The 115,343-nt window shown below is 52.2% G+C and carries 99 protein-coding genes, 1 tRNA gene and 3 pseudogenes (2 of these 103 only partly in view); 47 read left to right on the top strand and 56 right to left on the bottom strand.

All coding sequences use genetic code 11. The features are described 5' to 3' along the window. The 4 genes in view from maiA to mhbT are tightly spaced (at most 15 nt apart) and all read right to left on the bottom strand, a layout consistent with a single transcriptional unit that may run on beyond the window. Positions 1 to 330: the 5' portion of a maleylacetoacetate isomerase gene (maiA, locus tag OGV75_RS21220; protein WP_131405214.1), read on the bottom strand. It extends 315 nt beyond the left edge of the window; the window shows 330 of its 645 coding nt (coding positions 1-330); the start codon lies at positions 328 to 330; its stop codon lies off the left edge, out of view. Positions 331 to 338: 8 nt separating this feature from the next. Next, complete coding sequence (locus OGV75_RS21215) at positions 339 to 1,040, bottom strand: fumarylacetoacetate hydrolase family protein (RefSeq protein WP_049041063.1); 702 nt, start codon at positions 1,038 to 1,040, stop codon at positions 339 to 341. 15 nt (positions 1,041 to 1,055) lie between these two features. After that, positions 1,056 to 2,093: a gentisate 1,2-dioxygenase gene (gtdA, locus tag OGV75_RS21210; protein ID WP_019077221.1), complete on the bottom strand. Its 1,038-nt coding sequence runs from the start codon at positions 2,091 to 2,093 to the stop codon at positions 1,056 to 1,058. 11 nt (positions 2,094 to 2,104) lie between these two features. Next, positions 2,105 to 3,463 (bottom strand): 3-hydroxybenzoate transporter MhbT, encoded by a 1,359-nt coding sequence (mhbT, locus tag OGV75_RS21205; RefSeq protein ID WP_286481148.1) that lies wholly within the window; start codon positions 3,461 to 3,463, stop codon positions 2,105 to 2,107. 126 nt (positions 3,464 to 3,589) lie between these two features. Here mhbT and OGV75_RS21200 point away from each other — a divergent pair, with 126 nt between their 5' ends. From OGV75_RS21200 to preA, 8 genes are all read left to right on the top strand, one after another. Beyond that, positions 3,590 to 4,498 carry a LysR substrate-binding domain-containing protein gene (locus tag OGV75_RS21200; protein WP_016153710.1) on the top strand — a complete coding sequence of 303 codons (909 nt, stop codon included), beginning with the start codon at positions 3,590 to 3,592 and terminating at the stop codon, positions 4,496 to 4,498. 131 nt (positions 4,499 to 4,629) lie between these two features. Beyond that, the gene (locus tag OGV75_RS21195) at positions 4,630 to 5,028 is read left to right on the top strand and encodes a CidA/LrgA family protein (RefSeq protein WP_016153711.1); all 399 of its coding nucleotides are present in this window, start codon (positions 4,630 to 4,632) and stop codon (positions 5,026 to 5,028) included. After that, positions 5,025 to 5,720 (top strand): CidB/LrgB family autolysis modulator, encoded by a 696-nt coding sequence (locus OGV75_RS21190; protein ID WP_016153712.1) that lies wholly within the window; start codon positions 5,025 to 5,027, stop codon positions 5,718 to 5,720. The genes OGV75_RS21195 and OGV75_RS21190 overlap by 4 nt, the downstream gene beginning before the upstream one ends. Positions 5,721 to 5,868: 148 nt before the next feature. Next, positions 5,869 to 6,753 (top strand): cytidine deaminase, encoded by an 885-nt coding sequence (gene cdd, locus OGV75_RS21185; RefSeq protein WP_047359170.1) that lies wholly within the window; start codon positions 5,869 to 5,871, stop codon positions 6,751 to 6,753. Between the two features lie 181 nt (positions 6,754 to 6,934). Then, positions 6,935 to 7,654, top strand: a complete 720-nt coding sequence (gene sanA / locus OGV75_RS21180; protein WP_016153714.1) for an outer membrane permeability protein SanA — start codon at positions 6,935 to 6,937, stop codon at positions 7,652 to 7,654. 2 nt (positions 7,655 to 7,656) lie between these two features. Continuing rightward, positions 7,657 to 7,896 (top strand): DUF2542 family protein, encoded by a 240-nt coding sequence (locus tag OGV75_RS21175; protein ID WP_016153715.1) that lies wholly within the window; start codon positions 7,657 to 7,659, stop codon positions 7,894 to 7,896. Between the two features lie 232 nt (positions 7,897 to 8,128). Next, complete coding sequence (locus OGV75_RS21170; protein WP_047359171.1) at positions 8,129 to 9,370, top strand: NAD(P)-dependent oxidoreductase; 1,242 nt, start codon at positions 8,129 to 8,131, stop codon at positions 9,368 to 9,370. Beyond that, positions 9,364 to 10,599, top strand: a complete 1,236-nt coding sequence (gene preA, locus OGV75_RS21165; RefSeq protein ID WP_019077224.1) for an NAD-dependent dihydropyrimidine dehydrogenase subunit PreA — start codon at positions 9,364 to 9,366, stop codon at positions 10,597 to 10,599. Before OGV75_RS21170 ends, preA begins: the two co-directional genes overlap by 7 nt. Positions 10,600 to 10,656: 57 nt before the next feature. Here the strand turns inward: preA and mglC are convergent, their stop codons facing one another. From mglC to folE, 6 genes are all read right to left on the bottom strand, one after another. Beyond that, positions 10,657 to 11,667: a galactose/methyl galactoside ABC transporter permease MglC gene (mglC, locus tag OGV75_RS21160; protein WP_003027393.1), complete on the bottom strand. Its 1,011-nt coding sequence runs from the start codon at positions 11,665 to 11,667 to the stop codon at positions 10,657 to 10,659. Between the two features lie 15 nt (positions 11,668 to 11,682). Next, positions 11,683 to 13,203 carry a galactose/methyl galactoside ABC transporter ATP-binding protein MglA gene (mglA, locus tag OGV75_RS21155; RefSeq protein ID WP_016153718.1) on the bottom strand — a complete coding sequence of 507 codons (1,521 nt, stop codon included), beginning with the start codon at positions 13,201 to 13,203 and terminating at the stop codon, positions 11,683 to 11,685. 71 nt (positions 13,204 to 13,274) lie between these two features. After that, positions 13,275 to 14,273 carry a galactose/glucose ABC transporter substrate-binding protein MglB gene (gene mglB, locus OGV75_RS21150; protein ID WP_016153719.1) on the bottom strand — a complete coding sequence of 333 codons (999 nt, stop codon included), beginning with the start codon at positions 14,271 to 14,273 and terminating at the stop codon, positions 13,275 to 13,277. Between the two features lie 293 nt (positions 14,274 to 14,566). Beyond that, positions 14,567 to 15,592, bottom strand: a complete 1,026-nt coding sequence (gene galS, locus OGV75_RS21145; RefSeq protein WP_016153720.1) for an HTH-type transcriptional regulator GalS — start codon at positions 15,590 to 15,592, stop codon at positions 14,567 to 14,569. A gap of 144 nt (positions 15,593 to 15,736) precedes the next feature. Then, a complete protein-coding gene (yeiB, locus tag OGV75_RS21140; RefSeq protein ID WP_220222158.1) occupies positions 15,737 to 16,894 on the bottom strand; it encodes a DUF418 domain-containing protein YeiB in 1,158 nt (385 codons plus the stop codon). A gap of 14 nt (positions 16,895 to 16,908) precedes the next feature. After that, positions 16,909 to 17,577 (bottom strand): GTP cyclohydrolase I FolE, encoded by a 669-nt coding sequence (gene folE / locus OGV75_RS21135; RefSeq protein WP_003027410.1) that lies wholly within the window; start codon positions 17,575 to 17,577, stop codon positions 16,909 to 16,911. Between the two features lie 321 nt (positions 17,578 to 17,898). Here folE and fghA point away from each other — a divergent pair, with 321 nt between their 5' ends. Together fghA and OGV75_RS21125 are read left to right on the top strand one after the other, a co-directional pair. Next, the gene (fghA, locus tag OGV75_RS21130) at positions 17,899 to 18,735 is read left to right on the top strand and encodes an S-formylglutathione hydrolase (protein ID WP_049042014.1); all 837 of its coding nucleotides are present in this window, start codon (positions 17,899 to 17,901) and stop codon (positions 18,733 to 18,735) included. A gap of 348 nt (positions 18,736 to 19,083) precedes the next feature. Then, a complete protein-coding gene (locus OGV75_RS21125; RefSeq protein WP_286481147.1) occupies positions 19,084 to 21,069 on the top strand; it encodes a ligand-gated channel protein in 1,986 nt (661 codons plus the stop codon). A 65-nt stretch (positions 21,070 to 21,134) separates the two neighbouring features. Here the strand turns inward: OGV75_RS21125 and lysP are convergent, their stop codons facing one another. Together lysP and yieE are read right to left on the bottom strand one after the other, a co-directional pair. Next, positions 21,135 to 22,604, bottom strand: a complete 1,470-nt coding sequence (lysP, locus tag OGV75_RS21120) for a lysine-specific permease (RefSeq protein WP_286481146.1) — start codon at positions 22,602 to 22,604, stop codon at positions 21,135 to 21,137. A 203-nt stretch (positions 22,605 to 22,807) separates the two neighbouring features. Beyond that, positions 22,808 to 23,680 carry a DNA-binding transcriptional regulator YeiE gene (gene yieE, locus OGV75_RS21115; protein WP_016153725.1) on the bottom strand — a complete coding sequence of 291 codons (873 nt, stop codon included), beginning with the start codon at positions 23,678 to 23,680 and terminating at the stop codon, positions 22,808 to 22,810. A gap of 244 nt (positions 23,681 to 23,924) precedes the next feature. Here yieE and OGV75_RS21110 point away from each other — a divergent pair, with 244 nt between their 5' ends. From OGV75_RS21110 to OGV75_RS21100, 3 genes are all read left to right on the top strand, one after another. Beyond that, on the top strand, positions 23,925 to 24,974 hold the full coding sequence (locus OGV75_RS21110; RefSeq protein WP_016153726.1) for a YeiH family protein: 1,050 nt from the start codon (positions 23,925 to 23,927) through the stop codon (positions 24,972 to 24,974). A gap of 71 nt (positions 24,975 to 25,045) precedes the next feature. Next, positions 25,046 to 25,903: a deoxyribonuclease IV gene (gene nfo, locus OGV75_RS21105; protein ID WP_016156981.1), complete on the top strand. Its 858-nt coding sequence runs from the start codon at positions 25,046 to 25,048 to the stop codon at positions 25,901 to 25,903. Positions 25,904 to 25,905: 2 nt separating this feature from the next. Continuing rightward, on the top strand, positions 25,906 to 26,994 hold the full coding sequence (locus OGV75_RS21100; protein WP_286481145.1) for a sugar kinase: 1,089 nt from the start codon (positions 25,906 to 25,908) through the stop codon (positions 26,992 to 26,994). A 43-nt stretch (positions 26,995 to 27,037) separates the two neighbouring features. Here OGV75_RS21100 and OGV75_RS21095 read toward each other — a convergent pair whose 3' ends face one another. The 4 genes from OGV75_RS21095 to hypT all read right to left on the bottom strand — a co-directional run bounded on the left by OGV75_RS21095 (position 27,038) and on the right by hypT (position 31,464). Continuing rightward, the gene (locus OGV75_RS21095) at positions 27,038 to 28,288 is read right to left on the bottom strand and encodes a NupC/NupG family nucleoside CNT transporter (RefSeq protein ID WP_016153729.1); all 1,251 of its coding nucleotides are present in this window, start codon (positions 28,286 to 28,288) and stop codon (positions 27,038 to 27,040) included. A 96-nt stretch (positions 28,289 to 28,384) separates the two neighbouring features. Beyond that, complete coding sequence (locus OGV75_RS21090) at positions 28,385 to 29,320, bottom strand: pseudouridine-5'-phosphate glycosidase (protein ID WP_200011785.1); 936 nt, start codon at positions 29,318 to 29,320, stop codon at positions 28,385 to 28,387. After that, complete coding sequence (locus OGV75_RS21085; protein WP_286481144.1) at positions 29,308 to 30,249, bottom strand: pseudouridine kinase; 942 nt, start codon at positions 30,247 to 30,249, stop codon at positions 29,308 to 29,310. Before OGV75_RS21085 ends, OGV75_RS21090 begins: the two co-directional genes overlap by 13 nt. 303 nt (positions 30,250 to 30,552) lie before the next feature. Then, positions 30,553 to 31,464, bottom strand: a complete 912-nt coding sequence (hypT, locus tag OGV75_RS21080) for a hypochlorite stress DNA-binding transcriptional regulator HypT (protein ID WP_019077233.1) — start codon at positions 31,462 to 31,464, stop codon at positions 30,553 to 30,555. 353 nt (positions 31,465 to 31,817) lie between these two features. Between hypT and cuyB the strand changes: the two genes are divergently transcribed. Then, positions 31,818 to 32,537 (top strand): cysteate racemase, encoded by a 720-nt coding sequence (cuyB, locus tag OGV75_RS21075; RefSeq protein WP_016153734.1) that lies wholly within the window; start codon positions 31,818 to 31,820, stop codon positions 32,535 to 32,537. Between the two features lie 76 nt (positions 32,538 to 32,613). Further along, positions 32,614 to 33,912, top strand: coding sequence for an anaerobic C4-dicarboxylate transporter (locus OGV75_RS21070; protein WP_016153735.1), 1,299 nt, complete (start codon positions 32,614 to 32,616; stop codon positions 33,910 to 33,912). Between the two features lie 78 nt (positions 33,913 to 33,990). Here OGV75_RS21070 and fruA read toward each other — a convergent pair whose 3' ends face one another. From fruA to fruB, 3 genes are read right to left on the bottom strand one after another with little or no spacing between them, the layout of a single operon-like run. After that, positions 33,991 to 35,679, bottom strand: coding sequence for a PTS fructose transporter subunit IIBC (gene fruA / locus OGV75_RS21065; RefSeq protein WP_016153736.1), 1,689 nt, complete (start codon positions 35,677 to 35,679; stop codon positions 33,991 to 33,993). Positions 35,680 to 35,695: 16 nt separating this feature from the next. Beyond that, on the bottom strand, positions 35,696 to 36,634 hold the full coding sequence (gene fruK / locus OGV75_RS21060; RefSeq protein ID WP_286481143.1) for a 1-phosphofructokinase: 939 nt from the start codon (positions 36,632 to 36,634) through the stop codon (positions 35,696 to 35,698). Continuing rightward, positions 36,634 to 37,764, bottom strand: coding sequence for a fused PTS fructose transporter subunit IIA/HPr protein (gene fruB, locus OGV75_RS21055; protein WP_131379656.1), 1,131 nt, complete (start codon positions 37,762 to 37,764; stop codon positions 36,634 to 36,636). The genes fruK and fruB overlap by 1 nt, the downstream gene beginning before the upstream one ends. A gap of 368 nt (positions 37,765 to 38,132) precedes the next feature. On the opposite strand from fruB, the gene setB reads away from it, so the two are divergent. Beyond that, positions 38,133 to 39,314: a sugar efflux transporter SetB gene (setB, locus tag OGV75_RS21050; RefSeq protein ID WP_286481142.1), complete on the top strand. Its 1,182-nt coding sequence runs from the start codon at positions 38,133 to 38,135 to the stop codon at positions 39,312 to 39,314. Here the strand turns inward: setB and OGV75_RS21045 are convergent. Next, positions 39,311 to 39,490: pseudogene (locus OGV75_RS21045) on the bottom strand (YkgJ family cysteine cluster protein); the annotation flags it as partial. The gene setB and the pseudogene OGV75_RS21045 sit on opposite strands and share 4 nt — an antisense overlap. 87 nt (positions 39,491 to 39,577) lie before the next feature. On the opposite strand from OGV75_RS21045, the gene OGV75_RS21040 reads away from it, so the two are divergent. Both OGV75_RS21040 and OGV75_RS21035 read left to right on the top strand, forming a co-directional pair. Further along, complete coding sequence (locus OGV75_RS21040) at positions 39,578 to 39,757, top strand: recombinase family protein (RefSeq protein ID WP_233598313.1); 180 nt, start codon at positions 39,578 to 39,580, stop codon at positions 39,755 to 39,757. A gap of 163 nt (positions 39,758 to 39,920) precedes the next feature. Next, a pseudogene (locus OGV75_RS21035) lies at positions 39,921 to 40,028 on the top strand (transposase); the annotation flags it as partial. Between the two features lie 633 nt (positions 40,029 to 40,661). Here OGV75_RS21035 and OGV75_RS21030 read toward each other — a convergent pair. Continuing rightward, a complete protein-coding gene (locus tag OGV75_RS21030) occupies positions 40,662 to 42,056 on the bottom strand; it encodes a PAAR domain-containing protein (RefSeq protein WP_286481141.1) in 1,395 nt (464 codons plus the stop codon). Further along, positions 42,056 to 42,529 carry a PAAR domain-containing protein gene (locus OGV75_RS21025; RefSeq protein ID WP_286481140.1) on the bottom strand — a complete coding sequence of 158 codons (474 nt, stop codon included), beginning with the start codon at positions 42,527 to 42,529 and terminating at the stop codon, positions 42,056 to 42,058. Before OGV75_RS21025 ends, OGV75_RS21030 begins: the two co-directional genes overlap by 1 nt. Before the next feature lie 160 nt (positions 42,530 to 42,689). Here OGV75_RS21025 and OGV75_RS21020 point away from each other — a divergent pair, with 160 nt between their 5' ends. Next, a complete protein-coding gene (locus OGV75_RS21020; protein ID WP_286481138.1) occupies positions 42,690 to 42,932 on the top strand; it encodes a hypothetical protein in 243 nt (80 codons plus the stop codon). A 93-nt stretch (positions 42,933 to 43,025) separates the two neighbouring features. Here the strand turns inward: OGV75_RS21020 and OGV75_RS21015 are convergent, their stop codons facing one another. Together OGV75_RS21015 and OGV75_RS21010 are read right to left on the bottom strand one after the other, a co-directional pair. Then, complete coding sequence (locus OGV75_RS21015) at positions 43,026 to 43,571, bottom strand: YagK/YfjJ domain-containing protein (protein ID WP_254303683.1); 546 nt, start codon at positions 43,569 to 43,571, stop codon at positions 43,026 to 43,028. A gap of 415 nt (positions 43,572 to 43,986) precedes the next feature. Then, positions 43,987 to 44,253 carry a YkgJ family cysteine cluster protein gene (locus OGV75_RS21010; RefSeq protein ID WP_095715447.1) on the bottom strand — a complete coding sequence of 89 codons (267 nt, stop codon included), beginning with the start codon at positions 44,251 to 44,253 and terminating at the stop codon, positions 43,987 to 43,989. Between the two features lie 575 nt (positions 44,254 to 44,828). On the opposite strand from OGV75_RS21010, the gene yeiP reads away from it, so the two are divergent. Beyond that, entirely contained in the window at positions 44,829 to 45,401 is a 573-nt protein-coding gene (gene yeiP / locus OGV75_RS21000) for an elongation factor P-like protein YeiP (protein WP_016153740.1), read from the top strand. A gap of 56 nt (positions 45,402 to 45,457) precedes the next feature. Here the strand turns inward: yeiP and torD are convergent, their stop codons facing one another. Genes torD through torC form a run of 3 tightly spaced genes read right to left on the bottom strand, consistent with a single transcriptional unit; the run spans position 45,458 to position 49,721 of the window. Beyond that, a complete protein-coding gene (gene torD, locus OGV75_RS20995) occupies positions 45,458 to 46,090 on the bottom strand; it encodes a molecular chaperone TorD (protein ID WP_286481137.1) in 633 nt (210 codons plus the stop codon). Then, complete coding sequence (gene torA, locus OGV75_RS20990; protein ID WP_286481136.1) at positions 46,080 to 48,578, bottom strand: trimethylamine-N-oxide reductase TorA; 2,499 nt, start codon at positions 48,576 to 48,578, stop codon at positions 46,080 to 46,082. Before torA ends, torD begins: the two co-directional genes overlap by 11 nt. 3 nt (positions 48,579 to 48,581) lie before the next feature. Further along, positions 48,582 to 49,721 carry a pentaheme c-type cytochrome TorC gene (gene torC / locus OGV75_RS20985; protein ID WP_286481135.1) on the bottom strand — a complete coding sequence of 380 codons (1,140 nt, stop codon included), beginning with the start codon at positions 49,719 to 49,721 and terminating at the stop codon, positions 48,582 to 48,584. 165 nt (positions 49,722 to 49,886) lie between these two features. On the opposite strand from torC, the pseudogene pdxR reads away from it, so the two are divergent. After that, positions 49,887 to 51,359, top strand: a pseudogene (gene pdxR / locus OGV75_RS20980) (MocR-like pyridoxine biosynthesis transcription factor PdxR). 45 nt (positions 51,360 to 51,404) lie between these two features. Here the strand turns inward: pdxR and uxuA are convergent. Beyond that, positions 51,405 to 52,595: a mannonate dehydratase gene (gene uxuA, locus OGV75_RS20975; protein ID WP_286481134.1), complete on the bottom strand. Its 1,191-nt coding sequence runs from the start codon at positions 52,593 to 52,595 to the stop codon at positions 51,405 to 51,407. A gap of 202 nt (positions 52,596 to 52,797) precedes the next feature. On the opposite strand from uxuA, the gene OGV75_RS20970 reads away from it, so the two are divergent. The 9 genes from OGV75_RS20970 (at position 52,798) to yejF (ending at position 64,459) form a co-directional block, all read left to right on the top strand. Then, on the top strand, positions 52,798 to 54,264 hold the full coding sequence (locus tag OGV75_RS20970; RefSeq protein ID WP_286481133.1) for a mannitol dehydrogenase family protein: 1,467 nt from the start codon (positions 52,798 to 52,800) through the stop codon (positions 54,262 to 54,264). A 119-nt stretch (positions 54,265 to 54,383) separates the two neighbouring features. Next, on the top strand, positions 54,384 to 55,370 hold the full coding sequence (locus tag OGV75_RS20965) for a CobW family GTP-binding protein (RefSeq protein ID WP_286481132.1): 987 nt from the start codon (positions 54,384 to 54,386) through the stop codon (positions 55,368 to 55,370). 35 nt (positions 55,371 to 55,405) lie between these two features. Beyond that, positions 55,406 to 56,119 (top strand): phosphatase PAP2 family protein, encoded by a 714-nt coding sequence (locus tag OGV75_RS20960; protein ID WP_046275466.1) that lies wholly within the window; start codon positions 55,406 to 55,408, stop codon positions 56,117 to 56,119. 413 nt (positions 56,120 to 56,532) lie between these two features. Next, positions 56,533 to 57,102, top strand: coding sequence for a bifunctional murein DD-endopeptidase/murein LD-carboxypeptidase (gene mepS / locus OGV75_RS20955; protein ID WP_003027474.1), 570 nt, complete (start codon positions 56,533 to 56,535; stop codon positions 57,100 to 57,102). A 172-nt stretch (positions 57,103 to 57,274) separates the two neighbouring features. Then, positions 57,275 to 58,834, top strand: coding sequence for a cyclic di-GMP phosphodiesterase (locus OGV75_RS20950; protein ID WP_019077244.1), 1,560 nt, complete (start codon positions 57,275 to 57,277; stop codon positions 58,832 to 58,834). A gap of 99 nt (positions 58,835 to 58,933) precedes the next feature. Beyond that, the gene (locus OGV75_RS20945; protein WP_075849322.1) at positions 58,934 to 60,748 is read left to right on the top strand and encodes an extracellular solute-binding protein; all 1,815 of its coding nucleotides are present in this window, start codon (positions 58,934 to 58,936) and stop codon (positions 60,746 to 60,748) included. After that, positions 60,749 to 61,843, top strand: a complete 1,095-nt coding sequence (locus OGV75_RS20940) for a microcin C ABC transporter permease YejB (RefSeq protein ID WP_016153751.1) — start codon at positions 60,749 to 60,751, stop codon at positions 61,841 to 61,843. Beyond that, positions 61,843 to 62,868: an ABC transporter permease gene (locus OGV75_RS20935; RefSeq protein ID WP_286481131.1), complete on the top strand. Its 1,026-nt coding sequence runs from the start codon at positions 61,843 to 61,845 to the stop codon at positions 62,866 to 62,868. Before OGV75_RS20940 ends, OGV75_RS20935 begins: the two co-directional genes overlap by 1 nt. A gap of 1 nt (position 62,869) precedes the next feature. Further along, the gene (gene yejF, locus OGV75_RS20930) at positions 62,870 to 64,459 is read left to right on the top strand and encodes a microcin C ABC transporter ATP-binding protein YejF (protein WP_286481130.1); all 1,590 of its coding nucleotides are present in this window, start codon (positions 62,870 to 62,872) and stop codon (positions 64,457 to 64,459) included. Between the two features lie 3 nt (positions 64,460 to 64,462). Here the strand turns inward: yejF and OGV75_RS20925 are convergent, their stop codons facing one another. The 3 genes from OGV75_RS20925 to rsuA all read right to left on the bottom strand — a co-directional run bounded on the left by OGV75_RS20925 (position 64,463) and on the right by rsuA (position 67,054). Further along, the gene (locus OGV75_RS20925; RefSeq protein WP_029139605.1) at positions 64,463 to 64,807 is read right to left on the bottom strand and encodes a YejG family protein; all 345 of its coding nucleotides are present in this window, start codon (positions 64,805 to 64,807) and stop codon (positions 64,463 to 64,465) included. A 333-nt stretch (positions 64,808 to 65,140) separates the two neighbouring features. Next, positions 65,141 to 66,331 carry a Bcr/CflA family multidrug efflux MFS transporter gene (locus OGV75_RS20920; RefSeq protein WP_016153755.1) on the bottom strand — a complete coding sequence of 397 codons (1,191 nt, stop codon included), beginning with the start codon at positions 66,329 to 66,331 and terminating at the stop codon, positions 65,141 to 65,143. Between the two features lie 15 nt (positions 66,332 to 66,346). Next, on the bottom strand, positions 66,347 to 67,054 hold the full coding sequence (gene rsuA / locus OGV75_RS20915) for a 16S rRNA pseudouridine(516) synthase RsuA (RefSeq protein WP_016153756.1): 708 nt from the start codon (positions 67,052 to 67,054) through the stop codon (positions 66,347 to 66,349). A gap of 150 nt (positions 67,055 to 67,204) precedes the next feature. Here rsuA and radD point away from each other — a divergent pair, with 150 nt between their 5' ends. After that, positions 67,205 to 68,965 carry a DNA repair helicase RadD gene (gene radD / locus OGV75_RS20910; protein WP_080858944.1) on the top strand — a complete coding sequence of 587 codons (1,761 nt, stop codon included), beginning with the start codon at positions 67,205 to 67,207 and terminating at the stop codon, positions 68,963 to 68,965. A 124-nt stretch (positions 68,966 to 69,089) separates the two neighbouring features. After that, positions 69,090 to 69,374, top strand: coding sequence for a 50S ribosomal protein L25 (gene rplY / locus OGV75_RS20905; protein WP_016153758.1), 285 nt, complete (start codon positions 69,090 to 69,092; stop codon positions 69,372 to 69,374). Between the two features lie 120 nt (positions 69,375 to 69,494). Here the strand turns inward: rplY and yejK are convergent, their stop codons facing one another. Next, positions 69,495 to 70,502, bottom strand: a complete 1,008-nt coding sequence (gene yejK, locus OGV75_RS20900) for a nucleoid-associated protein YejK (protein WP_016157002.1) — start codon at positions 70,500 to 70,502, stop codon at positions 69,495 to 69,497. 134 nt (positions 70,503 to 70,636) lie between these two features. Between yejK and OGV75_RS20895 the strand changes: the two genes are divergently transcribed. From OGV75_RS20895 to narP, 4 genes are all read left to right on the top strand, one after another. Further along, on the top strand, positions 70,637 to 70,864 hold the full coding sequence (locus OGV75_RS20895; RefSeq protein ID WP_003027506.1) for a YejL family protein: 228 nt from the start codon (positions 70,637 to 70,639) through the stop codon (positions 70,862 to 70,864). 31 nt (positions 70,865 to 70,895) lie between these two features. After that, positions 70,896 to 72,656 carry an LPS biosynthesis-modulating metalloenzyme YejM gene (yejM, locus tag OGV75_RS20890; RefSeq protein ID WP_047359192.1) on the top strand — a complete coding sequence of 587 codons (1,761 nt, stop codon included), beginning with the start codon at positions 70,896 to 70,898 and terminating at the stop codon, positions 72,654 to 72,656. Positions 72,657 to 72,730: 74 nt separating this feature from the next. Then, a tRNA-Pro gene (locus OGV75_RS20885) sits at positions 72,731 to 72,807 on the top strand. A 207-nt stretch (positions 72,808 to 73,014) separates the two neighbouring features. Beyond that, entirely contained in the window at positions 73,015 to 73,662 is a 648-nt protein-coding gene (narP, locus tag OGV75_RS20880) for a nitrate/nitrite response regulator protein NarP (RefSeq protein WP_016153764.1), read from the top strand. A 59-nt stretch (positions 73,663 to 73,721) separates the two neighbouring features. On the opposite strand, the gene OGV75_RS20875 is transcribed toward narP, so the two are convergent. The 15 genes from OGV75_RS20875 to napF all read right to left on the bottom strand — a co-directional run bounded on the left by OGV75_RS20875 (position 73,722) and on the right by napF (position 85,907). After that, positions 73,722 to 74,771, bottom strand: coding sequence for a cytochrome c-type biogenesis protein CcmH (locus OGV75_RS20875; protein ID WP_016153765.1), 1,050 nt, complete (start codon positions 74,769 to 74,771; stop codon positions 73,722 to 73,724). Then, complete coding sequence (gene dsbE, locus OGV75_RS20870; RefSeq protein ID WP_003834613.1) at positions 74,768 to 75,325, bottom strand: thiol:disulfide interchange protein DsbE; 558 nt, start codon at positions 75,323 to 75,325, stop codon at positions 74,768 to 74,770. The genes OGV75_RS20875 and dsbE overlap by 4 nt, the downstream gene beginning before the upstream one ends. Further along, positions 75,322 to 77,277 (bottom strand): heme lyase CcmF/NrfE family subunit, encoded by a 1,956-nt coding sequence (locus OGV75_RS20865; protein WP_016153766.1) that lies wholly within the window; start codon positions 77,275 to 77,277, stop codon positions 75,322 to 75,324. Before OGV75_RS20865 ends, dsbE begins: the two co-directional genes overlap by 4 nt. Continuing rightward, positions 77,274 to 77,753 (bottom strand): cytochrome c maturation protein CcmE, encoded by a 480-nt coding sequence (gene ccmE / locus OGV75_RS20860; protein ID WP_016153767.1) that lies wholly within the window; start codon positions 77,751 to 77,753, stop codon positions 77,274 to 77,276. Before ccmE ends, OGV75_RS20865 begins: the two co-directional genes overlap by 4 nt. Beyond that, complete coding sequence (gene ccmD, locus OGV75_RS20855) at positions 77,750 to 77,962, bottom strand: heme exporter protein CcmD (RefSeq protein ID WP_016153768.1); 213 nt, start codon at positions 77,960 to 77,962, stop codon at positions 77,750 to 77,752. Before ccmD ends, ccmE begins: the two co-directional genes overlap by 4 nt. Continuing rightward, positions 77,959 to 78,696, bottom strand: coding sequence for a heme ABC transporter permease (locus tag OGV75_RS20850; RefSeq protein ID WP_016153769.1), 738 nt, complete (start codon positions 78,694 to 78,696; stop codon positions 77,959 to 77,961). Before OGV75_RS20850 ends, ccmD begins: the two co-directional genes overlap by 4 nt. Before the next feature lie 76 nt (positions 78,697 to 78,772). Further along, entirely contained in the window at positions 78,773 to 79,432 is a 660-nt protein-coding gene (gene ccmB, locus OGV75_RS20845; RefSeq protein ID WP_003027542.1) for a heme exporter protein CcmB, read from the bottom strand. Further along, complete coding sequence (gene ccmA / locus OGV75_RS20840; protein ID WP_016153771.1) at positions 79,429 to 80,049, bottom strand: cytochrome c biogenesis heme-transporting ATPase CcmA; 621 nt, start codon at positions 80,047 to 80,049, stop codon at positions 79,429 to 79,431. The genes ccmB and ccmA overlap by 4 nt, the downstream gene beginning before the upstream one ends. Positions 80,050 to 80,069: 20 nt before the next feature. Beyond that, a complete protein-coding gene (napC, locus tag OGV75_RS20835; protein WP_003027548.1) occupies positions 80,070 to 80,672 on the bottom strand; it encodes a cytochrome c-type protein NapC in 603 nt (200 codons plus the stop codon). Positions 80,673 to 80,681: 9 nt separating this feature from the next. Then, positions 80,682 to 81,131 carry a nitrate reductase cytochrome c-type subunit gene (napB, locus tag OGV75_RS20830; protein WP_016153772.1) on the bottom strand — a complete coding sequence of 150 codons (450 nt, stop codon included), beginning with the start codon at positions 81,129 to 81,131 and terminating at the stop codon, positions 80,682 to 80,684. After that, positions 81,128 to 81,991: a quinol dehydrogenase ferredoxin subunit NapH gene (gene napH / locus OGV75_RS20825; RefSeq protein WP_019077252.1), complete on the bottom strand. Its 864-nt coding sequence runs from the start codon at positions 81,989 to 81,991 to the stop codon at positions 81,128 to 81,130. The genes napB and napH overlap by 4 nt, the downstream gene beginning before the upstream one ends. After that, positions 81,978 to 82,673: a ferredoxin-type protein NapG gene (gene napG / locus OGV75_RS20820; protein WP_016153774.1), complete on the bottom strand. Its 696-nt coding sequence runs from the start codon at positions 82,671 to 82,673 to the stop codon at positions 81,978 to 81,980. The genes napH and napG overlap by 14 nt, the downstream gene beginning before the upstream one ends. 6 nt (positions 82,674 to 82,679) lie before the next feature. Beyond that, a complete protein-coding gene (napA, locus tag OGV75_RS20815) occupies positions 82,680 to 85,166 on the bottom strand; it encodes a nitrate reductase catalytic subunit NapA (protein ID WP_286481129.1) in 2,487 nt (828 codons plus the stop codon). Further along, a complete protein-coding gene (gene napD, locus OGV75_RS20810) occupies positions 85,163 to 85,426 on the bottom strand; it encodes a chaperone NapD (RefSeq protein ID WP_016153776.1) in 264 nt (87 codons plus the stop codon). Before napD ends, napA begins: the two co-directional genes overlap by 4 nt. Beyond that, a complete protein-coding gene (gene napF / locus OGV75_RS20805) occupies positions 85,416 to 85,907 on the bottom strand; it encodes a ferredoxin-type protein NapF (RefSeq protein WP_016157008.1) in 492 nt (163 codons plus the stop codon). The genes napD and napF overlap by 11 nt, the downstream gene beginning before the upstream one ends. A 412-nt stretch (positions 85,908 to 86,319) precedes the next feature. Between napF and eco the strand changes: the two genes are divergently transcribed. Next, entirely contained in the window at positions 86,320 to 86,817 is a 498-nt protein-coding gene (eco, locus tag OGV75_RS20800) for a serine protease inhibitor ecotin (protein ID WP_029139607.1), read from the top strand. A 47-nt stretch (positions 86,818 to 86,864) separates the two neighbouring features. On the opposite strand, the gene mqo is transcribed toward eco, so the two are convergent. After that, a complete protein-coding gene (gene mqo / locus OGV75_RS20795) occupies positions 86,865 to 88,526 on the bottom strand; it encodes a malate dehydrogenase (quinone) (protein ID WP_016153779.1) in 1,662 nt (553 codons plus the stop codon). 278 nt (positions 88,527 to 88,804) lie between these two features. On the opposite strand from mqo, the gene OGV75_RS20790 reads away from it, so the two are divergent. Continuing rightward, a complete protein-coding gene (locus OGV75_RS20790; protein WP_286455414.1) occupies positions 88,805 to 90,052 on the top strand; it encodes a SulP family inorganic anion transporter in 1,248 nt (415 codons plus the stop codon). Here OGV75_RS20790 and mgtE read toward each other — a convergent pair. The 6 genes from mgtE to OGV75_RS20760 all read right to left on the bottom strand — a co-directional run bounded on the left by mgtE (position 90,015) and on the right by OGV75_RS20760 (position 97,338). Next, positions 90,015 to 91,451, bottom strand: a complete 1,437-nt coding sequence (gene mgtE / locus OGV75_RS20785) for a magnesium transporter (protein WP_016153782.1) — start codon at positions 91,449 to 91,451, stop codon at positions 90,015 to 90,017. The genes OGV75_RS20790 and mgtE overlap by 38 nt on opposite strands. Positions 91,452 to 91,556: 105 nt before the next feature. After that, positions 91,557 to 93,200: a multidrug ABC transporter permease/ATP-binding protein gene (locus OGV75_RS20780; protein WP_286481128.1), complete on the bottom strand. Its 1,644-nt coding sequence runs from the start codon at positions 93,198 to 93,200 to the stop codon at positions 91,557 to 91,559. Between the two features lie 75 nt (positions 93,201 to 93,275). Continuing rightward, positions 93,276 to 93,926, bottom strand: a complete 651-nt coding sequence (gene alkB / locus OGV75_RS20775) for a DNA oxidative demethylase AlkB (protein WP_502873979.1) — start codon at positions 93,924 to 93,926, stop codon at positions 93,276 to 93,278. Continuing rightward, positions 93,926 to 94,990 carry a bifunctional DNA-binding transcriptional regulator/O6-methylguanine-DNA methyltransferase Ada gene (gene ada, locus OGV75_RS20770; protein ID WP_286481127.1) on the bottom strand — a complete coding sequence of 355 codons (1,065 nt, stop codon included), beginning with the start codon at positions 94,988 to 94,990 and terminating at the stop codon, positions 93,926 to 93,928. The genes alkB and ada overlap by 1 nt, the downstream gene beginning before the upstream one ends. Before the next feature lie 79 nt (positions 94,991 to 95,069). Continuing rightward, positions 95,070 to 96,122 (bottom strand): FAD:protein FMN transferase ApbE, encoded by a 1,053-nt coding sequence (gene apbE / locus OGV75_RS20765; protein WP_016153786.1) that lies wholly within the window; start codon positions 96,120 to 96,122, stop codon positions 95,070 to 95,072. A 115-nt stretch (positions 96,123 to 96,237) separates the two neighbouring features. Further along, the gene (locus OGV75_RS20760) at positions 96,238 to 97,338 is read right to left on the bottom strand and encodes a porin OmpC (protein ID WP_016153787.1); all 1,101 of its coding nucleotides are present in this window, start codon (positions 97,336 to 97,338) and stop codon (positions 96,238 to 96,240) included. A gap of 738 nt (positions 97,339 to 98,076) precedes the next feature. Here OGV75_RS20760 and rcsD point away from each other — a divergent pair. Both rcsD and rcsB read left to right on the top strand, forming a co-directional pair. Next, entirely contained in the window at positions 98,077 to 100,746 is a 2,670-nt protein-coding gene (gene rcsD / locus OGV75_RS20755) for a phosphotransferase RcsD (RefSeq protein ID WP_286481126.1), read from the top strand. A gap of 16 nt (positions 100,747 to 100,762) precedes the next feature. Continuing rightward, positions 100,763 to 101,413 carry a response regulator transcription factor RcsB gene (gene rcsB, locus OGV75_RS20750; protein ID WP_003027592.1) on the top strand — a complete coding sequence of 217 codons (651 nt, stop codon included), beginning with the start codon at positions 100,763 to 100,765 and terminating at the stop codon, positions 101,411 to 101,413. Positions 101,414 to 101,525: 112 nt separating this feature from the next. Here rcsB and rcsC read toward each other — a convergent pair whose 3' ends face one another. Then, positions 101,526 to 104,372 (bottom strand): two-component system sensor histidine kinase RcsC, encoded by a 2,847-nt coding sequence (gene rcsC, locus OGV75_RS20745; protein ID WP_019077260.1) that lies wholly within the window; start codon positions 104,370 to 104,372, stop codon positions 101,526 to 101,528. A gap of 168 nt (positions 104,373 to 104,540) precedes the next feature. Here rcsC and atoS point away from each other — a divergent pair, with 168 nt between their 5' ends. The 6 genes from atoS (at position 104,541) to OGV75_RS20715 (ending at position 111,807) form a co-directional block, all read left to right on the top strand. Beyond that, a complete protein-coding gene (gene atoS, locus OGV75_RS20740) occupies positions 104,541 to 106,379 on the top strand; it encodes a two-component system sensor histidine kinase AtoS (protein WP_032947136.1) in 1,839 nt (612 codons plus the stop codon). Further along, a complete protein-coding gene (gene atoC / locus OGV75_RS20735; protein WP_047359203.1) occupies positions 106,376 to 107,761 on the top strand; it encodes an acetoacetate metabolism transcriptional regulator AtoC in 1,386 nt (461 codons plus the stop codon). Before atoS ends, atoC begins: the two co-directional genes overlap by 4 nt. Before the next feature lie 199 nt (positions 107,762 to 107,960). Beyond that, positions 107,961 to 108,620 carry an acetate CoA-transferase subunit alpha gene (gene atoD / locus OGV75_RS20730; protein ID WP_016157020.1) on the top strand — a complete coding sequence of 220 codons (660 nt, stop codon included), beginning with the start codon at positions 107,961 to 107,963 and terminating at the stop codon, positions 108,618 to 108,620. A gap of 2 nt (positions 108,621 to 108,622) precedes the next feature. Beyond that, positions 108,623 to 109,273 (top strand): 3-oxoacid CoA-transferase subunit B, encoded by a 651-nt coding sequence (locus OGV75_RS20725; RefSeq protein ID WP_016153793.1) that lies wholly within the window; start codon positions 108,623 to 108,625, stop codon positions 109,271 to 109,273. After that, entirely contained in the window at positions 109,270 to 110,592 is a 1,323-nt protein-coding gene (locus OGV75_RS20720) for a TIGR00366 family protein (RefSeq protein WP_286481124.1), read from the top strand. The genes OGV75_RS20725 and OGV75_RS20720 overlap by 4 nt, the downstream gene beginning before the upstream one ends. 30 nt (positions 110,593 to 110,622) lie before the next feature. Then, entirely contained in the window at positions 110,623 to 111,807 is a 1,185-nt protein-coding gene (locus tag OGV75_RS20715; RefSeq protein WP_109017493.1) for an acetyl-CoA C-acetyltransferase, read from the top strand. Positions 111,808 to 111,850: 43 nt separating this feature from the next. On the opposite strand, the gene gyrA is transcribed toward OGV75_RS20715, so the two are convergent. Further along, positions 111,851 to 114,487 carry a DNA topoisomerase (ATP-hydrolyzing) subunit A gene (gyrA, locus tag OGV75_RS20710; protein WP_016153796.1) on the bottom strand — a complete coding sequence of 879 codons (2,637 nt, stop codon included), beginning with the start codon at positions 114,485 to 114,487 and terminating at the stop codon, positions 111,851 to 111,853. Between the two features lie 158 nt (positions 114,488 to 114,645). On the opposite strand from gyrA, the gene ubiG reads away from it, so the two are divergent. Continuing rightward, a protein-coding gene (gene ubiG, locus OGV75_RS20705) for a bifunctional 2-polyprenyl-6-hydroxyphenol methylase/3-demethylubiquinol 3-O-methyltransferase UbiG (RefSeq protein ID WP_016157023.1) crosses the window boundary here: on the top strand, positions 114,646 to 115,343 show its 5' portion. It continues 31 nt past the right edge of the window; 698 of the gene's 729 nt are visible here — the first part of the coding sequence; the start codon lies at positions 114,646 to 114,648; its stop codon lies off the right edge, out of view.

Raw genomic sequence — 115,343 nt, 5'->3', positions numbered from 1 at the left:
CATGTTATTCACGGGATGGATATCACAAGCGATGGCATAAACAATTTCCAGCACCCGGCTGCGCGTCGGGAAGTCGGCTGGCAGCAGCGGCGACTGCGGAAAGTGACCATCCAGCCAGTCGGTTATTGCCAGCGACTGCCCGAGTGATTCTCCCTCATCAGTGACCAGCGTCGGTACAAGCCCTACCGGGTTCATCCGCCGGTAGGCCAGCTCGTTCTGCTGACCGATGCGAATGTTGACGCCCACCGTCTGGTAATCAAGCCCCTTCAGCGCCAGCGCAATGCGTACGCGATATGACGCGGAGCTGTTAAAGAAACTGTACAGCTTCATCATCCACCTCAGACAATCTTCACAGCGATGGGGGTTAAACCGTCTACATTGCCGGTGATCACATCTCCTTTCACCACTGCGCCCACGCCCTCTGGCGTGCCTGTGTAGATCAAATCACCCGGCTGTAGTTCGAAAAAGCCGGACAGATAGCTAATGGTTTCATTAACGGACCAGATGAGGTGGCGAATATCGCTACGCTGATGATCGTCGCCGTTGACCTGCAACCAGATAGGCGCGTTGTTAACATCCGCACTTTCGCTGGCTTTATGCAGTGGCGCGATGGGGGCTGAGAGATCAAATGCTTTGCCGATTTCCCACGGACGCCCCATCTGGCGCATCTCCATCTGCCTGTCGCGGCGGGTCATATCCAGACCAGTGGCATAGCCCCAGATATATTCGTGCGCTTTTTCCAGCGGTATATCGCTGCCCTTTTTACCGATCGCCACCACCAGCTCTATCTCATAGTGATAGTTATCGGTCTGCGACGGGTATGGCAGCTCGAGGGTTTGACCGGCCGCCACCGGAACCACCGCATCGGCAGGTTTACAGAAGAAGAACGGCGGTTCGCGATCCGGATCAAAACCCATTTCACGTGCATGAGCGGCATAGTTGCGGCCCACGCAGTAAACGCGATGCACGGGAAACTGTTCATTACTGCCAACGACCGGAACGGTAACAGGCGCTTGTGGTTCGAATACGTATTGCGTCATTTTCTCTCTCCCAAATTAATAACGTGCTTCACGGAACAACCCCAGCGCTTCCTGAACCGGTCTGTCCGAAAAACTAAATAAGACGGCATCTTCGTGGGCCTGGAATGACACGCCGTGCCAGGTTGGCACCACGAAGATATCTTTTGGCGAAAAATTGAAGATCTCGGTGCCGATGGTGACCTGCCCGCTTCCTTCCACCACGTGATAGATAGTGCTGTCGGTGGTACGCGCCATCCGCGAGGAAAAGCCCTTCGGCAACAGTTGTAAAAAGGTCCCCATTGAAGGCATGGGATAACCACCGGTTACCGGGTTGACGTAACGCATCTTGTAACCGTCCCACTCATCGGCGTCGCCCATGCGGGTCAGGTCATGCAGCGCTTCACGGCTGCGATCGTAGCGATAGTTGAAAATTGGCGATGAGTTACCCTTCTGATGACGCAGCGGCAGCATATTGGCCGCGTAGCGTGGTAAGTAATCCCCTTCCTTACGCGTGACCGGCTGCTGATCCTCCGGGTAATCTTCCGCAAAGCCGCAACCCAGCAGATTCACCAGTGGCAGATCCAGACCGTCCAGCCACACCACCGGTTCACTGCCTGGGTTGCCGTGGTCGTGCCAGCGCCACTGTGGCGTCAGAATAAAATCGCCTTCATGCATTTGGGTGCGCTCGCCATCCACCGCAGTAAATGCCCCTTTCCCTTCGACAATAAAGCGCAGCGCAGACTGATTATGCCGGTGACTCGGCGCAACCTCGCCCGGCATGATTAACTGCAATCCGGCGTACAGCGTTGGGGTGATTGAAGACTGTCCGCGCAGCATGGGGTTTTCCAGCACCAGTACGCGACGAATCGCCTCTTTCGCGCCAATCAGATCGCCGCTTTCCAGCAGCAGCGGGCGGATCTCCTGATAGTTCCAGTACGCAGGAGCACAATGTGCGTTCGGCGTTGGCGGTACCAGGCGGTGCAGCGACTCCCACAGCGGGGTCAGATTCTGCCCGGAAATATGCTGGTAAAACTGCTGACGGCTGTTCTTAACATCCTGATTAAGTTCTGACATAGAGATTCTCCTTATTTGTTCACGATGCCTACGCGTGACAACGCGTCAGGGACAGAGGCCGACTGGCGGATAACAACCGTCAGCAGCATAAGCATCACCGCGCTGATGGCCGCCGGAACGGCAATAATGAAAAACAGGTTATCGAATGAGAAATTCATCGCCATCATCACGCCGCCGGAGAGCGAGCCGACAATCGCGCCGCAGCGGCCAATCGCATTAGACCAGCTGACGCCCGTGGCCCGGCTCTGCGTCGGATAAAGCGTGGCGGTTAAAGCATTCAGGCCCACCTGCGAACCGCTGATGCCGATGCCGGTGCCAAAAATGGCCAGCGCCATCAGCCACAGGCCGTTCTCGCTCAGACCAATCATGACAATACACACCGCACCCAGCGCATAGCTCACTGCCAGCACGCGGAAAGGGTTGTATTTATCCATCAGCACTCCCAGCACCAGCGCACCGAGCGTACCGCCAATCTGAAAGGCGGCGGTCACCCATGAGGCATGCTGCAGGTCAATTCCGCGATGGTTAAGCAGCGTTGGCATCCAGCTGGAGAGCAGATAAATGATCAGCAGGCTCATAAAGAACACCACCCATAACATCAGGGTAATGGGCAACTGTTGCCCGACGAACAGCTGGCGAATGCTGCCTTTGGCAATCGCGGCGCCCTCGTTGAGATAAAATTGGGTATTGTCATAACGTTCCCGGGTGATGGCGCTGACGGTTCTGGCAATCACGTTTTGCGGCAACTGACGACGAACCTGCCAGCGCGGGGATTCCGGCAGCGCAAACAGCAGAGCCACAAACAGCATCAGCGGTAGCACGCCTCCCAGCACCAGGATGCCGTTCCAGCCAATAACCGGCACCAGCTGTGCGCTGACAATCCCGCCCATCGCCGAGCCCAGGGTAAAACCGCAGAACATCATGGTGACCAGTGCGCCACGCCGACGCGCTGGCAGGTATTCTGAGGTCATAGTGATAGTATTTGGCATCGCGCCGCCCAGGCCTAACCCGGTAAGGAAGCGCAAAATAACCAGCGTTTGTAGGTCGGGGGAAAAAGCCGAGATCAGGCTCAGTGCGCCGAACAGCGCCACGCAGAGTTCAATCACCCGTTTGCGGCCAAAACGATCCGATAGCGGACCGCAGAGCAGTGCGCCAGCGGTCAGACCCAGCAGGCCTGCGCCAAACAACGGCGCCAGATCTCCGGCCGTCAGTTGCCAGTGGGTGCGAATGTCGGGCGCGATAAAACCAATAGCTGCAGTATCAAAACCGTCGAGCATGACGACCAAAAAACAGCAAATGATAACGCGCCACTGGGTCTTACCGACGGGGGCGGAATCGATCAGTGCTTGTAAATCACGTTGTTGAGTCATAGTGAATGCCTCAGTGCAGGTAGAGTAGATGTCTGTTTTGTTTTAGGTATGTTGCGACTTTGTATGTTTGGAGATGAAATGTACAATGGCTTTTCATGCAGAGGCATAACCTGGAGGTTATAGCAAATGGCTAACTGGGCGCAGAAACTTAAGTTACACCACCTGCAAACGCTTATTGCGCTGGGCGAACAGGGGAATTTGACTCACGTCGCCCGAATGATGAATATCACCCAGCCAGCGTTGTCAAAATGGTTATCACAGCTCGAAGATGAGATGGGTATCACACTCTTTGAACGTCATAGCAAAGGCTTACGCCCTTCAGAAGGCGGCAAGCTGCTACTGCAGCATGCCCAACGCCTGATCAATGATATGGAACGTTCACAGTATGAAATCGCCCGTTTTAAGCAGGGCGGCCTGGTAGGGAGTCTGAAGATTGGCTGCTCGCCGGTGGCGACGGACTGCGTTTCACAGGCGATACTGGGTTTGCTCACAGAGCTGCCGACCTTGCATCTTAATATTGAAGAGAAGGTGATGACCCCGCTGCTGCACGATCTGCTCGCGGGTTCGGTGGATGTGGTGGTCGGACGCGTCGGTGGCCGGGCGCTTCAGTTGCCGCTCAATTACCAGGTGCTGTATACCGAGCCGGTCTGTTTCGTCGCGCGCCCCGACCATCCACTGGCAAAATATCCCCTGCTCACCTGGCATGATCTGGCTAACTGGCGCTGGATTGTCTGGCCGACGGGAACGCCCATCCGGATAAGCATTGACAACGCGCTGGTAGATAACGGCGTCATGCTACCGGAAAACATCATTGAGTCGGCGTCGATAAACGTCAGCACCAACCTGCTGCAAAGTAGCGACATGATCTCTATTCTTTCTCTACGCCTGGCGCAGCGTTATGCCGCCCAGGGACAGCTGGCTATCCTGAATCTGCCGAAGATTGAACAAAAAGGCAGCGTAGGCGTGTTCTGGCGCAATAATGAAACACCCACGACCGCCCTGAATCGTTTTCTGTATTACCTGGCACAGGTTTAACGTGAACAGTTAGGGCCATCGCCCGATGTTCCAGATATCTATTTCTTCTATGCTTAGAATTCATGATGTGATCGGTAGCACGTTTTGAAGTTTAATTGTATGATGAATCAGTCTCGTCAAGGGTTTCAACTATGAGCAAAGCACTGAACATTATCTGGCAATATTTGCGCGCATTCGTCCTGATTTATGCCTGCCTCTATGCAGGTATTTTTCTTGCATCGCTACTCCCCATCACCATTCCGGGCAGCATTATCGGCATGCTGATTCTGTTTGTCTTACTGGCTTTGCAGGTGCTACCGGCAAAATGGGTTAACCCCGGCTGCTATGTGCTGATTCGCTATATGGCCCTGCTGTTTGTCCCGATTGGCGTGGGGATCATGCAGTACTTTGATCTGCTCCGTGCACAATTTGGTCCGGTGGTGGTGTCCTGTACCATCAGTACGCTGGTCGTTTTCCTGGTGGTGAGCTGGAGTTCTCACATTGTGCACGGTGAGCGCAAAATCGTTGGGCAAAAAGGGTCTAAAGAATGATGTCGTATATCTGGTGGTCGTTACCCCTTACGCTGGCGGTATTTTTTGGCGCACGTAAGCTGGCTGCACGATTTAAAATGCCGCTATTGAACCCGCTACTGGTCGCCATGGTGGTGATCATTCCCATTCTGATGCTGACCGGAATTCCCTACGATCACTATTTCAAAGGCAGTGAGGTGCTGAACGATTTACTCCAACCTGCCGTGGTCGCGCTGGCCTATCCGTTATACGAACAGCTGCACCAGATTCGCGCTCGCTGGAAATCAATTATTGCCATCTGCTTTGCGGGGAGCGTTGTGGCGATGGTTACAGGTACAACAATCGCCTTGTTGATGGGCGCATCGCCGCAAATTGCTGCGTCAATCATGCCGAAATCGGTAACCACGCCTATCGCTATGGCAGTGGGAGGCAGCATTGGTGGTATTCCGGCCATCAGCGCCGTGTGCGTCATTTTTGTTGGTATCCTCGGGGCTGTGTTTGGTCATACTTTGCTCAATGCGATGCGTATTCGCACCAAAGCCGCACGTGGACTGGCTATGGGTACCGCTTCGCACGCCCTGGGTACCGCACGCTGTGCAGAGCTGGACTATCAGGAAGGCGCGTTTAGCTCTCTGGCGCTGGTTATTTGCGGCATTATCACCTCGTTGGTCGCCCCATTCCTGTTCCCGATTATTCTGGCCCTGGTCGGTTAACCTTCAGTTTTTGGCTAATTATTTGCGATGCGTTGCACATTTTTAATTTAAGTTTCATAAGTTGCATACACAATGAGATTTGGATCACATATAAAGCCGTAACAGGCCCGTAAACTACGATTCCATTACATTGTTATGAGGCATCGCCATGCATCCACGTTTTCAAACTGCTTTTGCCCAACTCGCGGATAACTTGCAATCAGCCCTGGCGCCTGTTCTGGCGGATGCGCATTTCCCCGCCATGCTGACTGCTGAGCAGGTCTCTTTGCTGCAACGCGAATCGGGACTGGACGAAGACGCGCTGGCATTCGCTCTATTGCCGCTGGCTGCGGCCTGCGCGCGTACTCCGCTGTCCAACTTCAACGTTGGGGCAATTTCTCGCGGCATCAGCGGCACCTGGTACTTCGGTGGGAACATGGAGTTCCTGGGGGCGACCATGCAGCAAACCGTTCATGCCGAGCAAAGCGCCATCAGCCATGCCTGGCTGCGCGGTGAAAAAGGGCTCGCCGCCATCACCGTCAACTACACGCCGTGCGGCCACTGTCGCCAGTTTATGAACGAACTGAACAGCGGACTGGATTTACGTATTCATCTGCCGGGACGTGCGCCACACGTGCTGCGCGATTACCTGCCAGACGCCTTCGGACCGAAAGATCTGGAGATTAAAACGCTGCTGATGGACGATCAGGATCACGGCTTCGCGCTGCAGGGCGATGCGTTGACCCAAGCGGCTATCACCGCCGCCAACAGATGTCATATGCCGTACAGCAACTCCCCAAGCGGCGTGGCGCTGGAATGTAAAGATGGTCGAATTTTTAGCGGTAGCTATGCGGAAAATGCCGCCTTCAACCCGACCCTGCCGCCGCTGCAAGGCGCGTTAAACCTGTTGAACCTTAACGGTTATGACTACCCGGATATCCAGCGTGCTGTGCTGGCTGAAAAAGCCGATGCGCCGTTGATTCAGTGGGATGCGACCTCCGCTACCCTGAAAGCGCTGGGCTGCAATAATATTGAGCGCGTGCTGCTCGGTTAATTGCCTGGCGCTACGCTTATCTGGCCTGCAATCGCTCGAGGTTGTCGGCCAGATTTGCTGTTGCTACCATCCAACAGGGCCGTTTTGCTGAAAATCCCCTCAATCAGATTGCTGTTTCTTGCGCTACGTCTTCCGGTACAGTAGCCTGATTGAAATTCCATCCAAATAACGAGTTTTCTGCATGTTAAAGCGCGTGTTTTACAGCCTGTTAGTCCTGGTAGGCTTGCTGCTTTTGACTGTGCTTGGGCTCGACAGGTGGATGAGCTGGAAGACGGCTCCCTACATCTACGACGAATTGCAGGATTTACCCTATCGCCAGGTCGGTGTGGTCCTGGGCACGGCGAAATACTATCGCACCGGCGTCATCAACCAGTATTACCGCTACCGCATTCAGGGCGCATTGAACGCCTATAACAGTGGAAAGGTAAACTATCTGCTGCTGAGCGGCGACAACGCGCAGCAAAGCTACAACGAACCCATGACGATGCGTAAAGATCTGATTGCCGCAGGTGTCGATCCCGCTGACATAGTGCTTGATTACGCCGGGTTCCGGACGCTCGATTCAATTGTACGAACCCGCAAGGTGTTCGATACCAACGATTTCATCATTATTACTCAGCGATTCCACTGTGAGCGCGCCTTGTTTATTGCGCTGCATATGGGCATCCAGGCCCAGTGCTATGCGGTGCCCTCACCAAAAGATATGCTCACCGTGCGGGTACGTGAATTTGGCGCCCGCTTTGGCGCACTGGCCGATCTCTATATTTTCAAACGTGAACCCCGCTTTTTAGGCCCGCTGGTGCCCATCCCTACCATGCATCAGGTACCGGACGATGCACAGGGATATCCGGCGGTCACGCCTGAACAACTACTCGAATTACAAAAGAAACAAGGAAAATAAGCATGGATGTACAAACCCTTTTCGTCGTGTTGGCCTTTCTGCTCATTCCCGTATTTTGTTTTCGCGAAGCATGGAAAGGCTGGCGCTCTGGGGCAGTAGATAAAATTAAAAAGAATGCGCGCGAACCGGTTTACGCTTATCGCAATCAAGAGCCCCTGCAATTTTGGTCTTATGTGCTGGTTTATGCCGGGTGCGGATGTTTATCCTTCGGGATGGTTATTTACTTAGTCTTTTATCGATAGAGAATTTTCCTTTATATTAGCATTTGAGAATAGCTAATATTTTGATAATAGTTACCATTTCAATGTAAGGGATTAATGCTGCCCGCCAGCATTTCCCTCAGACTATCTTCTATTTGTGAATCCTTTCACAGAATACTCTTCCTGCAGTGCTTAGCCTTAAGAATAGCCTTCACTTTTTATATTTTGTTATTAACGGTTTGCCTTAATTTACTCAAGCATTAAGGAAGAAAATATGCCACAACAAAATTATCTGGATGAGCTCACGCCTGCTTTTACCCCATTATTAGCAATAAAAGAGGCTTCTCGCTGTTTATTATGTCACGACGCCCCCTGTAGTCATGATTGCCCGGCGCAAACAGACCCAGGGAAATTTATTCGCTCTATTTATTTTCGTAATTTTAAAGGCGCTGCCGAAACTATCCGCGAAAATAATGCGCTCGGTGCGGTGTGCGCCCGGGTTTGCCCAACCGAAAAATTATGCCAGCGCGGATGTACGCGCTCAGGAATTGATAAACCTATCGATATTGCACGTCTGCAACGCTTTATTACCGATTTTGAACAGCAGACCGCAATGAAAATCTATCAGCCGGCAACAAAAACGCTCGGCAAGGTAGCTATCATCGGGGCGGGTCCGGCAGGGTTACAGGCCAGCGTAACGCTAAGTAATCTTGGTTATGATGTCACAATCTTCGAAAAACAGGCCCAGCCAGGTGGCTGGTTGCGTTATGGCATTCCTGAGTTTCGTCTGCCGCAAGCAGTTTTGGATCTTGAAATTGCCCGTATCGTTGAAATGGGCGTGACCATCAAGTGCAATTGTGAAGTCGGCAATGCCCTTTCCGTTGAGCAACTCAAAGCAGAATACCGCGCCGTACTGGTTACCGTAGGGATGTCTTACGGTTCAACGTTGCCTCTGTTTGAGAGGGCGAATCACGTCGAAATCGCCGTCGATTTTCTGCAACGAGCCCGGCAATCCAACGGCGATATTACCGTCGCACAAAGTGCATTAATCATCGGCGGTGGCGACGTGGCGATGGATGTCGCCAGTACGTTGAAGCTGCTTGGCTGCCCGTCAGTCACCTGTGTCGCGCGTGAAGAACTCGCCGACTTCCCGGCCAGCGACAAAGAATTCAGCAGCACACAGGCTTTAGGGGTGTCGATAATTGACGGCTTCACGCCCGTGGCGGTTAGCGGAAATCGAGTCACCTTTAAGCACGTACGCCTGCCAGGAGAACTCACGCTTGAAGCCGAACAGATTATTCTCGCCGTCGGCCAACATGCTCAGCTTGATAATTTCGCCATGTTAAAGCCACAGCGCAATCTTATCGATACGCACAATTATCAAACCGCCGATCCGGCTCTGTTTGCTGCGGGCGATATTGTTAAAGGCGATAAAACCGTTGTTTACGCCGTGAAAACGGGAAAAGAAGCCGCTCAGGCCATTCATCACTATTTAGAGGGAGCTTGCTCATGTTAACGAAAGATCTTTCTATTACTTTTTGCGGCGTCAAATTCCCCAACCCGTTCTGCCTCTCTTCCTCTCCGGTGGGCAACTGCTATGAAATGTGCGCCAAAGCCTATGATAGCGGCTGGGGTGGCATTGTTTTTAAAACGATCGGGTTCTTTATTGCTAATGAAGTCTCCCCACGCTTTGACCATCTCACCAAAGAAGATACCGGCTTTATTGGCTTCAAAAACATGGAACAAATTGCCGAGCATCCGCTGGAGGAGAATCTGGCCGCAATTCGTCGACTAAAACAGGACTACCCGGACAAAGTCCTAATTGCGTCGATTATGGGGGAAAATGAGCAGCAATGGCAGGAACTGGCCCGCCTGGTTGAAGACGCGGGTGCAGACATGATCGAGTGTAACTTCTCGTGCCCGCAAATGACCTCACATGCCATGGGTAGCGATGTCGGGCAAAGCCCTGAGCTGGTTGAAAAGTATTGTCGGGCCGTTAAACGCGGCTCGTCCCTGCCGATGCTGGCGAAAATGACACCGAACATTGGTGATATGTGTGAGGTGGCTCTGGCAGCAAAACACGGAGGTGCCGACGGTATCGCGACCATCAATACGGTTAAATCCATCACGAATATCGATCTGAACCGAAAAATCGGGATGCCGATCGTCAACGGTAAATCCAGTATTTCCGGCTACTCCGGCAAGGCCGTTAAACCTATTGCTTTGCGATTTATCCAACAACTGCGCATGCACCCTGAACTGCGCGATTTCCCGATTAGCGGCATCGGGGGAATTGAGACCTGGGAAGATGCCGCCGAGTTTTTACTGTTAGGCGCGGCCACGCTGCAGGTGACCACCGGGATCATGCAGTATGGCTACCGGATTGTGGAGGACATGACCAGCGGGCTGTCACATTACCTCGCCGATCAAGGGTTTGACTCACTGGAGGAGATGGTTGGTCTTGCCAATGCCAATATCATCCCCGCGGAGGATCTTGACCGTAGCTACATCGTCTACCCGAACATTCATCTTGATAAATGCGTTGGCTGTGGCCGCTGCTACATCTCCTGTTATGACGGCGGACATCAGGCGATGGAATGGAATGAGGAAACCCGCACACCGCATTGCAACACAGAAAAATGTGTGGGATGCCTGTTGTGTGGGCACGTTTGCCCGGTAGCCTGTATTGAGCTGGGTGAGGTGAAATTTAAATCCGGTGAGAAAGAGCATGCGTTAACGTTGTAACGCTGACAAAAAAGCCCGGTACAGATTACGCTGCACCGGGCTTTTTGCGGTATACGATTACTTTTTACGCGCGTACTTCAGTGAGTCCAGCGCGACCGCGAAGATGATAATGCCGCCCTTGATAATGTACTGCCAGTAAGGGTTCACGCCAATGTAGGTCAGACCGTAGTTGATGACGGTGAAGATAATCACACCGGTCACCACGCCAAACACGGTTCCGACCCCGCCGCTGAACGACACGCCGCCAACCACGCACGCCGCAATCGCATCCAGCTCATACATAAAGCCGAGGTTGTTAGTCGCCGAGCCGATACGCCCGGCTTCGAGCAAACCACCGAAGGCATAAAACACGCCAGACAACGCATAGATGATCAGCAGGTTCAGCGCAACGTTGACCCCGGACACTTTCGCGGCTTCAGGGTTTCCGCCGATGGCGAAAATGTTTTTACCGAAGCGGGTCTTGTTCCACAGCACCCAGACAAACGCCACCGCAATCAGCGCATAGAAGGTAATGTAGGAGAGGCGGAAACTACCCAGCGCAATAAAGCCCTGTGCGAAGGTGGAGAATCCGCTGTCAAAGCCAGAAATTGGTGATGCGCCGACAAAGTCGTAGTACAGGGAGTTGATCCCGTAAACGATGATCATCGTACCCAGGGTGGTAATAAACGGCGTCACATTCAGATAAGCAATGATAATACCGTTCACCAGACCGATAATGGCGCCAATAACGCAAACAATCAGCACGACTACGATGATTGGCATTGTAGCCATTTCCGGGAACACCTTGTTGGCGTTCTCCATCGACTGTAGCAAGGTTGCCGCCACGACTGCCGCCAGGCCAACCTGACGTCCCGCCGACAGGTCTGTCCCTTGGGTAACAATCAGCCCGGCCACACCCAATGCGATAATAATACGCACCGAGGATTGCGTCAGAATATTACTCAGGTTCAGTAAGCTTAAGAAAGTGGGATCCTGGAAAATAATAATCGCCAGCAAAACCAAAAGAACAACGTAAATTCCGCCTTCTTTCAGATAAGTAAGAAAACTTTTCTTATTTAACGCACTCATGAGGAGCCCCTAATCTTAAAGGTGCAAAGACGCAAGACGGAGGATTTCGTTTTGCGTTGTTGTTTTAGTGTCAACAATTCCGGCAACGAGACCATTGCTCATCACCAGAATACGATCGGTAATACCTAGCAGCTCCGGCATTTCAGAGGAAATAATAATAATCCCCTTATCCTTTTTCGCGAGTTCAGCAATCAGCTGATAAATTTCAAATTTCGCGCCGACATCGATACCACGCGTGGGTTCATCTAACATCAGGATTTCTGGCTGCGTTAATAACCAGCGACCAATAACCACCTTTTGCTGATTACCACCGGACAGTGAACCGATTTGTGTTCGATGGCCCGGCGTTTTCACCCTCATTGAGTCAATTACCCACTGGGTATCACTCTTCATGCGGGAATTATCCAGCAGACCAACTTTATTTTTATAGTTTTGGATATTGGAGATTAACGAGTTAAAACCAATATCCAGATACGCGTAAATACCGGTTGAGCGGCGCTCTTCCGTGACCAGTGCAAAACCATGGTTAATGGCCTCATTTGCGCTGTGGTTATTAATCTTTTTGCCGTGTAGCGTAATCGTACCCGATGATTTCTCACGAATACCAAAAAGCGTTTCAACGATATCAGTACGTTTTGCGCCGACCAGCCCGGCAATCCCGAGAATTTCCCCTTTGTGCAAATCAAACGAGATATCACGAATCGACGGCTGACGCAGCGAGGTCAGGTTACGTACTTGTAGAATGACTTCACCGGGTTTGTTTTCTTTATCCGGAAAACGTTGGTTCAGTGAACGGCCGACCATCATGGAGATGATCTTATCCATATCCAGCCCTTCCAGCGGCTGGGTCGCAATCCACTGGCCATCGCGCAGCACGGTAATTTCATCGCATAGCTGGAAGATTTCTTCCATCTTGTGAGAAATATAAACAATACCGCATCCACGCTCTTTCAGCTTACGGATAATGGTAAACAGATGATTAACTTCTTTCTCGGTTAACGATGACGTTGGCTCATCCATAATGACGATTTTTGCGTCATAGGAGAACGCTTTCGCAATTTCAATCATCTGCATTTGAGAAACGGATAATGTACCAACACGCGCACGCGGATCGATATCAATATCCAGCTCATCAAATATCGCTTTGGTATCGCGGTACATTTTGTCCTGATCGACAAACATGCCTTTGGTGGGATAGCGTCCCAGCCACATGTTATCCATCACAGAACGTTGTAATACCAGGTTTAATTCCTGGTGTACCATCGAAATACCATTTTCAAGCGCTTCTTTAGCAGAATGAAAATCGATTTCTTTACCCTGAAATAAAATACTACCGGAATCTTTTTGATAGATGCCGAAAAGACATTTCAATAATGTTGATTTCCCCGCGCCATTCTCCCCCATTAAGGCATGAATGGAATGTGGGCGGACTTTTAAATTGACATTATCAAGAGCCTTAACGCCGGGGAAGGACTTGTTGATGCCGGTCATTTCCAACAAGTATTCGCCTGACGACTGAGTATGTGTGCTGACCATAATTATACCTTGTTGGCCTTGCAGAGTGCGTTATTAAGGGCGCAATGACATTGCGCCCAAAGACGGAGTATTTACTTATTGGTAAACTCTGCCAGATTATCTTTATCGACACCTACATACGGAACGCGAACAATTTTGTTCTCAATTTTCCAGTTAGTGCCATCTGCCGCACCTTTGCCGTCAGCCAGGTTTTTCGCCAGATCGAAGGTGGCTTTCGCCTGGTTGTTGGCGTCGTTCAGCACGGTACCAGCCATTGCGCCAGATTTCACCAGAGCCAGCGCTTCAGGCAGCGCATCCACACCAAATACCGGTACGCTGGTTTTGTTGTGCGCTTTCAGCGCTTCAACTGCGCCCATTGCCATCGCATCGTTGTTTGCGATAACCACTTCGATTTTGTTGGCGTTCGGACCTGACATCCACGCATCCATTTTATCTTTTGCCTGAGCGGTATCCCACATTGCAGTATCTAACTGCAGTTGCTCAGTTTTAATGCCTTTATCGTTCAGCTCTTTAATCACGTAAGTGGTACGTGCTTCAGCGTCCGGGTGTCCCGGTTCGCCTTTCAGCAGAACAAACTGAATTTTGCCGTCTTTGTTCAGGTCCCAGTTCGGGTTCGCTGCCCAGTGTTTGGCGATCAAATCACCCTGAATAATACCGGACTCTTTAGAGTCGGTACCGACGTAAAACGCTTTGTCATAGCTGTCCAGCGCCTTACGAGAAGGTTCTTTGTTAAAGAACACGATCGGTACGTTCTGCCCGCGTGCCTTTTCAATGACCGTGCCTGCCGCTGCCGGGTCAACCAGGTTAATCGCCAGTGCCTTAACGCCTTTTGCCAGCAGCACGTCGATCTGGTCGTTTTGTTTGGACTGGTCGTTCTGCGAGTCATTCATCAGCAGCTGTACATCTGGCGCCGCTTTGGCATCTTTTTCAATAGCCTTACGTACTACAGACATAAAGTTATCGTCATACTTATAGATAGTCACACCAATGCGGGTATCAGCAGCGTGCGCAGCCGCGCCGAATAACATGCTTGCCATTACAGCAGACAGGGTCAACACCTTCTTATTCATGGTATCTCCGGTTTTATTATGCAGGGTAGTACTTGAGATAAATGCTCGGCAGGCAGAACGTTACTGAAGTGTTACTGAACGCCGAAGCTCACTTTTAAAAAATATTTCTTCCGTGTCTGGCAACGCTCCAAAAACAGGCTTTAATTTTTGTTTAAGGCACCTATACCTCGGTGAAAGTGATTATTCACCGTTACATAGTAGTTACAGCGCAACAAACAGTGTCATCATAGCTATCGCATTGTTAATATACTGTGAATTTACTCACATATTGAAAGCGGTTACATCGCGCAACGTTATGAGTTAGTGATCGGTGCCGCATTCTGCCGAAGCGCCACAGAATGGCGACGCACCAGCGTCGGCATAAAGCAATGCGTCGCCTCCGGGTCTAACGTGCCTGCAGCCCCCTGTAGCGCAAGCTCCGTCGCCATTTTTGCCATGGAGGCAATGGGATAGCGTACGGTGGTCAGTTGCGGATCGGTGTAACGCGCGATAGGAATATCATCAAAGCCAATGATAGAAAGGTGTAATGGAATAGCGATGCCGTTGTCTTTTAGCGCGGTCAGCGCGCCGGCAGCCATATTGTCGTTATAGGCGAAAACCGCCGTCAGTTGTAAGTTACGTCCCAGCAGTTCTACCATCGCAGACTCTCCGCCTTGCATATCGGGCGAACCGGTGCCGACCCAACTTTCTGCCGCAACAATCCCCTGCTCTTTCAGGGCTGTTAACCACCCTTCTTTGCGCATGGTGTCATCTTCAATGCGATGGCTTGACGCCAGATAACCGATGCGTTGATGACCATTATTCAGCAGCATTCGGGTCGCCATTTTGGCACCGCTGATGTTATCCAGACAGACGCAGCGGTGGGCGTACCCCGGCACCAGACGGTTGATCAGCACCATACCGGGGATCTGATCCATAAACTCGGCGAGTTCCCGATCGCTCAGTGCTTTCGAGTGTACAATCAGTGCGTTACAGCGCTGACGAATCAACACCTCAATGGCATGACGTTCTTTTTCAGCCTCATGATAGCTGTTGCCAATCAGGACATACTTCTGATGCTGCTGGGCAACCATATCCACGGCTTTTACCAGCGCGCCAAAAAAGGCGTCTGATACATCCATGACCACAACACCAATCGTGTCGCTCACCTGCGTCGCCAGCGCTTGCGCGTTGGCATTAGGTCGATAGCCCAGCAGAGTAACTGCCTTCATTACCGCTTCACGCGTATCGGGACTCACCAGCGCACTGTTGTTCAGTACGCGGGAAACGGTGGCTACAGAAACGCCAGACTGTCGTGCCACATCACGTATGGTGATCATATTCACTGCCCTGTTTTAGATTGCGGTTGCCCGCAGACACCCCAGGCTGGGTATTTTGTCAGCACAATGAAACGCACTGCGTGAGAGATGTCACAGGAATGAAAGCGCTTACATCCGTTTTGTTAATGAATGTGATCCAGATCGTTATCTGGATGTACGCGGCAATGATGTCCCCGCAGCACGCAGGGTTAATTGACGCCACAGCCATTCCACCGGACCCTGGCGGTAAAAACGTAGCCATATGACGGAGAAAAGTAGGTTAACGGCCCAAACCGGAATGACGAAATACAGCAGCTCCAGTCGGTCAAATTTCATAAATAAGCCGACCTGGTAAAACAGCGTGGTGCAGATTAAGGTTTGTAACAGATAGTTAGTTAATGCCATGCGCCCCACACAGGCGATGGCAATGACCCATTTTAAGCGGCTAAGCTGCGGCCAGAGGCCGAACATCAGCGCGGCGTAACCAATGGTTTGCAACGGCGCGCCCAGCTCTCGCGGGGCTTGTAGCAAGAAGGCACACCAGCGATATGCCCAGTCCAGATGCCACTGAGCGACGATAGCAGGCAGGTTAATCGCCATCCCGAGAATGACCAGCAATACACCGGTGCGTCGGTAATGCTGTAAGCTGTACTGCCCTTTTAACCAACCGCTGCGCATCAATGCCGCGCCGAGCAGCATCATCCCCGCCAGTTGCCAGCCGTACTGTGCGCCCAGCGCCAGCAAGCTATTGGACATCATATCCACGCGATTGCTGACGGCTTCCATTCCACCGTTTATTTTCCAGTATTTTTCATACAGCAACGCTGAGGCATCCGGCGTCCAGGCACGACTGGTCTCACTCCCGGAGATTACCCCCAGCAGCAGCAATACGCCAACGCCCACCAGATAAAGCAGTACGCCGGTGTTAAATAAGCTTTTCACCGACGGCGCATCACGGATCAACCGCCAACAAATCAGGCCGATTAAGCCATATGCCAGCAGGATATCGCCATCCCAGAAGAGTAAACCGTGAATAAAACCCAATAGAACCAGCAGCGTAAGCCGCGACTGGATCCAGCGTTTACCGCGCGGGAGCAGCATTTGCAGACCGGCACCGAACAGCAGCGCAAACAGCGTGAGGAATTTTACCTGCGCAAAGAGATCGAGCAGCGCCCAGGTCCAGGCGTCGGATAAGGTGATGTTGCCATACCACGCGGGATTGAGGTATGCCGCCTTTGGCAAGCCAAAGGCGCTAATATTGAGAAGCAGGATACCAAGAATGGCGACGCCACGAATAAAATCCAGCGTGACATTACGCTCCATGGTCCCTGCCCTAATCAGTTGTGATGACGTACTGCGCGCAGGAATTCCTGACGCGTGTTCTGGCTGGACTTAAACAATCCGCCAAGAGAAGTGGTCGTGGTCGCACTGGTCGCATCGCGAATGCCACGCGCTTTCACACAGTAATGTACCGCATCAATCGACACCGCCACATTATTCGTCCCGAGCAGCGTTTGCAGCGCGGTGAGAATTTGCTGGGTGAGACGTTCCTGTACCTGCGGACGCTGTGCGAAAAACTGCACAATGCGGTTAATCTTCGACAGACCAATGACCGAATCTTTTGGGATATACGCCACCGTCGCTTTGCCATCGATAGTAACAAAGTGGTGTTCGCAGGTGCTGGTCAGCGTGATATCGCGAACCGTGACCATCTCGTCCACCTTCATTTTGTTTTCAATGACGGTAATTTTCGGGAAGTTGGCGTAGTCGAGGCCGGAGAAAATCTCATCGACATACATTTTCGCAATGCGATGCGGAGTTTCCATCAAACTGTCATCGCTCAAATCGAGATTGAGCAACTGCATAATCTCGGTCATATGGCCCGAGATAAGACGTTTGCGCGTTTCGTTATCCATCTCTTGCACGGGCGGGCGTAGTGGCGTTTCAAGACCACGCGCGACCAGCGCTTCATGAACCAGGGCCGCTTCTTTACTGAGTGATGACATTTCTTCTTCTCCTGCAGGTGGGGCGCCTCTGCCCTGCATGGGGCAAAGTTTTTAGGCTGTATCACAGCCAGAACATTGTGCGTGAGGCGGCGCACATAATCCAGTATTCACCGCGATAATTATTGAAATTGGCACAGCCTTTCAGCGTAGCGATTTCACTTGTCGTTCTACCCGGTGACGTCGAGTGTTAACGTAAAGTTATATAGATGATGAAGTATGTTTGCTCAATGCGGAAGTGAAAGTTGCTCACAGTGCCATGAATAATCTGTATTATGGTGAGTTCGCAAACATATTCAGGTTCAACACAACAAGGAGCCCCGCATGGAAATGCTTGAAGAGCACCGCTGTTTTGAAGGCTGGCAGCAACGCTGGCGTCACGACTCCGCCACGTTAAATTGCACCATGACCTTCAGTATTTTTCTTCCTCCCCCGCGCGATAACACCCCGCCTCCGGTGCTGTACTGGCTGTCGGGTCTGACATGCAATGATGAAAACTTCACGACTAAAGCCGGCGCACAACGCATCGCGGCTGAGCTGGGCATTGTACTGGTGATGCCGGACACCAGTCCGCGCGGCGAGCAGGTTGCCAATGATGATGGCTACGATTTAGGCCAGGGGGCGGCATTTTACCTCAATGCTACCCAACAGCCATGGGCAACGCATTTTCGCATGTATGACTATCTGCGTGATGAGCTGCCGGCACTGATTCAATCGCAGTTTAACGTCAGCGATCGCTGCGCCATCAGTGGACACTCCATGGGCGGTCACGGCGCATTGATTATGGCGCTGAAAAATCCCGGGAAATACACCAGCATTTCCGCCTTTGCACCGATCGTAAATCCTTGCCGCGTTCCGTGGGGGGAGAAGGCTTTTAGCGCGTATCTGGGTGAAGATAAATCACAGTGGGCCGCGTGGGACAGCTGCGAGTTAATGTTGGCCAGCAAGCCCGCAGACGCGATTCCGACGCTTATTGATCAGGGAGACAGCGATCAGTTTCTCGCCGATCAGCTGCAACCCGCGGTGCTGGCCGAAACGGCCCGTCAAACCGCATGGCCAATGACGCTACGCATCCAGCCAGGTTACGACCATAGCTATTACTTTATTGCGTCGTTTATTGAGGATCACCTGCGCTTCCACGCCCAGTATTTGTTGAAGTAACGCCTGAGTGAGGGCGCCAGCCCTCTTCATTTCTCCATCATTCCTTCACTTTTTCTCCTTTTTTCTTTCTCCACTATCCTATTGATTTAAAAAGCATTACCCTCAAAACAATATCAAACACAAATGATTTCGATTATCATTTGTGTTTACAAACATTCATACTTTTGTACAATCCATTCGCTTCTTTACTGAAAAGAGTCCTTAAAAGACAAATACATACAATTGTCATGGCCTTTCACATGACGCGCTGATCGTTACCCTAAATAATTCGAGTTGTATGAACGCGCGTAGCCACGCATCTGCAACTTGAAGTATGCCGGGTAAATTCATTTAAATGGAATGATACAAATGACTATACCTCACGTTAAGGCTGTAGCTGCCGCAGTATGCGTCGCCAGTCTCCCATCACTCGGGCATGCCGCTGAACAAGACACCGTGGTGGTTACCGCCACTGGCTTCGAGCAGAAAATTCAGGACGCTCCCGCTTCGATATCTGTTATTACCAAGCAGCAGATTGAGGACAAAGCCTATCGCGATGTTACCGATGCGCTAAAAGATGTCCCTGGCGTCGTCGTCACCGGCGGGGGTAGCAGCAGCGATATCAGTATTCGTGGTATGGCTTCGCAATACACGCTCTTCCTGGTCAATGGTAAACGCATCAGCACACGCGGCACACGTCCTAACAGCGACAACTCAGGTATTGAGCAAGGTTGGCTGCCCCCGCTGGAATCCATCGAGCGTATCGAGGTAATCCGTGGCCCAATGTCATCTCTGTACGGCTCCGATGCGATGGGCGGCGTCATCAACGTCATCACCAAGAAAGTGTCGAATACCAAAGCCTGGACCGGCTCTCTGCACGGCGATGCCACTTTCCAGGAAGACAGAGACTCCGGCGATATTTATCAGACCAACGCCTATGCGTCTGGGCCACTGATTGACGGATTACTCGGCGCAAAAGTGACCGGATTATTCTCTCATCGGGCGGAGGACAAAATCCTCAATGGCTACAATGAACAGCGTATGCGTAACGGGGGCTTAACCCTGAACTTTACGCCAGATGATAAAAATGACATCGACTTCGATTACGCACGTGAACTGCAGGATCGCGACAGTACGCCAGGCAAATCCATGGCCGAGGAAAGCTGCCGCAACGGAAGCTGCAAGCCCAACAGTAAAAGCGAAAACAAGTATGTGCACACAACGTATTCACTAACCCACAGCGGTTATTACGACGACTTCAACTCCACCAGCTATGTCCAGCAGGAAGAGACCGAAAACCCAGGTCGCCAGATGAAGTCCTACAACACGATTTTCAATAACCAGAACCAGGTCTTCCTTGGGGCGCACACCCTGACGTTGGGCGGGCAATACCGTTATGAAAAACTGAGTGATAACGGCAACCAGCTGCAAGCTGCTGATGGACTGAACAAACTGACCCGCTGGAGCTGGGCGCTGTTTGCTGAAGATGAGTGGGCCGTTACCGATACCTTCACGCTGACTGGCGGTCTGCGTATGGATAAAGATGAAAACTACGGCGACAACTGGACGCCGCGCGGTTATGGCGTATGGCATCTGAGCGATCAATGGACCTTAAAAGGCGGCGTTTCAGCGGGCTATCGCGCACCGGATCTGCGCCAGTCGTCTGCCAGTTGGGGACAGGTCACCGGCGGCGGTAGACTGAACGGAATCATTGTCGGCAACCCGGACCTGAAGCCGGAGAAAAGCCTCAGCGAAGAGATCGGTTTACTGTGGGATAACGGCAACGATCTCAACGCGGGCGTCACGCTGTTCAATACTGACTTCAAAGACAAAAACACCGAAGTGCGCCGCTGTAACAGCAGCTCCGATCCGGCCTGTACCATCGGCAATACCCACTATGACTTCGTCAGCGATCGCGTTAACGTCGATAAAGCCAATATGCGCGGCGTAGAATCCACTTTCGGCTGGAAGATGACTTCCGACATCAACTGGACGGCGAACTACACTTACACGGAATCTGAACAGAAAAGCGGTCAGTTCTCCGGTCAGCCATTGAACAAAATGCCAAAGCATATGTTCAACACCACGCTGGACTGGCAGGCCACGCAGGATCTCGGTTTCTGGAGCCGTCTGAATCTGCGAGGGAAAACGTCTGAATACCTGAGCCGTACCTCCATGGCGCAGGGCACCCCGTCCTATACTCAGGTCGATGTTGGTTTACGCTATTATGCTAACAAAGATCTGCTGATGACCGCTGGCGTGTATAACGTGCTGGATAAGCAAATCGATTACGATACCTACGACACTGTTCTCGATGGTCGTCGTTACACGGTTGGCCTGACTTACAGCTTCTAAGTCTGGCGCAATAAAAAAACCCCGGCACTCATCATGCCGGGGTTTTTGTTATGCTTTTTATACTGTTATTTCTTCACGCGATCCGGGAATTTCATTTCGCTGTAGCGAACAAAATGAGTTCCTTTCGCCAGCTTATAGCCAAACCAGATAATCAGGAACAGCGGGATACCGATATAGGTTGCCATCACGCCGCCCCAGTCAATGCTATCTTTCAGGAACGCTTCGTAGTTCTGGCCCAGAGTGATAATCAGGCACAGCACAAAGGCGAAGATCGGACCCAGCGGGAAGAAGCCAGAACGGTACGGCAGATCCTTCACATCGTGACCCTGCAACACATAACCGCGACGGAAACGATAGTGGCTAATAGCGATCCCCAGCCAGGCGATAAAGCCCGTCATCCCGGAGGTGTTCAGCAGCCAGAGGTACACGGTCTGGTTACCAAACATCGAGGTCAGGAAACACAGCCCCGCCACCACGGTCGTCGCATACAGCGCGTTACGCGGTACGCCGCCACGAGACAGTTTGCCGAAAATACGCGGCGCTTTACCGTCGCATGCCAGGGTGTAAAGCATACGCGTGGAGGCATACATCCCGGAGTTACCCGCTGACAGTACCGCCGTCAGGATAACCGCGTTCATTACTGCTGCGGCTGACAGCAGACCCGCATGCTGGAATACCAACGTGAACGGGCTAACGCTGATGTCTTTCACATCGTTGCGCAGCAGGCTCGGATCGGTGTACGGGATAATCAGGCTGATAATCAAAATCGCGAACACATAGAACAGCAGGATTCGCCAGAACACCTGACGCACCGCACGTGGAATGTTCTTTTCAGGATCTTCAGATTCGCCTGCCGCGATACCAATCAGCTCAGTTCCCTGGAAGGAGAAGCCGACGATCATCGCCACGCCAATCATAGCGGCAAAACCCCCGGCAAACGGTGCATCACCGGTCGTCCAGTTGCTCCAGCCCACCGGCTGAGTACCTTTGAAGATACCGAAAATCATCATCACGCCAACCACGATGAAGATAATTACAGTGGTGACTTTGATCAGCGAGAACCAGTATTCCGCTTCACCAAATCCGCGAACGGAAATGTAGTTCAGCAGGAAGATAACGCCGAGGAACAGTGCGCTCCAGATCCAGCCCGGCGTGTCCGGGAACCACCAGCTCATCACCAACTGTGCGGCCACCAGGTCAACGGCAATCGTTACCGCCCAGTTGTACCAGTAGTTCCAGCCCAGCGCGAAGCCAAAGCCTTCTTCTACGTAGTTTTGACCGTAAGTGGAGAACGAGCCGGAAACCGGCATATAGGCAGCCAGTTCACCGAGGCTGGTCATCAGGAAGTACACCATCAGACCGATCAGGATATAAGAGAACAACGCGCCGCCAGGACCCGCCGTAGAAATAGTTGCACCAGATGCAACGAAAAGACCTGTACCGATGGAGCCTCCAATGGCAATCATCGTCAGGTGACGCGCCTTCAGTTCACGACGTAGCGTGGGCGCTTCTGTGGTTTTAGTTTCGGAAACCATGTGAAAATGCTATCCATCCAAAAAATGAGGCGCGATTGTAGCAGACGAAATGGCATTCTTCCGGCACAAATGCGCTGTTATAAGAGACCTTCATGACTGGCCGCGGATTATAAGTAAAGCAGAAAACGGGCGGCACAAGGCGGTTAAGACGTAACAGCCATTATGGATAGGGTGGCCTGACGAGAGTTAGCGCGCTATTCGCCCTACTCAACCTGGTCGCTGTAATATAAAAAACGCGTAATGGCATTGGAGATATGTTTTTGCCGGTGATGAACGCGCCAGAGAGTGCGCACTAAACGCGGCAGTGGCACGGTAACTTCGCTCAGCGTCCCTGCCTGTAACTGCTCCGCAATGACCCGACGCGACAAACAGCTGATCCCGAGACCATGGCGCACCGCATGCTTGATGGCCTCGGAGTTCCCCAACTCCATCGCCATCTGAAATCTTGGCAGATGAGACAACAGCAGGTAATCCACCAGTTCACGCGTCCCCGATCCTCGTTCACGCAAGATCCACGGCGAAGCAGCCAGCTGTTCCAGCGTAACGGGCCCCTTTGTGAGCGGTGACGACGGTGCGGCAAACACCACCAGTTCGTCCTCCAGCCACGGTTCAGAGATGATTTCCGTACTGTGACACGGCCCTTCTATCAGCCCGATGTCTACCCGAAAATCCAGCACCGCATTGATCACGTCCTGGCTGTTGCCCACGCTAAGCTCCAGCGGCAAATCGGGGAAGTCCTGGCGATAACGGGCGATCATGGCGGGCAGAATATAATTACCGATGGTGCTACTGGCATAGACCCGAATGGCGCCATTATCTTTGCGAAAAAGCTGTTCGATTTCGGTCGTTTGCTCAAGTAACGCCAGCGCGCGCGGATAAAGCAAGCGTCCGTGTTCGTTAACCACTAGCCGTTTGCCGACACGGTCAAATAGTTGCACGCCAAGTTGCCCTTCCAGATCGGTAAGCGCCGCACTCACCGCCGACTGCGACAATGCCAGCATGACAGATGCCTGGGTCGTTGAGCCGCTTTTTAGTACCTCAGCAAACACTTCAAGTTGTCGCAGGGTGATATGCATAGTCGTTTTCCACCGGATAGCCGTTACTTATACCCTAAATAATTCGAGTTGCAGGAAGGCGGCAAGAGAGAGCATCCCCCGGAGCGTACTTAAGTACGTGACTGGGGTGAACGAGCGCAGCCAACGCACATGCAACTTGAAGTATCACGGGTATACCACTTATATAGATTAATTATAAATATATAATCAATTTTATTTTTAAACCACTTCGCCTTACTCTTTTACCCAGATAAAGGAGAAGGATATGACAGAACTCACCTTACAGACTCATCGTCGTACAGCGTGGCATTTTATTCCGGGGCTTGCCCTGAGTGCAGTTATCACTGGGGTCGCCTTATGGGGAGGATCCATTCCCGCCGTCGCAGGTGCCGGGTTCAGCGCCCTCACCTTAGCCATCTTATTGGGGATGATTCTCGGCAACACCGTCTATCCGCACATCTGGAAAAGCTGTGACGGCGGCGTGCTGTTCGCGAAACAACATTTATTACGTCTGGGGATTATCCTCTACGGTTTCCGCCTCACCTTCGCGCAAATTGCTGACGTCGGCGTCAGCGGTATCGTGATTGATGTGTTAACGCTAAGCAGCACCTTTATGATTGCCTGTTTCCTGGGGCAGAAAGTATTTGGTCTGGACCGTCACACCAGCTGGCTGATTGGCGCGGGTAGCAGCATTTGTGGTGCCGCCGCCGTGCTGGCAACCGAACCAGTGGTGAAAGCAGAAGCCAGTAAAGTGACCGTCGCTGTCGCCACCGTGGTTATCTTCGGTACAATCGCTATCTTCCTGTATCCGGCGATGTATCCGTTGCTTTCACACTGGTTTAGCCCAGAAACCTACGGCATTTACATTGGCTCTACCATGCATGAAGTTGCACAGGTTGTGGCTGCCGGGCACGCCATTAGCCCGGATGCGGAAAACGCCGCGGTTATTGCCAAAATGCTGCGCGTCATGATGCTGGCACCGTTCCTTATCCTCCTGGCCGCACGCGTTAAACAACTGTCTCCGGCCACGGGCGGTGAGAAGAGCAAAATAACCATTCCATGGTTTGCCATCCTGTTCATTGTGGTCGCAATTTTTAACTCGTTCCACCTGCTGCCACAGTCAGTAGTGAACATGCTGGTAACGCTGGACACCATTTTGCTGGCAATGGCGATGGCTGCCCTGGGGCTGACCACGCACGTTAGCGCGCTGAAAAAAGCCGGTGCCAAACCGTTACTGATGGCCCTGCTGCTGTTTGTCTGGCTGATTGTGGGTGGCGGTGCGATTAACGTCGCTATCCACGCGCTGATGGCATAAACGATCACGACTCACCTCTATTAACCCGCTATACTCTCCCTTTTTGTATTTGAGTATGGCGGGTTAAATTTATGAAATATATCGGAGCGCACGTAAGCGCCGCTGGCGGTCTGGCTAACGCCGCTATTCGAGCCGCAGAAATCGAAGCGACCGCATTCGCCCTGTTCACCAAAAATCAGCGCCAGTGGCGTGCCGCGCCGCTGACCACCGAAATCATTGATGATTTTAAATCTGCCTGCGAGAAGTATCACTATACTGCCGCCCAGATCCTGCCTCACGACAGTTACCTGATTAACCTCGGTCATCCGGTTAGCGATGCGCTGGAAAAATCACGTGATGCGTTTATAGATGAAATGCAGCGCTGTGAACTGCTGGGCTTATCCTTGCTGAACTTTCACCCGGGTAGCCATTTGATGCAGATCCCGGAAGATGAGTGTCTGGCGCGCATTGCCGAATCCATCAACATCGCCCTTGCTCAGACCCAGGGCGTTACGGCAGTTATCGAAAATACCGCCGGACAAGGCAGCAACCTTGGATTTAAGTTTGAGCACCTTGCCGCCATTATCGACGGCGTCGAAGATAAGTCCCGCGTCGGCGTCTGTATTGATACCTGCCATGCCTTCGCGGCCGGTTACGATTTGCGCTCCGTCGAGGAATGCGAAAAGACGTTTACGGAATTTGAGCGTATTGTCGGCTTCAGGTACCTACGCGGTATGCACCTGAACGACGCCAAGAGCGCATTTGGCAGTCGCGTTGACCGTCACCACAGCTTAGGTGAAGGCAATATTGGCCACGATGCCTTCCGTTGGATCATGCAGGACAATCGTTTTGACGGCATTCCGCTGGTGCTCGAAACGATTAATCCGGATATCTGGGCAGAAGAGATCGCCTGGCTGAAAGCCCAGCAAACAGAAAAAGCGGTGGCATAATCATGAACGACAGGGAAAAGCAGATCCTTAAGATCCTGCGTCGCAATCCGTTGATTCAGCAGAATGAAATCGCCGATATTTTGCAGATCAGCCGTTCACGCGTTGCTGCGCATATTATGGATTTGATGCGTAAAGGCATGATCAAAGGTAAAGGTTATATCCTTACCGAACAGGATTATTGCGTGGTTGTTGGGGCGATCAATATGGATATTCGTGGTGTTGCTGACATCCGCTATCCTCAGGCTGCCTCTAACCCTGGTAGCATTCACTGCTCGGCAGGCGGCGTGGGACGTAACATCGCCCACAACCTGGCGCTGCTGGGCCGTGACGTCCACTTAATTTCCGCTGTTGGCAGTGATTTCTATGGCGAAACATTGCTGGAACAAACGCGTCAGGCCGGTGTTAACGTTTCCAGTTGCATACGCCTGCATGGACATAACACCTCAACTTACCTGTCGATCGCTAATCAGCAGGAAGAGACCGTACTGGCAATTAACGATACCCATATCCTGCAACAATTGACGCCGCAGTTACTGAACAGTTCGCGAGATTTGATCCGCCATTCCGGTGTCGTACTGGCAGATTGCAATCTGACTGCCGAAGCCATTGAGTGGGTCTTTACTATTGCTGATGATATTCCGGTATTCATTGACACCGTTTCAGAGTTCAAAGCGGCAAAAATGAAGACCTGGTTTACGCGTATTCATACGCTAAAACCAACGCAGAAAGAGCTGGCGATTTTGTGGGGTCAACCTATTCATTCAGATGCCGATCGCGTACTGGCCGTTAATAGTCTCCATCAGCAAGGGGTAAAACGAATCTTTGTTTGCCTGGAAGATGAATCCGTTTTTTGCAGCGAAAAGGACGGAGAACAGTTTTTACTGACGCCTCCTGAGCATACGGTTGTAGACAGTTTTGGCGCCGACGATGCTTTTATGGCGGGATTGCTGTACAGCTTTCTGGAAGGTAGTGAATTTCATGAAAGCGCTCACTTTGCCATGGCCTGCGCGGCATTATCGCGAGCCAGCGTCAGTATCAACAACCCAACCCTCTCAGCAGATAACGCCTTGTATTTGCTGCAAACTGCTTAAATGTAATGCCGGATGGCGCTACGCGTATCCGGCATTATTTTCGCTATGCCAGCCCGATAAAGAAACCGGCTATAGTAGCGCTCATCAGGTTTGACAGCGTTGCTGCTGCCAGCGCGCGCATGCCAAGCTGCGCGATTTCCGGGGCACGCTGTGGCGCTATCGCCGAAAATGCCCCGACGACAACGCCAATCGAACCAAAGTTAGCGAAACCGCACAGCGCAAACGAGATAATCGCAATGGTCTTCACATCCAGCGTTCCACCCGCTTGCAGATACGGCGAGAAGTTGAGATAAGCGACAAACTCGTTAATCGCCAGCTTCTGTCCGATCAGGCTGCCTGCCAGCGTCGCATCGCCCCAGTCCACACCCATAATCCACGCCAGCGGGGCTAGCGCATAGCCAAAGATCCCTTCCAGAGTGGCATGACCAAAGCCAAACCACCCACCAATTCCGCCAATAATGCCGTTAATCAGCGCGATAATGGCGACAAATGCCATTACGACCGTCGCCACGCCAGCAGCAATTTTCAGCCCGGTCATCGCTCCGCTCGCCGCTGCTTCGATGATGCTTTTCGGTGGCGTTTCAGTAAATGACAGGTTCTCAAAGGTGACACGAGATTCTTCAGTTGCCGGACTCAGCATACGCGCGAACAAAATACCGCCAGGAATTGCCATCAACGATGCCGCCAGCAAATAGTCAATCGGAACGCCCATTCCGGCGTAACCAATCATCATTGAGCCAGCAATCGAGGCCATCCCACTACAAATAGCGGTAAACAGCTCATTGCGATTCAGGCGGTCAATAAACGGCTTCACGATCGCCGGGATCTCATTTTGCCCGAGAAAAATCGTCGTTACGGCGACAAATGACTCGATCTTACTGATGTTCAGCGCTTTCTGGAAAATACCGCCGAGGATGCGGATCAACAGCCCCATCACGCCAATGTAGTAGAGAAGACTGATCAGTGCGGTCACAAAAATGATGGCCGGAAGCACCCGAAAAGCAAAGATAAACCCGGCTCCGTCAAACAGCACATCCATTTTTGGCCCTACCAGGGAGCCAAAGATAAATGCGCTTCCCGCGTCACTGTATGACATCACCTTGTGGACACCGAGCGCAGCCTGTTCAACCAGCCATTTTCCCGGCGGGAAGTACAGCATAATGCCGCCGATTGCGATTTGCAGTACCAGTGCAGCCCCGACCGTGCGCAGACTTATACGTTTTTTATTTACTGACAGCAGAAACGCGATGGCCAGTAATACCACCATACCCACAACACTTCTCATTATATCCATAATGAAATTCCCTTCATGCCAGGAAACCCGGCGTTATCGCCAGGTTTTGGTAGGTTTGATATTCGCGGGCGACCGCATTCTGCCCGGGAAATTCTGTCAGACGAGGCGCTGATACTCCTTCGCAATTTCACAGGCCAGTACCGCATTGTTGAACACCAGCTGAATATTTGATTTCAGGCTGTCACCACCGGTCAGCTCTGCAACCCGCGCTAACAGGAACGGCGTACTCTCTTTGCCCACGACGCCCTGATCTTCCGCTTCTTTTACCGCCCGATCGATTGCCGCATTAATTTTCTCTTCAGCCATCGCAAACTGCTCTGGGATGGGGTTCGCAACAACCAGACCGCCGTCGAGACCCGTTTGCCATTTCACCGCCATGGCACGGGCAATCTCTTTCGCACTGTCCAGACGGATGCCGACTTCAAACGGACTGGTACGGCAGAAAAATGCTGGCAACGCGTTGGTTTGATAACCAATTAACGGCACACCAAAGGTTTCTAAATATTCAGTAGTTAAGCCGAGATCAAGAATAGATTTCGCCCCGGCACAAATTACCGTGACATTGGTATGCGCCAGTTCTTGCAGATCCGCGGAAATATCAAAGGTATGTTCAGCACCACGATGAACCCCACCTATTCCCCCTGTCGCAAATACTTTAATTCCCGCCAGGGCGGCAATAATCATGGTTGAGGCAACAGTCGTTGCACCATTTTTTCCTGCCGCGACCACAAACGGCAAATCACGACGACTTACTTTCGTAACGCTATGACCTTCTCGCCCAAGCAGCTCAATTTCATCTTTGCTTAAACCAACTTTCATTATTCCGCCAATAATGGCAATGGTCGCAGGAACCGCACCGTGTTTACGAATAGTTTCTTCTACTTCAATCGCTGTCTGGGCATTCTGCGGAAATGGCATACCATGAGAAATAATGGTTGATTCAAGTGCAACAATCGGCTTCTTACTGTTTAATGCTTCCTGTACTTCTGGAGATATTTGTAATAATTCAGAGGAAAGAGTTAATTCAGACATTCTGTGTTCTCCACTAATGAGCTTACATTCGCAACAGACAAATCAGGGTTATTGGTATATTCACAGGCTAACGCCATTGATGAACAACCCTGCGCAAATCGAACCGAATCAATAAAGGGCATGCCGTCTACCCAGCAGGAAGCCAGTCCAGCCATCATCGCATCGCCAGCCCCGGTAACATTAATGACGTGAGTTTTAATCGGCAGCGACCAACCACGACTTCCCGCAATATCACTGTAATAAACACCGTCACCGCCCATGCTGAGCACCAGCCTATTTAAGCCGCGATCATGAAACCAGGCTGCGACTTTACCCACGTCATCACGCCCGGAAAGCGCAATGCCGCTTAGCGTTTCGGCTTCAAGCCGGTTGGGTTTAAGAGTGTGAATTTGTCCAAGCCGCTCGCGAATTTTGACGCATTTCCATGCCGATACCGGGTCAACAAACACCGGAACCTCTCTGGCATTTTCCAGCACCCATGCCAGGGCATCTTCGCTGATATTGCAATCGGCGACGATGACTTTCGCCTGCCGAATAAAATCATGATGCTGTGATAAAAAATCTGCTGAAATATGTTCGGTAATGCTCATATCATTAATGGCAACCAACATTTCACCGGTGTTATCAAGCAATGATAAATAACTGGACGTATTCTCTCCGGGAACGATAAGACACTTATCAACATGAACTCCGGATTGATTGGTTTGCGCCAATAACGATTGTCCATAAAAATCATTACCAACCGCAGTCAGTAACCATGAATTTTTCCCCAGCAGCGCGAGATTATGTGCAATGTTACGTCCAACTCCGCCGGGGGTGAATTTTATCTTTCCTGGATTCGAATCCGCATAATTTAGAGAAGCATGCGAATACCCAGCAACATCCATATTGGCCGAGCCAATAGTTACTATGTATTCCTTTTCACGCATAGCACGTCCCCTGGCAATTAACTTGCCACAAATGAGTTCGTTAAAAATAACCAACGCCACACATCAGGTTATTAGAGCACATGTTCACTATCAAACACGTGTTCATAGTAAGCGTGTTTTTGACAAAGTAAATCCATATTCAAGATCTAAACTCAATAGATATGAACAGAATCACAATTTTTTATAGATACAGTCTGTAAAGGAAAGAGAAAATGAGAGGTAGTACACAATTCAAGCAGTCTAAAGAGTTTAACTCCGGCATAACCGGAGATTTTTCAGATGCGCCAGGGGATCCGGTTCGTATCAACTGAGCGAAACAAGGTCTTCTGGCATATGGTTGTACAAAATCCGCCAGAAGTGCTCAGCCGTTTTATTCAACCGGGTATCCATTCGGTAAATATAAGCCTGAATAGGCACCATCAGTTCCGGCGTCTGCAGACAAACCAGCCGCTTTTCGCGCAGTTCGTTTACGATTGTCCACGCCGGCAGCCAGGCGATACCATGCCCATCCAATGCCATATTTTTTAATAACTCACTCATCGAAGACATAAACAGCGTTCGGGCTGAAATGCCGCCTACTTCCGCCAGATGACGGTTTACCAATCTTCCCATGTAGGATGTGCTGGTATAGTTCAGAATTGGTGCCTGCGACTGATAGATATCAAACAACGCCTTACCCTGCGCATCAGCAGCACACACGGGGTACAGTTCAGACTCAAAAACCTTCAAGCCGCAGAAAGGTGACTGCATTAAGTCTTCATCCCGAAAGGAGATAATAAAATCGCTTTTCCCCTCGCGCAGAGTATTCACCGCCTGAACAACATCAATAGCTTCAACGTGATAGACAAACTCCTCACCCCAGGCCGCCATTGAGTGCACCAATCTGGGCAACATCGTCAGCGACAGAGAATGTGCCGCCGCTATTTTGATATTGGGTACACCCAGTAAATTGTGGCCGCTTAGCTCATCCAGATTACATTCCAGCTGTTGCAACAAACTACGGGTTTGCGAATGAAATAGCTTGCCCTCCTCCGTGAGTTGCAGTGGGCTCGTTGTGCGATCAAAAAGCAGCACACCCACGGCTGATTCGAGCGCCTTGATCCGCCGACTAAATGCCGGTTGGGATATGTTGCGCTCCTCAGCCGCCTGGGAAAAATGACGGCATGCCTCCAACGTCAGAAAGTCATATAACCATTTTGTCTCAATATTTTTCATGCTTATCACGCGGATATTTAAATATGCCTATTAGCCTTAAAGCATCATGCCTGAATAGTTCCGGAGATGACATTCATCATTAGCGCCTGGTGATTCGTTTTTTGCATCAAGGCTTCATTTTTAACATTAACATACTTCTCTCCCTATCGGTTACGACCGCTTTTCCGCCGCGTAACGCGGAGCCTCTGGCCGAATACCGGCCTGCTGAGGTTACACAATAAACCACAGTCATGCGGTTTTTGCATTGAACCATACATTATTGCATTTCTCCTCACGTCTCACTGCTGTTAAACATTATCAGCAGACACAACCCGGCTCTGAATATTAATTATCGGTGAATTGAGGTATATATCGTGAAAGGTTTAATTGGCGTGCTTGGTGGTATGGGACCTGCTGCAACGGTCGATCTGTTTAATAAATTCGTCACTTTTACCGCTGCGCAACGTGACCAGGAACATATCCCCTTAATTATTTCATCTATTCCTGACATTCCTGACCGAACCGACGCGTTAATGCATCATGGTCATTCCCCACTTCCGGCAATGCGCGATTATATGCATAAACTCGAAGATGCTGGCGCCGAGTGTATTGTGATCCCCTGTAACACCGCCCACTTTTGGTTTAATGAATTAAAAGCGTGCTGCCATACAGAGCTGCTCAGTATCGTTGAAACGACCATCAATGAGGTTAAAAACTGCGGGAAATCGCAAATCGGATTACTCGCCACCAACGCCACTTTATACATGGGCCTCTATCAAAAAGGCATAGAATCTCTTGGGTTAACCTGCATCAGCCCTGACTCATCCAGTCAGGAAAAAGTGATGGAAAGCATTTATTGCTTAAAAGCTGGTGATGCTAAGCGGGCGCAAACGCTGATGAATGAACAGGCTGAAGCACTCTTCTCACGCGGGGCACAAGTCATCGTGCTCGGATGTACTGAAGTTCCTGTCATTCTTGCCGAAGCAGTCAACAAGTCACCTGAGAAATATATTGATTCAACCGGTTCGTTGGTTCGTGCCGGTATTAAATGGTACGAGAAACGCGTGGGTAAAAATCACCTTTTGGCGCAATGAATATCCCTACCTGTTTAATTGTTGCATTAAATAAAAACCCATTTTAATTACAAATTACTCTCTGGCGGAGGCCATTATGATTTGGCTAGAAATTATCGTAGTGTTGGGCGCAATATTTTTCGGTATCCGCCTTGGCGGAATTGGTATTGGTTTATGCGGCGGGCTGGGGCTGGCTATTTTAACGCTGGGATTTGGGCTGCAAATTGGTTCGCCACCCGTTGACGTTATTCTCATTATTATGACGGTGGTGGTGGCGGCATCGGCGCTACAGGCCGCCGGAGGCATGGATTATCTGGTTCGCATTGCCGGTAATTTTATGCGCCGTAACCCTAAATATATCAATATTATTGCGCCGATTATTACCTGGTCGATGACGATTATGGCGGGAACAGGGTTCATCGTCTTTTCTACTCTGCCGGTGATTGCCGAAGTTGCCAAAGAGTCAGGTATTCGCCCTTCCCGTACGCTCGCAGGCTCCGTAGTCGCTTCTCAGGTGGCGATATCCGGTTCGCCGATCAGTGCCGCAATGGCCGCTATGTTGACTATTATGGAAGGCAACGGTATCAGCTTTATTCAGGTCATGGCGGTATGTCTGCCTGCCTCATTTGTCGCCGCGATGGTCGCCGCTTTTATCGCCTCACGTCAGGGATGTGAGCTACAGGATGATGAAGTCTATCTGGAACGCCTGCAAAAAGGACTGGTGCGTAAATATGCAGGGCAAAACAGCACAACGCCAGGTGCCAGACTGTCAGTCGCCCTGTTTATGCTGGCAACGGTGGTCATCGTTATTCTTGCCGCATGCCCTCAATTGCGCCCTGGATTCGATGCAGGTAACGCAATGAATACCCGGGATATTATCATTATCTGCATGCTAGCTGCCGCATGTCTGATGGTGGTGCTATGCAAAACATCAACAGACGCGATTGTCCTGACATCCACGTTTCGCGCGGGTATGAGTTCGTTGGCTGTGATTCTGGGGATTGTTACGCTGGGCACAACCTTCATTGATGCCCACTTAACGGGGATAAAGGATATCGCGGGCGATATTCTACGGGCTTATCCGATGCTGTTGGCGCTGGTGCTGTTTGGTACCTGCGCGCTTCTCTATTCGCAGGGAGCCACCACGCCGCTGATTATCCCTCTTGCCGTCGCGCTCGGCGTACCTACATGGGCCATTCTGGCTTCCTATGTCGCAGTGACCGGCGTGTTTGTTCTGCCAACTTATCCGACTTCGCTGGCGGCAATGGAGTTCGACACCACCGGGACAACGCGCGTGGGTAAGTATGTCTTAAACCATCCGTTTATGTTGCCAGGGCTTGGCGGGATCATTGCTGGCGTTGCCTTTGGTTTTATCATCGCGCCAATGATTGCCTGAACCGGTTAACACTACCGGGCAGATTTAATGGATAAAAAAAGGGGCAGAGAAATCTCTGCCCCGGATGTCAGCGTTAAATCAGGCCGCCTTTGCCACAACCTCTGCTTCCGGGCGTTTCAGCACCGCGTAGGAGAGACCGGCTACCAGCGTACCGGCAATAATGGCCAGCAGGTATCCAACCACCGGAGTGATTGCGCCAGGGATTAACAGCACGAACAGACCGCCGTGCGGCGCCATCAGCTTAGCCCCCACCGCCATCGAGATAGCTCCGGTAATCGCGCCGCCAACGATACAGCAAGGCAGAACGCGCATCGGGTCACGGGCAGCAAATGGGATAGCCCCTTCGGTAATAAAGCACAGGCCCAGTACCAGCGCAGCTTTACCGCCTTCCTGCTGCGCTTTGTCGAACTTACGACGCGCCACCAGCGTTGCCAGGCCCAGGGCCAGCGGAGGCACCATACCCGCCGCCATAATGGCCGCCATCGGTGCATAGGTTTGCGTACTAAGCAGGCCCACACCGAAAGCATACGCCGCTTTGTTAACCGGACCGCCCATATCGGTACACATCATGCCGCCCAGAATCGCCCCAAGCAGCACCGCATTCGCGGTTCCCATGGTTTGCAGCCAGTGGGTCAGACCTTCCAGAATGCCCGCCACTGGTTTACCGATCAGGTAGATCATGGCCAGACCAACCACCAGGCTTGAGAGCAGCGGAATGATCAGGATCGGTTTCAGCGCTTCCATACTCTGCGGGAGTTTCAGCTTCGTGCTGATGAGCTTCGCCACATAACCGGCAAGGAAACCGGCAATAATCCCGCCAATAAAGCCGGAACCGGTGCTCACCGCCAGCATACCGCCGATAAGACCAGGCGTCAGACCCGGACGGTCAGCGATGGAAAACGCGATGTAGCCCGCCAGAACCGGCACCATCAGCGCGAAAGCTGAACCACCGCCAATCTGCATCAGCGCCGCCGCCAGCGTACCCTGCTCCTTGAACGCTTCGATACCAAAAGCGAATGAGAGTGCAATACACAGACCGCCAGCAACCACCATCGGCAGCATGTAGGATACGCCCGTCAGCAGGTGACGATACGCGCCAGCGCTCTCTTTCTTACCTTCAGTGGTTGCAGACTGCGCTTTGCCGGCAGGCTGGTACGGCGTTGCTTCTTCCAGCGCTTTATCCAGCTCCTGCTTCGTTTTCTTCAGCGCAAGGCCAGTTGAAGTACGGTACATTGGTTTTCCGGCAAACTTCGCCAGATCAACTTCAATGTCAGCCGCCACAATCACCAAATCCGCCTGAGCCACCTCTTCCGGCGTAATGGCATTGCCTGCGCCAACAGAACCACGGGTTTCAACCTTCACCCACCAGCCACGTTTTTTCGCTTCCGTTTCAATAGCTTCAGCGGCCATAAACGTATGGGCTACGCCAGTTGGACAAGCCGTCACCGCCACCACGCGTTTTGGACCACTACTGGCCACGGACGCTGTCGCAACCGGAGCGCTATAAGGTTTTGCGTGGCCTTTCGCTTCACTGAGGAAAAGTTCAGGATGCGCAACCGCACGACCAATATCGCCCAGCCAGACTTTTTTGCCGTTCAGCGAACTGTCGGCAGGAAGCGTGTCGCCCAGAACAATTGCCAGTTCGGCATCATTAGGATTATCAATAATTTCCAGATGTGCTTTCTGCGCCGCCGCTCCAAGCAGGGTTTTCGCCATATAAGCGCGAGCCTGGCCGAGATTAGCGTCAATAATCAGCAGCGTTTTCATTATGCCTCTCCTGCTGTCAGTTAAACGGTTTTAAGTCGACACGCGCCATCATTGCGGCCAACTGAGGACGATCGGTAATGCCCACATTGCTTTGGCTTACCGCCAGGGCGGCAACAGCGGTTGCCAGACGCAGGGTGTGTTCACTGGATTCACGCATCAGCAGGCCGTAAATCAGGCCGCCAACCATTGAATCACCCGCGCCTACGGTGCTTACCACCTCGACTGACGGCGGTTTAGCAATCCACTCACCCGAAGCGTTAACCCACAGCGCACCTTCCGCGCCAAGTGAAATCACCACGTGAGCAATACCCTGCTCGCGCAACGCATGTGCAGCTTCAATCACATCTTTCATTTCTGGCAGCTTACGGCCTGCCCAGATTTCCAGTTCACGACGGTTTGGTTTCACCAGCCATGGTGCCGCTTTCAGACCGGCGACCAGTGCTTCACGACTACTATCAAAGATAATGCAAGGACACTGACTGCGCAGGCGCGTCATCCAGTCGGTGAATGCTTCCGGGCTAACGCCGGTCGGCAAACTGCCGCTGACGCACACCATGTCGAACTGGCCCAGCCAGCTCAGCGAGTCATTCACAAAGCGTTCCCAGTCAGCCGGGGTGACTTCAAAGCCGGAGAAATTGAAATCGGACACTTCGCCGTCTTTTTCGGTCAGCTTGACGTTGATACGGGTACGCCCCTGTACAACCTGAAAACGGTTGGCGATACCCAGCTCGCTGAACAACTGCTGAAAACCATCCTGGTTGTCTCTACCGAGGAAACCACCCACCGTTACATCGATACCTAAATCTTTCAAAACCTTAGCGACGTTAATCCCTTTCCCTGCCGCGTGCAGACCGGTCGTTTTAACCAGATTCACTTCACCGCGTTCAATTTCCGGGCAGAAACCCACCAGATCGTAGGCTGGGTTAAGGGTGATAGTAGCAACACGTCTGCTCATTACGCGCCCTCCCCAAGACCCGCCGCGATGGCTTCGCCAATCGCTTTCAGCGCCTGTTCAGCATCTTCACCCTGGGCGGTAAAGCGCAGGTGATGTCCTTTCTTCACGCCTAATGCCACAACTTTCATCAGACTGCGTCCATTCGCCGGCTTGCCGGTTCCATCAAGATTTGTCACGGTAATTTCACTGTTAAATTGTTTAATCGTATTCACCAGCATGGTGCCCGGGCGGGCGTGTAAACCATGCTCATTGCGCACAATAAATTCGGCGCTCAGTACATCATCAGTTAAGGCATCATCGCTGGTCAGCAGCGCCAGCACCGTTGCCGCATCGGCTTTCAACAAACGGTCAGCTTTATCATTCAGCAGCAGATCGCCAAGGCGCTTCAGCACCGCAACCGGTTGTTCGTCATTCATGGCGACGGTCACCAGCAGGGCTGCCGCTTCACCTTGTACATCGAACGCTGTTGCTGCGCGGCTGACCGCAACGGCGCTGCGCACATTGCCTTCAGCACAGTCATTCAGCCAGATCCCCTGACCGAGATTCATCGGTTGCTCATTAATGGCTCTGGCCACAAAGGTGGCGTCAACCGCGCCGACCTCTTTCAGCCGTGCAGCGTTGAGCGCCTGCAGCGTGACCAGCGAGTTGGCAACGACGTCCAGCGACAGCGTTTCGTTATCAAGCTTCAGCTGTTCGCTTTGCTTTTCACCCATCAGCAACGCGCGCAACTCTTCCGCCGTGGTCGCAGATTTCAGCTGTTCAGCGACGGAGTCATCGCTCAACACGTGCGTCAGCTGACGCAGTAAACCGAGGTGCTCATCAGAGCTGGCGGCGATGCCGATTGCCACATAAGCAACCTGCCCTTCACCCCAGATCACACCCTGCGGAAACTGAAACACCTGCACGCCGGTTTTCAGCACCCGATCGCGCGTGTCCGTCGTACCGTGAGGAATAGCAATACCGTTGCCGAGGAACGTGGATGTCTGTTGTTCACGCGCCAGCATGCCATCGACGTAGCCTTCCGCTACGTTACCTGCCAGCACTAAGGCAGCGGCAACCTGGCGAATAGCCTCTTCTTTATTCCCGGCCTGTTCGCCCGGGTGAATATCCTGAACAGATAACTGGAACATGGTTCTCCTCTCCCGCTGATTTGAAACGATTCAGCTAACATGAGAAAAAAGGCGTCACCTGACTCCATCAGTTATGGCGAGATGACGCTGAAACGTTTCAAGAAGTCTTGCTCTTTTTTCTTCAGCACACAAGTAAAGTTGACAAATTACTTGCTGAATTTAGAGATAACGCACATTTTTGCCGCGGAGGAGAAAAAATTGCTGACGCAAAAACGGCGTCAGCCTGTCAGATTCAGCAGCGTCAGCAAACTGCTTTCTCTGACTGAAATGCTATTTTGATTTTTGATGCCGATTTTGATTTGGCTCCCTGTTTATTTTCTGACAAGCAGCGTAAACTCCGCGTCTCTTCACATTATTGATATCAAAACATGCACAACACCCCCGTAGCCGCCACACCCAAGGCGTTTGATTTAACGTCTTCGGCGTTCCTGCTTGTCGCATTTCTGACGGGTATCGCCGGTGCGTTGCAGACGCCAACGCTCAGCCTTTTTCTGACGGATGAAGTCCATGCCCGTCCCGGTATGGTCGGGTTCTTTTTTACCGGTAGCGCCGTAATCGGCATTTTGGTGAGTCAGTTTCTGGCCGGACGTTCAGATAAAAAAGGCGATCGCAAAAACCTGATTGTGTTTTGCTGCGTGCTGGGGATGTTGGCCTGCGTGCTGTTCGCCTGGAACCGTAACTATTTTATTCTGCTATTTGTCGGGGTATTCCTCAGCAGCTTCGGTTCGACCGCCAACCCGCAAATGTTTGCTCTCGCCCGCGAGCACGCCGACCGTACGGGTCGGGAAGCCGTCATGTTCAGCTCGATATTACGTGCGCAGGTTTCGCTGGCCTGGGTGATTGGCCCACCGCTGGCCTACGCGCTGGCCATGGGGTTTAGCTTTACGGTGATGTACCTCAGCGCGGCGGTGGCGTTTGTTGTCTGCGGCGTAATGGTCTGGCTGTTCTTACCCTCGATGAGTAAAAACGTGCCTCTCGCGACAGGCGCGGTAGAAGCTCCGCGCCGCAATCGACGCGACACGCTGCTACTGTTTGTTATCTGCACGTTAATGTGGGGGACTAACAGTCTCTATATCATTAATATGCCGTTGTTTATTATCAACGAACTGCATCTGCCGGAAAAGCTGGCGGGCATCATGATGGGAACTGCCGCGGGGCTGGAAATCCCAACCATGTTGATTGCCGGATACTTCGCGAAGCGTCTGGGCAAACGCCTGTTGATGAGAATCGCCGTTGTCGCCGGATTTTTCTTTTATGCCGGCATGCTGTTGGCCCACTCTCCGGCGATATTGCTTGGCTTACAGCTGCTGAACGCGATTTACATCGGCATCCTCGGCGGGATTGGCATGCTCTATTTCCAGGATCTTATGCCGGGACAAGCGGGTTCAGCCACAACTCTCTATACAAATACCATTCGCGTGGGCTGGATTATTGCCGGATCGTTGGCGGGTATTGCCGCTGAAATCTGGAACTATCACGCGGTATTCTGGTTTGCGTTGGTGATGATCGTCGCCACCGTCTCGTGTCTGACGCGCATCAAAGACGTTTAAGGTGCGGTCAGCGCCTCGAGCTCGATGAGATAGACCATGGCCTGGTGCGTCGTCTGTCCGCACATTTCCGCACTGGGCTGTAAACCGGCGCACACTTTTGGCCGCAGAGGCGAAGCAAAAATTTTACAACGCAGGGATTCATCCAGCTGAACGCATGGTGTATTAGCGGGCTTGCCTAATATATAATTATTCACTGTTTAAAAATTCACATTCCTGCTGTTAGCATCTGATCAATCAATACCATCCGAAGGTAATCACTCTCAATGAAACCCAAGCTGTATTCGTATGTGCGTTCTTCATCTGTGAAACAACGGGAAGGCGACTCCCTGGAGCGTCAGCAAGATACCGCTCTAAAAATTGCGGCCCGTTATAATCTCGAACTTGATACAACGGCTTTCCATGATCTCGGCATGTCCACGTTCAAAGGAAAAAAATGCTCATGAAGGGAAGCTAAGGAAGTTCATCAAGCAGATTGGGGGTAAAGTTTGTAGTGGTTTACTGAAATTGGCCACCGAATAGAGGTGATATGCTCATCTCAGAACAATACAGGTGTCCCAATGAAAAAAAAGAAATTTCAGCGCAGAGTTTAAACGCGAATCAGCTCAACTGGTCCTTGACCAGAGCTACACCGTTGCAGCTGCGGCCAGTGCTATGGATGTTGGTCTTTCTACCATGACACGATGGGTAAAGCAGTTGCGGGATGAACGACAGGGTACATTTGAAGGTATTTTCCTGAATGATTCGCAAATCATGACCAATTTGATTTCAAAGAAAAAAAGCAAATGCTGGCTGTAAATGGTGGAGTCTATGATCGGGAAATTTGCCAGAAGTAGTATTTCATACTATCAAATGCAGGGATATATCCCTGTAAATCGCTCAAAGCGCAATTCCCATAAAGTCTGACCTGCACAGACCTTCATGAAACGCCAAGTCTAAAACATATTTAGCTTGACGTTTTCATTCTTCCAATTCAAAACAAGCAGGACATTATGATAGTTGTAAAGAATAAAACGATCATTATCAAGAATAATGTAAACTTTACATGTAGCCATGATACCTTATCTTTAGGTAAACTTTTGATGAAATCATAATGTTCTGGTTCCATATTCCTAACTGCAAAACTTCCCTTTCTAAAAACGAATGGGGATATGAAATAGAAATCCTTCTGAAAAGTTAAGAATATACCTCCTGCTTGAGCAAAGATTATTCCTACAGGGACATAACCAAATCGCTCCTTAAAATCATCACATAACAAAAGATGTTGCTTGCTCTTTATTGCTGAATACCCATAAGCAATAATTGTAGATAAAACAAACAATGTGAACAGTACAACCGATGCAATTTTCACTACTTACCTACCGCATTGTAAATTAGTTCACCATACTCTTCACCTTTATCAGATAAATATTCCCCGCCCATATAACCGCCGCCAGCACCTAAAATTACACCGCAAGCTAAAGCTCCAGAGCCACCAGCAGCCATTGTTGCTGCACCTAACACTAATGAACAGACCCCCATACCAACAGCCCCTCCGACAAAACCACCAGCAAGTCCACCGGAAAAACTACCAATTTCAGTATATTTCTTTTTTGTACATTCCGCTTCTCGCCCGACAGAACAGGCTTCATTAATTTCATTCATTGAATGAACAGCACTAAACCCAATTCCGACATAACCAGTATAACGCATCGCTTTAACATATTTTGCAGCACGTTCAATATGAGTTGCATAACCTTCAATATCGCTGATACCAGTTTGATTCCATTTATGGGTGATCGAACTCGTTGACAAGCCCAGAGCATTCTTTATTTTTGTATATTCACCAAACTTCATGCCCTTGTTCAGGAAGCCCACTTTAAGCACCTGTTCAAGCTCTTTGAATAACTGAGCACGTTTTACATAGAACTGTTCACCAATCAAGGCACCGCGAGTCATATAGGTATTCTTGTATGTATCCTGGATCTCTTTGAGAATCTTTTCGATGTTCTCGAAATATTTACCAACAGGTTCAGCAGCAAGACCAATGCCTTTATCAGCAATACTGGAAAAGTTAGCAATCGTGGCGTAGTGCTTATGAAGGAAATTGGCCTCTTGATGGGTCAATGGTTCCAGCGCAGTATCAATACGCTCTTTAGCCTCCTGCATATGTGCTATCTGTTCATCATCCTGCTTGTCAGGATCAACCAGAAGCATGATTGAACCAGCTTTATACCTCTCGTCTGCGCCGTTCAACGTAGCGAACAGTTCCTTGGCTCCTGCTGGCGGGGTGCCAGTGAATAGCAGACGTTGCCAGGCTTCTGTAGTACCCCCATAGGGGATTACAGCAAAACCAGCATCTACCCCCTCGCCAGTATCGCTTTTAGGCTCTTTCGTTGCTGATTGCGCATGTTGTACGGGCTCAGGCAGTTCAGGAATATTGGCGATCTCATGTGAACCAATATTGTTTACTTCCGCTTCTCCACCAAGTTCGTAATCAGCATCGAGGATTGATGGAATAAATTTTGATTTGCAGGGACAAGAGCTATAGCAGTGCAACGTTCCGGCAATCCTTTTGCCATGTATGTCGTCATCATCAAGCCCGCCGCAAATACGGAAACTGCCGGGATGTTTGCCGCAAGTCACTTTATGTCCTTCACAAGCCATGTCTCTACCATGATGCTGATGATCACTCCATCCTTCAAGAATCCGACCGCCGCAAACAGTCTTATCACCTCTGAATAAATAATAACCTTTAGCTGCCATTAATGTTTACGCCCTGGCATGGTTAAAAATCCCCGTGGCAATATATCACCTTCGCGGAAGACCAGCTTCACACCTGATTGCGGCGTTGAGATTATTTCATCGCCATTATCAAGCATGCTGCCAACCAGAGCAGCAGATGCTCCCTGGATAATACGCGCCTCACCAGCACCGGAAACGATGGTAGTTTCACTACCGTCAGCATAAACAACTTTATCTCCAACTCGTGCCATCGGATAGCCACCAGCTGTACAACTCCCAGAAGTATGGCGGATTATTCCACCTTTTCGGGTAAGACTACCAACTACGGCAAATCTGAATATGTAAGCGAGGGGGCGGCTTGCTTTACGCTTGTTAATTTTTTCGAGTTCTTCGCGGGTTTTGTTGTCACAGCCTGATAAGAGATTTTCGTCATACAGTGGCTGTGAAAGCGATTCGCGGATCTCAGTCGTAATCTCATTGGTGTATTGCTGCATAAGTCCATTTGCCATCAAAAAATAATCGAAGAGTTCATTTTACAAGCAATGACCATACATGCAATAAGCATTAGACTTAAGCGAAACTGCATTTCGCGACAGAAGATTATCGGATAATGTAGACAAATTACTCATTGAAAAATTTCAGGCAGAGAACGTTATGGCAGGTATATTAACAAGTACGGCAGCAGCGGTCGGGATTCTTGATAAAGCTGTGAGTATCACTCAAAAACTGGCGAATAACAGCGATGAACTGGACAAAGCCACACTTAAACTTGAATTAGCCAATCTGATGGTTGAACTTGCCAATGCCAAGATCAAAGCAATAACTACGCAAACGTTGCTCTTTGAGGCTGAACAAAGAAATAAGCATAAAGTTAATCATGTATTGGTCATGTTCTAAAACGTCCTGAACGCGATTATTAGCGTTGTTTATAACGTTGGTAAACCGTATAACTTGCAAAGAAAAACGCTTTACGGACTTCTTGTGCAATATTTACGAATCCAGTGTTTTACGACTCAACTTTAATGTGGTATACAAGCGCGTTCCCTTCCCTGTTTGCGACTTCCCGCGTTCTTTTGCCAGGTAAGAAAGCCGGAATACCGGACCTTTGAGTGTCGAAGGATCATCCCGATGAATGACGTAGTGATCGGGATAGTCTTTAGTAGACTTAGGCAAGTTTACCAGTGTTGCTTTACCACCTGTCAGTTTCATCCAGATTTCCGTAATAACACCAGCAATCCCTCTGTCTGGCGTTCCAAACCATCTTACCTGTCGATGCGGGAACGCAATCCAGCAATGGTAATGAGGCTGTGATGCTTTTTCCTGTTGGCAAACCCAACCGCAAGCAAAATCGATGATAGGTTCCGATAAACCGTTGTTTCCAGACTCCGGACGGGCACCTAATCGTTTGAACAGTTTGCGTATGTATTCGTTACCTGCTTCAACAGAAGTGAATGCAGGGAGGTGAAGATCAAAACTGGTATAGAACACTCGACTGTAGCGCCTCTGCATTGCTTTTAGTTCGGTGACCATCACCATAAGTATATCATGGCGAACACCTGATCCAATTCTGGTGTTAATCGTGTATTCATAACCATCATGAACAAAAGACTTGCCATCAATGGCTTTGTAACGACCGTGTTCATGATAAACATTTCGATAACTGTTAGCTTCCAGTAAATCTAGTGGTAGCTGGATTTGAGATTATTGTAATTCTGTTAATAGAACACCTTTCTTTAATGTATAAAATACACCGAACCCTTCTCTAAGTTCTAAGTTATTACCTAAAAACCACGGCAAAACGCGGGCGTTTGTGATAGCACAAAGCCGCTTCATGTTTGATGTAGGAGATGTATTTGAGGGGGAGAGAAAACCCGGAACAAAATTTACGAAACTCTAACAAACACTATCGAAATCTTACAATAAGTACAAATAGTAATTTATCAGCGTAAACCTACGAAGTAGCAGTGGGGCAAGTTTCATCTTCGAGTCTGATTAAGTAGGTCATCGCATCTGTTCGATTCGTTGAACACATATCCAGAGATGGTTGCAGGCTACTGCAAACTTTAGGACGAAGGTTGGATCCAAAAATGTTACATAAATTATCATTAGATAGCTGAACACACCTTACATTCGCTGGTTTCCCTTGTGGCATACCTGGGATAGGGCTGGATATTGAAGGAGCAATGCAACAGGCCCCACAGTCGATTCGGCATTCCATTAGGACCTCTCAATTTCTTTGTATTCGAATAAAACATTAACACACTGTCACAATCGGGGCGATAGCATGTAACCAGGGATGCCTTAGTTGTTGGCAGAACCTGGAAGTATGTCAACAAGTCTGGTGGCCCAGATAGACGATTTAAAGACAATACAGAAATTCCGATATGTCTATATGAAAATCTTTCGTCCAAAAGTCATTCTGGACTAAATGAGTTATTGCAACTGTCTAAAACCGGCTATGGGGAAAGCTTTTCGCATGCAATTAAAACACTTAGTAGAAAAGTCATATCTTCTTAGTTAAGTCGTTTTTATACTGTGAATAATTGACTATTGGGCTTGCCATCAGGCATGCCGGGGATGGGACTGGAAATTGAAGGCGCGGTGCAACATGCACCACAATCCGGACGGCATTCCATACAGTACTCTCTTTATCGTAAACCATCGGATTGTGCAGGAAGCGCACAGTAACACCTTTTTTGCACCAGCAAAAGCATCAATTCCGCTTGCCTGAATGCCCCGGCGCGAGTAGTTTTACGCGATATTTTAGACACTCCTCATTACAGGATTTTTTCGATGCCAAGAGCGAACGAAATTAAAAAAGGTATGGTACTGAATTACAACGGCAAACTGCTGATTGTAAAAGATATTGATATTCAATCACCAACCGCACGTGGCGCCGCCACGCTGTACAAAATGCGTTTTTCTGATGTTCGTACCGGTCTGAAAGTTGAAGAGCGCTTCAAAGGTGATGACATCGTTGATACCGTCACCCTGAGCCGTCGTGGCGTTGATTTCTCCTATGTCGATGGCAACGAATACGTCTTCATGGATAAAGAAGACTATACCCCGTATACCTTCACCAAAGACCAGATCGAAGAAGAATTGCTGTTCATCCCGGAAGGCGGAATGCCGGATATGCAGGTACTGACCTGGGACGGCCAGCTGCTGGCGCTTGAACTGCCGCAAACGGTAGACCTGGAAATCGTTGAAACGGCTCCGGGCATTAAAGGCGCGTCAGCAAGTGCGCGTAACAAACCAGCGACCATGAGCACCGGTCTGGTTATCCTGGTTCCTGAATATCTGAGTGCAGGTGAAAAAATCCGTATTCATATCGAAGAACGTCGCTACATGGGCCGCGCAGACTAACTTTTCTGCTGCGACAGCGGTGAAAAGGGACAGCATTTGCTGTCCCTTTGTTCTTTTCAGCCCTGGCTGCTGAGGTAAAAATCATCCACCAACAGAGATTCCAGATACAGCTCATCCTCACGCATAAAATGCGTTATGACGTTAACCGCCTGAGGATAAACCCCCTCTTCGTCCCGGTGTAAACAACTTTCCCGTAGCAGGGGTGCCCAGCACATAATGTGATGATGCAAAAAGTAATATTGCGCCGATAACGTCTCCTTTTTGGTAACCATTCTCGCCATCAGTGCCAGCTGTACAGCAATATGGTCGGCAGGCTCGTTGTCCTGCGGGGTCAGCCCATGCTCGACTAACAGCACATTCATTTCCTTGCGTTCTTCAGGCGCGGTCGTATGCGGATAATGCCCCGCATAAGGAGAAACACCGCCAGGAGGTGCCAGCAAAAACAACGAGGCATAGTCCGCCGCCAGCTCCAACTGTCGGCTTTCCCGGCGCAGCGCCCGAACGAGACTACGTTCCAGGTTTTTAACATCAACGGATAACCCAGGGATAGCCGTCAACGACGCCAGCCACTTTCGGCTTTCCCCACTTTCCAGACGGATGAGTTGCTCCTCGTCCAGCTCGCGGAACAGCAGTTGCGAAAACCACTGGTACACCGCCGCCCGCTGTCGATGAATGTGATTATGCTGCACTTGCCCCCTCCTCTTTCACAACCTCCGGCCCGCCAAAGCCCGTGACCTGCGGGGCATTCTCCTGGTACCGCTCCACCTCGACCAGCACCGTATGCGCCGAAGGCCCCTGCGCCAGTTGTGATGTACCGATATCCGCACTCAGCACATTCGGATCGCCATAAGTGCATAATGTGCCCGCTTTCCCACCTTCCTGCGGCGAATACCACGCGCCTTCATGAATCCGGACGACGCTAGGCGCGTAATCCGGACTGATCACCACCCCGGCCAGCACCTGGCCTCTGGCGTTAAACACGCGCGCAATATCCCCGGCTTTCAGGCCACGTGCGCGGGCATCCGACTCGCTCATGTACAGCGGCTCTCTTCCTGCCACTGCATAGGTGTTGCGAAACGCCTCGCTTGAGCACAGCTGGGAGTGCAGACGTTTATCCGGATGACAGGACTGCAGATGCAGCGGATATTTATCTGTTTTGCTGCCATGGGTACGTTCAAAGGGTTCCATCCACACCGGATGCCCCGGGCAGTCCTCGTAGGCAAAGCCCGCGATGGTTTTGCTGTAAATTTCAATCAGACCAGAGGGTGTTCCTAACGGATTGATATCCGGCTGTTCGCGAAATTCTCCATGACGCACCCACGGCTTCCCGGCAGGATATTCAATGTATCCTTCGCCCTGCCAGAAGCTCTCGAAGTTCGGCATACTCACGCCAAGGGACGCTCCCGTTTTCGCGCCCTCATCATAAATGGCTTTTATCCACTGCATTTCATCCCGCTTTTCGCGGTATGTCTCTTCCTGACCAAAGCGTTTGCACAGACCGGCAAAGACATCAAAGTCATGTCGCGCTTCAAACTGCGGTTTAACCACCTGATGTATCGCCATCAGCCCTTTATTCGAGTGTGTACCGAACTGCTCAATGTCATTACGCTCAAAGCGCGTGGTCACAGGCAGGACGATATCGGCAAAACGACAGGATGCTGTCCACTGATGATCCAGAACGACCACGGTTTCCAGCTTCTTCCACGCCTCGATCATGCGGTTACGATCCTGCTGAGCATGGAACGGATTGGCGGCGCTGAAAATCGCCATTTTGATATCAGGGAAAGTTAATGTTTCACCATTGAAAGCGATCTTTTTGCCTGGCGCCAGCAGACAATCGATCATTCGCGAGGTAGGAATATGCTCTGAAGCGCCGCGGAAATCCGCTTTGTATTTCGCGGCCGGGGGATTGTTGATGCTCCCGAGGCCGGACAGGACGGGACCGGCAGAAGTGACCGTCCCGCCGCCATTATAGTGCCAGCCAAACCCTACTCCGCCGCCCGGCAAGCCAATTTGTCCAACCATGCTGGCCAGCAGCACCAGCATCCACGGATACTGCTCGCCATGGTGCATACGCTGCACGCACCAGCCGCCCATAAACTGTGTCCGGCCTTTGACCAGCAGGCGGGCGAAGTCACGGATCTGCTCCGCCGTCAGACCGCAGATTTCCGCCGCCCATTCGGCATTTTTCGGCTGCTTGTCGCTTTCCCCAAGCAGATACGGCAAGAACTGTTCAAAGCCCACGGTATAATCGTTAATGAACGCCACGTCATACAGTTTTTCTTCGTACAGGGTATGCGCCAGCGCCAGCAATAACGCGACATCCGTTTGCGGTCGCAGCGCCAGCTGCTCACAGCCAAGATAGTTTTGCGACTTGCTACGCACCGGATCAACGCTGATAACGCGCTTCTTACCCTGCGCAACCGCTTCTTTAATCTGCTGCCAATAGCCAAACGCATCGTGATCGGGAACCAGGAACTCGATCTGCAGATTCTTGATAGGATCGCAGCCCCACAGCACGATGGTTTGGGTATTTTCGATAACCAGCGGGAGTGACGTTTGCTGCTCGTAAACTTCCAGCGAACCAATCACATGCGGCAAAATGACCTGCGCTGCGGCTGCCGAGTAGTCGCCGACGGTCGTTACATAGCTGCCGTGCAAGCTGAGTCCCCGATCCATCGCGCCGCCGGCCTTATGAAATTTGCCAACAATTTGCCAGTCCGCCAGCCCGGTAAAGACACCAGAAGATCCGTAGGTCTTTTGTACTCGTTCAAGCTCTTCATAGAACAGATCCAACGCCTGATCCCAGCTCACACGGACAAAGCGATTATCGCCGCGCTGGTTGCGATCTGACTTTTCACGCTTGCGCAGCCAGTCCAGCCGCACCATCGGGTAGCGTACCCGCGAAGGGTTGTAGACCACCTCCCGAACGGCATTGAGCATATCGCAGGGGTATTTGTCATGTTTGAAGGGGCGGGTATCGACCCATTCACCGTTCACGACTTTGGCTTCAAAAGCGCCAAAGTGCGAGCCAGACTGGATCCATTGCTCCGGGTTTTCACCCGCTGCCCAGACCTTGGAGATCAGTGGATTTGGCCCTAAAGCGCTGACTGCACCGACTGCCAGCATTCCACTTAAAAACCGTCGACGTGACGGATTAAAATCATGAATATCCATAAATTATCCTTTTGAATTGTTAGGTTGAGGTATATCGCTGGCGTGAGTCTGGAGATATTTCAACAACGTACGGTCTTCCACCGGATTAAGCCGGTAGTAGGTGGACATGGATTTCAGTCCGGCGATCCAGCCATTCGCGGAATAACGGGTCGGCGGCGGCGTGCTGTGGCAAGCGCTACAGGTGGATTGCAACATCTGATCGGCGTATTGCCAGAGGGGGTCAATATTGTCGGTAAACCCCTCCGCAGAGCTCCAGGCCATTACGCTGACCTGCTGCCACTCCTGATGTGACTCCGGATCAACCTGAGTTTGCTCAACCTTCACGTTGCTCATCAGCGAGGCATCTAATACGGCAGCGAAAACGCGTTTACCCATATACTGGGTAATCACCCGTCCACGTCCTTTGCTTTCCCGCCAGCCGGTCAGCTCTATCTGAACGTTTTTTCCTTCTCTTTTCAGCACACGCACTTGCGTTGCCGGGTACAGCATGGCTTTACCTGCCGGGCTCTCTGCTGTCACAGTCAGTGATTTTTCGCCTAACGAATACAGCGTCGTCGCCGTGGGTAACTGCTCTCCCTGACGCTGCAGCTGCTTGTAACGATCGCGAAAACCGCTGCTCATATCGGGTTTGTGATGGGCAATGCCTTTGTGACAATCGATACAGTTACTGTCTTTTGCCGCCGCCGCGGTCATTTGCGCCGCTGCATTTGCCGATTGCTTGCCGTGATCCATCGCCTCGTAGCTATGGCAGGATTTACACGCCGCAGAATTATTCGCGCTCATGCGCGCCCATTCTCGCTGGGCCAACTCCGCCCGCTTTGCAGCAAATTTTTCCGGGGTATCGATCGAAGGAGAGATAAAGGTGTGGTAGAGGTCGTTTAAGGCTTGCGTTTTACGAACCAGCGTTGGGACGATGCCTGGCGGAATATGACAATCCTTACACTCCGCACGCACACCAGAAGCATTGCGAAAATGCATGCTGGTTTTATACTCCTCGCCAGATGTGCGCATCGAGTGACACGATAAACAAAACTCGGTAGAACTGGTGTAATGAACGCCTTGCCACGTTCCCCAAATAGCCAGGGCCATTGCTACCGCCCCGGCGAATGCGCACCATAGTGCGTTTTTTCTTATCCACGACATGCTTGCCTCCATTTTTTTAATAGCGACACGCTAAGGGATAATAAAAATCAAAAATAGAGACAGCGAAGGCAGATTATAGGAACAGCATCCACTCTATGAGGTTCGTCAAATAGTAAAGAGCAGAAGTCCGTAATATAATTACCATCTATAAATAAGGAATTTATCATGCTCAAACTGACTCTCGATAGAGAAAGCCGGACTCCGCTGCAGTTGCAGATATTTCAATTTTATTTACAGGCCATTCAGCGGGGTGATTTGCTGTGTGGAGATAAACTCCCCTCTATTCGCGAGCAGGCTCAGGCATTGAACATTGCCAAAATAACGGTAGTAATGGCCTATGATAAGCTGATGGCGGCTGGATTAATTAAGAGCCGACACGGCATTGGTTATGAGGTGATATTCACCACGCCTGTACGTGTAACCCCAGCGCATGTGTCCGTACCCCAGGGCTCTCCGCCAGTAACACCAAAAGCGGCCGGGGTCTCTACCGATGTTTATGCAGAGCCTGGGCGGGAGTGCTACTGCCGGATGGGCGTCCCCGATCCCAATGCTTTTCCCTGGGCAAGCTGGCGAAAATGGAATAACGCGCCAAGCGTACTTAAATAGCAATTGTTTACCCGATATCATTCATCAAATGGATTATTTTCACTGCGTGAGCAACTAGCCAGGTACCTTAATTTATCTCGCGGCATTAATACCCGGGCGGAGAACATCATCATTACCAATGGGATTCAGGAAGGATTGTCGCTGCTCAGTCAAATATTTATTGTTCATCATGCCGTCAGTCAGCAAAAAAAGTGCCACGTTGTGGCCGAATCCCCTTGCTATTCTGGCGCATGGCATCTGTTTAATTATTACGGTGCAGACATTACGTCAATTGCTGTAGATAACCACGGGCTGCAAACAGATAAATTACCCGAATATGAAACCCAGCTTTGCTATGTGACTCCGGCTCACCAGTATCCAATGGGAAGCGTCCTTTCGCTGGAGCGCCGTCAGTCATTATTGACGTGGGCGCAGCGCGTCGGCGCTTATATCCTTGAAGACGACTACGATGCTGTTTTTACCTATGGCGAGAACCCCCTTCCTGCACTGAAAGCTATGGATTATCACAACCGGGTTATCTACATGGGGACATTTTCCAAAACGCTGGGGCCGGGAACGCGTCTTGGCTATCTCATTTGTCCTGATGAACTGCTCCCGGCAGTAAAGAATATGAAAGCACTCAATAACAATGGCAGTCAGTGGTTATTGCAGCAATTTTTAGCCGAATTAATGCAAAATCAGGTGTTTTACTCGCACATCAGCAAGCTGGCCTGCAACTATGCGGCGCGCCTCAATCTGTTACGCGATGGCCTTTCTGTTCTGTTTCCGTCAGGGAAAATCGCTGGCGCAACGGCGGGTCTGCACCTCTCGTTACGCGTTGACAGACACCCAGATATGATAGCCAGGCTGCAACAGCGCTGCCTGCTGGCAGGGATCCGCTTTGACACTCTGCCAGATATAGAAAATGGCTCAGGTGCCGCATGGCGTAGGGAGAATAGCGATGCTGTTATGTTTTTCGGGTTTGGCGGATTGCAGATACAGCAGATCAAAAAGGTGCTGTCGGTACTGGAGCAGGCGCTAGCGCAGCCTTGATGAATTTCAGGGATCGCGCCTGCGGCACAATCCCTGTTGTTAACCTTACAGCAGATCGCGGAACTGCGTTTGTTTTAACGCCAGTTCAACGCCGCGAACTTCCGCCAGCCCTTTCAGGCGACCAATCGCGGAGTAGCCTGGGTTGGTTTTCTTGTGCAGGTCGTCAAGCATCTGGTGTCCGTGATCCGGACGCATCGGGATAGGACGCAAATCGCCCGCCTTTTTACGGCGCTGTTCTTCGCTCAGGATGGCAGCAACCACCGATACCATATCCACATCGCCTTGCAGGTGCGCACCTTCGTGGAAGGTTTTCGGGTTATCTTCACGGCAGGTGGAGCGCAAATGCGTGAAGTGGATTCGATCGCCAAAGGTTTCGATCATTTTCACCAGATCGTTATCGGCGCGCACGCCGTAGGAACCGGTGCACATGGTGAAACCGTTATTGATGCTGTCGACGGTTTCTTTCAGCCACTGCATATCTTCGATAGTCGAAACAATGCGCGGCAGGCCGAGGATCGGACGCGGCGGATCGTCAGGGTGAACAGCCAGACGCACGCCGACTTCTTCCGCCACAGGCACAATCGCCCGCAGGAATACCGCCATATTATCGCGCAGATCGTCTTTGCTGATGCCGTCATATTCAGCGAGGCGCGCACGGAACTGATCCAGCGTATAGCCCTCTTCCGCACCGGGCAGGCCGGCAATGATATTGCGGGTCAGCTTTTCGATTTCGGCATCGCTCATAGCATTGAAGTAATTCAGCGCCTGGCGTTGTTCTTCTGCGGTGTAATCCGCTGCGGCGCCTGGGCGCTGAAGAATATGCAGTTCAAAGGCTGCAAAAGCAATCTGGTCAAAACGTAGCGCTTTGGAGCCGTCCGGCAGCTGATATTCGAGATCGGTACGCGTCCAGTCGAGGATCGGCATGAAGTTATAGCACACGGTATCGATGCCGCAGGTCGCCAGATTACGGATACTCTGCTGATAATTGGCAATCCACGTTTGGTACTGGCCTGAACGCGTTTTGATATCTTCGTGGACAGGAATACTTTCCACCACCGACCAGGTCAGCCCTTTTTCAGCCAGAATAGCCTGACGCTGTTGAATCTCTTCTACCGGCCACACTTCACCGTTGGGAATGTGGTGCAAGGCGGTCACAACACCCGTTGCGCCAGCCTGACGCACATCATCAAGCGATACCGGATCGTTAGGTCCGTACCAACGCCAGGTTTGTTCCATTGTTTCACCCCACAAGTTGTTATACCAAATTAAACTACCTGAATGACGACTACCATACAGCCATCCTGGAGATGTTCAACAGATGGCCTATCATTGATTGATCCAGCTCACATTCCCCGGATAAATGAGGCACACCAATTCAATTTGCTGTCATATAACTTTATACTGCCATTGTTAATTAATGGTTAATCAGGTGTATTTAATGAAAACTATTGCCTCAGCGCCTCTGGCGGAAAATGTCATGATGCCGCAGTACGACCGCCAACAATTAAAAACGCGGATTGTACATTTTGGTTTCGGTGCTTTTCACCGCGCCCATCAGGCGTTATTAACCGACAGGGTGCTGAATGCGCAGGGCGGAGACTGGGGAATTTGCGAGATCAGCCTGTTCAGTGGCGATCGGCTGATGCGTCAGCTTCGCGAACAGGATCATTTATTTACCGTGTTAGAAAAAGGGGCTAACGGCAACCAGCCTATTGTTATCGGTGCCGTTAACGAATGCCTGAACGCCACGCTGGATTCGCTGGCGGCCATTATTGAAAAATTCTGCGAGCCTCAGGTCGCGATTGTCTCGTTAACCATCACGGAAAAAGGCTACTGCATCGATCCGGCGACGGGTTCGTTAGATCTCTCTAATGCGCGTATTATTCACGATCTGCAGACACCGGCTGAACCGCACTCCGCCCCCGGTATTATCGTTGAAGCGCTGCACCGCCGACGTGAACGTGGACTGCAGCCGTTTACCGTCCTCTCCTGCGATAACATCCCGGACAATGGTCATGTGGTAAAAAATGCCGTACTGGGGATGGCGGAAAAACGCTCTCCTGAGCTGGCGCACTGGATCCAGGAACACGTCAGTTTCCCGGGTACTATGGTGGATCGGATTGTTCCCGCCGCCACCGAAGAGTCGCTGGCTGAAATCGCCCGTGAGCTGGGCGTTGCCGATCCTTGCGCAATCAGCTGCGAGCCGTTTATTCAGTGGGTGATTGAAGACAACTTTGTCTGTGGTCGTCCGCAATGGGAAACCGCGGGTGTCCAGATGGTTGAAAACGTCTTGCCGTGGGAACAAACGAAACTGCGGATGCTGAACGGCAGCCATTCGTTTCTCGCTTATCTCGGCTATCTGGCCGGATTCCAGCACATCAGCGACTGTATGCAGGATAGCGCATTTCGTGAAGCCGCTTACCGGCTAATGCTCACCGAACAGGCCCCCACGCTGCAAATTACCGATGTTGATTTAAACCAGTATGCCTTAAGCCTGCTGGACCGCTTTGCCAACCCGGCGCTGAAACACAAAACCTGGCAAATCGCGATGGATGGTAGCCAGAAATTACCCCAGCGAATGCTGGAAGGGATCCGCGTGCATTTAGCACGTCAAAGCGAGTGGCCGCTGTTGGCGCTCGGCATCGCAGGCTGGATGCGCTACGTGAGCGGTGTGGATGATTCAGGCGCTACGATTGATATTCGTGACCCGCTCAGTGAGAAAATTGCCGCTCTGGTGGCACAGAGCACTGAATCAGAACGCGTCAGCGCCCTGCTTTCGCTGCATGAGATTTTCTCCGCCGATCTCGTACAGAATCCGCAGTTTGTCGCGGCCATTCAGCAGGCCTGGCAACGTATTGCCCAATACGGTGCGCATCAGGCTGTCATTGAAACGTTAAAAAATTAACGATTTCTGCCATTAAACAGGACGAAGCACGTCTTCGTCCCCTCACCCCTTCTCTTTTTCCCCATTTTTCGCCAGGATTGTTAAATGCCATTACGGTAATTTATGATTCTGGAGTAATTGTGACTAAAACCAATCTCATCACTGGTTTTCTCGGCAGTGGCAAAACCACCTCTATTCTTCATCTATTGGCGAACAAGGATCCCGCAGAGAAGTGGGCCGTGCTGGTCAATGAGTTTGGTGAAGTAGGTATTGATGGCGCCCTGTTAGCCGACAGCGGCGCATTGCTAAAAGAGATCCCCGGCGGCTGTATGTGCTGCGTTAACGGTCTACCGATGCAGGTTGGCCTCAATACGCTGCTGCGTCAGGGAAAACCCGATCGATTGCTGATTGAACCCACTGGCCTCGGACACCCTAAACAAATTCTGGATTTACTCACCGCACCGGTTTACGAACCGTGGATCGATCTGCGCGCGACCCTCTGTATTCTTGACCCCCGGCTGTTACTGGATGAAAAAAGCGTCGCCAATGACAATTTCCGCGATCAGCTGGCCGCCGCAGATATCATTGTTGCCAATAAAGCCGACCGCGCCACAGCGGAAAGCGAAAACGCCTTGCAAACCTGGTGGCAACACTACGGCGGTAATCGCCAGTTGGTTCATGCCGACCATGGGCAAATTGACGGGCAGTTACTGGATTTACCCCGACTAAACCTGGCAGAGCTTCTTGCAAGCGCAGAGCACGCCCATAGCCATGCAGACAAAAAGGGACTGGCGGCATTGAGTCTGCCGTCACAGCAGCGCTGGCGGCGCAGCCTGAACAGCGGCCAGGGCCATCAGGCCTGCGGTTGGATTTTTGACGCCGATACGGTGTTCGATACCATCGGTCTGCTGGAATGGTCTCGTCTTGCCCCCGTGGGGCGCGTGAAAGGTGTCATGCGTATAAAGGAAGGACTGGTGCGCATTAACCGCCAGGGAGAGGACTGGCATATTGAGACGCAAAACGTCGCGCCACCGGATAGCCGTATTGAACTCATCGCCGATACCGAGACCGACTGGAATACGCTACAGAGTGCATTGTTGAGACTTCGTTTAGACGCTAACGCGTAAGGTTGCCTTCGTTTTTATAGCAATGGTAAACGATGATGAAAACCCGATACCCTCTTATTCTCCTACTCAATATTGCGGGACTGGCGCTGTTTCTGTCCTGGTATCTTCCTGCCGGACATGGGATCTGGTCTTCATTGGATACGGGCGTTTTCCGCTTCTTTAACCAGAAACTGGTGGAAAGCCCGCTGTTCTTGTGGATTGTTGCTATCACCAATAACCGGGCATTTGATGGGTGCTCATTGCTGGCAATGGGCGCCTTGATGCTGCATTTTTGGCTGAAAGAAACGTCGGAAGGTCGCCGACGCATTGTCGCTATTGGCCTGGTTATGCTGCTCACCGCAGTGGTATTAAATCAGTTAGGCCAGGCGCTTATTCCCGTTAAACGCGCCAGCCCTACTCTGATGCTGGATAATATTTATCGCGTCAGCGAACTGCTGCATATTCCGACTAAAGATGCGTCCAGAGACAGTTTCCCCGGCGATCACGGTATGATGCTGCTTATTTTTTCCGCATTTATGCTGCGTTATTTCGGAAAAGTCGCCGGAATAATCGGCCTTATTATCGCTGTGGTTTTTGCCTTTCCACGCATAATGATTGGCGCTCACTGGCTCACCGATATCGTGATCGGTTCCATGACTGTCGTCTTGATTGGTCTGCCCTGGTGGCTAATGACACCGTTAAGCGACCGATTAGTCACTCTGTTTGCGAATTATCTGCCCGGTAAAAACAAACATTTTTTAAACAAATAACGCACAGTAATTAACATCATCAGGGAAAACTCTGATTCCCTGATGATGCTTGTCGATATTTCATCATTCTGGCTGTCATTCTCCCGTCATCTTATTCATCTTTAAAATGATTAGGTTGCATCTTTTTTATCCTGATTGTTCTTAATTTAGACAATGCTGGTTATTCACTTTCTGTATCAATTTTTCTTATAAGAAATCACGTAAATTCACTCGCAATGACCGGACCGATCGGGTAATCTCGAACTCGTTTTGCCTCGCGGGATAATTATTCTCTTCAGGAATAAATTTGTGCGTTCTGCCACAGATTTGACCTTAAAGAATTGTCTCATCATGCGATGGTAATTAGTCTCGTCACGTTTGGCATTTTTTATAACGATATTTATCGTTAAGGACTTCAAGGGAAAACAAACAAAATGGTCAAATCTCAACCGATTTTGAGATATATCTTGCGGGGCATACCCGCGATAGCAGTTGCGGTTCTGCTTTCTGCATGTAGCACAACGAACACCGCCAGGAATATGCATTCTGAGACGCATGCTGTGGGCAATGGAGATAACTCTTCACTGCAAGCCTCTCAGGATGAATTTGAAAACATGGTCCGTAATATCGATGTTAAATCACGTATTATGGACCAGTATGCTGACTGGAAAGGCGTGCGTTACCGCCTTGGCGGCAGCACCAAAAAAGGCATTGATTGTTCAAGCTTCGTACAACGTACGTTCCGCGAGCAATTTGGTTTAGAGCTTCCACGCTCAACCTACGAACAACAGGAAACGGGTAAATCCGTTTCGCGCACTAACCTGCGCACAGGCGATCTGGTTCTGTTCCGTGCAGGCTCCACTGGCCGTCACGTCGGTATTTATATCGGCAACAACCAGTTCGTACACGCCTCGACCAGCAGCGGCGTTATCATTTCCAGCATGAACGAACCTTACTGGAAAAAACGTTACAACGAAGCTCGCCGGGTCCTGAGCCGCAGTTAATTTCGTTTGGCAGCTATCCCTTGGCTATCCTGATGAGACATTTTGAAAAGCACTGCTTCGGCGGTGCTTTTTTTTTGCTTTGTCTTGTGACTAAGAAAAATCTCACAAGGTGAGTCATTTCAGGTTATATTCATACAGAATAAGCGGTTAACTCAGGTAAACATAAGGAACTATGTTTAAACGCTCCTCTTCATCCAATCAGAAAATCCTGCTTTCCTGTATGTTAACGGGGCTTATCGTCGCGCTCCTAGTGAGTACCCTGCAATTTTTCGTGACCTGGCATAAACGAGACATTAAGTACGACACGCTCCTTTCCGATATCCAGAATTATGTCAGCAGCTACTTCGCCGATCTCAAATCCACCACAGATGACCTTCAGCCACTGGTCGCCAACAGTTGCCAACAAGTCGCTGCCCAACTGACCTCCAGCGCAGCCTTTAGCCTCAACGTTCGCGCATTTTTACTGGTCAAAAACGGCATTGCTTTCTGCTCCTCCGCAACGGGCGCAATGTTCACCCCGATTTTAGATCTGGTCCCAAGCCTCGATATCAGCAGAAATATTGATGTGGAATTACTCCCCGGTACGCCCATGATGCCGAACAAGCCGGCGATAATGATTTGGCACCGGAACCCATCGTTCACTGATAGCGGCGTGTTTACCTCACTGAATATTAATCTGGCCCCTTATCTGCTTTATACCGCCCGACAGGATGATTTTAACGGTATTGCCATAGTCGTCGGTGATAACGCGATTTCAACATTTTCATCACGGATTATTGATGCCTCCGCTCTGCCCCACTCTCACTGGCGGCAGGCGACCCTGGAAGGTATTCCGCTACAGATTCGTTTATATGCCGATGAGTGGACCTATACCGACATCTGGTATTCGATTATGTTGGGATGCATGGCGGGGATTATTGCCGCGCTTCTTCTCTGGTACTACATCTACACCATCCGTTTACGTCCGGGCAAAGATATCCTCAACGCTATCAAACATAACCAGTTTTATGTGGTGTACCAGCCCGTCGTAGAGGTGCAGACACTGGAGGTGAAAGGTGTAGAGGTGTTATTACGCTGGAATCATCCAACAACGGGTGAGATCCCTCCGGATGCTTTTATTCACTACGCCGAATCCCAGAAAATGATTGTCCCGCTGACCCAGCATCTCTTTAAGTTGATAGCCCAGGACGCACCGATGCTGCAAAAAGTGTTACCCGCAGGTGCTAAATTGGGGATCAATATCGCGCCAACGCATCTGCACGGCGAGACGTTTAAAGACGACATTCATCACCTGCAGACCTCGCTTCCCGCAAACCATTTCCAGATGGTGCTGGAAATCACCGAACGGGATATGCTTAATCAACACGAGGCCACAAAGCTTTTTGAATGGCTTCATTCAGCAGGTTTTGAAATTGCCATTGATGATTTTGGCACCGGTCATAGCGCGCTGATTTATCTGGAACGCTTTACCGTTGACTACCTGAAAATCGATCGCGGCTTTATTAACGCCATTGGAACAGAGACCCTGACCTCTCCGGTTCTGGACGCCGTGTTGACACTCTCTAAGCGTCTTAATATGCTGACGGTGGCTGAAGGGGTTGAAACGCCTGAGCAAGCCCGTTGGCTACGCGATCGTGGAGTGCATTTTTTCCAGGGATACTGGATTAGCCGACCATTAAAACTTGCTGATTTCGTGCGTTGGATGGCACAGCCCAATAAGCCGACGTGGTGATCGCAGTATGCGAATCATATACTCTCACTCGCCGCCACATCCCTTATCTTTCAGGCATGATGCCCGTCGGGTTGTGGCAGGAAAAGGAAATCGCATTTAATGATCCCTCGCGTATTGCTGCTGTTTATCGCCCTCATCGGGTTTAGCGCCGAGGCGCAGTCCATCAAAGAAAGCTATGCTTTTGCCGTACTGGGCGAACCAAAGTACGCGTTTAACTTTAATCACTTTGATTACGTCAACCCTGCGGCCCCCAAAGGCGGGCAAATCACCCTCTCCGCCATCGGCACGTTCGATAACTTCAACCGCTATGCGATGCGCGGTAATCCCGGAGCACGTACCGAAACGCTTTACGATACGCTGTTTACTACCTCTGACGATGAACCTGGCAGCTATTATCCGCTCATCGCCGACAGCGCACGCTATGCTGATGACTATTCCTGGGTAGAAATCGCCATTAATCCGCGAGCGCGTTTTCACGATGGCTCCCCCATTACCGCCAGCGATGTCGCATTCACCTTCCACAAATTTATGACTGAAGGCGTGCCGCAATTTCGCCTGGTCTACAAGGGAACAACGGTAAAAGCGATCGCGCCATTAACCGTACGTATTGAATTAGCCAAACCGGGTAAAGAGGACATGCTCAGCCTGTTTTCATTACCCGTGATGCCAGAGAAGTACTGGAAAGATCATAAGCTCAGCGATCCCTTATCATCGCCTCCGCTCGCCAGCGGTCCTTATCGCATCACGAAATGGAAGATGGGTCAGTACATTGTCTATTCGCGCGTCAACGATTATTGGGCCGCTAATCTGCCCGTCAACCGTGGCCGCTGGAACTTTGATACCATCCGCTACGACTACTATCTGGATGACAACGTCGCCTTTGAAGCGTTTAAGGCCGGAGCGTTTGACCTGCGTCTTGAAAACGATGCCAAAAACTGGGCGACACGTTATACCGGTAAAAATTTCTCGAATCATTACATCATCAAAGATGAGCAAAAAAACGAATCCGCCCAGGATACGCGTTGGCTGGCGTTTAATATTCAGCGCCCGGTGTTCAGCGACCGACGGGTGCGAGAAGCCATCACCCTGGCATTTGATTTTGAATGGATGAATAAAGCTCTGTTCTATAACGCCTGGAGCCGGACCAACAGCTATTTTCAGAATACCGAGTATGCCGCTAAAAATTACCCCGATGCGGATGAACTGGTAATACTTGCGCCCTTGAAAAAAGATCTCCCTCCTGAGGTCTTCAGCCAAATTTATCAGCCGCCGAAATCAAAAGGCGATGGCTACGATCGTGACAACCTGTTGAAAGCCGATGCCTTACTGGAGCAGGCAGGATGGGTACTTAAGGGACAACAGCGCGTAAACAGCGCCAACGGTAAACCCCTGAGCTTTGAACTGTTGCTCCCGGCGGGCAGTAACAGCCAGTGGGTTCTGCCGTTCCAGCACAACCTGCAGCGCTTAGGCATTACAATGAACATCCGCCAGGTTGATAACTCACAAATCACAAACCGGCTGCGCAGTCGTGACTATGACATGATGCCGAGATTGTATCGCGCAATGCCGTGGCCAAGTTCGGACCTGCAAATTCTCTGGGCCTCTGAATATATTGACTCTAGCTATAACGCCCCGGGCGTGCAAAGCCCGGTGATTGATAAACTGATCAACCAAATCATCGCGGCGCAGGGTGATAAAGCCAAACTAATCCCACTCGGTCGGGCACTGGACAGGGTATTAACCTGGAACTACTACATGTTGCCGATGTGGTTTATGGCAGAGGATCGCATCGCCTGGTGGGATAAGTTTTCGCATCCAGCTATTCGCCCCATTTATACCATTGGTCTCGACAACTGGTGGTACGACGTTAACAAAGCGGCGAAACTGCCAGCAGCCAGACGGCAGGGAGAATAAATGGGCGCTTATCTGATTCGACGTCTGCTACTGGTGATCCCAACGCTTTGGGCCATCATCACCATCAACTTTTTTATCGTGCAGATTGCCCCCGGTGGTCCGGTTGAGCAGGCCGTCGCCGCTATTGAGTTCGGACAAAGCGGGGCATTACCCGGCGCGGGTAGTGAAGGCATTCGCGCCAGCCACGCGCAAACCGGCGTCGGCAATATCAGCGACAGTAATTACCGAGGTGGCCGTGGTCTTGACCCGGAAGTGATCGCCGAAATCACTCGCCGTTACGGGTTCGATAAGCCCATTCATGAGCGTTATTTCAAAATGCTCTGGGACTATATTCGTTTCGATTTCGGCGACAGCCTGTTTCGTAGCGCCTCAGTGCTGACGCTTATCAAAGACAGCCTGCCTGTTTCCGTCACGCTGGGGCTATGGAGTACGCTCATTATCTATCTGGTGTCGATACCGCTTGGGATCCGCAAAGCCGTTCACAACGGCAGCCGATTTGATGTCTGGAGCAGCGCATTCATTATTATTGGCTATGCCATACCGGCTTTTCTGTTTGCGATTTTACTGATCGTCTTTTTTGCCGGGGGCAGCTATTACGACCTGTTCCCGCTTCGCGGACTGGTTTCCGCCAATTTTGATTCCCTGCCCTGGTATCAGAAAGTGACCGACTACCTTTGGCATATTACCCTGCCAGTGCTGGCGACGGTGGTTGGGGGTTTTGCCGCGCTAACCATGCTGACCAAAAACTCATTTCTGGATGAGGTACGCAAACAGTATGTCGTCACCGCGCGCGCCAAAGGGGTCAGCGAGAAAAACATTCTGTGGAAACATGTGTTTCGCAATGCCATGTTGCTGGTAATCGCTGGCTTCCCGGCAACGTTTATCAGCATGTTTTTTACCGGTTCGCTGCTGATTGAAGTGATGTTTTCGCTTAACGGTCTGGGACTACTGGGTTATGAATCCACCGTATCACGTGACTACCCGGTAATGTTTGGCACGCTCTATATCTTCACCCTGATCGGTCTGCTGCTGAATATCCTCAGCGACATCAGCTATACGCTGGTCGATCCCCGTATTGATTTTGAGGGACGCTAATGTCGCGATTAAGCCCCGTCAATCAGGCCCGCTGGGCGCGTTTTCGCCATAACCGTCGCGGCTATTGGTCGCTGTGGATTTTTCTACTGCTCTTCGGCCTTAGCCTGTGTTCAGAACTGATTGCCAATGATAAGCCGCTACTGGTGCGCTACGACAGTAGCTGGTATTTCCCCCTGTTCAAAAACTACAGTGAAAGCGACTTCGGCGGACCATTGGCGACCCAGGCTGATTATCAGGATCCGTGGTTACAGCAGCGCCTGGAAAACCGGGGCTGGATCCTGTGGACGCCGATACGCTTTGGAGCCACCAGCATTAACTTTGCCACTGATAAGCCCTTCCCTTCCCCGCCTTCTGCACAAAACTGGCTGGGAACGGACGCCAACGGTGGTGATGTGCTGGCACGGATCCTCTATGGCACACGTATTTCTGTCCTGTTTGGATTAATGCTAACCCTGTGCTCCAGCGTGATGGGGATCATGGCTGGCGCAATCCAGGGCTATTATGGTGGCAAGGTGGATCTGTGGGGGCAACGATTCATTGAGGTTTGGTCAGGTATGCCAACGCTGTTTTTGATCATACTGCTGTCGAGCGTGGTCCAGCCAAACTTCTGGTGGCTACTGGGCATTACCGTGCTGTTTGGCTGGATGAGCCTGGTTGGCGTGGTACGCGCGGAATTTTTACGTACCCGAAACTTTGATTACATTCGTGCCGCTCAGGCGCTCGGCGTGAGCGATCGCAGTATTATTCTGCGCCATATGCTGCCCAATGCGATGGTCGCCGCCCTGACCTTTTTACCGTTTATATTATGCGCCTCGATCACCACTCTGACCTCGCTGGATTTTCTTGGCTTCGGCTTACCGCTTGGCTCGCCATCGCTAGGAGAACTCCTGTTACAGGGTAAAAACAACCTGCAGGCACCGTGGCTTGGCATCACCGCGTTTATCTCCGTTGCCCTGCTATTATCGCTACTGATATTTATTGGTGAAGCGGTACGCGACGCGTTCGATCCCAACAAGGCGATTTAAGATGACACAACCGCTGTTAGCTATTGAAAATTTATCGGTAGGTTTTCGCCAACAGGAGACCGTGCGCACCGTGGTCAGTACCCTCTCACTGAGGGTTGATGCCGGGCAAACTCTGGCGCTGGTGGGCGAGTCCGGTTCAGGTAAAAGCGTGACCGCGCTTTCTATTCTACGGTTATTACCAACCCCTCCCGCAGTCTACCTTTCCGGTGACATCCGTTTTCATGGCGAATCATTGCTTCATGCCGATGAGCAGACGCTTCGCGGCGTTCGTGGGAATAAAATCGCCATGATTTTCCAGGAGCCAATGGTGTCGCTAAACCCGCTTCACAACCTTGAAAAACAGCTGTATGAAGTGCTGTCGCTGCATCGGGGAATGCGTCGGGAGGCCGCGCGGGCAGAAATACTGACCTGTCTGGATCGGGTCGGCATCCGTCAGGCGGCCAAACGTCTCGCAGACTATCCGCACCAACTGTCCGGCGGCGAACGCCAGCGCGTAATGATCGCCATGGCGCTGCTTACGCGACCGGAGCTGCTTATTGCCGATGAACCGACCACCGCGCTGGATGTATCCGTACAGGCGCAAATCCTACAGCTGCTGCGGGAGCTACAGCGCGAGCTGAACATGGGATTACTGTTTATCACCCACAACCTCAGCATTGTGAAAAAACTGGCCGATACCGTTGCGGTGATGCAAAACGGCCAGTGCGTTGAGCAAAATCGAGCAGCACAGCTGCTCACTGCGCCAACGCATCCCTACACGCAGAAATTGTTAAACAGCGAACCTTCCGGCGATCCGGTGCCTGTACCTGCCGGGCAAGCTCCATTGCTGGAAGTGGAAAAACTCTGCGTCGCCTTCCCCATCCGTAAAGGTATCCTGAAGCGCGTGGTGGACCATAACGTTGTGGTTAACAACGTCAGTTTTTCCCTCCGACCCGGTGAAACGCTGGGCCTGGTCGGGGAGTCAGGATCGGGGAAAAGCACTACCGGGCTGGCGCTACTGAGGTTAATCACCTCACAGGGAAGCATTGTGTTCGATGGCCTGGCGCTGCATACCTTAAATCGCCGCCAGCTGTTACCGGTACGTCACCGCATTCAGGTCGTTTTTCAGGATCCCAACTCCTCGCTGAACCCGCGCCTGAGCGTGCTACAGATTATTGAGGAGGGACTGCGCGTTCATCAGCCAACCCTGTCAGCCGAGCAGCGCGAAGCGCAGGTGAAAGCGGTAATGGCGGAAGTGGGACTGGATAGCGAAACGCGGCATCGTTACCCGGCGGAGTTTTCAGGCGGTCAACGTCAACGCATAGCCATTGCCAGAGCCTTGATTCTCAAGCCTTCCCTGATCATTCTGGATGAACCAACATCGTCGCTCGACAGAACCGTACAGGCGCAAATCCTGACGTTATTAAAGTCTTTACAGGAAAAGCATCGCCTGGCTTATATCTTTATCAGCCATGATTTGCACGTAGTACGCGCGTTATGCCATCAGGTTATTGTGCTAAGGCAGGGAGAGGTCGTGGAGCAAGGACAATGCGAGCACGTATTTAATGCGCCACAGCAGGCATATACGCGTCAGCTGCTCGCGCTAAGCTGACGCTCAAAACGGATTGTTATTTGAAAACGGCTCTGCGATGGCCACGCCGAAATTTTTCAGTCTGCAGGTCGCGGCAAATTCATCCTGACGATTCACAAACAGGCACGGCTCCCCTTCGCATTCCAACACGGAACAAGGTACCTCAATGTCGCTGAGGGCCTGGCTGAGTTTATGCATGACTGACCACGCGCTGTCACCATCAGGGCTAAGCAATTTGAGCGCCACCAGGCTGTTCTCATTGCTCTGACCGTTTTGCGGAATCGGTTCAACCTTTGAACCTGCGAAACCCACCGACCAACGATAGCACTGTGGCAGACGATGAACGATTGAGAGTTGTAATGTCATCACTTTCTTTCCCTGGAAGTACAATCACTTCACAATTATTTTACATCAATATTAACACATCATTGACAATACGTCTTTAAACAGTTCGTAAACGTTTACACCCTGACTTTATGCCACTTTCCGAACCAAATATTTAAATTTATTCAACGGTTCTGGCATATTTCCGCGCTATATGTACTCGTTTCTGCGATCTAACTCAACCTTTTTAACTACAATGATGTGACTTTTTACATAAATTGATTTTACATAAAATAAACATAAACGGGGAAATTGATAGATTTTCGGTTGATGTACATCAACTCTGGAGGCCCTATCGCCCCCAGGTTGTGTAATAGATCACCGTTTTTTGGCGCGGCTGGCGTAGAGATAGAAGAGAATTGAGCAGGTAGCGCAAAATGCTATCGACCAGATCATCGGCCAGGCCGAGTTAAAAGTCGCCAGTGACAGCAGCGCCCCAACGATGGCGCCAATGCCAAAACGGAACGTCCCTGCCAGCGATGACGCCGTTCCCGCCATATGCGGAAATTCATCCAGAATGACTGCCATGGCGTTGGATGACACCATCGACACGCAGCCAACAAACGCCGCAACGCCCACCACCAGCGCCCAGAAACCAACCCCGAACAGCGCGCTAAAGACCATCCAGCCCGCCATCACGAATTGGATCCACAGGCCAGTACGGAACATATTCAACGCCCCAACCCGACGAACAAAGCGGCTGTTGATGATGGTCATCACGAACAGGAAAACAATGTTCAGAGCGAAGTAATAGCCGAAATGCTGCGGTGAAACGTGGTTAATCTCAATGTAAACAAAAGGTCCGGCGCTCAGGAACGAGAACATCCCGGCAAAACTAAACCCACTGGCCAGCATATAGCTCAGTACACGCTTGTGGCGAAACAGCGAGGCAAAGTTGCCGAGAGTAGTACGCAAGCGAAACGGCTGGCGGCGCTCAACTGGCAAGGTCTCTTTGATAAGCGTAAAGATCATCACCGACGCCAGAATAGCCGCCACGGCGAGGATCCAAAAGATGTAGTGCCAGCTCAGCCATACCAATACCCAGCCGCCCACGATGGGTGCCAGTAAGGGTGCAATTGTCGTGACCAGCATGACAAATGACATCATGCGCGAAAACTCTTCCTTCGGATAGATATCGCGCATCAGGGCGTTGATAACCACGCTCGCCGCAGCCGCAGCCAGACCATGGAAGAAACGCATCACGATCAGTTGATCGATAGTTTGTGCCAGCGCACAGGCAACTGCCGCCGCCGCAAACACCAGCGTCCCGCCCAGAATCACCGGCTTGCGCCCAATGCTGTCAGCCATTGGACCATAGAGTAACTGCCCCACCGCGAACCCAAGAATATAGGTACTGAGGGTCATCTGCGCGCTACCTGCAGGCACACCAAACTGTTCAGAGATAACAGGTAGTGCCGGAAGATACATATCAATCGACAACGGCATCAGCATGGCTAACAAGCCAAGGATAAAGACAATGGCAATTGACGAGTTCTGCCGGGTGGTCACATTTAGCTCCTGAAATTAACGCGGGGTTAAGTTAACGCTGGCGATTTCTTCTTCGGTCAATGGACGGTATTCACCCGGCTCCAGATCCTCATCAAGCTTGATGTCACCAATCCGTTCACGGTGCAGTTCAACAACGTGGTTACCGACGGCGGCAAACATACGTTTAACCTGATGATAGCGCCCTTCGCTGATGGTCAATCGCACCTGAGTTGGCGTAATAACCTCCAGCACGGCCGGTTTGGTCAGGTCTTTCTCATTATGCAGTTGTACGCCATGGGCAAACTGTTCGGCGGTGTCATCTGCCACCGGCGACTCCAGCGTCACCAGATAGGTTTTCTCACAATGGTGACGTGGCGAAGTGATGCGATGCGACCACTGTCCGTCATCGGTCATCAGCACCAGTCCGGTGGTGTCGATATCCAGGCGCCCTGCCGCATGCAGTTTGTAGGCAACCGGCTCATCAAGGAAATAGAGCACTGTCGGGTGATCCGGGTCATCCGTTGAGCAAACATAACCCTGAGGTTTATTCAGCATAAAATAGCGCGGGCCATTTTGTTGAATCAGGGAATTGCCGTCATATTCTACGTCGTGTTCTGGCAGCAGCTTAAAGGCACTGTTTTTGACGATTTCACCGTCGACGGTAACGCGGTTAGCACGGATCTCACGCCCGGCAATAGCGCGGCTGACGCCGAGTTGCTGAGCGATAAATTTATCAAGTCGCATGAGTGTGATTTTTGCCTGTAAAAAACAAGAAGCGGGATTGCGCCCGAAAAGTGGGACGATTATCCGCCCAGTATAGCGGCGTTACACCATCCCTCAAGGGAAATGATTCATGGCATACTATACATTGTTGCTGCTTACCTTAATGAGCCCATGATTTTTACTCTTCGCCCGTACCAAAAAGAAGCCGTGGATGCCACGCTCAACCATTTCCGCCACCATCGCACGCCAGCGGTTATCGTCCTGCCAACCGGTGCGGGAAAAAGCCTGGTGATTGCTGAACTGGCCCGCGTGGCGCGTGGTCGCGTGCTGATACTGGCGCACGTTAAAGAACTGGTCGCGCAAAACCATGGCAAATATCGCGCGTTGGGGCTGGAAGCCGATATTTTTGCCGCAGGACTGAAGCGTAAAGAGAGCCACGGGAAAGTGGTATTTGGCAGCGTACAGTCGGTGGCGCGTAATCTTGACGCCTTTCAGGGAGAATTCTCGCTGCTTATCGTCGATGAATGTCACCGTATTGGTGATGACGACGAGAGTCAATATCAGCAAATCCTCACTCACCTGACCAAAGTAAATCCCCACTTACGCCTGCTCGGGCTTACTGCCACTCCTTTTCGTTTGGGCAAAGGCTGGATTTATCACTTTCATTATCACGGTATGGTGCGCGGCGATGAAAAAGCGCTGTTTCGTGACTGCATTTATGAATTACCGTTGCGTTACATGATTAAACACGGCTACCTGACGCCGCCAGAACGCCTCGACATGCCGGTAGTGCAGTATGACTTCAGCCGCCTGCAGGCGCAGAGTAACGGCCTGTTTAGCGAAACGGATCTGAATCAGGAACTGAAAAAGCAGCAGCGAATAACGCCGCATATCATCAGCCAGATTGTCGAGTTTGCCCAGACGCGCAAAGGGGTGATGATTTTCGCCGCCACAGTGGAGCACGCCAAAGAAATTCTGGGCCTGCTGCCTGCTGACGATGCCGCGCTAATCACCGGAGACACGCCTGGTGCAGAGCGTGATGTGCTGATTGAAGAGTTCAAAGCCCAGCGCTTTCGCTATCTGGTGAATGTGTCGGTCCTGACCACTGGCTTCGATGCCCCGCACGTCGACCTTATCGCCATTCTGCGCCCGACGGAGTCAGTTAGCCTTTACCAACAAATTGTCGGTCGCGGCCTGCGCCTGGCACCGGGTAAAACCGACTGTCTGATCCTCGATTATGCCGGTAACCCGCACGATCTTTACGCGCCGGAAGTGGGGGCGCCGAAAGGGAAAAGCGATAACGTTCCGGTGCAGGTGTTCTGTCCCACCTGCGGGTTTGCAAACACCTTCTGGGGCAAAACAACGGCAGACGGCACGCTGATTGAACACTTTGGCCGCCGCTGTCAGGGGTGGTTTGAAGATGATGACGGCCATCGCGAACAGTGCGATTTTCGTTTTCGTTTTAAAAACTGCCCACAATGCAACGCGGAAAATGATATCGCCGCCCGCCGTTGTCGGGAGTGCGACACGGTGCTGGTTGACCCGGATGACATGCTGAAAGCCGCGCTCAGGCTCAAAGATGCGCTGGTCCTGCGCTGTAGCGGCATGGTGTTACAAAACGGCCAGGATGAAAAAGGCGAATGGCTAAAAATCACCTATTACGATGAAGATGGTGCCGACGTTAGCGAACGCTTTCGCCTGCATACTCCCGCGCAACGTACGGCTTTCGAGCAACTGTTTATTCGCCCGCACACCCGAACGCCCGGCATTCCCTTACGCTGGATAACCGCCGCCGATATCCTCGCCCAGCAGGCGCTGTTACGTCATCCTGATTTCGTGGTGGCGCGCATGAAAGGTCAGTACTGGCAGGTCCGTGAAAAGGTCTTCGATTATGAAGGACGCTATCGTCGGGCACATGAATTACGCGGTTAATCGTACTTTTGATTGATGTACCAGCCGTTTAAGTATAGAATCTCGCCCGCTTTTGCATACGCAAAGCAGATCACTTACCTGTTGCTGGGTCGCCTGTAGCAGGAATTATTAAAGAGAGATTTAAATGTTTACTATCAACGCTGAAGTACGTAAAGAGCAGGGTAAGGGTGCGAGCCGCCGCCTGCGTGCCGCTAACAAGTTCCCGGCAATCATCTATGGTGGCGCAGAAGCCCCGGTTGCTATCGAACTGGATCACGATGCAGTTATGAACATGCAAGCTAAAGCTGAATTCTACAGCGAAGTTCTGACCATCGTTGTTGACGGTAAAGAAGTGAAAGTTAAAGCTCAGGCAGTACAGCGTCACCCGTTCAAGCCGAAGCTGGCACACATCGACTTCGTTCGCGCGTAATCGCTTACAAGTTGAAGAAAAACCCCGCCTCGGCGGGGTTTTTTTATGGGATTTTGTTGGCGGTAAAGATGAATCACGCAAGCCGGATAAGGCGTTAACGCACCCATCCGGCAAACGGCTTTATTTCCCGCCCGAGGTACGACGCTGTAGCTGATCGCGCAGATTCGGCGGCGTACCTTTGATGGTCAAAGTATCTGTGGCTGGATCCCAGAAAATACGCTCACCCAGTAACATGGCGTCGAAGTTGATGGTTAACCCGCCGCCGCTTCCGGCAAATTTGGTTAACTGGCGCAGCGTGCTGCGATCCGCCGGGAAGCTCTCTTCCAGCTCGTAGCCTTTATCAGCGGTAAATTCGCTGAAGCTGACTTCACTGACGCCGGAAAGCTCTTTGGACAGCGACTCCAACTCGATCTCTTCACCGGCCTGTAGTTGCTCGTTGCAGTAGCTGTACACCTGCTGACGCACGTTCTGGCGTTCTGCTTTATCGAGTTGCGCCTCGGCGGTAAAGTCATCGACCGCCTGCAACAGGCCGCGGTTTTGCGCTTTGGCGTTAAGCCCCTCGCTGGCGCCCAGGAAGTCCATAAAGAAATCGGCGACTTTGCGCCCTACCCGCCCTTTCAGGAACGTCAGATAGCGCGTGGACTCCGGGTTGGTTTCCCACTCGGTTAAATCAATACGCGCCACGATATCCGCATGATTGATATCCAGATAGTGCGTCGGGTTGATATCCAGATTTTCATTGACGCGCATACTGCTTAAATTGTTCAGCACGGCGACCAGCAGATACTCTACCGCCAGATAGCGGTAATGGCAGAACAGGACAATGCCGCCATCGGCAAAAGGATATTTCGCCAGTTCGTCCCGCAAGCGCCCTGTCGCTGCACGACTAAAGGCCAGAAAATCCTCTTCGCCCTGACGCTGTAAACGCAGCGTTTGCGCCAGTTCACTCTCTGCGCTAAACAGGCCATAAGCTTTATTCTTGGCGCTGTACACCCGATGCAACTCAGCCATCATATCGACAACGGTCGCTGTCGGTTCCAGTAATGAATCGCGCAAGACCAGCTCAAGGTTCTGCTCGTCACGTTTGATAAGCTGGTGCAGGGCAATCTGGTTGATATCCAGACTCATGATAAACTCTCCTTTTAGACCGGGCGGTATTCAACCACCTGCCGGGCAGTGACGCAATAGAAGATAAAAAAGCAGAAAAAAAACTGTCTGTACGGTAATATGTTGCCCTTTCATGAACAGACTGATTTCGATTTATGCCACAAATTTCCCGCTATAGTGACGAACACGTTGAACAACTGCTGAATGAGATGCTCAACGTACTGGAAAAACATAAGGCGCCAACCGACCTTTCCCTGATGGTACTGGGAAATATGGTGACTAACCTTATCAACACAAGCATCGCACCGGCCCAGCGCCAGGCGATTGCCAACTCTTTTGCCCGCGCATTGCAGTCTTCGGTAAACGACGACCAAGCGCATTAAGAGCCTGCTCCGGGGAAACGAACAACAGTTTATGGTAACTCATCGTCAACGCTACCGTGAGAAAGTCTCCCAGATGGTTAGCTGGGGGCACTGGTTTGCCTTGTTCAACATTCTGTTGGCCATGGTGCTCGGTAGCCGTTACCTGTTTGTCGCCGACTGGCCGACAACCCTTGCAGGTCGTGTTTATTCCTACCTGAGCGTTGTCGGGCATTTTAGCTTTCTGGTGTTCGCCACCTATCTGCTGATCCTGTTTCCCCTGACGTTTATCGTCATGTCCCAGAGGCTGATGCGATTCTTATCAGCTATTCTGGCGACGGCTGGCATGACGCTGTTGCTAATCGACAGCGAAGTTTTTACCCGCTTCCACCTGCATCTCAATCCGATCGTCTGGGAACTGGTCATCAACCCAGACCAGAATGAAGCGGCGCGTGACTGGCAACTGATGTTTATCAGCGTACCGGTTATTCTGTTAATTGAAATGCTGTTTGCAACCTGGAGCTGGCAAAAGCTGCGCAGCCTGACGCGTCGTCGCCATTTTGCCAAACCGTTAGCAGCATTCTTCTTCGTTTCCTTTATCGCCTCGCACGTGGTGTATATCTGGGCGGATGCCAATTTTTATCGCCCGATTACCATGCAGCGTGCGAATCTGCCGCTCTCCTACCCGATGACGGCACGTAAATTCCTGGAAAAACATGGCCTGCTGGATGCGCAAGAGTATCAGCGTCGCCTGATCGAACAGGGCAATCCGGAAGCGGTTTCCGTGCAGTACCCGCTCAGCGAACTGCGCTATCGCGATATGGGCACCGGTCAGAACGTGCTGCTGATTACCGTCGACGGTCTGAACTACTCACGCTTTGAAAAACAGATGCCTGCGCTGGCTGTATTCGCCGGGCAGAATATCTCGTTTACGCGTCACATGAGCTCAGGCAACACCACGGATAACGGCATCTTTGGCCTGTTCTATGGTGTCTCGCCAAGCTACATGGACGGCATTTTGTCGACCCGTACGCCTGCGGCGCTGATTACTGCACTGAACCAGCAGGGTTACCAGTTAGGGCTATTCTCCTCGGATGGCTTTACCAGCCCGCTGTATCGCCAGGCGCTGCTGTCAGACTTCTCCATGCCAAGCGTACAAACGCAATCTGACGAACAAACCGCAAGCCAGTGGATTAACTGGCTGGGACGCTACGCGCAGGAAGATAACCGCTGGTTCTCGTGGGTCTCCTTTAACGGGACGAACCTTGATAACAGCAACCAGAAGAACTTTGCCAAACGCTATGCCAGCGCCGCTCAGGATGTGGATGCCAATATTAACCGTATTCTTAGTGCCCTGCGCGACTCCGGTAAACTGAACAACACGGTGGTGATTATTACCGCAGGTCGGGGCGTGCCGCTGACTCAGGAAGAGAACAATTTTGCCTGGTCGCGCGGTCATCTGCAGGTTCCGCTGGTTATTCACTGGCCGGGAACGCCTGCCCAACGCATCAATAGCCTGACCGATCATACAGACCTGATGACAACGCTCATGCAGCGCCTGCTGCACGTCAGCACGCCTGCTAACGAATACTCGCAGGGGCAGGATCTGTTCAATGCAAACCGCCGCCATTACTGGGTTACCGCCGCCGACGGCAGCACGATGGCAGTTACGACGCCAGAGATGACGCTGGTGCTGAACAACAACGGTAATTATCAGACCTATGATTTACGCGGCGAAAAAATAAAAGATCAGAAACCGCAGCTAAGCCTGCTGCTACAGGTTCTGACGGATGAGAAACGATTTATTGCTAACTGATTAATTATAAATCACTTAGCGATGCTTCCCCTTGCATTCGCAGCGGAAAGCAGTAGTATTAGCAGCCATAGCGTCGGCACGTAGCGCAGCCTGGTAGCGCACCGTCATGGGGTGTCGGGGGTCGGAGGTTCAAATCCTCTCGTGCCGACCAAAAATCCCAGAAAAACCAACCTTCATGGTTGGTTTTTTTATGCCCGCGATTCCACGTTCCTTATTATTACCCCGGCCTTTAGCACAGGTTTTACTACTTACCCATGCACAAATTGGGGTAAAATTTACCCTCTCATCAGCGCGATGAAACTAGACGAGTGATGCGCTGAAAACAATAATGATACTAATAAAAACTCAGGAGAATAGTATGCCTGAAGCAACGCCTTTTCGGGTGCTGATTGTCGACGACCACCCACTAATGCGGCGAGGAATTAGTCAATTATTGCAACTGGATCCCGCATTTAACGTAGTCGCGGAAGCAGGCGACGGTGCCAGCGCTATCGATCTGGCTAACCGTCTGGACCTGGATGTGATCCTGCTGGATCTCAATATGAAAGGCATGAGCGGACTGGACACCCTGAACGCGCTGCGCCGGGATGGCGTCACCGCGCAAATTATTATTCTTACCGTCTCGGATGCAGCCAGCGATGTGTACGCCTTAATTGATGCCGGCGCGGATGGTTATTTACTCAAAGACAGCGATCCTGAAGTCTTGCTGGAGGCCATTCGCAGCGGCGCCAAAGGCGGTAAAGCTTTTAGCACACGCGTCAGCGAATATCTGCGCGAACGCGACCTGTTCGGCGCACAAGAAGATCCCTTCAGCATTCTCACCGAACGTGAACTGGATGTATTGCATGAACTGGCTCAGGGGCTGTCGAACAAACAGATTGCGTCAGTGCTGAATATTTCCGAACAGACCGTGAAAGTGCATATTCGCAACCTGCTGCGCAAACTCAATGTGCGCTCTCGCGTTGCTGCCACTATCCTGTTTTTACAAACGCGTGGAATGCAGTAATCCATGAAGAGGCCGGATAGCCCCGATATGCGAAGCGCTATCGGGGCTATTCTGGATACTTATTTCTCCTGCGGCGTTAGCTGCTCCATCGCCTGCTTAATGCTCCGTTCTATTACCGCCCGACGGGTATCGTTGGCAGGTAATAGTTTCAGCATCATCTCCCACGCCGCAACCGCCTCGCCGAAGCGCTGCTGTTCAAAGGCGTTGAAAGCGTACATGCTGAGAACTCGCACGTTGGCATGTTCGCCACGCACCAGTTGGCGTAACAGCTCCCCTCCCCGACGGTTATCATCAGGATCGGAAGAACGGGTCAGCGCTTCCGCATAGCCCAGCGCCGCATCGCTGTTTTTAGGATCCAGTCGATAGGCATTGGCATAGGCTTCAGTGGCCGTACTGGCGTTACCGAGAACCATGCCAATGCGTCCAAGCATGATCCAGCCTTCAACATTTGCGGGATCGGCTTGTAAACGTGTGCGCAGCCCCAGCGCCAGACGCGCCATATCTTCTTCATTGAGCGGTTCCGCTTTCGGATCCAATGCCCGCTCCAGCAACGCCGGAGCCTGAGCAGTGGCCTGCTGCCAGACCTGAACCTGCTTATAGCTGCCGGTTTGGTAATAGCTTACTGCGCCAACCACCAGCGCCACCACGATACCAGGCACAAACAACCCGAATCCACCGCGCTTGCCATTCGGAATAACATCGTCAGGAAACGCTTCCTGTTTCACCCGAACGCGTCGGCGAGTACGGGCGAAAATAATCCAGCCCCCCAGACCAATCGCTACCACCGGCATCACCCACAGCAGCACGGTAAGCGGCGTTAACGGCGGATCGTACGTGACGAAGTTGCCGTAGCGCGCCACCATGTAATCGACAATTTCTTTCTGGCTTTTTCCTTCCTGCATCAGTTCGTACACTTTCTGACGCAGGTCGGTGGCAATCATCGAGTTAGAATCGGCAATGCTGTTGTTCTGGCATTTAGGACAACGCAGTTGCTCAGTAAGCTGGCGGAACTGCTGCTCCTGCGCTTCGTCCTTAAACTGCATCACGTCGATAGTCGCAAGCGCGGATCCCGAGATAACCAGCATTAGCAGGCCCAGTAAAAATCTCATTGCGCAGCCTCCTTACTGTACTTGTCCCATAACGGTTTGATTTCGCTCTCCCACACCCGGGCGTTCAGATCGCCGGCATGGCGATAGCGAATAATGCCTTTGCCGTCGATCAGGAACGTCTCAGGAGCACCGTACACGCCAAGATCCAGACCGAGCATACCGTCGCCGTCAAACAGACTTAATGAGTAAGGATTACCCAGCTCTTTCAGCCAGACAATGGCTTTCTGACGATCATCTTTATAGTTCAGACCCACTACCCGCACGCCTTGCGCAGACAGCTGATTCAGATACTGATGCTCGGCGCGACAGGTCGGGCACCAGGTCGCCCAGACGTTCAGCAATACCGGTTTGCCCTGCGTCAGTACATCGGCCTGATAGTGCTGACCCGGATTTTCCAGTGACTCCAGGCGGAATGTTGGAACAGGTTTGCCGATCAGCGCCGATTCCAGATTAGTGGGATCGTCCCCCTGAGCGTTACGCGCGAGCTGCCACAACAGCGCCGCCGCAATGATGAGAAAAATAATAAACGGAATTAACAGTGCGTTGCGCTTCATACAGCCTCCGACGCATTTTTTTGCACCGCGGCGCGAGGACGCGTCCGCTGGCGATAGCGTGGATCAAACAGGCAGAACAACCCGCCCAGCGCCATCAGCAATCCTCCGGCCCAAATCCAGCGAATAAACGGTTTGTAGTACAGGCGTACAGCCCATGCGCCATTATCCAGTTCTTCACCCAGCGCAGCGTACAGATCGCGCGTGAATCCACCGTCAATTGCCGCTTCGGTCATCATCGAACTGGTGCTGTTATAGAAGCGTTTTTCCGCATGCAGCGTGGCTTCCGGCTTACCGTCTCGGGTAACGCCAATAATGGCAACGCCGCCCCGGTAGTTTGGCCCGGTAATATCTTTCACTTCGCGGAAAGTGAACTGATAGTTATGGATACTAACGCTATCACCCGCTTTCATGCGCACATCGCGTTCAACGCTGTAGTTCTGGCTAAAGGCAATACCAACAATGGTAATCGCCAGCCCAACGTGACCCGATACCATGCCCCAGTAGCTTGGCGTCAGCTTTGTCCCACGGGAAATACGCAGGAACGCTTCGGACATCGCCAGTACGAATATCCAGCACGCCATCGCCAGCCCCACCACTGTCATGGCGGCAATGCGATCCTCAAGCAGCCACGGCAGCAGCAGCGACAGAACAAGGGTGGTGACAAACGCGATAAGCAATAACGTTTTCAGTTTACGCGGTCGGTCACGGCCCCAGCGCACTAATGGCCCAATCCCCAACAACAGTGCGAACGGCGCCATCAGCCAGGTGAACATGGTGTTGAAAAACGGCTCGCCAATCGAAATGCTGCCCAGTCCCAGCTGTTTGTGCACCAGCGGCAGCAGCGTGCCCAGTAGCACCACCAGCATGGCGGCAATCAGCAGGACGTTATTCCCCAGCAGCAGCGATTCACGCGACCACAGCGCGTTGTTCACCCGTGAGCGAACCTTGTGACCGCGCACCGCAAACAGCAGCAGGGAGCCGCCAATTACCAGCACCATAAAGGCCAGAATAAACATCCCGCGCGACGGATCGGAGGCGAAAGCATGCACCGACACCAGTACGCCGGAGCGCACCAGGAAAGTACCTAACAGACAAAGTGAGAATGCGCAGATTGACAGCAACAGCGTCCAGGCTTTAAAGCTGGCGCGCTGTTCGGTTACCGACAGCGAGTGCATCAGCGCCGTTCCCACCAGCCATGGCATAAACGAGGCGTTTTCAACCGGATCCCAGAACCACCAGCCGCCCCAGCCCAGCTCGTAATAGGCCCAGGCCGAACCGAGCACAATGCCCAGCGTCAGAAACACCCACGCGGCCAGCGTCCACGGACGCGAAAAACGGGCGAATGTGCTGTCCAGTCGTCCACTCATCAGCGCAGCAATCGCAAACGCAAAAGCGACCGAGAAGCCGACATACCCCATGTACAGCAGCGGCGGATGGAAAATCAGCCCCGGATCCTGCAACAGCGGGTTCAGGTCACGTCCTTCAATCGGGAAGTTCGGCAACGTGCGGGCAAACGGGTTGGAGGTAAACAGAATAAACAGCAGGAAACCGACGCTGACCATTCCCATGACCGCCAGCACGCGGGCGACGATATCCAGCGGCATGCGCTGGCTGAACGCCGCAACGGCGAACGTCCAGCCGCTCATCAGCAGCACCCACAGCAGCAACGAGCCTTCATGCGCCCCCCACGTCGCCGCCACCCGATACCAGACCGGAAGCTGGGTATTGGAGTTGCTGGCGACGTAGGTCACGGTAAAGTCATTAACCACGAAGGCGTTGACCAGAATCAGGAACGCCCCCATCACACAGATAAACAGTACCCAGGCAAAGGGACGCGCGGAGGCCATCATCCGCACGTCGCCGCGCGCTACGCCCCACAGCGGATAGACCGACAGCAGTAATGCAACGCCAAGCGCAAGGCACAACAGCGCATTGCCAATTTCAGGCATCATGACGTTTTATCCTTATAAACACTTTCCGGGCGACGGTGGTTTTCCTGCATCGCTTTTTCGACTTCCGGCGGGGTGTAATTTTCATCATGTTTAGCAAGCACTTCTTTGGCCTGCACATGATTTCCCCCGTCCAGTTCGCCCTGAACGACGACGCCCTGCCCTTCGCGGAACAGATCCGGCAGAATGCCTTCATAGGTGACATCCACCACACCTTCGGCGTCATAGATGCTGAAATTCACCTTCAGCGACTGCGGATCGCGCTTTACGCTGCCAGGCATTACCATACCGCCCACGCGCAGGCGCTGGCCGACTTCAGGCATTTGCTGCGTTTCGCGCTTACCGTAGAGTATCTCTCCCGGCGTATAGAACAGATCGATATTGGAACGCAGCGCGTAGAGCACCAGCGAAATGGTCAAAGCCAGACCTGCCAGGACCGCGCAGGCTATCCATAACCGATTTTTACGTCGAATATTCACGCCGCCTCCCGTTGCACTTGCGCCGCGCGCATGCGCGCTTCTCTCGCCCGCTGCTGCGCGACACCGCGTAAGATTGCACGATGCTGTAACGCAGAATGCAGCACCAGCGCCACCAGCGGGACAATGCTCATCGCCACAGCCAGCCAGACATACAAGGCGTAACCGCCCATCGCGAAAAAATCACTCCATGATGCAAATGCAGGGGTCATTGGCGGCCTCTTTTTAAGATCAGTTCGCTCACCCACGGGCGGCGTTTTTCCATCATCAAAATCAGGTTACGCATGCGCATCAGCGCCAGCGTGACAAACAGTAACAGGTAGCCGACGATCGCCAGACGCAGCGGCGCGCGCATTGCCGGATCGATACTCTGCTGCATACGGGTCGACCCCTGATGCAGCGTATTCCACCACTCAACCGAGTAGTGAATAATCGGCAAGTTGACCACGCCAATCAGCACCAGAATGCCGGCAGCGCGACCAGCCAGACGGCGGTCGTCAAAGGCATGCCACAGCGCAATGGCGCCGACGTAGAGAAACAGCAGCACCAGTTCAGAGGTGAGTCGGGCATCCCAGACCCACCAGGTGCCCCACATCGGTTTGCCCCATGCAGAGCCCGTCACCAGCGCAATAAAGGTAAACACGGCACCAATGGGCGCCATCGCGGCCAGCGCCAGATTGGCCATTTTCATCTGCCAGACCAGGCCAATAAACGCGGCAACGGCCATCGATGCATAAATACCCATCGACCAAATTGCCGCCGGAACGTGCAGATAAATAATGCGATAGCTCTGCCCCTGCTGATAATCCGCAGGCGCGAAGCCAAAGCCCCAGATCAACCCGGTTATCAGTACCACCGCGCTGGCAATCGCCAGCCACGGGATAAACCAGCCGCAGATCTGATAGAGCCGAGGAGGCATCGCCAATTGATGAAGTGTTTTCCACATAGTTCAGTCACCAGACTCCGTAAATTAATATCCGTTGTGCCGGGGCGCCTTGCCCGGCCTGCATATCTCAACTGCGCTACTGCACGCTGATCCGTAACGCCGCAGCTGTGGCAAACGGGCTTAGCGTGGCGCTGCCGACCAGCAACGCGCCCAGAATCGCCATGTACCCTTCAACCGGTAAGTGCATGGAAGCCGCATCCATCGCCGCGGTCGCAAAAATCAGTAAGGGTATGGTGAGCGGAAGTACCAGCACGCTTAACAGCACGCCGCCGCGCTTTAAGCCCACCGTCAACCCCACGCCCGGCGCGCCGAGGAAGCCCAGCGTCGGCGTCCCGAGTAACAAGGTCAGCGCCATAATTTTCCAGCCGTACATATCCATGCCCAGCAGCAACGCCACCAGCGGCGAGAGGATCAGCAGCGGCAGGCCGGTCACGACCCAGTGCGCCATCACTTTCGCCAGCACCACTGCCGGCAGCGGCAACGGCAGCAGCATCAGTTGCTCAAGGCTGCCGTCCTGCAGATCATCACGAAACAGGCGCTCCAGCGCCAGCAACGACGCCAGCAACGCCGCAACCCAGATGATGCCCGGTGCAATACGCGCCAGCAGTTGCGGCTCCGGCCCAATGCTCAGCGGGAACAGCGTAATAACAATCAGGAAGAACCATAAAGGATTGGCGATTTCCGCACTATGACGAAACGCAACTCGTAGTTCTAAACGGAAGATTCGCCACATCATTGCGTTGCCCTCTCGCTGGTCAGCGCAATACGTCGCACTTTATCGGTCTCGACATTGAGCGGTTGGTGGGTGGTGAGAATAACAATACCGCCCTGCTCCGTATGCTGCGCCATACGCTGAGTCAGTCGCTCAACGCCGTTCACATCAATGGCGGTAAAGGGTTCGTCGAGGATCCACAGCCGGGCGCGGGTCAGCCACAAACGGGCCAGCGCCACGCGCCGCTGTTGTCCGGCGGAGAGTTGATTCACCGGGATGTCTTCATATCCGGCAAGCCCCGCCTGCGCCAGCGCAGCCAGACACTGTGCGACGTCGCCGTCATGGTGAAAGAAACGCAGGTTTTCCAACGCCGAAAGCCGGGTTTTTATCCCCGGCTGATGTCCGATCCACAGCAGTTGTTGATGGTAGCTGTCCCGCACGTGATGCAGCGGTTGCTCTTGCCAGCAAACCTCCCCTGCGTCTGGACGCGCCAGCCCGGTAAGTAACCGCAGCAAAGTGGTTTTCCCTGCGCCGTTGCTGCCGGTAATTTGTACCCATTCCCCTGCGTTGACGCGAAATGACAAATCGCTGAACAGTATTCTGTCATCCCGCTCGCAAAGTAATTCTCTGGCTTCAAGCATACCTGGTTATCTACATCCTGTTAAAATCCCGGTTTGACTTCGCGCATATCAGGCAGTTTGTGCGCTATCCCTTTATGACAGTCAATACAGGTTTGCCCGTCTTTCACGGCCTGGTCGTGCATTTTGGCCGCAACGCCTTTCTGGGCGGTTAAATCCATAAACTCGAAGTTGTGACAGTTTCGACACTCTTGCGAATTGTTATCTTTCATACGCCGCCACTCATTTTGCGCCATCGTTAAACGATGGTCTTCAAATTTCTGCGGTGTATCTATCAGCCCCAGTGCTTTCGCGTACAGCTCTTTACTGGCCTTGATCTTACGAATCATTTTCGGACCCCACTCATGTGGGACGTGGCAATCAGGGCAAGTCGCTCGCACACCACTACGGTTGTTGTAGTGTACGGTTTCCATGTATTCCTGGTACACCGTATTGCGCATTTCGTGACAGCTAATGCAGAACTCTTCTGTATTGGCCTTTTCCATACCGGTATTAAAGCCGCCCCAGAAAATAATGCCGCCCACAAAGCCGATTAACAACAGCGTGCCGAGCGCCAGACGGCTGGGGCGACGCCACCATTGCCAGACGCGCTTAATCCAGCCTGGTTTACGGTTAGAATTTTCCATAATGACCTCTTATTTCCCGTAACCTTTCGAGGGGGTGAAGGTATTTTCAACAATCGGCGCGGCGTCAGCCTGCGGAACGTGACATTGCAGGCAGAAATAACGACGCGGCGCGACTTCAGCCAATACCTTACCGTCGCTGTCCATAAAGTGCGTCGGACTGATGCGCGGCGCACCGGTGGTGCGATAGCTTTCCACACCGTGACATTGCAGGCAGCGGTTAGTGTTAGTCGTCACCTGATACCCTTCAACGCTGTGCGGAACCATCGGCGGCTGATTCACATAGTTCAGCGGCATACGCACTTGCTCTTTCGGCATGCGAATCGCCCCTTCTTGTGTCCCTGAGACTTCCGGTGACTGACTCAGATCCACTCCGTTTGCAGCCCAAACGGCCCCACTGACTACCAGGGCCAGCGCAGCCGTCCATTGACTCAGCGCTTTAATCAGGTCATGGCTTTTCATGATTTCGCTCCCGAACTCCATCGTGTTGTTATTGTAAAAACATCCTCAGAACAGACATCCACACAGCGACCGCAGGCCATGCAATCGCGGCTGGTTACCTGCACCGGACTTTGCTCATCCAGCACCGGCGCACGTAGCACATGCGGTTCCGGGCAAACATGAAAACAATCCATACAGCGGTTACATCTGTTACGTTCTTTTGCCGAAACGGTTAATGCACCTTTACTCCCCACCACGCTATACAGCGCACCCAGTGGGCAAAGATGCCCGCACCAGCCATGCTCAACGACCAGTAGATCAAATAAAAACAGCGCGAGGATCAGCAGCGCCCCGCTGCCAAATCCCATGACCAGGCTCCGTCCGAGCAGAGAGACTGGGTTTATCCACTCCCACAGCAGCGTACCGGTCAGCGCGGAACCGACCAGGATAACCACCAGCAGGACGTACCGTATATGGCGCGGCAGGGTTGCAGACTGATTCAGGTCAAACCTTCTGCGCAACCAACTGGCTAAATCGGTGACAGGGTTCATGGGACAAACCCAACTGCAAAACAGTCGCTTACCCGCCAGGGCATACAGCACCGTGATGATGACCGCCCCCGTTAACGCAACCGTCGCCGGCAGGTGCCCGCTGGCAAGGCTTTGCAGGGTAATCAGCGGATCGGTGAACGGGATGGAGTCCAGCAACAGGCTGCTACTGTAATTGCCATGCAGGATCCAGACGCCAAGCCACGGGCCGCTAAGGAACATCGCCAGTATCAGAAACTGGCTCAGACGACGCAGCACCAGCCAGCGATGACTCTTCCACCATCCTTTTTTTGCCTGCGCTTCACGCCCGGCGTCACGTTTACGATTTGCCATTGTTCCCCTCCAGCCAACCGAAGCGGTAATGGTGTCCTAACTCCCCTTTCGCCAGCGACAGGGGCAGAACTTTTATTGCTGGCTGCTCCAGGACGCAGACTTTTTCGCATTTCCCGCAGCCGGTGCAGGCATCGCTGTGTACGGTCGGAATAAACCGCGCATGCTTGCCGGTACGCATGTTGCGGTCCAGCTCCAGGGTGATAGCCTCATCGATTTTCGGGCATTCGCGATAGCAAACGTCGCAGCGTAATCCCTGATAGTTGAGGCAGTTTTCGTGATCCAGCAGTACCGCCAGCCCCATGCGTGAATCGTCAATAGATTCAATGTCCCTGTCCAACGCGCCGCTGGGGCAAACTTTGGCGCACGGAATGTCTTCACACATTTCGCAGGGAATATCACGCGCGACAAAATACGGCGTACCGGCAGCCAGCCCTGAGGCAAGCGTCGCCAGCTTCAGCGTGTCATACGGGCAGGCCTGAACGCACTGACCACAGCGCACGCAGGCACTGGCGAATGCCTCCTCGCTCAGTGCGCCTGGCGGGCGTAGCCGCACGCCGGTTGCACGTGCGGTTTGCTGTTGCAACCCCAGCGCCACGCCAACGACGGCCAGTCCGCCCGCTGCGCGAACCATATCGCGCAGAAAGCGGCGGCGGCCATTTTGGGGTTTTGCTGACCGGGACATAAGGCGTTACACCTTCGCCAGTTTCACAGCGCACTTCTTGAAATCCGTCTCTTTGGAGAGCGGATCCGTCGCATCCAGCGTCAGGTTGTTCACCAGCTGTGCGGCGTCGAAGAACGGCATGTAGACCAGCCCCTGCGGTGGACGGTTACGCCCGCGCGTTTCAACTATCGAGATAACTTCACCACGACGGGAAACCACTTTGACTTTGTCGCCACGGCGCAGATCGCGTGCTTTTGCATCCAGCGGATGGATAAACAGCACAGCTTCCGGGAAAGCACGGTGCAGCTCAGGTACGCGACGCGTCATGCTGCCGGTATGCCAGTGCTCCAGCACACGTCCGGTAGACAGCCACAGGTCGTACTCTTTATCCGGCGCTTCTGCGGCAGGTTCAAATGGCAGCGCGAAGATGACCGCTTTGCCGTCCGGCTTACCGTAGAACTTGTAGCTTTCACCCGCTTTCACGTAAGGGTCGTTGCCTTCGCTGTAGCGCCACTGGGTCTCTTTGTCCTCAACGACCGGCCAGCGTAAACCGCGCGCTTTGTGGTAATCGTCAAATGGCGCAAGGTCATGCCCGTGACCGCGGCCAAACCAGGCGTACTCTTCGAACAGCCCTTTTTGCAGATAGAAACCCAGCTCGCGGGATTCATCGTTCAGTTGATCTTCTGCCAGTTCAGCCACCGGGAATTTCGTCACTGCAGGCGTGGCAAACAGTACGTCATACAGCGTTTTGCCGCGCAGTTCCGGTTTCTGCGCCAACAGCGCTTCCGGCCACACTTCTTCTGTTTTGAAGCGACGAGAGAACTGCACCAGTTGCCACAGATCCGATTTCGATTCACCCGGCGCTTTAATCTGCTGACGCCAGAACTGTGTACGACGTTCCGCGTTACCGTAAGCACCTTCTTTCTCTACCCACATCGCGGTCGGCAGGATCAGGTCGGCCGACAGAGCGCTGACCGTCGGGTACGGATCGGAGACGATGATGAAGTTGCGCGGATCGCGCCAGCCCGGCATACGCTCTTCGTTGATGTTCGGACCGGCCTGCATGTTGTTGGTACACATCGCCCAGTAGACATTGAGCTTGCCATCTTTCAGCGCACGGTCTTGCGCCACGGCATGCAGACCGATTTTTGCCGGAATGGTCCCCGCCGGAATATTCCAGTGCTTCTCACAGATATCGCGGTGTTTTTCGTTCGTAACCACCATGTCCGCAGGCAGACGGTGGGAGAACGTACCGACTTCACGCGCGGTACCGCAGGCGGAAGGCTGACCGGTCAAAGAGAACGGACCGCAGCCTGGCTGGGAGATTTTACCGGTCAACAGGTGCAGGTTATAGACCAGGTTGTTGGCCCACACGCCGCGGGTATGCTGGTTGAAGCCCATCGTCCAGTAGGAGATGACTTTTTTCTTCGGATCGGCATACAGCTGCGCCAGCTGTTCCAGCTGATCTTTCGGTACGCCGGTCATTTCGGCGGTTTTATCCAGCGTGTACTCGGCAACAAAGGCTTTGTAATCCTCAAAGCTCATCGGCTCAGAGGCATCGGATCCCGGGTTTTTCGCCGCTTTTTCCAGCGGGTGGGTTGGACGCAGACCGTAGCCGATGTCCGTCACGCCTTTACGCAGATTAACGTGCTTGCTAAAGAAATCCTGGTTGATCGCATTGTTTTGAATGATGTAGTTAGCGATGTAGTTGAGGATCACCAGATCGGTTTGCGGCGTGAAGACCATGCCGTTATCCGCCAGCTCAAAGCTGCGGTGCTGGAAGGTGGAGAGCACCGCGACATTAACATTGGGATCAGACAGACGACGGTTGGTGATGCGCGACCACAGGATCGGGTGCATCTCCGCCATATTCGCGCCCCACAGGACGAAAGCATCTGCATGCTCGATATCGTCATAGCAGCCCATCGGTTCATCCATACCGAAGGTACGCATAAAGCCGACTACCGCTGACGCCATGCAGTGACGCGCGTTCGGGTCGATGTTATTCGAACGGAAACCCGCTTTAAACAATTTGGCAGCGGCATAACCTTCCCAAATCGTCCACTGACCCGAGCCGAACATACCGATAGACTCCGGGCCTTTCTCTTTCAGGGACGTTTTGAATTTCTCTTCCATCACGTCAAAGGCTTGGTCCCAGCTAATCGGGGTGAACTCGCCTTCTTTGTGATACTTACCGTCCTTCATGCGCAGCATCGGCTGCGTTAAACGGTCTTTTCCGTACATGATTTTCGGCAGGAAGTAACCTTTGATGCAGTTAAGCCCACGGTTAACCGGCGCATCCGGATCGCCCTGGCATGCCACAACACGCCCTTGCTGCGTCCCGACCAATACGCCACAGCCCGTCCCGCAAAAACGGCACGGGGCTTTGTCCCATTTGATGGCTTCTTGCTGACCGACTACCGCACGGGCTACGCCCGGCACGCTTAACCCGGCAGCCGCCGCAGCGGCCGCAACGGCGTTAGCTTTCATAAAGCTACGACGACTGAGTTTCATGGTGTTTCCTCACCTTGCTCATCCTGCTGGTGATAAACCAGCGACACCGCCAGCACGCCCGCAACGTTGCGCACTGACTCAATAGTTTTCATTAACGTCTCGCTGTGCTCAGCTTCCACCACCACGATCAGTTGACCGCTTTCCACATCGCTGAGTGCAACTTCGCAACCTGGGAACGAACGCAACTGCGTGGCGATATCATTGATATGCTGACTTTTGGCCTGAACGACCAGGCTGCAGACCTGCCAGTTATTGTCCATGGTTGTACTCCGCGTTAATGGCTGATACCGGGCAGATAGCGACACATGCGCCACATCCGTTACAGTCCTGATTGTCGAGCTGCGGCTGATAAATGCCGGACAGCGTGGGACGAAAGGTTATGGCCATGGGTTCACAGCTATCCTGACAGCGATGACATTCAACGGACTGATGTGCGAGACAGTTTTCCCCAATCGTAAAATTCAGATCCCATGCCCTGGTGTGGCGCGGAAGAAAAAGGGATTCAGAACAGGCCTCTGCGCAGGCATAGCAAAAGCTACACTCGCCGTGTTTGAAATTTACGCTCGGATAACCGCCCTGGCCTCGCTGCAGGATGTCGGTTTCACACGCCTGGATGCAGGCGTCACAACGAAGGCAATGGGCCAGAAAGTGAGAGTCTTCCTTGCTCCAGGGCGGACGGATCCCTGAGTTGGCGTTTCGCCAACTGCCTGTCAACATGCCTCGACGGGATAAATCAACCATGACATTGTCCTTCCATAATGACGCCCTCCCCTGGTGGGTTGAACGACATAAAAACTGCACTATTTATGAGTAGTTATTTTTAGTCGTAAGATATTTCAGGATGTGTTAGAGGTGCATACCCCAATCGGGGTAAATGCTGTTGCCGGATCAAAGGAGTGTTGAGTTGGCGGGAAAAAATGCGCTTTTGCTCACATTTCAATGAGTTATATAACACTGTATATAACGAACCACTCAAAAAGAGAATGATTTTATAATTAAGATTATTCTTAGAATATATCGCTAGCCTGAAAGAAGACGTCTACCAAATACACTTAAAATATAAGTAAATACAGATTAATCGATTATGTAAATATGTTAACCTGCCCCAGACTCGTTCATAAGACAGAAGAAAGGAAACACTGTGAACAATAAGATGAAAACAATTGTCCCTGCCGTACTTTTCGCCGCCTTTGCCAGCGCCTCTGCATGGGCTGCCAGTAACGATGCCGGCGCTCAGCCGCTGGAAAAAGTCGCCCCTTATCCTAAGGCGGAAAAGGGTATGAAGCGCCAGGTTATCCAGCTTACTCCTGAGAAAGATGAATCTACTCTGAAAGTAGAACTGCTAATCGGACAAACGCTGGAAGTTGACTGCAACCAACACCGCCTGGGCGGAGAACTGGACAGCAAAACGCTGGAAGGTTGGGGATATGACTACTATGTCTTCGACAAAGTGACGTCTCCGGTTTCAACCATGATGGCCTGCCCGGACGGTAAGAAAGAGAAGAAATTTATTACCGCGTATCTGGGTGATGACGGCATGCTGCGCTACAACAGCAAGTTACCGATTGTGGTCTATACGCCGGAGAACGTGGAAGTGAAATACCGTATCTGGAAAGCGGAAGAGAAGATTCAGGACGCAGTCGCGCGATAAGTAAGAATGTGCCGGAGGGCGGCGTACCGCCTTATCCGGCATTTTATTTACAGTGCGATATCCGCTACAGCTTTCTGCTCAGGCTGCGGTTGCGCCTGAGGTTTCAGCTGAGGTTTCGGCGCTTCATCAGCAGCCTGCGGCTTGTCATATTTCAGCCCCAGAACATCACTGGTGTATTGCAGCTCTTGTTCCGTAGCTTCAACGTTACCGTTCAGCTTGGTACCATAAGACGGAATAATGGTTTTCAGTTTCGCCTGCCATTCAGGGCTGGCCACTTTATCTTTAAACACTTTTTCCATCAGATGCAGCATAATCGGCGCCGCGGTTGATGCACCCGGAGAAGCGCCCAGCAGCGCGGCAATGGTGCCCTCTTTATCGCTGACGACTTCGGTACCCAGACGCAGCACACCGCCCTTCTCCGCATCACTTTTAATGATCTGCACACGCTGGCCCGCCTGCCATAAACGCCAGTCTTCTTTTTTCGCCTGCGGATAGTACTCTTGCAGCGCGGCAAAACGGTCGTCATCGCTGAGCATCACCTGGCTTACCAGATATTTCACCAGATCGAAGTTATCCAGACCCACGTTGACCATCGGCATAAAGTTCGAGGTGGTGGTCGAGCTGAGCAGATCCCACAATGAACCGTTTTTCAGGAACTTGGTGGAGAATGTCGCGAATGGCCCAAACAGCACGACGCGTTTGCCATCAAGGATACGGGTATCGATGTGCGGCACGGACATCGGCGGCGCGCCAACGGAGGCCTGACCGTACACTTTCGCCAGGTGGCGATTCACCACGTCCGGATTATCCGCAACCAGGAACTGCCCGCCAACCGGGAATCCGGCATAACCTTTCGCTTCCGGAATGTCGGTTTCCTGCAACAGCTTCAGCGCAGCGCCACCGGCACCGATAAAGACAAACTTCGCCTTGATATCGTGTTCCGCTTCGTTATTTTTCAGATCGGCGACCGTGACGGTCCAGCTATTGTCGGCATTGCGTTTAAAGCCACGCACTTCGGTACTCAGCTGCAGCGCAAAGTTGGGCTTTTTCTGCAACGAGGCAATCAGCTGGCGCGTGATTTCGCCGTAGTTTACGTCAGTACCAATCTCGGTACGCGTTGCCGCGACTTTCTGCTTCGGATCGCGGCCTTCCATGACCAGCGGCGCCCACTCTTTAATCTGCGCGTGATCTTCGGAATAACGCATGCCACGGAATAACGTGCTCTGCTGCAGTGCGGTGTAACGGGCACGCAGGAAGTTCACGTTCTCGTCACCCCAGACAAAACTCATGTGCGGAACGGTGGTGATAAATGAGCGTGGTTCATGCATTACGCCATTATTGACCTGATAGGCCCAAAACTGGCGGGAGATCTGGAAGGCTTCGTTGATTTCGACTGCCTTTTCAATGCTGATGCTACCGTCGGCCTTTTTAGGCGTGTAGTTCAGCTCCATCAGTGCGGAGTGGCCTGTTCCGGCGTTATTCCAGCCGTTTGAGCTTTCCTGCGCTACACCATCCAGTCGCTCAACCATGGTCATTGACCATTGCGGTTCCAGCTCCTGTAAATAGGTTCCCAGCGTGGCGCTCATGATGCCGCCGCCAATCAACAGTACATCCGTTTCCTGCTCTTCCGCCGCTTTCGCTTTTGCCGCCATCGAGACAACATTCAGCCCAACGGCCATGGTGAAGAGCATGGCAGTCACTTTTTTCATAATGTTAATGCCTTACTTTTAGTATCGCTTTTTTGCTTTTAATGCAGGTGAAAATCGAGCGGCATCAACGGTAACACTTAAGTAAAAATATTTAAATATTGTTTATAAATTATATTTAATTTTTAAAAATGTTATTAATACGTTGATAGTTTATACGGTTATTGACAATCATTTCTGGAAACCGGTCCGTCAGACAGGTACTATGCTGCGCTTTGCTATTCACCGCACGGATGCCTGTCGGTCTGCTGTATCGGGCCATTTTTGACCTAAGAGTAACGATGTCTGCCACTCAACCCTCCTCTGTCGCAGTAGCGGAGCACGCGACGCGCGCAGTGCTGCGCCAACCCCGTTTACTGGTTCGCGAAACGCTGGCCGGTGTGGTAACCGCCCTGGCGCTGATCCCGGAAGTGATCTCTTTTTCCGTTATCGCCGGCGTCGATCCTAAAGTCAGCCTGATAGCCTCAGTCGTACTGTGCCTGGCAATGTCATTTTTAGGTGGCCGTCCGGCAATGGTTACCGCAGCGGCAGGATCGGTCGCGCTGGTGATTGGCCCGATGGTGCATCAACACGGCGTCCAGTACATCCTGCCTGCGGTGGTGCTGGCCGGGATTATTCAGATCCTGTTTGGCGTATTGGGGATGGCGCGTCTGATGCGATTCATTCCTACAGCCGTCATGACCGGTTTTGTGAACGCGCTGGGTATTTTGATTTTCTTTGCCCAGGTCCCGCATTTCTGGGGTAAAAGCCCGCTAATCTGGGGGCTGTTTGTCCTGACCCTGCTGATTGTGCTGTGGGTTCCGCGGTTTATTAAAGCGATCCCCGCGCCGCTTATCGCCATCGTGCTGCTGACGGTGTTCACTGTCACCAGCGGACAACTATTACCGACCGTCGGTGACGAAGGTTCAATGCGCGGCGGCCTGCCGGGATTCACGCAGTTATTGGTACCACTCAACCTGCAAACGCTGGCGATTATCTGGCCCTGCGCGCTGAGCATCGCTTTTGTCGGATTAATGGAGTCGCTGTTAACCGCCCGTCTGGTGGATGACCTGACGGTTACGCCGTCGAATAAGAATCGCGAGAGCGCCGGGTTGGGGATAGCCAATATTCTGGCCGGTTTTTATGGCGGCATCGCCGGGTGTGCGATGATTGGTCAAACCATCGTTAACGTCGAGATGGGCAAAGGACGCAGCCGCATCTCGACGGTCGCCGCCGGGCTGGTGCTGTTGTTGCTGGTCACCGCCTTAAGCGAAGTAATGGCGAAAATCCCCATGTCGGTGCTGGCGGGAATTATGGTGATTGTGGCGGTGAAAACCTTCAGTTGGCACAGCATCCAGCCCGCTACGCTGCGGCAACTCCCCGTTACTGAAACGCTGGTGATGCTGATGACCGTCGCGGCGACGGTGTCAACCGGCAACCTGGCGCTTGGCGTGGTTGCCGGGGTGATGACGATGCTCATTCTGCCGCGTATCGTCAGAGGCAAACGTGCGGCTACATCAGAAACAGCGTTGCCAGACCGAGAAAAATAAAGAAACCACCGGTATCGGTGATTGCCGTAATCATGACGCTCGAGCCGACCGCCGGGTCGCGCCCGAGCTTCACCATCGTCATCGGAATAATAACGCCCATCAACGCCGCCATCAGCAAATTGAGCATCATCGCCAGGGTCATCACGCCGCCGAGCGCCATGTCATCGTACAGCCACCAGGTAATGCCGCCCATAATTCCGCCCCACACGAGGCCATTAATCAACGCCACGCCCATTTCGCGCAGGATCAAAAACGTCAGGTTTCCCGGCTGAATATTTTGTAGCGCCAGCGCGCGAACAATCATGGTGATGGTTTGATTCCCGGTGTTGCCGCCGATCCCCGCCACAATCGGCATCAGCGAGGCCAGCGCGACCAGTTGCGAAATTGTATGTTCGAAGCCGTCGATCACTCGCGAAGCGATAAAGGCGGTACAAAGGTTAACGGCCAACCACGCCCAGCGGGTTTTTACCGCTTTCGTGACGGGGGCAAACACATCCTCTCCGGCGCTTAAGCCGCCCATTCGACGCAGATCGGTATCGGTTTCTTCATAGACCACATCGACGATCTCATCGATGGTTAAACGGCCCATCAGTTTACCTGAAGAGTCAACGACCGCGGCACTGACCAGGTCGTCACGTTCAAAGGTTCGCGCGGCGTGTTCGGCGATATCTTCCGGAGAAAAGGTGAGCGGATCATCTTCCATCACCTCGCTGACTTTTCGCTGCACGTCATTGAGCAGAATACAGGTGAGCGTCAGTTCCCCGACCAGCACTTTATTGCGGTCGGTCACGAAGAGTTTATCGGTGTTCTCCGGCATTTTTCCCAGCCGCCGCAGGTAGCGTTGCACCACTTCCAGCGTCACGTCCGGACGCACGGTGATAACTTCGAACTCCATAATCGCACCGACGCGATTCTTCTCGTAGTGCAGCACCTGGCGGACGCGCGCCCGCTCCTCGGCCGGTAACGTCGCCAACAGTCGACCCGTGAGGTTACGAGGGAGATGCTGAACCAGATAAATCTGTTCGTCGATATCAAGGTATTGCAACGCATCCAGCAGCTCACGATCGCTCATCTCATCGATCAGGTCGTCCCAGACGTTTTCAGACGCCTCAAGCAGGACGTTACCGCGCTTTTCACTTTCGACCAGTCGCCACAGGGCGTGACGCTCTTCAGAAGGTAATGCTTCAAGGGTATCCGCCAAATCGGGCGGCGGCAGGTGGGCGACCAGCGCCCCTACCTCAGCAATATCGTCGGCTAACGTGCCGACGTCATATTGCTCAGCCAGGGTAAGCTTGCCCAATAGCGTTGAAACAACGGCTTTATCAGTGGTCAGCAGCCAGATAAGACGCGCACGCTCTTCATCACGCAGTCTGGCGCTGTTTTTATTTGTTACAGGCATTAATCATAAATCCATGATATGAAATATCATTAATCATGATGCCGATTTATGTAAATAACAATAAACAGTGCCGCCGGGTGGATAAAAAACCGGCGGCATGTGGGATCATGCGGTGCGAGCCACCGCGTCACGCGAGGCGGCATCACGCTCATCGCCCAGCAGTTCACTCAACTGTCCGTTACGCATTTCCAGCAGACGATCGGCGTGAATAAAATAGTGATCGTCATGGCTAATGGCGAAGATAGTTTTACCCATTTCTTGCATCAGCGGTAACAGGACCTGATAGAACTCACGACGGAAATGGGGATCCTGATCGGCAGCCCATTCATCCAGCAGAATGATGTCGCGCTCCTCCGCCAGAGCCAGCAGCAGCGCCACGCGTTTCTTCTGCCCTTTCGACAGCTTCAGATTGAGGATGCGACCATCATTCATCTCCAGCTTGTGACCCATCTTCAGATGTTCCAGCCACTTCGCTACCAGCTGCGGATTGGCTTCTTTACCTTCCGGCCCCAGCAGTTTGTCGAACAGCCAGACGTCGGTAAACACGGCGGAAAACAGCTTGCGATAATCTTCCGGCTTTTCAACGGCCACGGCCTTACCATCAAGCAAAATTTCACCTGACTGCGGCTGGTATAGCCCGGTCAGTAACATCGCCAGCGTAGATTTCCCGCTGCCGTTGCCGCCAATCAAGAAGATCAGTTCACCGCGATGAATCGTCAGATTGACCGGCCCTACGGAAAAGGCATTATCCTGATAGTGGAAAACCACGTTACGCAGTTCCAGCGTTTGCCAGTTTGGAAAGGCGGTTGGGCGCAGGAATTCGGCCTTAAAAGGTGCCAGTGCGAATTTATTCAGCTTGTTGAAAGCCACCTGCGCAGTGAGCAGGGTCGGTAGCGCGCCAACGGCAGAGAGCAGCGGCGTACGCAGGAATAACAGCGTCAGTGAGTAAGTCGCCGCCACGGCGGTATCCGCCCAGCCCAGACTATTCGCCATCCAGAACACCAGACCAATGGCGCCCAGCATCATAATGTTTGACCAGTTGACCGCGCTCAGGTGGAAGGTATCGGCGCGAATAATATGGTGACGGTACTCTTTGGCATCCGGGACGTACATCTGATTAAAGATATGCTCGGCGCGCTCGCGGTTGAGCGTCAGCTCTTTGCGCCCTTCCAGCACCGTCTGATAATCGTTGTACAACTTGTCTTCTGTTTCGCGCAGGGTAGCCATGTGCTTATACACCCGCGCCACCAGCACAAATCCCCCCCAGATGGTGATTGCCATCCAGATAGCCGTCACCAGCAGCATTTTGGTCGACAGCATCGCCAGATACGCCGCCGATCCGATGGTCAGGATAATCCCCTGCACCAGCTCAGGCAGACGAACAAAGGCGATGGTGATGTTACGAATATCGCTGGTTAAACCGGCCAGCAACGAGGCGCTGCCAAGCTGTTCAATACGCTCGACGTGGGTATCCAGAATACGTTTGATAAATTCGCTACGCAGACGGTAGACAAAGTGGTGGCCGAGCGTGGTCAACGCCAGCTGAGAGCCGAGAGTGACAACCATCAATAGCAGCAACAGGCCAAGAAACTCCGGCAGCACCATCAGCGTGGTGTCGACCGTTTCAATCAGACGCTGGTTGATAAACGCAATCAGCCCAATCCCCAACGCAGCGCTGGCGAGGCTGAGCGCCATGACGCTGATAAATGGCCAGCGATACTGCCGCCAGACAAGAAGTAAAAGTTCCATGCGAACAACCCGGACAAGTAATAACAGCCCGCAGTTTAAACATCTCTTCGCTGACAGCAATAATAATTCTTATTTTTATTCTTTTTTACCCGCCTGACGAAACGTCAGATTGTAGCGACAGTGTCCGGTCAACGGATGATACCCCGTCTTAAGCGGCTGGATCCCATGATAAAACAGCCGCGAAGTACCGCCCCACACCACCACATCGCCATGTTCCAGCAGCAAACGCTTTAAGGGGTCATTACGGCGCAAGCCGCCAAATTGAAAGATGGCCGGCAATCCTAGCGACACCGAGACAATCGGCGCCCGCAGGTCGGGCTCGTCTTTATCCTGATGTAAGGACAGTTTTGCCCCAGGCGTGTAGCGGTTAATCAGACAGGCATCGGGTTGAAAATCAGCATAGCCCGCCGCCGTCGCTGCCTGTTGGCACAGGTCAGCGAATGCATCCGGCAGCGGCGGCCAGTGCGCGCCGGTTAGCGGATCAAAAGGAGAATAAAGGTAACCATGTTGATCCGTTGTCCAACCCAGACGACCGCAGTTGGTCATTGCCACCGACATCGTGTAGCCGCCGGGCGTCACCATCTGGCGAAACGGCGACTGTCTGGCGATAGCCGCTATCGCCTGCAGCAGAGACGGTGCGCAGTCAAAAGCGAAGCGTCGCAGAATAACCGCGCCTGACGCCAGCGGCTCCTGCCAGGGTTTCGCATCCGCAAAGAGATCGAGCATTATGTTTCCTCGCCAGTCGTTTCACGTTGCAGTAACTGTGCTTTGCGCGCAATGCCCCACCGGTAGCCAGAAAGCGCGCCATCGCCGCGGATCACCCGGTGACACGGGATGACGATTGCCAGTTTATTCGCCCCACAGGCGCTGGCCACCGCACGCACCGCCTTCGGTTTGCCAATGGCGCTGGCCAGTTGCTGGTAGCTCATCGTTTCGCCGCACGGAATTGCGCGCAACGCCTGCCACACCTGCTGCTGAAATGCGGTTCCGCGGATATCCAGCGGCAGCGATAACGGCGCGTCACGCGCATTGATTGCGGCGATCACTTCGCGCACGCGCTGCTGAAAATCGGTATCTGCTGGCACATCCTGAGCGGCCGGAAACAACCCATGCAGATCCGCAACCAACGTAGCGTCATCATCACCAAGTAAGATCGCGCAGATACCACGTTCGCTTTCCGCCACCAGACAGCGACCCAGAGTGCAATCTGCCAGGGTATAGCGTACAGAAACGTTGTCACCACCTTTACGAAATTGCTTTGCGGTCATGCCTAACGTCTGATCCGCTTTTCGGTAGTAGCTGCTGCTGTCGGGAAATCCGGCGTTGAGAATTGCCTGCGTTACCGGAACGCCTTTCGCCAGGGCATCGCGCAGACGACGGGCGCGCCAGGACTGCTGCCACGCTTTGGGGGTCATGCCCGTTGTGGCTTTGAACAGGCGATGTAAGTGATACGGGCTCATCGCCACCTGCTGCGCCAGCTCGTCCAACGTGAGGGGAGATTCCTGCTCCAGTAACTGGCAGGCGTGGGCTATTTTCTCCAGCCGATGCTGGTGGGCGCTGTCTTTATCCGGCTGACAACGTTTACAGGGACGAAAACCGGCGGCCAGCGCCTGCCGGGCATCGGCAAAGAAACTCACATTTTTGCGCAGCGCATGTTTCGCCCGACAGGACGGACGGCAGAAAATGCCGGTAGTCTGGACGGCGAAAACAAACTGACCGTCAGCGTCGGCGTCACGATCCACAACGGACTGCCAGCGGTCATCATCAGTTATGTGTAAACGATTTTTCATTATGGACTCCTTTGTTAAGCATAGCGCTTAGCCTCAGTGTGTCCCCATAGCCGGATACAAAAACCCGCAATCTTGCTTTTTAATTTTTTTCGCTGAGCAGGAAGCTTTTAAACTGCGGCGACATCCAGGTTTTAAACCCCTCGCCCTCTTTTATAATCATATAGACCGCGAGTCCTTCACGACGCACAACCTCTTTGGCCTTTTCCGGGCCGAGAACCATCAATCCGGTATCCCAGCCGTCAGCCTCCAGTGCCGTTGGTGCGATTACCGTTACAGATACCAGGTTGTGTTCAATCGGACGACCGGTTTGCGGATCGATAACATGGGAAAGGCGCTTACCATCCAGCTCATAATAGTTACGGTAGCTGCCGGAGGTGCTAATGCCATGCCCGTTAATGTCGACAATCGCCTGCACCGCGTTTTCGCGATCGGTCGGTTTCTGAATCGCGACTCGCCACGAAAGCCCGTCTGCATTCATACCGCGGCTGTTCAATGCACCACCAACAGATACCAGATAACGGGCGATCCCTTCCTGCTCCATTAATCGTGCCAGATGATCGGCGGCATAACCTTCGCCTACGGTCGAGAGATCCACGTACAGCTCGGGCAAATCTTTTTGCAGGTAGTTCCGATGCGCCTCATTAACAACCTTCAGATGTGAAAGCCCGGTTTGCGCTTTTGCGGCGTCAATTTGCGCCTGCGTAGGAATATGCACCGGTTGCTGATCCGGGCCAAAGCCCCACAAATTGACCAACGGACCCACGGTAATATCCATGGCCCCACCGGTTTTTGCGCCAATGCGTAACGCCGAAGTCACGATATCGGCCATAGCATCATTAACCGGCCATGGCGACAGGCTTTTCGACAGGTTAAAGCGCATTAACGCAGAATCATTTTTATAGGTAGAGAGAAGCTGATCGTCGGCATCCAGCTGAGCCTGGATCTTCGCCTGCAGTTCCCCGGCGCGTTTGGCATCTACGCCCACCGCACTGACCCGCCAGAAAGTGCCCATGGTTTTACCTTCCAGAACGGTGGCAGGTTGTGTGGTCTGGGCAGGTTTCGGGGCTTCATCGCACCCGACAAAAAAGATCGTCACAGCCAGTAGTGCTGCGCGATAGAAATTCACTTCCATACGTAATTATCCTCATGCGAACGGGCGCAAGAGTACACCAAAAATCGTTGTTTGTACGACGAAAAAACGGCATTAAAAAAGGCCCCGCAGGGCCTTTTAACGACATGAGCGCAGATTAGAACTGGTAAACCAGACCCAGCGCTACGATATCATCGGTAGAGATGCGAGCATCACGGGTGAACTGGTTGTCATCTAGCAGGTTGATTTTGTAATCAACATAGGTAGACATGTTTTTGTTGAAGTAGTAGGTCGCGCCAACATCAACATATTTCAGGATATCCTGGTCGCCGTAACCATTGTTCAGGTCTTTACCTTTGGACTGCAGGTAAGCCACGGACGGACGCAGACCGAAGTCGAACTGGTACTGCGCAACAGCTTCAAAGTTCTGTGCTTTGTTAGCCCAGCCCAGGTTGCCCGCACGCGTTGCGTTGTAGGTCTGGGTGTACTGTGCTGCCAGGTAAACGTTATTCGCGTCGTATTTCAGACCGCCAGTGTAGGTTTCAGCACGGTCACCGGTACCGAAGTTCAGACGGTTCTGCTCGTCAGTACGTTTGGAGCTGGTGACTGCAGTACCCAGCGCGAAGCCTTCACCGATATCATAAGTGATAGATCCGCCAACGCCGTCGCCGTTCTGACTCAGCGCATCACGACCGTTGCCGGTCACACCAGTCATACCTTCGCCTTCCGGGCTACCGTTTTTACCCTGGTACTGCAGGGCAAAGTTCAGGCCATCAACCAGACCGAAGAAGTCGGTGTTACGATAGGTCGCGAAGCCGTTACCACGCTGCTGCATAAAGTTGTCAGAACCGTAGGTGTCGCCGCCGAATTCCGGCAGAACGTCGGTCCAGGACGTTACGTCGTAAACTACGCCATAGTTACGACCGTAGTCGAAAGATCCTACGTCAGCGAATTTCAGACCAGCAAACGCCACACGGGTCCAGGAGTTGTTTTCGTTTTCAGAGGAGTTACCCTGAATCTGGTATTCCCACTGGCCGTAACCGGTCAGTTGGTCGTTAACTTGGGTTTCGCCTTTGAAGCCGATACGCATATAGGTCTGATCGCCATCTTTAGTGGAGTCATCAGAGAAATAGTGCAGACCGTCTACTTTACCGTACAGGTCTAATTTGTTGCCGTCTTTGTTATAAATTTCAGCCGCATTTGCTGCGCCTGCTACCAGCAGTGCTGGTACCAGGAGGGACAGTACTTTAACTTTCATGTTATTAACCCTCTGTTATATGCCTTTATTGCTTTTTTATGCCACTGCATACTGATTAAGCTCATTAACCAGTCGGCAACTTCATTCTCCGCAAAAACACAGAATAATCCAACACGAATATGATACTAAAACTTTTAAGGTGTTTCATTTATCGGCATAGGTGTTTCAAAATATTAATACGAGGGAACTTTTTTAAAATCAAAAAACAGGCAAAATAAGCACAAATAATCAAGAACTATTTTAATTAAATTTAAAATCAATAGGTTACCTTGAAAATAGTTATAGCACTGAATGACAAAACAAAATCTTCACTCGCAACTAAAATAGACCCGCTATCATCATTAACTTTATTTATTACCGTCATTCATTCATGAATGTCTGTTTACCCCTATTTCAACCGAATGCTTCGCGTTCGGTTTTTTTTTACCCTTCTTTACACAAAACTTACCGTTCTGTGCTACCGATGCAAAACTATAACAACTATTAACTATCTCATTGCGTCGTATTCAGATATAAATCTGATTAATAATTTCTTGTTATTTAATGCTAAATGTATACATTCCGTACAAATATTTGTACCCGCCTTTATCCACTGTACACCTTTGCATTGTGATGGCTGCAACAGAATGGAGCGTAAAAAATGCGGGCCATCCGGCGTGGTGTAAGTGTGGCAATTCATATATTACCCTTTATACTGCCCCATCATCTTTCGCGTCGTTTAACAGGTCATAAACACGAATGAGTCAGTCTGACACAACGGCTTCTACCCGATTCTCCCTGCTACCGGGAAGTATTACCCGTTTCTTCTTATTACTGATCGTTGTGCTGTTGGTGATGATGGGCGTTATGGTCCAGAGCGCCGTCAACACCTGGTTAAAGGATAAGAGCTATCAGATTGTCGATATCACCCATGCCATTCATAAAAGGGTCGATACCTGGCGATACGTGACCTGGCAAATCTATGACAATATTGCCGCTACGGCCAGTTCACCTGGTGCAGAAGGACTGCAGGAAACGCGTCTGAAACAAGACGTCTATTATCTTGAGAAACCGCGCAGAAAGACCGAGGCGCTGATTTTCGGTTCCCATGACAGTTCTACGCTGGAGATGACCCAACGCATCTCAACCTATCTTGATACGCTGTGGGGCGCGGAAAATGTTCCGTGGTCTATGTATTACCTGAATGGTCAGGACAATAGCCTGATCCTTATCTCAACGCTGCCGCTAAAAGATCTGACTTCCGGTTTTAAAGAGTCGACGATTGGTAATATTGTCGACTCACGGCGCGCGGAAATGTTACAACAGGCCAATGCGCTGGATGAACGTGAAAGCTTCTCTTCACTGCGCCGTCTGGCGTGGCAGAACGGGCATTACTTCACGCTACGCACGACCTTTAATCAGCCTGGACATCTGGCAACGGTTGTCGCCTTTGACCTGCCGATTAATGACTTGATCCCACCCGGCATGCCGCTGGACAGCTTCCATCTGGTTCCAGATGCCACGTCAACAACCGAGCATCTGAATGAAAAAGAGTCGCCTGACAGCGTCAGCATTAATTTCAACAACAGTAAAATTGAGATCTCTTCGGCGCTAAACTCAACGGATATGCGGCTGGTGTGGCAGGTTCCGTTTGGCTCATTGCTGCTCGACACCTTGCAAAGCATTCTGCTGCCGCTGTTACTCAACATTGCTTTGTTGGCCCTGGCGCTGTTTGGCTATACCACCTTTCGCCACCTCCCTGCCCGTTCCACCGAAGTGGCACCAAACCTTGCGGCAAATAATGAACTGCGTGTTCTGCGCGCCATCAATGAAGAGATAGTGTCTTTGCTGCCTCTGGGCTTGCTGGTGCACGATCAAGAAGCAAACCGCACGGTTATCAGCAATAAAATTGCCGACCACCTGTTACCGCATTTAAATTTGCAAAACATTACCAGTATGGCGGAGCAGCATCAGGGGGTGATTCAGGCCACCATCAATAATGAGCTGTATGAGATCCGGCTGTTCCGCAGCCAGATCTCATCGAGAACGCAGATCTTTATTATTCGTGACCAGGACCGCGAAGTGCTGGTTAATAAGAAGCTGAAGCAAGCGCAGCGACTGTATGAGAAAAACCAGCAGGCCCGGGCGGCCTTTATGCAGAATATCGGCAGCGCACTGAAAGACCCGGCGAAAATACTTGCCGCTAATGCTGCCGCACTGAATAGCCCGGACAGCCAGAAACTGGCCAATCAGGCAGACGTTCTGGTGCGTATGGTAGATGAAATCCAGTTGGCCAACCTGCTGGAAAGCGACGCCTGGAAAAGTGAATCGACGCTGTTTTCCGTGCAGTCGTTAATTGATGACGTGGTTCCGGAGGTTCTGCCAGCCATTAAACGTAAAGGGCTGCAGCTACTGATTAAAAATCACCTTAGCGCCCATGATGAACGCCGCGGCGACCGCGATGCCCTGCGCCGTATTTTGCTGTTGCTGATCCAATATGCGGTAACCACCACGCAAATTGGCAAAATCACGCTGGAAGTCGACCAGGATGAATCGGAGACTGAACGCCTGACCTTCCGCATTCTGGATACCGGGCAAGGTGTCACATTGAATGAAGTTGATAACCTGCACTTCCCGTTCATCAATGACACCCAGGGCGATCGGTATAGCAAGGCCAACCCGCTGACGTTCTGGTTATGCGATCAGCTCGCCCGCAAGCTAGGTGGACACCTGAACATTAAAGCGCGGGAAGAACTTGGAACACGTTATATAGTCCATGTTAAAATGCCGCTGCACGATCAACATGCTGAAAGTGAAGAGCGTTTGTTAGATGACGTCTGCATAATGGTTGATGTCACCTCTAATGACGTACGCAGCATCGTATTACGCCAACTGGAGAACTGGGGAGCAACCTGCATCACGCCTGATGAGCGGTTGAATAGTCAAGAATATGATCTCTTTTTAACAGATAATCCGTCTAATCTTACTGCCTCAGGCCTTCTTTTAAGCGATGATGAGTCTGGCGTGCGGAAAATTGGCCCTGGTCAGCTGCGCGTCAACTTTAATATGAGCAATGCTATGCAGGAAGCTGTCCTCGAGCTGATAGAAGAGCAGCTGGCACAAGAAGAGATCCAGGAACTCCCCCTCGGCGGAGATGAAAACGCCGAACTTCATGCCAGTGGTTACTATGCACTCTTTGTAGACACAGTACCGGATGATGTTAAGAGGTTGTATACTGAGGCAGCAACCAGCGATTTCGCTGCGTTAGCCCAAACGGCCCATCGCCTGAAAGGCGTGTTTGCCATGCTTAATCTGGTACCCGGCAAGCAGTTATGTGAAGCGCTGGAACATCTTATTCAAGAGAAAGATGCTCCAGGTATAGAAAAATACATCAGCGACATTGACGATTACGTCAAGAGCTTGCTGTAGCAAGGTAGCCCAATACATGAACACTATGAACGTAATTATTGCCGATGACCACCCGATTGTACTGTTCGGTATTCGTAAATCACTTGAGCAAATCGAGTGGGTAAACGTTGTCGGCGAATTTGAAGACTCCACTGCACTGATCAACAATTTGCCTAAGTTAGATGCTCATGTGTTGATTACCGACCTCTCCATGCCGGGAGATAAATACGGTGACGGGATCACGTTAATTAAGTATATCAAGCGCCATTTCCCGAGCCTGTCGATTATTGTTCTCACCATGAACAACAACCCGGCAATCCTGAGCGCGGTACTGGATCTCGATATTGAAGGAATTGTCCTGAAGCAAGGCGCGCCAACAGATCTGCCGAAAGCGCTTGCCGCGCTGCAGAAGGGTAAGAAATTCACCCCGGAAAGCGTTTCTCGTCTGCTGGAAAAAATCAGCGCCAGCGGTTACGGCGACAAACGTCTGTCACCGAAAGAGAGCGAAGTTCTGCGCCTGTTTGCCGAAGGTTTCCTGGTTACTGAAATCGCGAAAAAACTCAACCGCAGTATTAAAACCATCAGCAGCCAGAAAAAGTCGGCAATGATGAAACTCGGTGTGGAAAACGATATCGCCCTGTTGAATTACCTTTCTTCCGTCACGCTGAGTCCTTCAGACAAAGAGTAATTCTTTTAACATCGACGTGCCTGATGGCACGGCGTTTATCAGGCCTACGAATGACACGATGTTGTGCGTGTTCCGTAGGCCAGATAAGGCAAACGTCCCCATCCGGCCTCTTTTATTCCCGCGCCTTTCTCACTCTTTCCGCATAGACCGTCAGCGTCTGCTTCAATACATCTAACGTCACCGGCTTAGACAGACAGCTATCCATACCTGACTCCAGACAACGCTGCTTCTCTTCAGCCAGCGCGTTGGCCGTCACGCCGACAACCGGCAGGGTTAATCCTAACTGGCGAATACGCTGGGTCAGACGATAACCATCCATGTTCGGCATGTTAACGTCGCTCAGCACGATGTCGATATGGTTTTTACTCAGTACATTGAGTGCGTCCACGCCGTCATTTGCGGTTTTACACTGATACCCCAACGATCCCAACTGATCGGCCAGTAAACGCCTGTTGATAGGATGATCGTCGACTACCAGAATCATCATGTCATCGTTAGTTGCAGCAACTTTATCCGGGGCTGGCAACGCCGTTGAAAGCTCTTCACTGCTCAGCTCAAGGCTGTAGATATGCGCCAACAGCGCGGGCAATTCGTGAGGCGATGCCACGCTGTGCACCCACTCCCCAGGCCCCCTTTCCAGCGGAATACCGATATGACGACGGCAGAAAATAACCGCGGCGCGTCCCTGCCACGCCTGCTCCAGCACATCGTCGGCAATCAGCAGGTCATCTGCATCCGGTTGCTGTCCCTCATAGCACTGCACCGTCATCCCGTTACGCGCCAGACTGGATTCAATAAACTGGTACAGCGACGCGTTACGCACCGCCAGCCAGCAACGTTTGCCAACAAGTCCTTCGATACCTTTTTTCAGCGGGTACTGCGCGCCATAAAGCGGAATACGCAGCATAAACTGGCTACCCATTCCCGGTTCAGAATCGACGGAAATATCCCCATCCATCATGCTGATCAGTTTTTCACAGATAGCCAAACCAAGACCGGTTCCCTGGAAATTACGCTGTACGCCGGTTCCCACCTGGAAGAAAGGATCGAACAAGCGGACGACCTCTTTGGCTGGGATCCCAACCCCGGTATCACGTACGCGAATACTGAGATAGTCTTCGTTACACTGCACGTGCAGCACAATGCAGCCGGTATCGGTAAACTTGATAGCATTACTCAGCAGATTGGAAATCACCTGCTGCAAACGCATCGGATCACCATTGAGCGCCACCGGTACATTCGGGTCGATAAAGCAGTACAACCCCAGCTGTTTGCGAACCACCAGCGGCAGATAGTTAGCCGTAATATGATTCATTACTTCACGCGGTGAAAACTCGCGCGGTTCAATCTTCAGCTGTTCAGATTCAATTTTCGAGAAATCGAGAATATCGCTGATAATCTTCAACAGCAGGCTGGAAGAGTTGTTCATCGCCGTCACCAGGCGATCCACTCCGTTGGGTAACTCTTTGGTTTGCAACAAATCAAGGTTACCGATAATGCCATACAGCGGTGTACGCAGCTCGTGGCTTACCGTCGCAAGGAACATCGATTTGGACTGGCTCGCCTGCTCCGCCGCCTGCGCCATCTCCTGCAACGACTCTTCCATTTTAACGCGCGCGCTGATGTCAACCAGCACGCAAATTGCCACGTTTTCATTACGATAGCGCGAGTGCACAAAGCTGATTTGCAGATTGGTATTGTTGCTGGTCAGCACATCAACAAAATTGACCTGCTGGCCGCAGATAATTTGCGTTAACCGTTGCCGGTCTTCATGCGTCAGCATGTTGAGATAGGTGTGCGCCAGCTCATTACTCAGGATGTTAATGCCATCTATCGTACGCAGAATACAAATCCCAACCGGCGCAGAAGCCACGATTTTACGGTTAAACTGCTCGTGCTCTTCCAGACGCTGGGCATCGCTTTCCGCAGGAATAAAAATGCGCCGCTCATACATGCGCGTGAGCATAAATAACGCCGCGCCAACCAGCACATTCAGCAGAATAGCGTTCAGGATCATCATGCGGATCCGCTCCAGCACCAGGTCGACCGGTACTGAATAAACAATGCTTAGCGATGACGGGGGCAGGTTTTTCTTCAGCACCAGTTCGTGAAAACCCGACGTATAGCCAAACCAGGAGCGCTCCTGCATCCAGCGAGGTTCAGCCTTAATATTCCCCTCGGGGCCGGTGAGCGAAATCAGCGCATGACCATTTTCATCAAGGATGGTCACTCCCATCGGCAAACTGCCCGGCGTGAAAAAGTTCTCCATGCGGATAGGCTGTTCCACACCCAACAGCGCCTGCAGGCGATTAGCGAGATAAACCGGCGTCAGCGCATAGAAATAGCCTATCCCCGGCCGCGGCCCCTGGCTAATCCAGAACAGGTTATTACCGTTTTCGTCCTGCGGTGCATTGCGATACTTAATAATGCGCTCATGCAGCGCCTTCAACGCCCCGTCACGTTCGACAGGCATATCACGCAGACCGAAATTGGCCATGCAAAGGTTGTCGCTGCCGATCAGGAACACACGATTCAAATCATAGGCCGCGGAAAAGTTATCCCGCCAGTAGCGCATAAACCACGCCAGCGATTCCAGAGAACCTCGCCAGGCGTTGCCCATCACCGAGCAGTCGGAGTCGGCAAACAGCGGCTCGAAGTTTGGCACGGCAGTTTTATCATCTCGCGCGCGCAACGACATCACGCCGTTTTCCGCCGTTAAGCGATTCTCCGCGATATATTTCAGCTCTTTAATCACATCAGAGGTGCGCTGAATGTAACGTTGGGCCTGATCGGAACTGAGGTTAAGCTCCTGGTGAATCTCGGACTCTCTCTGGTGCAGCGCATTCACGATGTAGAAAACGGAGGCAAATGCGATTAGCCCCCAGATCAGGAGCGCCAACGCCCTGAACAGATAGCGTGAGACTTTTAGCGTTGAATGAACGGAAGCAAGGTATTTCAAAGGGGCGAAGCTCCGCCTCAGGGCATTAATAGAGTGTGGTTAAGGTAGCGGTAAATGTCCGGCGTCGCAATGCCCTCTCTTTACGGGAATATGATACACCGCTCTGAAACCATTGTCTTAACCCGTGATAATCGTCGTTTGCCTGAAAAACACTGCACGGATGTCAGAATGCGCGACCTGAGATGGCTGGCTCGTCGGTTATACCCACGACGATTACGCAACCAAATGATCATGATGGCCATCCTGATGGTCATCATTCCGACGATATCTATAGGTTATATCGTAGAAACTGAAGGCCGTTCAGCAGTCTTATCTGAAAAAGAGAAAAAACTGTCATCGGTGATAACCCTGCTAAACGATGCGCTGGGCGACCGCTTTAGTCACTACCCAAATTTGCCGCGTGAAGCACGCATTCGCGCGCTTAATCAAGAGTTGGCCCCCATCACCGAGCGCATTACGCAAGCGTTTCCCGGCATTGGCGCCGGGTATTATCACAAAGCGCTGGATGCCATTATCACCTACGCCCCCTCCGCGCTTTACCAAGGCAACGTAGGTATCACCATCACCGAGGATCATCCCGGACGCGAAGTGATGAGTAGCAACGCGCCTGTGGTCTATTCCGGGCGACAGGTTCGCGGCGACATACTCAACTCGATGATCCCAATAGCGCGCCAGGGAGAGGTTATTGGGTATATCTGGGCCAATGAGCTCACCGAAGATATCCGCCAGCAGGCCTGGAGAATGGATGTCAGGATTATTGCCGTACTGGTTGCCGGGCTCATCTGTAGCCTGCTGCTCATCGTGCACTTCTCACGCCGACTCAGTGCGAATATCGACATCATCACCGATGGGCTTTCCACGCTGGCACAAAAAACCCCTACCCGACTGCCTGAACTCCCCGGCGAGTTGGGACAAATCAGCCGTAGCGTCAATGCGCTGGCACAAACGCTACGGGAAACCAAAACCCTTAACGATCTGATCATTGAAAATGCCGCAGATGGCGTGATCGCCATCGACAGGCAAGGCGACGTTACCACCATGAACCCGGCGGCAGAACAGATAACGGGCTACACGCTGCATGAGCTGGTCGGACAGCCCTATGCGACGCTCTTTGCCAATACGCAGTTTTATAGCCCGGTACTGGACACCCTTGAGCACGGTACTGAACATGTGGCCCAGGAGATTAGCTTTCCAGGACGAGAACGCACCATTGAGATCAGTGTAACCACCAGTCGGATCCATAACGCACACGGCGAGCTGATTGGCGCGCTGGTTATTTTCTCCGATTTAACCGCCCGTAAAGAGACCCAGCGTCGACTGGCGCAAACCGAAAGGCTTGCCACCCTGGGTGAGCTGATGGCCGGCGTCGCGCATGAAGTGCGAAACCCGCTGACTGCAATTCGTGGCTACGTCCAGATCATCCGCCAGCAAACCTCGCTGCCGGAACATCAGGAATATTTATCTGTTGTGCTGAATGAAATTGATTCCATCAATAAAGTTATTCAACAACTGTTAGATTTCTCTCGCCCACGACAAAGCCAGTGGCAACAGATTCGGCTCAATGCGCTCATTGAAGAGACGCTAATCCTGGTGCAAACCGCTGGCCTGCAGGCACGGATCGCCTTTACAACGGAATTAGATCCCAGCCTGCCGCCGATCGTCGCCGATCGCGAGCTTCTCAAACAGGTGATCCTCAATATTTTAATCAATGCGGTGCAGGCGATCGCTGCGCGAGGCGAAATTCGCATCCGTACCTGGCAATACTCGGCCTCGCAACAGGCCGTGATGATTGAAGATAATGGCAACGGTATCGATCTCGCCATACAGAAGAAAATATTCGATCCCTTTTTTACGACAAAAGCATCAGGCACCGGTCTTGGACTGGCGCTGAGCCAGCGCATCATCAACGCGCATCAGGGGGATATCCACGTAACCAGCCAGCCTGGCTGCGGGGCGATATTCACTCTGATTTTACCTCTTAACCCGCAGGGAAATCCGTCAGAATGAAAACGACCTATCGTATTCTCATCGTTGATGATGAAGAAAATGTTCGCCGTATGCTTGCCACCGCATTTTCCCTGCAAGGGCATGAGACACATTGCGCCAGCGACGGGAAAGCCGCGCTGAGCCTGTTTAGCGAAACGCAGCCAGACGTGGTGCTGATGGACATTCGCATGCCGGAGATGGACGGTATCGACGCGCTGAAAGTTATGCGCACGCAGCAACCACGGATCCCCGTCATTCTGATGACCGCTTACGCTGAAGTAGAAACCGCAGTAGAAGCTTTACGTAGCGGCGCATTCGACTACGTGATTAAGCCCTTTGATCTCGACGAGCTAAGCATGGTGATTCAACGCGCATTGCAACTGCAGGAGATGAAACAGGAAATCCGCAATCTGCATAAAGCGTTGACCACCAGCTGGCAGTGGGGACATATTCTGACCACCAGCCCGCGTATGATGGATATCTGTAAAGACACGGCGAAAATCGCCCTCTCCCAGGCAAACGTGTTGATTAGCGGTGAAAGCGGCACAGGAAAAGAGCTGATCGCCCGCGCCATTCACTACAACAGCAAACGCGCCAATGGCCCCTTTATCAAAATTAACTGCGCGGCTCTGCCGGAGTCGTTGTTAGAAAGCGAGCTATTTGGTCACGAAAAAGGCGCGTTTACCGGGGCACAGACATTACGCCAGGGATTGTTCGAACGCGCTCATCAGGGAACTTTATTGCTTGATGAAATTGGCGAGATGCCGCTGGTGCTGCAGGCCAAACTGCTGCGCATTTTGCAGGAGAGGGAGTTTGAACGCATCGGCGGGCACCAGACCATTCGCGTTGACATTCGAATCGTCGCCGCCACCAACCGCTGTCTGCAAACGATGGTGAAGGAAGGAACGTTTCGCGAAGACCTGTTTTACCGGCTCAACGTTATCCATCTGACTTTGCCGCCCTTACGCGAGCGTCGTGAAGATATTACCTTATTAGCAAACCACTTTTTACAAAAATTCAGCTCTGAAAATCAGCGGGATATTATCGAAATCGACCCGACGGCGATGTCGATCCTCACCGCCTGGCCCTGGCCCGGTAACATTCGCGAACTGTCAAACGTCATCGAACGTGCAGTCGTTATGAATACCGGCGCGGTGATCTTTGCCGACGATCTCCCCGACCCGTTGCGCAACCCGGTTAGCGCCACAACAGAAACAAAACCGACTTACTCCGGGGAACGCAATCTGAAAGAAGAGATTAAGCGTGAGGAAAAACGAATTATCCTCGAAGTCCTCGACAATCAGGACGGCAATCGCACCCGCACGGCGCTGATGCTGGGAATTAGCCGTCGCGCTTTAATGTATAAATTACAAGAGTACGGCATCGACCCATCGGGTTCCTGATACGCAAATTTGCTATGCAGAATTTTGCACACTGCGCAAAATTCTGCATAACCCCTCGTGGTCTCCTTTCACCAAGACCATAAAAATAAACCAATAAATTCAATCAACTAAACATTAATACGTTTCTTTAGTCATTCTGGCACCTTGCTTGCAATTCCCTGAGCGTACCCAAAATGGAGTATGCAAAAAGGGAAACATAATGAAAACAAAACTGATTACCTTACAAGACGCTGCGGGCTTCTTTCGTGACGGCATGACCATCATGGTCGGTGGTTTTATGGGCGTTGGCACACCACCTCGTCTGGTTGAAGCCCTGCTGGAATCCGGCGTCAGAGATCTGACACTGATTGCTAACGATACCGCCTTTGTCGATACCGGTATCGGCCCCCTGATCGTCAATGGGCGGGTGAGCAAAGTGATTGCCTCGCACATTGGTACAAACCCGGAAACCGGTCGTCGCATGATTGCCGGCGAGATGGATGTACAGCTGGTTCCGCAAGGTACCCTGATCGAGCAGATTCGCTGCGGCGGCGCGGGTCTTGGCGGCTTTCTGACCCCCACTGGCGTTGGCACCATCGTGGAAGAAGGCAAGCAAACCATGACGCTTGAGGGTAAAACCTGGCTGCTTGAACGCCCATTACGCGCCGATTTAGCGCTTATTCGCGCCCACCGCTCTGACATGCTTGGCAACCTCACCTACCAGCTCAGCGCCCGTAACTTTAACCCTCTGATTGCCCTCGCCGCTGATATCACGCTGGTCGAACCGGACGAAATGGTTGAAACAGGGGAGCTGCAGCCTGACCAGATTGTGACCCCCGGCGCCGTTATCGACCATATCGTCATTCCACAGGAGAGCTAATCATGGATGCTAAACAACGTATTGCGCGCCGGGTGGCGCAAGAACTTCGCGATGGCGATATCGTCAACTTAGGTATCGGCCTGCCAACGATGGTAGCTAACTACTTACCTGCTGATATTCACATTACGCTGCAATCTGAGAACGGTTTTCTGGGACTGGGCCCAGTCACCACCGCCCATCCTGACCTGGTGAACGCGGGCGGCCAACCGTGCGGTATTTTGCCGGGCGCGGCGATGTTTGATAGCGCCATGTCGTTCGCGTTGATTCGCGGTGGTCATGTTGATGCCTGTGTGCTTGGCGGGTTGCAGGTCGATGAGCAGGCAAACCTCGCCAACTGGGTGGTTCCCGGCAAGATGGTGCCCGGCATGGGTGGCGCAATGGATCTGGTGACCGGTGCGCGTAAAGTCATTATCGCCATGGAGCATTGCGCAAAAGACGGCTCCGCAAAAATCCTGCGTCAATGCACCATGCCGCTCACTGCACAGCATGCTGTGCATATGCTGGTCACCGAGCTGGCTGTATTCCGCTTTATAGATGGCAAGATGTGGCTGACTGAAATCATCGAAGGATGCGACATCGCCACGCTATGTGAAAAAACCGAAGCACAGTTTGAAATTGCCGACGATCTGCGCATCCTGCGAGGTGACGCATGATTGGCCGCATCGCTCGCTTTATGACACGGGTAGTCAGCCGCTGGCTGCCCGACCCACTGATTTTCGCCATGTTATTAACGTTGCTGACCTTTGGCATCGCGCTGTGGTTAACGCCGCAGACCCCCATCAGCATGGTGAAATTCTGGGGTGACGGTTTCTGGAACCTGCTGGCGTTTGGTATGCAGATGGCGCTGATCATCGTAACCGGCCATGCGTTAGCCAGTTCCGGGCCGGTGAAAAGCCTGCTGCGTACGGCGGCATCCGCCGCCAAAACCCCCGCTCAGGGCGTCATGCTGGTGACTTTTTTTGGTTCAGTTGCCTGCGTTATTAACTGGGGATTTGGTCTGGTGGTCGGGGCGATGTTCGCCCGCGAAGTTGCTCGTCGGGTACCGGGTTCCGATTATCCGTTACTGATTGCCTGCGCCTACATCGGGTTCCTGACCTGGGGCGGCGGCTTCTCCGGCTCAATGCCTTTGCTGGCGGCAACGCCTGGCAACCCGGTCGAGCACGTAGCGGGCCTCATTCCTGTCGCGGATACCCTGTTCACCGGCTTCAATATTTTCATCACGCTCGGCCTGATTGTGGTGATGCCGTTTATCACCCGGATGATGACGCCAAAACCTTCAGATGTGGTGAGCATCGATCCAAAACTTTTATTGGAAGAAGCTGATTTTCAAAAGAAACTGCCGCCGGATGCGCCGCCATCTGAAAAACTGGAAGAGAGCCGCATTCTGGCGCTGATCATCGGTGCATTAGGGATTGCCTATCTGGGTATCTACTTTGCCGAGAAAGGTTTCAACATCACCATCAACACCGTCAACCTGATGTTTATGATTGCCGGTCTGCTGCTGCACAAAACGCCGATGGCCTATATGCGTGCCGTTAGTGCTGCCGCATGGAGTACCGCCGGGATTCTGGTGCAATTCCCCTTCTATGCCGGCATTCAGTTGATGATGGAGCACTCCGGCCTCGGTGGGCTCATTACTGAATTTTTCATCAACGTTGCCAACAAAGATACCTTCCCACTGATGACTTTCTTCAGTTCAGCCCTGATTAACTTTGCCGTGCCATCCGGCGGTGGCCATTGGGTTATTCAGGGACCGTTCGTCATGCCTGCCGCTCAGGCGCTGGGTGCCGATCTTGGCAAATCAGTCATGGCCATCGCCTACGGTGAGCAGTGGATGAACATGGCACAACCGTTCTGGGCGCTACCCGCGCTGGCCATCGCCGGTCTCGGAGTACGCGACATTATGGGCTACTGCATCACCGCCCTACTCTTCTCCGGCGTCATTTTTGTTATTGGATTGACCTTGTTCTGACGGCAACAACTTAATTAAAGGAACTGAAAAATGAAAAACTGTGTCATCGTCAGCGCGGCACGTACCGCAATCGGCAGTTTTAACGGCGCACTGGCAACTACGGGTGCCGTCGAGCTTGGATCAACCGTCATTAGAGCCGCTCTTGAACGCGCGCACCTTGACCCACAGCGCGTGGACGAGGTGATTATGGGCAACGTGCTGCAGTCAGGACTCGGGCAAAACCCAGCGCGTCAGGCATTATTAAAAAGCGGCCTGTCCGACACCGTTTGCGGCTTTACCGTCAACAAAGTGTGCGGCTCTGGCCTGAAAAGCGTGGCGCTTGCCGCCCTCGCTATCAAGGCCGGACAAGCCCAGGCGATCGTCGCGGGTGGGATGGAAAACATGAGCCTGGCCCCCTACCTGTTAGACGCAAAAGCCCGCTGGGGCTATCGCCTCGGTGACGGGCAATTGTCCGACGTGATTCTGCGCGATGGCCTGATCTGCGCCGAGCATGGTTACCACATGGGGATCACTGCAGAAAATGTTGCCAAAGAGTATGGCATCAGCCGCGAAATGCAGGATGAACTGGCTCTGCAATCACAGCGTAAAGCCGTTGCCGCAATCGAGTCTGGCGCATTTGAGGCTGAAATCGTGCCCGTCAGCGTGTCATCACGGAAGAAAACCATCATCGTTGAGCGTGACGAATTCCCCAAAGCTGACTCGACGACCGAAGGCCTCGCCGCATTGCGTCCAGCATTCGATAAAGCAGGAACCGTCACCGCAGGTAACGCCTCGGGGATCAACGACGGTGCAGCGGCATTAGTGATAATGGAAGAGTCCGCAGCACTGGAGGCTGGGCTGAAGCCATTGGCACGAATCAAAGCCTGGGCCAGTGGCGGTGTAGCTCCGGCTATGATGGGGATGGGGCCGGTTCCCGCTACGCTGAAGGCACTGCAACTGAGCGGCTTACAGCTTTCTGATATCGATCTGATCGAAGCCAACGAAGCATTTGCTGCTCAGTTTCTTGCCGTTGGTAAAACGCTGGGATTTGATCCGCAAAAGGTTAACGTCAACGGTGGGGCAATTGCGCTGGGACACCCTATTGGCGCCAGCGGCGCGCGAATACTGGTGACGCTGCTGCATGCGCTACAGGCACGGGATCAAACGCTTGGACTGGCCACACTGTGCATCGGCGGCGGTCAGGGCATTGCGATGATAGTGGAGCGAATGAATTAAAAAAAAGGGCCGGATATTTCCGGCCCTTTTTATCACGTCTTAATTACTCTTCAGCGTCGTCCGCTGCATCGTCATCGCTTTCCGCTTCAGGCGCGATATCCTCGTCCCCTTCAGCAGCGCTACCGTCGATGGAGTCGAGCTCTTCATCATCAACCGGTTCAGCAACGCGTTGCAGACCCACAACGTTTTCATCTTCCGCAGTACGGATGAGGATCACGCCCTGGGTGTTACGTCCTACCACGCTGATTTCCGACACGCGAGTACGCACCAGCGTACCTGCATCGGTGATCATCATGATCTGGTCGGTATCTTCAACCTGCACTGCGCCGACAACGGAACCGTTGCGCTCGGTGACTTTGATGGAGATAACGCCCTGGGTCGCACGAGACTTGGTCGGATACTCTTCCGCCGCTGTACGCTTACCGTAGCCGTTCTGGGTAACGGTCAGGATAGCACCTTCACCGCGCGGAACGATCAGCGATACCACGCTGTCACTTTCCGCCAGTTTGATACCGCGTACGCCGGTCGCGGTACGTCCCATCGGACGAACAGCCCCCTCTTTGAAGCGCACCACTTTACCGGCAGCAGAGAACAGCATAACTTCGTCACTGCCAGACGTCAGGTCGACGCCAATCAGCTCATCGCCTTCGTTCAGGTTAACCGCAATGATACCGGCTGAACGCGGACGGCTGAACTCAGTCAGCGCTGTTTTCTTCACGGTACCGCTAGCGGTTGCCATAAAGACGTTGACGCCTTCTTCGTACTCACGTACTGGCAGAATTGCGGTGATACGTTCGTTAGCTTCCAGTGGCAGCAGGTTGACGATAGGACGTCCACGCGCACCACGGCTTGCTTCCGGCAACTGATAAACCTTCATCCAGTACAAACGACCGCGGCTGGAGAAGCAGAGGATCGTGTCATGGGTGTTGGCCACCAGCAGGCGGTCGATAAAGTCTTCTTCTTTAATTCGTGCTGCAGATTTGCCTTTACCGCCACGACGCTGCGCTTCGTAATCGGTTAACGGCTGATATTTCACGTAGCCCTGATGAGACAAGGTCACGACAACATCTTCCTGGCTAATCAGATCTTCGATGTTGATGTCAGCGCTGTTCGCGGTGATTTCGGTCCGACGTGCGTCGCCGAACTGTTCACGAATCAGCTCCATCTCTTCACGGATGACTTCCATCAGACGATCGGCGCTGCCCAAAATGTGCAGCAGTTCAGCGATCTGCTCCAGCAGCTCTTTATATTCGTCGAGCAGTTTTTCGTGCTCAAGGCCGGTCAGTTTCTGCAAACGCAGATCCAGAATGGCCTGGGCCTGCTGTTCAGTCAGGTAGTACTGACCGTCACGCACGCCAAATTCCGGTTCCAGCCATTCAGGACGTGCGGCATCATCGCCGGCACGTTCCAGCATGGCAGAAACGTTACCCAGCTCCCACGAACGCGCGACCAGCGCTGCTTTCGCTTCTGCCGGGGTCGGCGCACGGCGGATCAGTTCGATGATCGGATCGATGTTCGCCAGCGCAATCGCCAGTGCTTCAAGGATGTGCGCACGGTCGCGGGCTTTACGCAGTTCAAAGATAGTACGGCGGGTTACGACTTCACGGCGGTGACGTACAAACGCAGCAATAATATCTTTCAGGTTCATGATTTTCGGCTGTCCATGGTGCAACGCAACCATGTTGATACCGAAAGAAACCTGCAGTTGGGTCTGGGAGTAGAGGTTGTTCAGAACCACTTCCCCGACTGCGTCGCGTTTCACTTCAATCACGATGCGCATACCGTCTTTGTCAGACTCGTCACGCAGCGCGCTGATACCTTCAACGCGTTTGTCTTTTACCAGCTCGGCGATTTTCTCGATCAGGCGCGCTTTGTTCACCTGATACGGAATTTCATGGACGATGATGGTTTCACGGCCAGTTTTGGCATCCGCTTCGACTTCCGCGCGTGCGCGGATGTACACTTTGCCACGGCCGGTACGGTAGGCTTCTTCAATACCACGACGACCGTTGATGATCGCGGCGGTCGGGAAGTCCGGACCCGGAATATGTTCCATCAGCCCTTCAATGCTGATGTCTTCATCGTCTATGTATGCCAGGCAGCCGTTGATCACTTCCGTCAGGTTGTGCGGCGGAATGTTGGTCGCCATACCTACCGCGATACCGGACGAGCCGTTCACCAGCAGGTTAGGAATTTTGGTTGGCATGACGTCAGGAATTTGTTCGGTGCCGTCGTAGTTATCGACGAAATCCACCGTTTCTTTTTCCAGGTCAGCCATCAGCTCATGGGCGATTTTCGACATACGGATTTCCGTATAACGCATCGCCGCTGCGGAGTCGCCATCGACAGAACCAAAGTTACCCTGACCATCTACCAGCATGTAACGCAAGGAGAATGGCTGCGCCATACGAACAATGGTGTCGTAAACGGCGGTATCACCATGAGGGTGGTATTTACCGATTACGTCACCAACGACACGGGCAGATTTTTTATAGGCTTTATTCCAGTCGTTGCCCAATACGTTCATGGCGTAAAGTACGCGACGGTGAACCGGCTTCAGGCCATCTCGGACGTCCGGCAGCGCACGGCCAACAATGACCGACATCGCATAATCCAGATAGGAGCTCTTCAGCTCTTCCTCAATGTTGACCGGTGTAATTTCTCTCGCAAGGTCGCTCATCTAACCGCTATCCCTCTACTGTATCCCGGATTCAAAGGTCGCAAATTATAACACATCCGTGCAGATTCAGGTAAATGGATTCCCCCTGACAGAGGCTTTATTCATCCCGTCAGGCTGATATACTCATTTGCATCGCAAATTTAGGAGTAGAAGCCCCAATGAATGCCGAAAAACCTCCGGTAACTCACAACGTTGATCAGGAAGAAATTGCCAAGTTTGAAGCAGTCGCGTCACGCTGGTGGGATCTTGAGGGTGAATTTAAGCCACTGCACCGTATTAACCCGCTGCGCCTGGGCTACATCACGGAGCGCTCAGGCGGCCTGTTTGGTAAAAAGGTACTCGACGTCGGCTGCGGCGGCGGCATTCTGGCGGAAAGCATGGCGCGCGAGGGCGCAACCGTCACCGGGCTGGACATGGGCTTTGAACCGTTACAGGTAGCAAAACTACATGCGCTGGAGAGTGGCATCCAGGTGGAATACGTTCAAGAAACGGTTGAAGAACATGCGGAAAAACATGCGCATCAGTATGACGTTGTGACCTGCATGGAAATGCTGGAACACGTACCGGACCCGCAGTCGGTGGTCAGGGCCTGCGCCAGACTGGTCAAACCGGGCGGCGAAGTGTTTTTCTCCACGCTTAATCGCAACGGCAAATCCTGGCTAATGGCGGTGGTCGGCGCGGAATATATTTTGCGTATGGTGCCGAAAGGTACGCATGATGTGAAAAAATTCATTAAGCCGGCTGAACTGTTAGAGTGGGTTGACCAGACCGTGCTGAAAGAGCGTCATATGACCGGCCTGCACTACAACCCGATCACCAACAGTTTTAAACTCGGCCCCGGCGTTGATGTGAACTA

The organism is Citrobacter sp. Cb028 (assembly GCF_030336705.1).
GTDB classification, from domain to species: Bacteria; Pseudomonadota; Gammaproteobacteria; order Enterobacterales; family Enterobacteriaceae; genus Citrobacter; species Citrobacter braakii.
The sequence above is the reverse complement of the archived record's forward strand: the minus strand, read 5'-3'. Positions and strand labels throughout refer to the sequence as shown.

Bases quoted from the DNA above. Each gene is read 5' to 3' on its own strand.
- OGV75_RS21215 (WP_049041063.1), bottom strand. From the start codon at position 1,040: ATGACGCAATACGTATTCGAACCACAAGCGCCTGTTACCGTTCCGGTC.
- gtdA (WP_019077221.1), bottom strand. From the start codon at position 2,093: ATGTCAGAACTTAATCAGGATGTTAAGAACAGCCGTCAGCAGTTTTAC.
- mhbT (WP_286481148.1), bottom strand. From the start codon at position 3,463: ATGACTCAACAACGTGATTTACAAGCACTGATCGATTCCGCCCCCGTC.
- OGV75_RS21200 (WP_016153710.1), top strand. From the start codon at position 3,590: ATGGCTAACTGGGCGCAGAAACTTAAGTTACACCACCTGCAAACGCTT.
- OGV75_RS21195 (WP_016153711.1), top strand. From the start codon at position 4,630: ATGAGCAAAGCACTGAACATTATCTGGCAATATTTGCGCGCATTCGTC.
- OGV75_RS21190 (WP_016153712.1), top strand. From the start codon at position 5,025: ATGATGTCGTATATCTGGTGGTCGTTACCCCTTACGCTGGCGGTATTT.
- cdd (WP_047359170.1), top strand. From the start codon at position 5,869: ATGCATCCACGTTTTCAAACTGCTTTTGCCCAACTCGCGGATAACTTG.
- sanA (WP_016153714.1), top strand. From the start codon at position 6,935: ATGTTAAAGCGCGTGTTTTACAGCCTGTTAGTCCTGGTAGGCTTGCTG.
- OGV75_RS21175 (WP_016153715.1), top strand. From the start codon at position 7,657: ATGGATGTACAAACCCTTTTCGTCGTGTTGGCCTTTCTGCTCATTCCC.
- OGV75_RS21170 (WP_047359171.1), top strand. From the start codon at position 8,129: ATGCCACAACAAAATTATCTGGATGAGCTCACGCCTGCTTTTACCCCA.
- preA (WP_019077224.1), top strand. From the start codon at position 9,364: ATGTTAACGAAAGATCTTTCTATTACTTTTTGCGGCGTCAAATTCCCC.
- mglC (WP_003027393.1), bottom strand. From the start codon at position 11,667: ATGAGTGCGTTAAATAAGAAAAGTTTTCTTACTTATCTGAAAGAAGGC.
- mglA (WP_016153718.1), bottom strand. From the start codon at position 13,203: ATGGTCAGCACACATACTCAGTCGTCAGGCGAATACTTGTTGGAAATG.
- mglB (WP_016153719.1), bottom strand. From the start codon at position 14,273: ATGAATAAGAAGGTGTTGACCCTGTCTGCTGTAATGGCAAGCATGTTA.
- galS (WP_016153720.1), bottom strand. From the start codon at position 15,592: ATGATCACCATACGTGATGTGGCACGACAGTCTGGCGTTTCTGTAGCC.
- yeiB (WP_220222158.1), bottom strand. From the start codon at position 16,894: ATGGAGCGTAATGTCACGCTGGATTTTATTCGTGGCGTCGCCATTCTT.
- folE (WP_003027410.1), bottom strand. From the start codon at position 17,577: ATGTCATCACTCAGTAAAGAAGCGGCCCTGGTTCATGAAGCGCTGGTC.
- fghA (WP_049042014.1), top strand. From the start codon at position 17,899: ATGGAAATGCTTGAAGAGCACCGCTGTTTTGAAGGCTGGCAGCAACGC.
- OGV75_RS21125 (WP_286481147.1), top strand. From the start codon at position 19,084: ATGACTATACCTCACGTTAAGGCTGTAGCTGCCGCAGTATGCGTCGCC.
- lysP (WP_286481146.1), bottom strand. From the start codon at position 22,604: ATGGTTTCCGAAACTAAAACCACAGAAGCGCCCACGCTACGTCGTGAA.
- yieE (WP_016153725.1), bottom strand. From the start codon at position 23,680: ATGCATATCACCCTGCGACAACTTGAAGTGTTTGCTGAGGTACTAAAA.
- OGV75_RS21110 (WP_016153726.1), top strand. From the start codon at position 23,925: ATGACAGAACTCACCTTACAGACTCATCGTCGTACAGCGTGGCATTTT.
- nfo (WP_016156981.1), top strand. From the start codon at position 25,046: ATGAAATATATCGGAGCGCACGTAAGCGCCGCTGGCGGTCTGGCTAAC.
- OGV75_RS21100 (WP_286481145.1), top strand. From the start codon at position 25,906: ATGAACGACAGGGAAAAGCAGATCCTTAAGATCCTGCGTCGCAATCCG.
- OGV75_RS21095 (WP_016153729.1), bottom strand. From the start codon at position 28,288: ATGGATATAATGAGAAGTGTTGTGGGTATGGTGGTATTACTGGCCATC.
- OGV75_RS21090 (WP_200011785.1), bottom strand. From the start codon at position 29,320: ATGTCTGAATTAACTCTTTCCTCTGAATTATTACAAATATCTCCAGAA.
- OGV75_RS21085 (WP_286481144.1), bottom strand. From the start codon at position 30,249: ATGCGTGAAAAGGAATACATAGTAACTATTGGCTCGGCCAATATGGAT.
- hypT (WP_019077233.1), bottom strand. From the start codon at position 31,464: ATGAAAAATATTGAGACAAAATGGTTATATGACTTTCTGACGTTGGAG.
- OGV75_RS21070 (WP_016153735.1), top strand. From the start codon at position 32,614: ATGATTTGGCTAGAAATTATCGTAGTGTTGGGCGCAATATTTTTCGGT.
- fruA (WP_016153736.1), bottom strand. From the start codon at position 35,679: ATGAAAACGCTGCTGATTATTGACGCTAATCTCGGCCAGGCTCGCGCT.
- fruK (WP_286481143.1), bottom strand. From the start codon at position 36,634: ATGAGCAGACGTGTTGCTACTATCACCCTTAACCCAGCCTACGATCTG.
- fruB (WP_131379656.1), bottom strand. From the start codon at position 37,764: ATGTTCCAGTTATCTGTTCAGGATATTCACCCGGGCGAACAGGCCGGG.
- setB (WP_286481142.1), top strand. From the start codon at position 38,133: ATGCACAACACCCCCGTAGCCGCCACACCCAAGGCGTTTGATTTAACG.
- OGV75_RS21040 (WP_233598313.1), top strand. From the start codon at position 39,578: ATGAAACCCAAGCTGTATTCGTATGTGCGTTCTTCATCTGTGAAACAA.
- OGV75_RS21030 (WP_286481141.1), bottom strand. From the start codon at position 42,056: ATGGCAGCTAAAGGTTATTATTTATTCAGAGGTGATAAGACTGTTTGC.
- OGV75_RS21025 (WP_286481140.1), bottom strand. From the start codon at position 42,529: ATGCAGCAATACACCAATGAGATTACGACTGAGATCCGCGAATCGCTT.
- OGV75_RS21020 (WP_286481138.1), top strand. From the start codon at position 42,690: ATGGCAGGTATATTAACAAGTACGGCAGCAGCGGTCGGGATTCTTGAT.
- OGV75_RS21015 (WP_254303683.1), bottom strand. From the start codon at position 43,571: ATGGTGATGGTCACCGAACTAAAAGCAATGCAGAGGCGCTACAGTCGA.
- OGV75_RS21010 (WP_095715447.1), bottom strand. From the start codon at position 44,253: ATGGAATGCCGAATCGACTGTGGGGCCTGTTGCATTGCTCCTTCAATA.
- yeiP (WP_016153740.1), top strand. From the start codon at position 44,829: ATGCCAAGAGCGAACGAAATTAAAAAAGGTATGGTACTGAATTACAAC.
- torA (WP_286481136.1), bottom strand. From the start codon at position 48,578: ATGGATATTCATGATTTTAATCCGTCACGTCGACGGTTTTTAAGTGGA.
- torC (WP_286481135.1), bottom strand. From the start codon at position 49,721: ATGTCGTGGATAAGAAAAAACGCACTATGGTGCGCATTCGCCGGGGCG.
- uxuA (WP_286481134.1), bottom strand. From the start codon at position 52,595: ATGGAACAAACCTGGCGTTGGTACGGACCTAACGATCCGGTATCGCTT.
- OGV75_RS20970 (WP_286481133.1), top strand. From the start codon at position 52,798: ATGAAAACTATTGCCTCAGCGCCTCTGGCGGAAAATGTCATGATGCCG.
- OGV75_RS20960 (WP_046275466.1), top strand. From the start codon at position 55,406: ATGAAAACCCGATACCCTCTTATTCTCCTACTCAATATTGCGGGACTG.
- mepS (WP_003027474.1), top strand. From the start codon at position 56,533: ATGGTCAAATCTCAACCGATTTTGAGATATATCTTGCGGGGCATACCC.
- OGV75_RS20950 (WP_019077244.1), top strand. From the start codon at position 57,275: ATGTTTAAACGCTCCTCTTCATCCAATCAGAAAATCCTGCTTTCCTGT.
- OGV75_RS20945 (WP_075849322.1), top strand. From the start codon at position 58,934: ATGATCCCTCGCGTATTGCTGCTGTTTATCGCCCTCATCGGGTTTAGC.
- OGV75_RS20940 (WP_016153751.1), top strand. From the start codon at position 60,749: ATGGGCGCTTATCTGATTCGACGTCTGCTACTGGTGATCCCAACGCTT.
- OGV75_RS20935 (WP_286481131.1), top strand. From the start codon at position 61,843: ATGTCGCGATTAAGCCCCGTCAATCAGGCCCGCTGGGCGCGTTTTCGC.
- yejF (WP_286481130.1), top strand. From the start codon at position 62,870: ATGACACAACCGCTGTTAGCTATTGAAAATTTATCGGTAGGTTTTCGC.
- rsuA (WP_016153756.1), bottom strand. From the start codon at position 67,054: ATGCGACTTGATAAATTTATCGCTCAGCAACTCGGCGTCAGCCGCGCT.
- radD (WP_080858944.1), top strand. From the start codon at position 67,205: ATGATTTTTACTCTTCGCCCGTACCAAAAAGAAGCCGTGGATGCCACG.
- rplY (WP_016153758.1), top strand. From the start codon at position 69,090: ATGTTTACTATCAACGCTGAAGTACGTAAAGAGCAGGGTAAGGGTGCG.
- yejK (WP_016157002.1), bottom strand. From the start codon at position 70,502: ATGAGTCTGGATATCAACCAGATTGCCCTGCACCAGCTTATCAAACGT.
- OGV75_RS20895 (WP_003027506.1), top strand. From the start codon at position 70,637: ATGCCACAAATTTCCCGCTATAGTGACGAACACGTTGAACAACTGCTG.
- yejM (WP_047359192.1), top strand. From the start codon at position 70,896: ATGGTAACTCATCGTCAACGCTACCGTGAGAAAGTCTCCCAGATGGTT.
- narP (WP_016153764.1), top strand. From the start codon at position 73,015: ATGCCTGAAGCAACGCCTTTTCGGGTGCTGATTGTCGACGACCACCCA.
- OGV75_RS20875 (WP_016153765.1), bottom strand. From the start codon at position 74,771: ATGAGATTTTTACTGGGCCTGCTAATGCTGGTTATCTCGGGATCCGCG.
- dsbE (WP_003834613.1), bottom strand. From the start codon at position 75,325: ATGAAGCGCAACGCACTGTTAATTCCGTTTATTATTTTTCTCATCATT.
- OGV75_RS20865 (WP_016153766.1), bottom strand. From the start codon at position 77,277: ATGATGCCTGAAATTGGCAATGCGCTGTTGTGCCTTGCGCTTGGCGTT.
- ccmD (WP_016153768.1), bottom strand. From the start codon at position 77,962: ATGACCCCTGCATTTGCATCATGGAGTGATTTTTTCGCGATGGGCGGT.
- OGV75_RS20850 (WP_016153769.1), bottom strand. From the start codon at position 78,696: ATGTGGAAAACACTTCATCAATTGGCGATGCCTCCTCGGCTCTATCAG.
- ccmB (WP_003027542.1), bottom strand. From the start codon at position 79,432: ATGATGTGGCGAATCTTCCGTTTAGAACTACGAGTTGCGTTTCGTCAT.
- ccmA (WP_016153771.1), bottom strand. From the start codon at position 80,049: ATGCTTGAAGCCAGAGAATTACTTTGCGAGCGGGATGACAGAATACTG.
- napC (WP_003027548.1), bottom strand. From the start codon at position 80,672: ATGGAAAATTCTAACCGTAAACCAGGCTGGATTAAGCGCGTCTGGCAA.
- napB (WP_016153772.1), bottom strand. From the start codon at position 81,131: ATGAAAAGCCATGACCTGATTAAAGCGCTGAGTCAATGGACGGCTGCG.
- napH (WP_019077252.1), bottom strand. From the start codon at position 81,991: ATGGCAAATCGTAAACGTGACGCCGGGCGTGAAGCGCAGGCAAAAAAA.
- napG (WP_016153774.1), bottom strand. From the start codon at position 82,673: ATGTCCCGGTCAGCAAAACCCCAAAATGGCCGCCGCCGCTTTCTGCGC.
- napA (WP_286481129.1), bottom strand. From the start codon at position 85,166: ATGAAACTCAGTCGTCGTAGCTTTATGAAAGCTAACGCCGTTGCGGCC.
- napD (WP_016153776.1), bottom strand. From the start codon at position 85,426: ATGGACAATAACTGGCAGGTCTGCAGCCTGGTCGTTCAGGCCAAAAGT.
- napF (WP_016157008.1), bottom strand. From the start codon at position 85,907: ATGGTTGATTTATCCCGTCGAGGCATGTTGACAGGCAGTTGGCGAAAC.
- eco (WP_029139607.1), top strand. From the start codon at position 86,320: ATGAAAACAATTGTCCCTGCCGTACTTTTCGCCGCCTTTGCCAGCGCC.
- mqo (WP_016153779.1), bottom strand. From the start codon at position 88,526: ATGAAAAAAGTGACTGCCATGCTCTTCACCATGGCCGTTGGGCTGAAT.
- OGV75_RS20790 (WP_286455414.1), top strand. From the start codon at position 88,805: ATGTCTGCCACTCAACCCTCCTCTGTCGCAGTAGCGGAGCACGCGACG.
- mgtE (WP_016153782.1), bottom strand. From the start codon at position 91,451: ATGCCTGTAACAAATAAAAACAGCGCCAGACTGCGTGATGAAGAGCGT.
- OGV75_RS20780 (WP_286481128.1), bottom strand. From the start codon at position 93,200: ATGGAACTTTTACTTCTTGTCTGGCGGCAGTATCGCTGGCCATTTATC.
- alkB (WP_502873979.1), bottom strand. From the start codon at position 93,926: ATGCTCGATCTCTTTGCGGATGCGAAACCCTGGCAGGAGCCGCTGGCG.
- ada (WP_286481127.1), bottom strand. From the start codon at position 94,990: ATGAAAAATCGTTTACACATAACTGATGATGACCGCTGGCAGTCCGTT.
- apbE (WP_016153786.1), bottom strand. From the start codon at position 96,122: ATGGAAGTGAATTTCTATCGCGCAGCACTACTGGCTGTGACGATCTTT.
- OGV75_RS20760 (WP_016153787.1), bottom strand. From the start codon at position 97,338: ATGAAAGTTAAAGTACTGTCCCTCCTGGTACCAGCACTGCTGGTAGCA.
- rcsD (WP_286481126.1), top strand. From the start codon at position 98,077: ATGAGTCAGTCTGACACAACGGCTTCTACCCGATTCTCCCTGCTACCG.
- rcsB (WP_003027592.1), top strand. From the start codon at position 100,763: ATGAACACTATGAACGTAATTATTGCCGATGACCACCCGATTGTACTG.
- atoS (WP_032947136.1), top strand. From the start codon at position 104,541: ATGCGCGACCTGAGATGGCTGGCTCGTCGGTTATACCCACGACGATTA.
- atoC (WP_047359203.1), top strand. From the start codon at position 106,376: ATGAAAACGACCTATCGTATTCTCATCGTTGATGATGAAGAAAATGTT.
- atoD (WP_016157020.1), top strand. From the start codon at position 107,961: ATGAAAACAAAACTGATTACCTTACAAGACGCTGCGGGCTTCTTTCGT.
- OGV75_RS20725 (WP_016153793.1), top strand. From the start codon at position 108,623: ATGGATGCTAAACAACGTATTGCGCGCCGGGTGGCGCAAGAACTTCGC.
- OGV75_RS20720 (WP_286481124.1), top strand. From the start codon at position 109,270: ATGATTGGCCGCATCGCTCGCTTTATGACACGGGTAGTCAGCCGCTGG.
- OGV75_RS20715 (WP_109017493.1), top strand. From the start codon at position 110,623: ATGAAAAACTGTGTCATCGTCAGCGCGGCACGTACCGCAATCGGCAGT.
- gyrA (WP_016153796.1), bottom strand. From the start codon at position 114,487: ATGAGCGACCTTGCGAGAGAAATTACACCGGTCAACATTGAGGAAGAG.